94 protein-coding genes and 6 pseudogenes are annotated in these 115,343 nt (G+C 70.3%); 62 read left to right on the top strand and 38 right to left on the bottom strand.

Translation table 11 applies throughout. The features are described 5' to 3' along the window. Window positions 1–52 precede the first annotated feature (52 nt). The 3 genes from H1D24_RS06955 to mtnK all read left to right on the top strand — a co-directional run bounded on the left by H1D24_RS06955 (window position 53) and on the right by mtnK (window position 4,014). Window positions 53–1,531, top strand: coding sequence for a sugar ABC transporter ATP-binding protein (locus tag H1D24_RS06955; RefSeq protein ID WP_181656746.1), 1,479 nt, complete (start codon window positions 53–55; stop codon window positions 1,529–1,531). A gap of 172 nt (window positions 1,532–1,703) precedes the next feature. Further along, a complete protein-coding gene (locus H1D24_RS06950; protein ID WP_258563894.1) occupies window positions 1,704–2,750 on the top strand; it encodes an ABC transporter permease in 1,047 nt (348 codons plus the stop codon). A 79-nt stretch (window positions 2,751–2,829) separates the two neighbouring features. Further along, complete coding sequence (gene mtnK, locus H1D24_RS06945; RefSeq protein WP_181656502.1) at window positions 2,830–4,014, top strand: S-methyl-5-thioribose kinase; 1,185 nt, start codon at window positions 2,830–2,832, stop codon at window positions 4,012–4,014. 257 nt (window positions 4,015–4,271) lie between these two features. Here mtnK and H1D24_RS06940 read toward each other — a convergent pair. The 7 genes and pseudogenes from H1D24_RS06940 to H1D24_RS06915 all read right to left on the bottom strand — a co-directional run. Continuing rightward, window positions 4,272–4,484: pseudogene (locus tag H1D24_RS06940) on the bottom strand (carbohydrate ABC transporter permease); the annotation flags it as partial. Between the two features lie 149 nt (window positions 4,485–4,633). Then, window positions 4,634–4,804, bottom strand: coding sequence for a cupin domain-containing protein (locus tag H1D24_RS42150; protein ID WP_258563893.1), 171 nt, complete (start codon window positions 4,802–4,804; stop codon window positions 4,634–4,636). Then, on the bottom strand, window positions 4,728–5,609 hold the full coding sequence (locus H1D24_RS06935) for an oligopeptide/dipeptide ABC transporter ATP-binding protein (protein ID WP_181656501.1): 882 nt from the start codon (window positions 5,607–5,609) through the stop codon (window positions 4,728–4,730). Before H1D24_RS06935 ends, H1D24_RS42150 begins: the two co-directional genes overlap by 77 nt. Window positions 5,610–6,060: 451 nt before the next feature. After that, window positions 6,061–6,855, bottom strand: a complete 795-nt coding sequence (locus tag H1D24_RS43505; protein WP_220136475.1) for an ABC transporter permease — start codon at window positions 6,853–6,855, stop codon at window positions 6,061–6,063. Continuing rightward, entirely contained in the window at window positions 6,852–7,886 is a 1,035-nt protein-coding gene (locus H1D24_RS06925; protein WP_181656500.1) for an aliphatic sulfonate ABC transporter substrate-binding protein, read from the bottom strand. The genes H1D24_RS43505 and H1D24_RS06925 overlap by 4 nt, the downstream gene beginning before the upstream one ends. Further along, on the bottom strand, window positions 7,883–8,722 hold the full coding sequence (locus H1D24_RS06920; protein WP_220136474.1) for an ABC transporter ATP-binding protein: 840 nt from the start codon (window positions 8,720–8,722) through the stop codon (window positions 7,883–7,885). The genes H1D24_RS06925 and H1D24_RS06920 overlap by 4 nt, the downstream gene beginning before the upstream one ends. Before the next feature lie 324 nt (window positions 8,723–9,046). Next, complete coding sequence (locus H1D24_RS06915) at window positions 9,047–9,199, bottom strand: winged helix-turn-helix transcriptional regulator (protein WP_309484229.1); 153 nt, start codon at window positions 9,197–9,199, stop codon at window positions 9,047–9,049. Window positions 9,200–9,209: 10 nt separating this feature from the next. Here H1D24_RS06915 and H1D24_RS06910 point away from each other — a divergent pair, with 10 nt between their 5' ends. The 7 genes from H1D24_RS06910 to H1D24_RS06885 all read left to right on the top strand — a co-directional run bounded on the left by H1D24_RS06910 (window position 9,210) and on the right by H1D24_RS06885 (window position 14,852). Then, on the top strand, window positions 9,210–9,410 hold the full coding sequence (locus tag H1D24_RS06910; protein WP_309484228.1) for a hypothetical protein: 201 nt from the start codon (window positions 9,210–9,212) through the stop codon (window positions 9,408–9,410). Window positions 9,411–9,654: 244 nt separating this feature from the next. Further along, window positions 9,655–10,470 carry a TauD/TfdA dioxygenase family protein gene (locus H1D24_RS06905; protein ID WP_181656498.1) on the top strand — a complete coding sequence of 272 codons (816 nt, stop codon included), beginning with the start codon at window positions 9,655–9,657 and terminating at the stop codon, window positions 10,468–10,470. A gap of 199 nt (window positions 10,471–10,669) precedes the next feature. Further along, the gene (locus H1D24_RS43970) at window positions 10,670–10,768 is read left to right on the top strand and encodes a putative leader peptide (RefSeq protein ID WP_374064176.1); all 99 of its coding nucleotides are present in this window, start codon (window positions 10,670–10,672) and stop codon (window positions 10,766–10,768) included. A gap of 185 nt (window positions 10,769–10,953) precedes the next feature. Next, complete coding sequence (locus H1D24_RS06900) at window positions 10,954–12,060, top strand: LLM class flavin-dependent oxidoreductase (protein WP_181656497.1); 1,107 nt, start codon at window positions 10,954–10,956, stop codon at window positions 12,058–12,060. Next, window positions 12,057–12,929 carry an ABC transporter permease gene (locus H1D24_RS06895; protein WP_374064175.1) on the top strand — a complete coding sequence of 291 codons (873 nt, stop codon included), beginning with the start codon at window positions 12,057–12,059 and terminating at the stop codon, window positions 12,927–12,929. Before H1D24_RS06900 ends, H1D24_RS06895 begins: the two co-directional genes overlap by 4 nt. Window positions 12,930–13,033: 104 nt before the next feature. Further along, window positions 13,034–14,071, top strand: a complete 1,038-nt coding sequence (locus tag H1D24_RS06890) for a taurine ABC transporter substrate-binding protein (protein ID WP_181656496.1) — start codon at window positions 13,034–13,036, stop codon at window positions 14,069–14,071. Next, entirely contained in the window at window positions 14,058–14,852 is a 795-nt protein-coding gene (locus tag H1D24_RS06885) for an ABC transporter ATP-binding protein (RefSeq protein ID WP_181656495.1), read from the top strand. The genes H1D24_RS06890 and H1D24_RS06885 overlap by 14 nt, the downstream gene beginning before the upstream one ends. 47 nt (window positions 14,853–14,899) lie before the next feature. Here H1D24_RS06885 and H1D24_RS06880 read toward each other — a convergent pair whose 3' ends face one another. Next, window positions 14,900–15,310 carry a DUF4395 domain-containing protein gene (locus H1D24_RS06880; RefSeq protein WP_181656494.1) on the bottom strand — a complete coding sequence of 137 codons (411 nt, stop codon included), beginning with the start codon at window positions 15,308–15,310 and terminating at the stop codon, window positions 14,900–14,902. Between the two features lie 260 nt (window positions 15,311–15,570). Between H1D24_RS06880 and H1D24_RS06875 the strand changes: the two genes are divergently transcribed. After that, window positions 15,571–16,005 carry a TlpA family protein disulfide reductase gene (locus H1D24_RS06875; RefSeq protein WP_181656493.1) on the top strand — a complete coding sequence of 145 codons (435 nt, stop codon included), beginning with the start codon at window positions 15,571–15,573 and terminating at the stop codon, window positions 16,003–16,005. Between the two features lie 133 nt (window positions 16,006–16,138). Beyond that, window positions 16,139–17,059, top strand: coding sequence for an LLM class F420-dependent oxidoreductase (locus tag H1D24_RS06870; RefSeq protein WP_181656741.1), 921 nt, complete (start codon window positions 16,139–16,141; stop codon window positions 17,057–17,059). A gap of 198 nt (window positions 17,060–17,257) precedes the next feature. On the opposite strand, the gene H1D24_RS06865 is transcribed toward H1D24_RS06870, so the two are convergent. From H1D24_RS06865 to H1D24_RS06835, 7 genes are read right to left on the bottom strand one after another with little or no spacing between them, the layout of a single operon-like run. Next, complete coding sequence (locus H1D24_RS06865) at window positions 17,258–18,964, bottom strand: dipeptide ABC transporter ATP-binding protein (protein WP_181656492.1); 1,707 nt, start codon at window positions 18,962–18,964, stop codon at window positions 17,258–17,260. Next, window positions 18,961–19,968 carry an ABC transporter permease gene (locus tag H1D24_RS06860; protein WP_309484227.1) on the bottom strand — a complete coding sequence of 336 codons (1,008 nt, stop codon included), beginning with the start codon at window positions 19,966–19,968 and terminating at the stop codon, window positions 18,961–18,963. The genes H1D24_RS06865 and H1D24_RS06860 overlap by 4 nt, the downstream gene beginning before the upstream one ends. Continuing rightward, window positions 19,961–20,827, bottom strand: coding sequence for an ABC transporter permease (locus H1D24_RS06855; RefSeq protein ID WP_309484226.1), 867 nt, complete (start codon window positions 20,825–20,827; stop codon window positions 19,961–19,963). Before H1D24_RS06855 ends, H1D24_RS06860 begins: the two co-directional genes overlap by 8 nt. Before the next feature lie 36 nt (window positions 20,828–20,863). Continuing rightward, a complete protein-coding gene (locus H1D24_RS06850) occupies window positions 20,864–21,943 on the bottom strand; it encodes an acyl-CoA dehydrogenase family protein (protein WP_181656490.1) in 1,080 nt (359 codons plus the stop codon). Continuing rightward, window positions 21,940–23,004: an acyl-CoA dehydrogenase family protein gene (locus tag H1D24_RS06845; RefSeq protein ID WP_181656489.1), complete on the bottom strand. Its 1,065-nt coding sequence runs from the start codon at window positions 23,002–23,004 to the stop codon at window positions 21,940–21,942. The genes H1D24_RS06850 and H1D24_RS06845 overlap by 4 nt, the downstream gene beginning before the upstream one ends. Further along, window positions 23,004–24,173, bottom strand: a complete 1,170-nt coding sequence (locus H1D24_RS06840; protein WP_181656488.1) for an acyl-CoA dehydrogenase family protein — start codon at window positions 24,171–24,173, stop codon at window positions 23,004–23,006. Before H1D24_RS06840 ends, H1D24_RS06845 begins: the two co-directional genes overlap by 1 nt. Next, window positions 24,173–25,045: an enoyl-CoA hydratase gene (locus tag H1D24_RS06835; RefSeq protein ID WP_181656487.1), complete on the bottom strand. Its 873-nt coding sequence runs from the start codon at window positions 25,043–25,045 to the stop codon at window positions 24,173–24,175. Before H1D24_RS06835 ends, H1D24_RS06840 begins: the two co-directional genes overlap by 1 nt. A 114-nt stretch (window positions 25,046–25,159) precedes the next feature. On the opposite strand from H1D24_RS06835, the gene H1D24_RS06830 reads away from it, so the two are divergent. The 4 genes from H1D24_RS06830 (at window position 25,160) to H1D24_RS06815 (ending at window position 29,015) form a co-directional block, all read left to right on the top strand. Beyond that, window positions 25,160–26,329 carry an acyl-CoA dehydrogenase family protein gene (locus tag H1D24_RS06830; protein WP_181656486.1) on the top strand — a complete coding sequence of 390 codons (1,170 nt, stop codon included), beginning with the start codon at window positions 25,160–25,162 and terminating at the stop codon, window positions 26,327–26,329. Then, on the top strand, window positions 26,326–27,120 hold the full coding sequence (locus tag H1D24_RS06825; protein WP_181656485.1) for an SDR family oxidoreductase: 795 nt from the start codon (window positions 26,326–26,328) through the stop codon (window positions 27,118–27,120). The genes H1D24_RS06830 and H1D24_RS06825 overlap by 4 nt, the downstream gene beginning before the upstream one ends. Window positions 27,121–27,192: 72 nt before the next feature. After that, window positions 27,193–27,780 (top strand): TetR/AcrR family transcriptional regulator, encoded by a 588-nt coding sequence (locus H1D24_RS06820; protein WP_181656484.1) that lies wholly within the window; start codon window positions 27,193–27,195, stop codon window positions 27,778–27,780. Between the two features lie 77 nt (window positions 27,781–27,857). Continuing rightward, window positions 27,858–29,015 carry an acetyl-CoA C-acetyltransferase gene (locus H1D24_RS06815; protein WP_181656483.1) on the top strand — a complete coding sequence of 386 codons (1,158 nt, stop codon included), beginning with the start codon at window positions 27,858–27,860 and terminating at the stop codon, window positions 29,013–29,015. 234 nt (window positions 29,016–29,249) lie between these two features. Here H1D24_RS06815 and H1D24_RS06810 read toward each other — a convergent pair whose 3' ends face one another. Genes H1D24_RS06810 through H1D24_RS06795 form a run of 4 tightly spaced genes read right to left on the bottom strand, consistent with a single transcriptional unit; the run spans window position 29,250 to window position 32,759 of the window. Further along, window positions 29,250–30,317, bottom strand: coding sequence for an NAD(P)H-dependent flavin oxidoreductase (locus H1D24_RS06810; protein ID WP_181656482.1), 1,068 nt, complete (start codon window positions 30,315–30,317; stop codon window positions 29,250–29,252). Then, window positions 30,314–31,087, bottom strand: a complete 774-nt coding sequence (locus H1D24_RS06805; protein WP_181656481.1) for a CoA-transferase subunit beta — start codon at window positions 31,085–31,087, stop codon at window positions 30,314–30,316. Before H1D24_RS06805 ends, H1D24_RS06810 begins: the two co-directional genes overlap by 4 nt. Beyond that, window positions 31,084–31,965, bottom strand: a complete 882-nt coding sequence (locus tag H1D24_RS06800) for a CoA transferase subunit A (RefSeq protein ID WP_258563891.1) — start codon at window positions 31,963–31,965, stop codon at window positions 31,084–31,086. Before H1D24_RS06800 ends, H1D24_RS06805 begins: the two co-directional genes overlap by 4 nt. Continuing rightward, a complete protein-coding gene (locus tag H1D24_RS06795) occupies window positions 31,962–32,759 on the bottom strand; it encodes an enoyl-CoA hydratase family protein (RefSeq protein WP_181656480.1) in 798 nt (265 codons plus the stop codon). Before H1D24_RS06795 ends, H1D24_RS06800 begins: the two co-directional genes overlap by 4 nt. Window positions 32,760–32,850: 91 nt before the next feature. Between H1D24_RS06795 and H1D24_RS06790 the strand changes: the two genes are divergently transcribed. Together H1D24_RS06790 and H1D24_RS06785 are read left to right on the top strand one after the other, a co-directional pair. After that, window positions 32,851–33,615 (top strand): SDR family oxidoreductase, encoded by a 765-nt coding sequence (locus H1D24_RS06790; RefSeq protein ID WP_220136496.1) that lies wholly within the window; start codon window positions 32,851–32,853, stop codon window positions 33,613–33,615. 100 nt (window positions 33,616–33,715) lie between these two features. Continuing rightward, entirely contained in the window at window positions 33,716–34,630 is a 915-nt protein-coding gene (locus H1D24_RS06785) for an SDR family oxidoreductase (protein WP_181656478.1), read from the top strand. A 1,027-nt stretch (window positions 34,631–35,657) separates the two neighbouring features. Here the strand turns inward: H1D24_RS06785 and H1D24_RS06780 are convergent. Beyond that, a complete protein-coding gene (locus H1D24_RS06780; protein ID WP_181656739.1) occupies window positions 35,658–36,659 on the bottom strand; it encodes a glycoside hydrolase family 43 protein in 1,002 nt (333 codons plus the stop codon). 359 nt (window positions 36,660–37,018) lie between these two features. Further along, the gene (locus H1D24_RS06775) at window positions 37,019–38,062 is read right to left on the bottom strand and encodes a LacI family DNA-binding transcriptional regulator (RefSeq protein WP_181656477.1); all 1,044 of its coding nucleotides are present in this window, start codon (window positions 38,060–38,062) and stop codon (window positions 37,019–37,021) included. 585 nt (window positions 38,063–38,647) lie between these two features. Here H1D24_RS06775 and H1D24_RS06770 point away from each other — a divergent pair. From H1D24_RS06770 to H1D24_RS42140, 6 genes and pseudogenes are all read left to right on the top strand, one after another. Then, window positions 38,648–39,775 carry a LacI family DNA-binding transcriptional regulator gene (locus tag H1D24_RS06770; RefSeq protein WP_181656476.1) on the top strand — a complete coding sequence of 376 codons (1,128 nt, stop codon included), beginning with the start codon at window positions 38,648–38,650 and terminating at the stop codon, window positions 39,773–39,775. 335 nt (window positions 39,776–40,110) lie between these two features. Next, window positions 40,111–41,469: an ABC transporter substrate-binding protein gene (locus H1D24_RS06765; protein ID WP_374064173.1), complete on the top strand. Its 1,359-nt coding sequence runs from the start codon at window positions 40,111–40,113 to the stop codon at window positions 41,467–41,469. A 91-nt stretch (window positions 41,470–41,560) separates the two neighbouring features. Continuing rightward, window positions 41,561–42,436 (top strand): carbohydrate ABC transporter permease, encoded by an 876-nt coding sequence (locus H1D24_RS06760; RefSeq protein WP_181656474.1) that lies wholly within the window; start codon window positions 41,561–41,563, stop codon window positions 42,434–42,436. Then, window positions 42,433–43,359: a carbohydrate ABC transporter permease gene (locus tag H1D24_RS06755; RefSeq protein ID WP_181656473.1), complete on the top strand. Its 927-nt coding sequence runs from the start codon at window positions 42,433–42,435 to the stop codon at window positions 43,357–43,359. Before H1D24_RS06760 ends, H1D24_RS06755 begins: the two co-directional genes overlap by 4 nt. 197 nt (window positions 43,360–43,556) lie before the next feature. After that, a pseudogene (locus H1D24_RS06750) lies at window positions 43,557–45,353 on the top strand (RICIN domain-containing protein); the annotation flags it as partial. A gap of 527 nt (window positions 45,354–45,880) precedes the next feature. Beyond that, the gene (locus H1D24_RS42140) at window positions 45,881–46,003 is read left to right on the top strand and encodes a hypothetical protein (protein ID WP_258563890.1); all 123 of its coding nucleotides are present in this window, start codon (window positions 45,881–45,883) and stop codon (window positions 46,001–46,003) included. Window positions 46,004–46,252: 249 nt separating this feature from the next. Here the strand turns inward: H1D24_RS42140 and H1D24_RS06745 are convergent, their stop codons facing one another. Genes H1D24_RS06745 through H1D24_RS43965 form a run of 3 tightly spaced genes read right to left on the bottom strand, consistent with a single transcriptional unit; the run spans window position 46,253 to window position 50,248 of the window. Beyond that, complete coding sequence (locus H1D24_RS06745) at window positions 46,253–47,782, bottom strand: type 1 periplasmic-binding domain-containing protein (RefSeq protein WP_181656472.1); 1,530 nt, start codon at window positions 47,780–47,782, stop codon at window positions 46,253–46,255. Then, window positions 47,773–49,764 carry a hypothetical protein gene (locus tag H1D24_RS06740; RefSeq protein WP_181656471.1) on the bottom strand — a complete coding sequence of 664 codons (1,992 nt, stop codon included), beginning with the start codon at window positions 49,762–49,764 and terminating at the stop codon, window positions 47,773–47,775. The genes H1D24_RS06745 and H1D24_RS06740 overlap by 10 nt, the downstream gene beginning before the upstream one ends. Before the next feature lie 55 nt (window positions 49,765–49,819). Then, window positions 49,820–50,248 (bottom strand): glycoside hydrolase family 3 N-terminal domain-containing protein, encoded by a 429-nt coding sequence (locus tag H1D24_RS43965; RefSeq protein ID WP_374064172.1) that lies wholly within the window; start codon window positions 50,246–50,248, stop codon window positions 49,820–49,822. 207 nt (window positions 50,249–50,455) lie between these two features. Between H1D24_RS43965 and H1D24_RS06730 the strand changes: the two genes are divergently transcribed. Then, complete coding sequence (locus H1D24_RS06730; protein WP_181656470.1) at window positions 50,456–52,129, top strand: acyltransferase; 1,674 nt, start codon at window positions 50,456–50,458, stop codon at window positions 52,127–52,129. Window positions 52,130–52,347: 218 nt separating this feature from the next. On the opposite strand, the gene H1D24_RS06725 is transcribed toward H1D24_RS06730, so the two are convergent. Continuing rightward, window positions 52,348–54,024, bottom strand: coding sequence for a PucR family transcriptional regulator (locus tag H1D24_RS06725; RefSeq protein WP_374064171.1), 1,677 nt, complete (start codon window positions 54,022–54,024; stop codon window positions 52,348–52,350). Window positions 54,025–54,284: 260 nt separating this feature from the next. Between H1D24_RS06725 and H1D24_RS06720 the strand changes: the two genes are divergently transcribed. The 3 genes from H1D24_RS06720 to H1D24_RS06710 are packed head-to-tail and all read left to right on the top strand — an operon-like array spanning window position 54,285 to window position 59,889. After that, window positions 54,285–55,553 (top strand): aspartate aminotransferase family protein, encoded by a 1,269-nt coding sequence (locus tag H1D24_RS06720; RefSeq protein WP_181656469.1) that lies wholly within the window; start codon window positions 54,285–54,287, stop codon window positions 55,551–55,553. After that, window positions 55,550–58,453 (top strand): FAD-binding and (Fe-S)-binding domain-containing protein, encoded by a 2,904-nt coding sequence (locus H1D24_RS06715; RefSeq protein WP_181656468.1) that lies wholly within the window; start codon window positions 55,550–55,552, stop codon window positions 58,451–58,453. The genes H1D24_RS06720 and H1D24_RS06715 overlap by 4 nt, the downstream gene beginning before the upstream one ends. Then, on the top strand, window positions 58,450–59,889 hold the full coding sequence (locus tag H1D24_RS06710) for an NAD-dependent succinate-semialdehyde dehydrogenase (RefSeq protein WP_181656467.1): 1,440 nt from the start codon (window positions 58,450–58,452) through the stop codon (window positions 59,887–59,889). Before H1D24_RS06715 ends, H1D24_RS06710 begins: the two co-directional genes overlap by 4 nt. 171 nt (window positions 59,890–60,060) lie before the next feature. Here H1D24_RS06710 and H1D24_RS06705 read toward each other — a convergent pair whose 3' ends face one another. Further along, window positions 60,061–60,804: an IclR family transcriptional regulator gene (locus H1D24_RS06705; protein WP_181656737.1), complete on the bottom strand. Its 744-nt coding sequence runs from the start codon at window positions 60,802–60,804 to the stop codon at window positions 60,061–60,063. A 348-nt stretch (window positions 60,805–61,152) separates the two neighbouring features. Next, window positions 61,153–61,899 (bottom strand): IclR family transcriptional regulator, encoded by a 747-nt coding sequence (locus H1D24_RS06700; protein ID WP_181656736.1) that lies wholly within the window; start codon window positions 61,897–61,899, stop codon window positions 61,153–61,155. Window positions 61,900–62,180: 281 nt separating this feature from the next. On the opposite strand from H1D24_RS06700, the gene solA reads away from it, so the two are divergent. The 15 genes and pseudogenes from solA (at window position 62,181) to H1D24_RS06625 (ending at window position 79,112) form a co-directional block, all read left to right on the top strand. After that, complete coding sequence (solA, locus tag H1D24_RS06695; RefSeq protein ID WP_181656466.1) at window positions 62,181–63,317, top strand: N-methyl-L-tryptophan oxidase; 1,137 nt, start codon at window positions 62,181–62,183, stop codon at window positions 63,315–63,317. Window positions 63,318–63,322: 5 nt separating this feature from the next. Then, window positions 63,323–64,381: a M14 family metallopeptidase gene (locus tag H1D24_RS06690; protein WP_181656465.1), complete on the top strand. Its 1,059-nt coding sequence runs from the start codon at window positions 63,323–63,325 to the stop codon at window positions 64,379–64,381. Between the two features lie 74 nt (window positions 64,382–64,455). After that, on the top strand, window positions 64,456–65,565 hold the full coding sequence (locus H1D24_RS06685) for an ABC transporter substrate-binding protein (RefSeq protein WP_181656464.1): 1,110 nt from the start codon (window positions 64,456–64,458) through the stop codon (window positions 65,563–65,565). Next, window positions 65,558–66,697: an ABC transporter ATP-binding protein gene (locus tag H1D24_RS06680; RefSeq protein WP_181656463.1), complete on the top strand. Its 1,140-nt coding sequence runs from the start codon at window positions 65,558–65,560 to the stop codon at window positions 66,695–66,697. The genes H1D24_RS06685 and H1D24_RS06680 overlap by 8 nt, the downstream gene beginning before the upstream one ends. 3 nt (window positions 66,698–66,700) lie before the next feature. Beyond that, entirely contained in the window at window positions 66,701–67,594 is an 894-nt protein-coding gene (locus tag H1D24_RS06675; RefSeq protein ID WP_181656462.1) for an ABC transporter permease, read from the top strand. Further along, the gene (locus H1D24_RS06670; protein ID WP_181656461.1) at window positions 67,591–68,457 is read left to right on the top strand and encodes an ABC transporter permease; all 867 of its coding nucleotides are present in this window, start codon (window positions 67,591–67,593) and stop codon (window positions 68,455–68,457) included. The genes H1D24_RS06675 and H1D24_RS06670 overlap by 4 nt, the downstream gene beginning before the upstream one ends. After that, on the top strand, window positions 68,454–69,836 hold the full coding sequence (locus H1D24_RS06665) for an aminotransferase class III-fold pyridoxal phosphate-dependent enzyme (RefSeq protein WP_181656460.1): 1,383 nt from the start codon (window positions 68,454–68,456) through the stop codon (window positions 69,834–69,836). The genes H1D24_RS06670 and H1D24_RS06665 overlap by 4 nt, the downstream gene beginning before the upstream one ends. Before the next feature lie 78 nt (window positions 69,837–69,914). Further along, window positions 69,915–70,868 (top strand): succinylglutamate desuccinylase/aspartoacylase family protein, encoded by a 954-nt coding sequence (locus H1D24_RS06660; RefSeq protein ID WP_181656459.1) that lies wholly within the window; start codon window positions 69,915–69,917, stop codon window positions 70,866–70,868. Continuing rightward, window positions 70,865–72,316: an aldehyde dehydrogenase family protein gene (locus tag H1D24_RS06655; protein ID WP_181656458.1), complete on the top strand. Its 1,452-nt coding sequence runs from the start codon at window positions 70,865–70,867 to the stop codon at window positions 72,314–72,316. The genes H1D24_RS06660 and H1D24_RS06655 overlap by 4 nt, the downstream gene beginning before the upstream one ends. Further along, window positions 72,313–73,251 carry an aldo/keto reductase gene (locus H1D24_RS06650; protein WP_181656457.1) on the top strand — a complete coding sequence of 313 codons (939 nt, stop codon included), beginning with the start codon at window positions 72,313–72,315 and terminating at the stop codon, window positions 73,249–73,251. The genes H1D24_RS06655 and H1D24_RS06650 overlap by 4 nt, the downstream gene beginning before the upstream one ends. 55 nt (window positions 73,252–73,306) lie before the next feature. Then, a complete protein-coding gene (locus H1D24_RS06645) occupies window positions 73,307–73,972 on the top strand; it encodes a haloacid dehalogenase type II (protein ID WP_181656456.1) in 666 nt (221 codons plus the stop codon). Window positions 73,973–74,020: 48 nt separating this feature from the next. Continuing rightward, window positions 74,021–75,304: an NAD(P)/FAD-dependent oxidoreductase gene (locus H1D24_RS06640; RefSeq protein ID WP_181656455.1), complete on the top strand. Its 1,284-nt coding sequence runs from the start codon at window positions 74,021–74,023 to the stop codon at window positions 75,302–75,304. 88 nt (window positions 75,305–75,392) lie between these two features. Then, window positions 75,393–76,802 (top strand): aspartate ammonia-lyase, encoded by a 1,410-nt coding sequence (gene aspA, locus H1D24_RS06635; RefSeq protein ID WP_181656454.1) that lies wholly within the window; start codon window positions 75,393–75,395, stop codon window positions 76,800–76,802. A gap of 96 nt (window positions 76,803–76,898) precedes the next feature. Next, window positions 76,899–77,351: a cupin domain-containing protein gene (locus H1D24_RS06630; RefSeq protein WP_258563889.1), complete on the top strand. Its 453-nt coding sequence runs from the start codon at window positions 76,899–76,901 to the stop codon at window positions 77,349–77,351. Window positions 77,352–77,589: 238 nt separating this feature from the next. Then, window positions 77,590–79,112, top strand: a pseudogene (locus tag H1D24_RS06625) (ABC transporter substrate-binding protein). A 249-nt stretch (window positions 79,113–79,361) separates the two neighbouring features. Here H1D24_RS06625 and H1D24_RS06620 read toward each other — a convergent pair. Continuing rightward, a pseudogene (locus H1D24_RS06620) lies at window positions 79,362–79,574 on the bottom strand (hypothetical protein); the annotation flags it as partial. Between the two features lie 372 nt (window positions 79,575–79,946). Here H1D24_RS06620 and H1D24_RS06615 point away from each other — a divergent pair. The 3 genes from H1D24_RS06615 to H1D24_RS06605 are packed head-to-tail and all read left to right on the top strand — an operon-like array spanning window position 79,947 to window position 83,589. After that, window positions 79,947–81,611: an extracellular solute-binding protein gene (locus tag H1D24_RS06615; protein WP_181656453.1), complete on the top strand. Its 1,665-nt coding sequence runs from the start codon at window positions 79,947–79,949 to the stop codon at window positions 81,609–81,611. Continuing rightward, complete coding sequence (locus tag H1D24_RS06610; protein ID WP_181656452.1) at window positions 81,611–82,666, top strand: ABC transporter permease; 1,056 nt, start codon at window positions 81,611–81,613, stop codon at window positions 82,664–82,666. The genes H1D24_RS06615 and H1D24_RS06610 overlap by 1 nt, the downstream gene beginning before the upstream one ends. Then, window positions 82,663–83,589 carry a carbohydrate ABC transporter permease gene (locus H1D24_RS06605; protein WP_181656451.1) on the top strand — a complete coding sequence of 309 codons (927 nt, stop codon included), beginning with the start codon at window positions 82,663–82,665 and terminating at the stop codon, window positions 83,587–83,589. Before H1D24_RS06610 ends, H1D24_RS06605 begins: the two co-directional genes overlap by 4 nt. Before the next feature lie 347 nt (window positions 83,590–83,936). Here H1D24_RS06605 and H1D24_RS06600 read toward each other — a convergent pair whose 3' ends face one another. Further along, window positions 83,937–85,061, bottom strand: coding sequence for a glycoside hydrolase family 12 protein (locus tag H1D24_RS06600; protein ID WP_181656450.1), 1,125 nt, complete (start codon window positions 85,059–85,061; stop codon window positions 83,937–83,939). 295 nt (window positions 85,062–85,356) lie between these two features. Between H1D24_RS06600 and H1D24_RS06595 the strand changes: the two genes are divergently transcribed. Beyond that, a complete protein-coding gene (locus tag H1D24_RS06595) occupies window positions 85,357–86,337 on the top strand; it encodes a LacI family DNA-binding transcriptional regulator (RefSeq protein WP_181656449.1) in 981 nt (326 codons plus the stop codon). A 68-nt stretch (window positions 86,338–86,405) separates the two neighbouring features. Here the strand turns inward: H1D24_RS06595 and H1D24_RS06590 are convergent, their stop codons facing one another. From H1D24_RS06590 to H1D24_RS06565, 6 genes are all read right to left on the bottom strand, one after another. Next, window positions 86,406–88,160: a cellulase family glycosylhydrolase gene (locus H1D24_RS06590; protein WP_181656448.1), complete on the bottom strand. Its 1,755-nt coding sequence runs from the start codon at window positions 88,158–88,160 to the stop codon at window positions 86,406–86,408. A gap of 68 nt (window positions 88,161–88,228) precedes the next feature. Beyond that, complete coding sequence (locus tag H1D24_RS06585) at window positions 88,229–89,740, bottom strand: glycoside hydrolase family 43 protein (protein ID WP_309484225.1); 1,512 nt, start codon at window positions 89,738–89,740, stop codon at window positions 88,229–88,231. Between the two features lie 44 nt (window positions 89,741–89,784). Beyond that, window positions 89,785–91,920: an alpha-galactosidase gene (locus tag H1D24_RS06580; protein WP_181656447.1), complete on the bottom strand. Its 2,136-nt coding sequence runs from the start codon at window positions 91,918–91,920 to the stop codon at window positions 89,785–89,787. Window positions 91,921–91,935: 15 nt separating this feature from the next. Next, the gene (locus tag H1D24_RS06575; protein ID WP_181656446.1) at window positions 91,936–92,259 is read right to left on the bottom strand and encodes a beta-galactosidase trimerization domain-containing protein; all 324 of its coding nucleotides are present in this window, start codon (window positions 92,257–92,259) and stop codon (window positions 91,936–91,938) included. 156 nt (window positions 92,260–92,415) lie between these two features. Then, the gene (locus H1D24_RS06570; protein ID WP_181656445.1) at window positions 92,416–92,748 is read right to left on the bottom strand and encodes a LacI family DNA-binding transcriptional regulator; all 333 of its coding nucleotides are present in this window, start codon (window positions 92,746–92,748) and stop codon (window positions 92,416–92,418) included. Window positions 92,749–92,753: 5 nt separating this feature from the next. Continuing rightward, window positions 92,754–93,176, bottom strand: coding sequence for a hypothetical protein (locus H1D24_RS06565; protein WP_181656444.1), 423 nt, complete (start codon window positions 93,174–93,176; stop codon window positions 92,754–92,756). A gap of 726 nt (window positions 93,177–93,902) precedes the next feature. On the opposite strand from H1D24_RS06565, the pseudogene H1D24_RS43960 reads away from it, so the two are divergent. The 4 genes and pseudogenes from H1D24_RS43960 to H1D24_RS06550 all read left to right on the top strand — a co-directional run. Next, window positions 93,903–94,120: pseudogene (locus tag H1D24_RS43960) on the top strand (hypothetical protein); the annotation flags it as partial. 21 nt (window positions 94,121–94,141) lie between these two features. Continuing rightward, window positions 94,142–94,384, top strand: coding sequence for a carbohydrate-binding protein (locus H1D24_RS06560; RefSeq protein ID WP_181656443.1), 243 nt, complete (start codon window positions 94,142–94,144; stop codon window positions 94,382–94,384). A gap of 76 nt (window positions 94,385–94,460) precedes the next feature. Beyond that, a complete protein-coding gene (locus H1D24_RS06555; protein ID WP_181656442.1) occupies window positions 94,461–95,444 on the top strand; it encodes an acetylxylan esterase in 984 nt (327 codons plus the stop codon). Between the two features lie 214 nt (window positions 95,445–95,658). Next, window positions 95,659–95,822 (top strand): annotated as a pseudogene (locus H1D24_RS06550) (family 1 glycosylhydrolase); the annotation flags it as partial. An 81-nt stretch (window positions 95,823–95,903) separates the two neighbouring features. Here H1D24_RS06550 and H1D24_RS06545 read toward each other — a convergent pair. Both H1D24_RS06545 and H1D24_RS06540 read right to left on the bottom strand, forming a co-directional pair. Next, entirely contained in the window at window positions 95,904–96,851 is a 948-nt protein-coding gene (locus tag H1D24_RS06545; RefSeq protein WP_181656441.1) for an expansin EXLX1 family cellulose-binding protein, read from the bottom strand. Between the two features lie 787 nt (window positions 96,852–97,638). Next, window positions 97,639–99,867 (bottom strand): alpha-L-fucosidase, encoded by a 2,229-nt coding sequence (locus H1D24_RS06540; protein WP_181656440.1) that lies wholly within the window; start codon window positions 99,865–99,867, stop codon window positions 97,639–97,641. A 523-nt stretch (window positions 99,868–100,390) separates the two neighbouring features. On the opposite strand from H1D24_RS06540, the gene H1D24_RS06535 reads away from it, so the two are divergent. From H1D24_RS06535 to H1D24_RS06495, 9 genes are read left to right on the top strand one after another with little or no spacing between them, the layout of a single operon-like run. Next, window positions 100,391–101,725: an L-fuconate dehydratase gene (locus H1D24_RS06535; RefSeq protein WP_181656439.1), complete on the top strand. Its 1,335-nt coding sequence runs from the start codon at window positions 100,391–100,393 to the stop codon at window positions 101,723–101,725. After that, window positions 101,718–102,620: an amidohydrolase family protein gene (locus H1D24_RS06530; RefSeq protein ID WP_181656438.1), complete on the top strand. Its 903-nt coding sequence runs from the start codon at window positions 101,718–101,720 to the stop codon at window positions 102,618–102,620. Before H1D24_RS06535 ends, H1D24_RS06530 begins: the two co-directional genes overlap by 8 nt. 5 nt (window positions 102,621–102,625) lie before the next feature. Then, window positions 102,626–103,048: an RbsD/FucU domain-containing protein gene (locus tag H1D24_RS06525; RefSeq protein WP_181656733.1), complete on the top strand. Its 423-nt coding sequence runs from the start codon at window positions 102,626–102,628 to the stop codon at window positions 103,046–103,048. Further along, the gene (locus tag H1D24_RS06520; RefSeq protein ID WP_181656437.1) at window positions 103,045–104,106 is read left to right on the top strand and encodes a zinc-dependent alcohol dehydrogenase; all 1,062 of its coding nucleotides are present in this window, start codon (window positions 103,045–103,047) and stop codon (window positions 104,104–104,106) included. The genes H1D24_RS06525 and H1D24_RS06520 overlap by 4 nt, the downstream gene beginning before the upstream one ends. Beyond that, window positions 104,103–104,864, top strand: a complete 762-nt coding sequence (locus H1D24_RS06515; protein ID WP_181656436.1) for an SDR family oxidoreductase — start codon at window positions 104,103–104,105, stop codon at window positions 104,862–104,864. Before H1D24_RS06520 ends, H1D24_RS06515 begins: the two co-directional genes overlap by 4 nt. Then, entirely contained in the window at window positions 104,861–105,493 is a 633-nt protein-coding gene (locus H1D24_RS06510; RefSeq protein WP_181656435.1) for a bifunctional 4-hydroxy-2-oxoglutarate aldolase/2-dehydro-3-deoxy-phosphogluconate aldolase, read from the top strand. The genes H1D24_RS06515 and H1D24_RS06510 overlap by 4 nt, the downstream gene beginning before the upstream one ends. After that, window positions 105,490–106,527 (top strand): sugar kinase, encoded by a 1,038-nt coding sequence (locus H1D24_RS06505; protein ID WP_181656434.1) that lies wholly within the window; start codon window positions 105,490–105,492, stop codon window positions 106,525–106,527. Before H1D24_RS06510 ends, H1D24_RS06505 begins: the two co-directional genes overlap by 4 nt. A 38-nt stretch (window positions 106,528–106,565) precedes the next feature. Beyond that, window positions 106,566–107,564: an aldo/keto reductase gene (locus H1D24_RS06500; RefSeq protein WP_181656433.1), complete on the top strand. Its 999-nt coding sequence runs from the start codon at window positions 106,566–106,568 to the stop codon at window positions 107,562–107,564. A 3-nt stretch (window positions 107,565–107,567) separates the two neighbouring features. Next, window positions 107,568–108,290: a FadR/GntR family transcriptional regulator gene (locus H1D24_RS06495; protein WP_181656432.1), complete on the top strand. Its 723-nt coding sequence runs from the start codon at window positions 107,568–107,570 to the stop codon at window positions 108,288–108,290. 79 nt (window positions 108,291–108,369) lie between these two features. Here the strand turns inward: H1D24_RS06495 and H1D24_RS06490 are convergent, their stop codons facing one another. Continuing rightward, window positions 108,370–109,893, bottom strand: a complete 1,524-nt coding sequence (locus tag H1D24_RS06490; protein WP_181656431.1) for a glycoside hydrolase family 43 protein — start codon at window positions 109,891–109,893, stop codon at window positions 108,370–108,372. A 229-nt stretch (window positions 109,894–110,122) separates the two neighbouring features. Between H1D24_RS06490 and H1D24_RS06485 the strand changes: the two genes are divergently transcribed. After that, window positions 110,123–110,293 carry a hypothetical protein gene (locus H1D24_RS06485; protein ID WP_181656430.1) on the top strand — a complete coding sequence of 57 codons (171 nt, stop codon included), beginning with the start codon at window positions 110,123–110,125 and terminating at the stop codon, window positions 110,291–110,293. Between the two features lie 410 nt (window positions 110,294–110,703). Then, a complete protein-coding gene (locus H1D24_RS06480; protein WP_181656429.1) occupies window positions 110,704–114,966 on the top strand; it encodes a discoidin domain-containing protein in 4,263 nt (1,420 codons plus the stop codon). Window positions 114,967–115,343: the final 377 nt, after the last annotated feature.

Here is a 115,343-nt window from a genome sequence, read left to right as displayed (position 1 = left end):
GTCCGCCGGCGCACCCGGGGAGACGGCCGCGGTCTCGCTGCGCGACGTCAGCATGGCGTTCGGCGGCAAGACCGTCCTCGCCTCCGTGTCGCTGGACATCGCCCCCGGCAGCGTCGTCGCGCTGCTGGGGGCCAACGGAGCGGGCAAGTCCACCCTGATCAAGATCCTGTCCGGGGTGCGCACGGACCACGGCGGCCAGGTCCTCGTATCCGGCGAACCCGCCGCACTCCAGTCACCGCTGGCCGCCCGCCGGTTGGGCATCCAGACCGTGCACCAACGCATCGGCGAGGGCATCGTCCCTGGCCTCTCGGTCGCCGAGAACCTGGTCTTCGAGGAGCTCGCGCAGCGGCGCGGAAACCCCTTCCTCGACGGACGGCGGCTGCTCGCCCGCGCCCGCGAGATCCAGTCCGCGCTCGACCTCGGCTGGAGCGACGCACTCCTGCGCCAGGACGTCACCGAACTCGGCATCTCCGACCGGCAACTGCTCATCCTGGCCCGCGCCCTGGCCACCCGCCCACGTCTGCTGATCCTCGACGAGCCGACCTCCGCGCTCTCCGCCGCCGAGGCCGAGCGGCTGTTCGCCCTCGTCGAGCGGATGCGGGACGACGGCATCGCCGTGCTGTACGTCTCCCACCGGCTGGGCGAGATCGACGCGCTCGCCGACCGGCTGGTCGTTCTGCGAGACGGCCGTCTCACGCAGGACCAGGCGCGCCCCTTCGACTGGGACCGGGCCCTGCGCGCCATGCTCGCCCAGGAGCAGGGCGCCGGCACCGCCCGCCCCACCGACGGCAACGGCGGAACCGGCGACGTGGCCGTCTCCCTGCGCGGCGTACCGCTGCTGCCCGGCAGCGCTCCCCAGGACCTCGACATCCGGGCCGGTGAGGTCACCGGCGTCGTCGGCCTCCTTGGCGCGGGCAAAACCGAGCTGGCCCGCGGCCTGTTCGGCGCCGAACCCTTCACCGAGGGAGTCGTCGAACTGGACGGCGAACCCTTCCGGCCGCGCCGGCCCGCCGACGCGATTCGGCGCGGCGTCCACCTCGTACCGGAGGACCGGCACGCCGACGCGCTGATCCCCGGCTGGTCGCTGGCCCGGAACATCTCGCTGCCGTTCCTCAGGTCCCTGTCCAAGGCGGGCCTGGTGAGCCATGCGAAGGAGGACCGGCAGGGCCGCGACACCATCGAGCGGCTCGGCATCGTCGCCCGCGACGAGCACAGCACGGTCGAGCAGCTCTCCGGCGGCAACCAGCAGAAGGTCGTCGTCGGCCGCTGGCTCGCCGAGAGCCCGCGCGTCCTCATCCTGGACGAACCGTTCCGGGGTGTGGACATCGGCGCCCGCCGCGACATCGGCCGCAGGGCCCGCGCCCTGGCCGCTGATGGGTCCGCGGTCGTCGTCCTCTCCGCGGACGTCGACGAGGTCCTCGAGGTCGCCGACCGGGTCGTCGTCCTCGCCGCGGGCGAGATCCGCCTCGACGCGTACGGAGAAGACGCAGAGCGCGACCGCGTCATCCAGACCCTGTCGGCGTCCGTCTGATGCCCCGCCAAGGAAGCGGCGTCCGGCCGCTGCACAGCCGAAGCGGCATACGGGCGATGCCCCGCCCAGGAACCGCATCGCACTCGATACCCCGCTCAGGAACCGGCATCCGACCGATGCCCCGCCCAGGAACCGGCATCCGACCGATGCCCAGCCCGGAAAGTCGTACGGCATGACCACGACCCAGACCGCCACCGCCCCGCCCAAGACGGCGAACCCGTCGCGGGCCGCGGCCGGCCCGCACATCCAGAACGCCATCATCAAGTACGGCTTCATCTTCGTCACCGTGGCGCTCTTCGCGTTCTTCTCGCTGACGGAGCCGTCCTTCCGGGACTCGGCGACGCTCCTCGACACCCTCCGGTACGTCTCCGTCGCCGCGATCCTGGGCCTCGGGGTCACCCTCACCATGGCCGTCGGCGGGATGGACATGTCGGTCGGCGCCGTCGCCGGTCTCGGGGTCACCGTCGCCGCCAAGACCATGGTCACCTACAACCAGGTGGGTGCCGTCGCCGTCATCGCGGTCATCGCGGCCGGTGCTCTCGCCGGACTGCTCAATGCCCTGCTGATCGTCGTCCTGAGGATCCCCGACATGCTGGCCACCCTCGGCACCATGTTCGTGATCCAGGGCACGAAACTCATCCTGGTCGACGGGCAGTCCATCACGCCCGGCATGACGCTGCCCGACGGTACGACGGCACCCGGCAAGTTCACCGACGGCTTCCTCTCGATCGACCGCGGCACCGTCGCGGGCGTGCCGATCTCCGTGGTCATCTTCGGTGTGCTGACGGTGGCTGCGTGGGTGTTCCTCGCCCGCACCCGCTGGGGCCGGGTTCTTTACGCGATCGGCGCCAACCCCGAGGCCTCCCGACTGGCCGGCATCCGGGTAGGCGCGTACCGGGCCCTCGCATACGTCCTGTCGGGTGTCCTCGCCTCCGTCGGCGGGCTCATCCTGGCCTCCCGCATCGGCCAGGGCGATGTCTCCGCCGGTACGTCGCAGCTACTGGAGGCGGTCGCCGTCGCCCTTGTCGGCACCTCGGTCCTCGGCCGCGGCCGGCCCAACGTATGGGGCACGGCCCTGGGCGCCGTGCTCATCGGGATCATCACCACCGGCCTGACCATCAAGGGCCTGCCGTACTACACGCAGGACGTGGTCGAGGGCGCCGTCCTCATCCTGGCCCTCGTCTTCAGCTTCACTCTGTCCAAGCGCCGCACCCCATGAAGCCCGAGCGCCGCATCGCACAAGGCCCAAGCTCCGTAACAAGGCCCAAGCTCCCGTACCGCATAAGGAAACCGACACCATGGGTTACCGCATCCTGGAGACCGACGACATCCCGGGCTACCTGCGCGAGCGCGGCCACTGGGACGCGACCTGCGACATCGCCGTCCGCGAGGTCTCCGACGGCAACATGAACCGGGTCTTCCTCGCCGCCGCCCCGGACGGCAGCCGCAGCCTCGCCGTCAAGCAGGCCCTGCCCTGGGTGCGGGTCGCCGGGCCGTCCTGGCCGATGAACCCCGACCGCGCCGACGCCGAGGCCCGCGCCTATGCCCAGGTCGCCCGCGTCGCCCCCGACAAGATCCCGGCCATCCATGGCTACGACCCCGAGAACCATGCCCTCGTCATGGAGGACATGTCGGACCTCGAGGTACTGCGCACGCTCCTCAACGACGGCGCCTCCTACGGCCCGGACACCTCCCGCCGCATCGGCGAGTTCGTCGCCCAGCTCTCCTTCGCCACCAGCGACTTCGGTATGGCGTCCGCCGAGCGTAAGGCGCTGATCGCGGCCTCCGTCAGCCCCGAGCTGTGCAAGATCACCGAGGATGTCGTGCTCTCCGAGCCGTACATCGAGCACGAGCACAACCACTGGCACCCGGAACTGGACGACCTGGCCGCCGAGTTCCGCGCCGACACCCGCCTCCGCACCGAGGTCGCCGACCTCCGCCACACCTTCATGACGAGCGGCCAGGCGCTGCTCCACGGCGACCTGCACACCGGCAGCATCATGGTCGGCCGACGAGACGACGCTGATGTCGTACGGGTCTTCGACCCCGAGTTCTCCTTCGTCGGTCCGATCGGCTACGACCTCGGCCTGTACTGGGCGAACGTCCTCGTCTCCGAGGCCCGCGCGCACGCGCTCGGGGCCGGCGGGGACCACGCCGCCCAACTGCGACTGAGCTGGGAGGCATTCGAGGCCGAGTTCCGCCGCCTCTGGCCGTCGCGCGTCGACACCTTCTTCGACGAGGCCTACCTGGACCGGTTCCTGGACCGTGTCTGGACGGAGTCGGTCGGCTTCGCGGGTACGGAGATCATCCGCCGCATCATCGGCTTCGCGCACCTCACCGACCTGACGACACTGCCAGACCCGCTCCAGGTCCCCGCCTCCCGCCAGACACTGCTGCTGGGTCGCGAACTCGTCGTCCACCGGGCCGAGTTGGGTGACCCCGAGGCCATCCGAACCTGGATCGAGTCCATCCGCGCCTGCTGAGGGGCGGCTCGCAGCGCTGGACGCGTGGGTGCCACCGTGGCAGGCACAGCCGGAGCCGGAAGCCGGGCACCCACCGCGGCGCGCGGACGGCGGCCGCGGTCGCGCGCTGCTCGCGGCCCACCCGTGACGTGCGGCGCCACGGGGCGCACCGGCACGTGTTCCGGCTCGGTGAATGATTGCCGTAACTGGCTTCCGACGACGCGGTGTCCGTTGTCGGCACGGACCTGGTGGTCGACGGCCGCGGCTCGCTGCAGCCCTCAGCCGATCCCCGACCGCTCCACTCCAGCCACGATCCACCGCTGGAAGCAGAGGAACACGACCAGCAACGGCAGGATCGACACGGCCGCCGCGACGAACAGCTCGTGCAACCTGATGACCTGGGACGTGGTGAAGGACGACAGCGCCACCTGCACCGTCCAGGCGCTCTGGTCCTGCCCGATCACCAGTGGCCACAGGAAGCCGCGGGCTGCTGGCAGTCCTGTGAATCCGGTCAGCCGAGCAGAGCATGCGGCGTGATGGCAGCCGACGCGCGCGTGCCGACATTCGAGATCCTCGCCGGCGCGTGGGTTCCCGGCGCAAGATGCGGCGGCAGGGGTCGAAAGCGCGCACGTCCCGGCAGTCAGTCCCGCGGGTAGGCCACGACGCTGTGCGTGACGGCAGGGGACTCCTGGGTGAGGTAATAGTGCGAAGTCTGGCCGGAGAAGCGTGCCGCATCACCGGCCTCGAGCAGGTGTGGGACTCCATCGGTGAACAGGGTCACCCGGCCTTCGACCACCATGACGTACTCCATGGATCCGGGCCCGTGGGTGCTGACCTGACTCTGCGCGTGCGGATGCAGCCGCGAGCGGTAGATCGGCCAGGAGGCCGGCCACGTCGGTGGGCGCGCCGCGATCCGCATGTGCCACAGTCAGGGCCTCGCGCAGGGCGGCGCCCACGGTACGCAGCGGATTGAGCGAGGAGTAGGGGTCCTGGAACACGATCTGCGCGCGCTGCGCCAGCAGGCGCCGCTGGGCCGTGCCGGGTTGCCGGCGGGGAACCAGAGTGAGGCCCTCGACCTCCACTTCGCCCTCGTCGTACGTTTCCAGGCCGACGGCGATGCGGGCGAGCGTGGTCTTGCCCGAGCCGGACTCGCCGACCAGCGCGGTGACCATGCCCTGCGGCACCTCGAGGCTGACCCGGTGCAGGACCAGGTGGTCACCGGTGGGCGTGCGGAACGACTTGGTGACCGCCGCCATCCGCAGGCTGCCGGCGGGTGCGGCCACCCCGGGATCCGCTGACGCGGCCAGGACAGCCGGCGTGCGGGGAACCGTCAGTTCGTCCCGGATCTCCGCCAGCCGCAGGCACGCTGACAGATGCGGGACTGTGCCGGGAGACGGCTCTGCGGCGGACACGAGGCGCAGCGGTGTGGTGCGGCACTGGGGCGCGAAGTGCGCGCAGCGTGCGGCGAAGGGGCAGCCTTCCGTTCGGGCGCCCGGCGGCGGGACGGATCCCGGCATCGTCGAAAGTTCCGAGAAGCGCTTCTCGAGGGAGGGCTCGGAGGCGAGCAGGCCGGCGGTGTAGGGGTGCCGGGGGGCCGCCCGTACTGCCGATCGCAACCACCTGGTCTCCAGGGGCGAGCCCGGCGAGGCCGACCAGATCGTCGAACAACCGCGGAGGACAGACCGGCCTCGTGCGTCGTACGCCTCCGCCGCCTCGTCGAACACCGCACGCAAACCATGACGCTGCCCGCTATCGTCCACAACGCCTATCCACGCCCCGCGGAGAGCGGGCCGGCTGCCGAGATCGTGCGCGGCCGGACCCAACGAGGTTGTCCATACACCTCTCCATGCCGGGAACGGCCGTTCGTCGCCGGGGTCCTCGGTTTCCTGTCCGGCCCTTGGCCGACCGCGTCGGCGGACGCGGGTGCCTAAGCGCTCCGCTGGAAGTCCGGTGCGTCGCCTGCGGGTCCGTCGTGGCTGGTCGCGCCCACGCGGCGGAGCCGCACATGTCACAGCCCCGCGCCCCTTTCGGACGCTGCCGAACCGCACCGGACTTCACCGCACCCGCTTAGCTCCATCGGCGTACGACCTGCAGCTCCGCCACCCCCAGAAGGGCGTCGCTCGCCTTGCCGAGGAGGGCCAGCAGCACGATCGCGAGCAGCAGGATGTCCGTGCGGCCGGTGTTCTCGCTGTCGATCAGCAGGAAGCCCAAGCCCATGGAAGACGCGATGAGTTCCGCCGCGACCAGGAATAGCCAGCCCTGTGCGAGCCCGAGTCTCAGCCCGGACAGCACGGCGGGCGCAGCGGCCGGAATCAGGACCTGGGCGAGGAGGGCGGGGCCGCGCCTGCCGTAGGCGCGGCCCAGTTCCCTCAGGCGCGGGTCGACGTGGTCGAGGCCGGCCGAGACCGTCGTGTACACGGGGAAGAAGGCGCCGATCGCCACGAGCGTGATCTTCGGCGTCTCCCCGATACCGAGCCACAGCAGGAGCAGCGGGACCCACGCCAGCGAGGGCACGGCACGTATCGCCTGGACGGTCGGGGCGAGGGCGGCCCGAGCGGCCCCGGAGAGGCCCACCAGGCCGCCCAGGAGCAGACCGAGCGAGGCGCCGACGGCGAAGCCGATCAGCACCCGCTGGACGCTGATGGCGATGTGGTGCTGGAGCTCGCCCCGGTCGAGGAGACTCCGGGCGGCGTCCAGGACGGCCTCCGGCGGCGGGAGCTGGCTGCGCGTGTACGTACCGGACGTCGCCGCCAGCTGCCAGGCGATCAGGAGCGCCGCGGGCAGCAGCAGACCCGCAGCCGCGCGCAGTGCCGTACGGCCCCACCGGGACCGGACGACCGCGGCGGCGGTGATGCCGCTCACGACGCGGCGGCCTTGCGGGCGAACTGGGGGGCGTAGAGCGTGTCGAGGGCCTGGCCGACGTCCTTCGCGTCGGCGACGAGGTGCTCCGATACCAGCAGGGGTGCGATCCGCTCGAGCACCTTGGTCTGGGCGGCGCCGGGCACCGGCGAGATGTCGAGACGGGTGCGCTCGGTCAGCTGCTGCGCGGCGACGGCGGGTTCGATCTTCGCGGTGTCGGCGAGGATCTTCTCCGCCGCCTGCGGGTTCTTCTCGATCCAGGCCCGGGCCTTCTCATAACTGTCGACCACGACCTGCACCAGGTCGGGGTGGGCGTCGAGGAACTTCTCGGAGACGTTGAGGAACCCGTAGGAGTTGAAGTCGAGGTTGCGGTAGATGAGATTGGAGCCGTTGTCGATCTGGCTCTGGGAGAGGTACGGGTCGAGGCCGGCCCAGGCGTCGACCTGACCGCGTTCGAGGGCCGTCTTGCCGTCAGGGTGCTGGAGGTTGACGACGGTGATGTCACTCGCGTCCAGGCCCTCGGTCTGGAGCGCCTGCAGGAGGAAGAAGTACGGGTCGGTGCCCTTGGTGACGGCGACCTTCTTGCCCTTGAGGTCCTCGACGGAGTCCAGCTTCGAGCCCTTGGCGACGACGAGCGATGACCATTCGGGCTGGCTGTAGACGTCGACGGTCTTCAGGGGTGTGCCGTTGGCGCGCGCCAGCAGCGCGGGGGTGCCGGCGGTGGAGCCGAAGTCGATGGCGCCGGCGCGCAGGTTCTCGTTGGCCTTGTTGCTGCCCAGGGACTGGGTCCAGCTCACCTTGACGTTGTCGATTCCCTTGGCCTTGAGGGCGTCCTCCAGCCAGCCCTTGTCCTTGAGGACGAGGCTCTGGGGGTTGTAGTACGCCCAGTCGAGGCGGAGTTCAGTGGTGCCCTCGGCTGCCACGTCGTTGCCGGTGCCGGCCCTGCCGGAGGAGTCCTCGCCCTCGGCGCACGCGGCCGTGGTCAGGAGCAGCAGACCGGAGGCGAGGGCGGCGGCGAAGGTGCGGCGGTTCATCGGAGGGGCTCCTTGTGCGGAAGGGACGGAAGGGACAGGGAAGGGGAGGTGACCTGGGTACGGCCGACGCCGAGGCGGTGCAGGAGATCGGTGCGCAGCGGCACCAGTTCGAGGTCGCCGCGCTCGCGCGGGCGGGGCACCGGTACGTCGAGGGCGGCGGTGATGGATGCGGCGGGGCCCGGGCTCAACAGGACGATGCGGTCGGCGAGTTGCAGGGCCTCGTCGACGTCGTGGGTGACGAGGAGGATGGTGGTGCGGGCGGCGCTTCGGACTTCGTCGAGGAGGTCCTGCATGCGCAGCCGGGTCAGTGCGTCCAGTGCTGCGAACGGTTCGTCGAGCAGCAGCACACCGGGCCTGCGGACAAGGGCGCGCGCCAGCGCGGCGCGCTGCGCCATGCCGCCGGAGACCTGACTGGGCCGGTGCCGCCCGAAACCCTCCAGGCCCACCACCTCCAGCCAGCGCGCCACTTCGGCCCGCCGCTCCGCGCGCGGCATCCCGGTCCTCGGCAGTCCGAAGGCCACATTGGAGGCGATGCTGCGCCAGGCCATGAGGCGTGCGTCCTGGAACACGACGGCCGCCCGCCGGTCCATGTCGCGTACCGGCTCGCCGTCGACGAGCACGGTTCCGTCGGTGGGCGTGTCCGGCCCTGCGACGAGACGCAGCAGCGTGGACTTCCCGGAGCCGGAGGGACCGAGCACGGCGACGGTCTCACCGGCCGCTATCTCCAGATCGATCCCGGCGAGGACGGGGCGCGCGGACGCACCTCGTCCGAAGGTCCGGGACACACCGCGGAGTTCGACGGCTGCCGGACCACCGGTCTGCCCGGGTACGGGCACGGGTGTCTCCTTGTGTACAGACAGCAAGAGGGTGGGTCCGGGCGCACGCGCTGGCGGCGCACCGGGGGCAAGGTGAGTTTCAGGAACCCGTGTGAGGCGCCAACGATCGCGCGAAACGATCAGGGCCAGGAATGGGGCACCCGGACTGCCGGGTGATCAGCGGGTGGCGGCGCAACAGAGCGCGGCTGCGACACGTACCAGATCGACGCAGCGGCGGCAGGTCAACAACTGGCGCGGCATGCGACGATGCAAGCACGGGTGGCTCGGAGGAGTCAACGCACCGTCAGTATTCGAGACGATCATGTGCGGCGGCCTCTTACCTGCTCAGGAGCGTGCGTCATACGCCTTCCGCGCCTCGTCGATGTCGTCGATGTGGTCCAGGGCCCAGTCGAGCAGGCTGCGCACCGTCTCGAGCAGCGTCCGTCCGAGTGGCGTGAGGTCGTAGTCGACACGGGGTGGCACGACGGGATGCACCACGGCGATCTGGGTGGTCGGCGCCCAGAAGATCGTCCCGGACGTGGCGACCGGGCTCCGCCGCATCCGGGACTACAGCCTGCCGAAGGAATGGCGCCGACTGCAGGAGAACTACGGCCAGACGTCGTTCATCGGCAAGATCCTGATCGTGGAGCGCGAAGCCTTCCCCGAGCGTGGCGTGGTGGTCCTTGTCCGCGAAAGCGTGGGCTTCTGACTCGCTTCCCTCACTTCCCCATGGGCGGCGGCCCGAGGGAATTTCATGCAGCTGCAACGATCCATTCCTCAACTGCCTGCTAGACATGGTGAGGTGAGCTCTCCAGCGCTGTACCGCAGGTTGTACGTGGATCTGGCGCGCGTCGACACGTCCACGTGTCGACGCTCCTGACGTCGCCTCCCCGTTCTGTGTGAGGCGACCGCCCCTGCGTCATTCGTGTACGGCAACACTGAGAGGGACAGCCATGACCACCACTGTCGCGAGCTACGAGATACGGCGGGCAGGTCCGCGGTTCGGTGCGGAGGTGACCGGCATCGACCTGACGGCCGGCGTCGACGACCGAACCGCCGAGGAACTGCGCCGGGCGTTCCGGGAGCACAAGGTGCTGGTGTTCCGCGACCAGCACCTCACACCGGATCAGCACGTCGCGGCCGTACGCATCTTCGCGGAGCCCTTCGACCACCCGACCGCGGTGAAGGATCCCGTCAATCCGCTGGTCTATCCGTACAACGTCCAGCAGACCGGCAAGGCCAGCACCTGGCACATCGGCGGGCTGTGGCGGAAGCCCGTCTTCGCGATCGAGTCGCTGACCTACGAAGTCGTGCCCGAGCTGGGCGGACACACCCTGTGGGCCGATCTGCAGGCTGCGTACGACGATCTGTCCGAGCCGTTCAAAGAGCTCCTCGAATCGGTGAGTGCGGTCTACGACGCCAATGCGGAGAACTACGCACAGGGCAGCAAGCGTGTCGCGGTCGAGGAGACCGTCGAGCATCCGGTCGTTCTCAAGCACCCCGAGACGGGCCGGAAGGGACTGTTCATCAGCACCTCGGCGATCGGTCTGACGGGCGTCACGGCACAGGAGGGCAAGGTGCTGCTCGAGCACCTGCTCAGGCACGCTTCGTCACCCGACTACACGATCCGCTTCGGCTGGAACCCCGGTGACTTCGTGCTCTGGGACAACCGTGCGACCTGGCACTACGCCGTGGACGACTACGGCGACGGCGCCCGCGTCTACCGCAAGGTCATCGGGGTGGAGCCGGTGCAGCAGCCAGCAGCCTGACGACATCCGGTGAAGACGCCGTGCGCCTGCCGCCCTTTCGCTCAGGCGCACGGCATCATCCTTCTGCTGCAGGTCGGAGGCGGTTCGCGTACGACCGGGCAGAGTCGGTTGCCGATAGACGGTCCCATAATCCAAGATCTCAGAGTCCACATGGCGGACTCGACTTGTTGTCGACACGAGGCCCGGTCAGGATGCACGCATGAACCCCGCCCTCGTCTCCCGCCGCCACGTGGACCTTCTGCGTGTCTCGGGGATGCTGTGTCGGGCCACCTCGCTCTGTCGCGCGGCCTGTTGCTGAGCGCTCAACCGAGCCTCCGCACCCCTTCACACCGCTGACGGCATCGTTCGTCGTCTCGGTCGTCGCCGCCCCTGATTCTCTCTCAGCGACTCATCCTCAGCCCCGGACTTCCGGGCTGGCCGGCCGCATCGCGCGTGTTGCGCGGCCGACTGCCCCGTGTCCGCTCTCCTCCGAGGTGCCCCAGCATGACCTCCCCTGCCCCCGTACTGCATTGGTTCCTGCCCACCGGCGGTGACGGCCGCGATCCCGGCGGTGTCACCGCAGTTCAGGGCCGCACCACCACCGCCACCCGACGCGGCGCCGACCTCGGCTATCTCGCCCAGGTCGCCCGCGCGGCCGAACGGTCGGGCTTCGCCAAGCTGCTGACTCCGGTGGGCCTGGGCTGCGTGGATCCCTGGGTGCTGACCCCGGCCGTCGCCGCGGTCACCGAGCGGATCGGTTTCCTCGTCGCTTTCCGTGCCGGGCTCGTCCAGCCGACGCTGCTTGCGCAGCAGGCGGACACGTTCCGCCGCCTGTTCGGCGATCGCATCGCACTGAACGTGGTCACCGGCGGGGATCCGGCCGAGCAGAGGGCGTACGGCGATCATCTGCCCAAGGACGAGCGATACGTCAGGACCAGTGAAATCATGCACGTGGTACGCGAGTTGCTCGACGGCAAACCCGTCGAATTCGTGGGCCGACATGTGCGCGTGGAGGGTGCACGCCTGGACGCGCCCGCTGTGGAGTCGTACGTCCCCCTCTACTTCGGCGGCGCGTCCCCGGCCGCCGAGGAGGTCGCGGCGCGCCACGCCGCGGTGCAGCTGCTGTGGGGCGAACCCCCGGCCGCGCTCGCCGAGCGCATCGCCAGGGTGCAGGCCAAGGCCGCACAGCTGGGCCGCACCCTGCGCTTCGGCCTCCGGCTGCACGTCATCACCCGCGACACCGCCGCCGAGGCGTGGTCGGAGGCCGACCGCATCCTCGCCGGGTTCGATCCCGGGGCGGTCCGCGCCTCCCAGGAGCGCTTCGCCCGCATGGACTCCACCGGGCAGGCACGGATGACCGCCCTGCATGGCGGTTCGGCCGAGAACCTGACCGTCGCACCCAACCTGTGGGCGGGCATCGGCCTCGTCCGCGAAGGCGCCGGCACCGCGTTGGTCGGCTCGCACGACGAGGTCGCCCAGCGGCTCTTCGAGTACAGGCAGCTCGGCATCGACGAGTTCATCCTGTCCGGCTATCCGCACCTCGAAGAGGCCTACCGGGTCGGCGAAGAGGTGGCTCCCCGGCTGCTGGCCCTCACGGAGGCGGCAGCGTGACTCTGCTCAAGGACACCGAACAGGGCACCGAGCCCGCGCCGACGACGGCAGCACCGCACACGGGGCGGCGCACGTGGGCGGGAGCGGCCGCGCTGCGCTGGACTGCGCTGCGGCTCCTCGCCCTCGCCGTGCTCCTCGCCGTCTGGCAGGCCGTGGTCGCGGCAGGCGTCTGGCCGCGCGTCCTCGTCCCGTCCCCCGGGGACGTGTGGCACGCCTTCGTCAAGGCGTCGACCGTCCACGACGGGGTGCGCGGATTCAGCAACCACCTGCTCGTCGAGCACCTGGCGGTCTCGCTGCGCCGGATCGGCATCGGCACCGGCTACGCGGCCCTCGTCGGCATTCCCCTGGGCCTGCTGATCGGCGTGGTGAAGCCACTCGCCGTGGTCCTGGAGCCGGCCGTCACCTTCCTGCGTACGCTGCCTCCGCTGGCGTATCTCTCCCTGCTGGTCATCTGGTTCGGCATCGACGAGTCCCCGAAGATCTGGCTGCTCGTCATCGCCGCACTCCCGCCCATCGCGGCGGCCACCGCTGCGGCGGTCCGCGGGGTGCCGGCCGACCTGGTGGAGGCAGCGCGGGCGCTGGGCGCCGGGCCCGTGTCGCTACTGCTGTCCGTACGCCTGCCTGCCGCCCTGCCGGAGATCCTCACCGGTGTGCGGATCGCCGTCGGAATCGCGTACACCTCGGTCGTCGCGGCCGAGACGGTCAACGGCGTGCCCGGCATCGGAGGCATGATCCGTGACGCCCAGCGCTACAACCAGACCGACGTCGTCATCGCCGGGATCATCGCCATCGGCCTCTCCGGGATCGTCCTCGACGCGCTGTTCAAAGGCGTGGAGCGGGTGGCGGTGCCGTGGCGGGGCCGCGTCTGAAGCCCTGCGCCCGCTCACCTCCTGCGTCTTCTTGCCCCTTCCTCGTTACCCGGGGCGCATTGCCACCGCCGACCCGCTCCATGTCTCCCTACGAAGGAACCGTCATGCCCTCATCCCCCCGCCGCGCCGTTCTCCTCGCCTCCGCCACCGCCCTGGTCGCGCTGACCGCGACCGCCTGCGGCGACGGCGCCGATGCCACCACCGGTGGTGGCAAGACGCAGGTACGCATCGCCTACCAGGCGATACCCAACGCCGATCTGGTGGTGAAGAACCAGCGCCTCCTGGAGAAGGCGCTCCCGGACGTCGACGTGAAGTGGGTGAAGTTCGACTCGGGCGGCGACGTCAACACGGCGGTGATCGCGGGATCGGTGGATCTCGGCCTGGCCGGCTCCAGCCCGGTAACCAAGGGGCTGTCGGCGCCGCTGAACATCCCGTACAAGGTCCTGTGGATCCACGACCTGATCGGCGAGAACGAGGCCCTCGTCGCGAAGAAGGGCATCACGTCCGCCAAGGGCCTCAAGGGCAAGAAGATCGCCACGCCCTTCGGATCCACCTCCCACTACTCCCTCCTCGCGGCACTGGAATCGGCCGGTCTCAAGGCCTCCGATGTGACGCTCGTCGACCTCCAGCCGCAGGACGCACTCGCAGCCTGGCAGCGCGGCGACATCGACGCCGCATACGTGTGGACGCCGACGCTCACCGAGCTGGAGAGGGACGGCACGGTCCTCGTCACCAGCCGTGAGATCGCCGAGCAGGGCAAGCCGACCGCAGACCTCGGCGTGGTCACCGACGCGTTCGCGGCCAAGCACCCGAAGATCGTGGACGCCTGGCTCAAGGCGGAGGACCAGGCGGTCAAGCTGACCAGGAGCAACCCCGACAAGGCGGCCGCCGCCATCGGCGCCGAGCTGAACCTCAGCCCGCAGGACGCCAAGAAGCAGCTCGCCCAACTCGTGCTGCTCACAGCGAAGCAGCAGCAGGGAGCCGACTACCTCGGCAAGCCCGGCGCGCCCGGCGCACTCGCCGAGAACCTGCACGACGCGGCCGTCTTCCTCAAGGACCAGAAGGCCATCGACGCGGTGCCGGACCAGTCGGTCTTCGACAAGGCCCTCGCGGTGAAGGAGCTGTCCCGTGTCGCCGACTGAGGCCACATCGCCCGCTGAGACCACCGCGCCCGCGTCCGACATCGAACTGTCGGGCATCAGCGTCCGCTACGGCACGGCCAAGGCCCCTGTGACGGCGGTCGCCGACGTGTCTCTGACCGTGGACCGCGGTGAGTTCGTGGTGCTGGTCGGCCCGTCCGGCTGCGGCAAGACGACACTGCTCCGCCTGGTGGCGGGCTTCCAGCAGCCCGCAGGCGGGACGGTGAAGGTACGCCGGAAGGTCGGCGTCGTCTTCCAGCAGCCGCGCCTGTTCCCCTGGCGCACCGTGGGCGGCAACCTCTCCTTCGCATTGGCACGTCACGGCGTCGTACGAACCGAACGAGCAGCCCGTACGGAGGAGTTGCTGTCCCTGGTCGGCCTGTCCGGCATGGCCCGGCGCCGCACCTGGGAGCTGTCGGGCGGACAGCAGCAGCGAGTGGCCATCGCGCGGGCGCTGGCCGCCGAACCGCAGATCCTGCTGATGGACGAGCCGTTCGCCGCACTGGACGCGCTGACCCGCGAACGCCTCCAGGAGGAGGTCAGGACACTGGCGGCCGTCACCGGCACGACCGTCCTGTTCGTCACGCACTCCGCGGAGGAGGCCGTCCTGCTCGGCTCCCGCGTCGTGGTGATGGCGGCAGGCCCGGGACGCGTGATCGACGAGGTGCCGGTCCCGCTCCCGCGCGAGGCGACGACCGATGTGGCCGCCTTGCGCGGGGATCCAGGGTTCGCCGTCCTGCGCACCGAACTGGCGGCCGTCACGCGGGACGCGGCGACCGCCTGAAGTCCGGGGCGGGGGCGTGTGATCGGCCTTCCGCCCGTGCCGCTTGCTCAGGCGCTTCGGAAGCGGCGGATGATCAGGTACATCTCGCAGCCGAGGCAGTAGCCGAAGGCCGCGTTGAGGAAGGCCGCGGCAAGGGCGAGCGCGGTCGCGGACAGGCCGAGCCACTCGACGCCGGCAAAGTAGCCGACCGTGCCGATCAGACCGAAGCCGAAACCGACACCCTGCGCGAAGCGCGGCGGCCGGACGTCCTCCAGCTCGCGCGGCGGGGCGAGCCTGGGCCGGACGGCGACCCGGTACAGCCAGCCGTACGGGGAGTACTGCAGGCCCGCGAACGCCCCGAGTGCGAAGACCACGGTCTGTACGGCAAGCAGGCCGCCGCTGCCGGTGATCAATACCGCGATGAGGACAAGTGTGGTGAGCACGGCGGCGAAGCGGGGGCCGCGCGGGTCGATCTGCATGCGAGGGACTCCGGGAGAAAGGGGGGAAGGCGATCGGGCCGACACAGGCGTCAGCGACAGCGGCAGGCTGTGACCCGGCAGAGGTCGACCACGCGACGGGTGGTCAGCCGCAGCGGCCGGGGAGGGGAGTCCATGGCCGTCATGGTAGCCGTGCGGTACCGAGTGGTCGATGGCCGGTCGGCGCCTACGGTTCGCTGGGTTCAGAGGGTTCAGAGGGTTGAGACGGTTCGGAGGGCTCGAGAGTGATGGAGACTGGTCCTATGACCGGGTTGGTGGTGTGTGTCGCGGTGCTCGTTCTGGCGAGCGTCTTCGGGCTGGTGCGGGCGCCGCGCAACGGCAGGGTCCGGGAGCGGCCCGGCGATGGTGCCGTGCGTTTGTCGGCGGCCGAGCTCGGGGCCGAGCTGGGGGAGCGGGTGACGCTGGTTCAGTTCTCCACCGCCTTCTGCTCGCCCTGCCGGGCGACACGTCGGTTGCTGACGGAGATCGTCGGGACGGTGCCGGGCGCTGCGCATGTGGAGATCGACGCGGAGGACCGGCTTGAGCTGGTCAGGCGGCTGCAGATCCTGCGCACACCCACCGTGCTCGTGCTCGACCCGCACGGCCGGGTCGTCGGCAGGGCTTCCGGGCAGCCTCGGCGCGCGGACGTGATCGCGGCGATCGGCAACGCGACCGGGGCCTCCGCAGCCCCGTCGTGATCCGCGTCCCTCGCCAACGTGCTCTGACCGGTCGGCGCCCCGTCATGGCAACGATGGCCCCGTTACGAGGCCGCCATGAGGTTGTCACACGCAAGCTGGAATGCCGGGCGTGAACGTGCCGGTTGCCCTGGGTATGACCATCGGAGTAGCGATCAACCCGGCCTCTCAACGGATCGACGGCATTGTGCAGCTCGCGCGGGAGGCCCACGAGGCCGGACTGCGCTCTGCGTGGTTCGGTCAGACCTTCGCGTACGACTCCCCGTCGCTTGCCGCGATCGTCGGCCGCGAGGTACCCGGCCTGCATGTCGGGACCTCCGCGATCCCCGTCTTCGGCCGCCATCCTCTGCTGATCTCGAGCCAGGCCCAGACAGCCCAGGCCGCCACCGACGGCCGCTACCACCTCGGGCTCGCACTCGGCACCAAGTTCCTGACCGAGGACGCCTTCGGCATCCCGTTCGAACGCCCCATCGCCCGGCTCCGGGAGTTCCTCACCGCCCTGCGCCAACTGCTCGAAACGGGCAGTGCCGACTTCCACGGCGAGCTGCTGACCGCCACCACACCGCTGCCGGCTGCGGTGCCGGGCGCCGAACCGCCCGTGCCGCTCCTGGTCGCCGCCATGGGACCGCAGGCACTGCGCGTCACCGGCGAACTCGCCGACGGTGTCCTTCCGTACCTGGCCGGCCCGCGTGCCCTCGCCGAGCACATCGTCCCGGCCGTCACCGCCGCAGCCGCGGCGGCGGGCCGACCGGCACCCCGGATCGTGGCGCTCGTCCCCGGCGTGGTCACCGCTGACGCCGAGGCCGTGCGCGAGACCGCGACCGAGACCCTTGCGTTCTACGAACAGATTCCTTCTTACGAGCGTGTCATCGGGCTCTCCGGCGGCACTCGGGCCGCCGACCTGGCCGTGATCGGTGACGAGGAGACCGTCGCCGCCGAGGTGCGCCGCTACCGCGAGGCGGGGGCGACGGAGGTGGTGTTCACTGCGACGGAACTGGGTGGTGAGGCCGACCGACGCCGCACCTGGAAGCTGCTCGGAGAGCTCGCGAACCACTGAGCGCTCCTGCCGGGCAGGTCGCCGGACCGACAGCGCTCAGAGCGGTCCCCCGACCCCCCTGACCAGGGTGCCTGCCCGGCCATGACCCTCCCCGGCCAGACCCGCCGTGACGGCCCGGGCAACGACCGGCCTTCCCCCCAGATCCGCCGTGGCGCCCGGGCAACGACCGGGCGCCACGGCGGACAGGCACCGGGCCGGCTATCGGGCAGCCGCCCTGAGTACCCCACTGTCGGCGCTTCTGCGGGCCGCACGTCGCAGGGCCGCCTCCGCCGGATCGAGCACCGGGACGGCTGCCAGCAGAGCCTTGGTGTAGGGGTTCTGCGGGGCGTCGTAGACCGTGTCCGCCGGGCCCTCCTCGACGACGGTGCCCTGGCGCATGACCACCACCCGGTCGCTGGCGTGACGCACCACCGCGAGGTCGTGGGCGATCAGCACCAGCGCGAGCCCGAGGTCGCGTTGAAGCTCTGCCAGGAGGTCCAGGACCTGTGCCTGGGTGGTGACGTCGAGTGCGGAGACCGGCTCGTCGCACACGACGAGCTTCGGTCCGGGTGCGAGGGCGCGGGCGATGCCGACGCGCTGGCGCTGACCGCCGCTGAACTCGTGCGGATAGCGGTGGTACCACCGCGGGTCGAGCCCGACGCGCTCCAGAAGTTCCCGCGCGCGCCGTGTGATCTCCGCGTCGGTGAGGGTTCCGGCGGCGCGCAGCGGGTCGGCGACGGACTCGCCGATGCTGCGGCGCGGGTTCAGCGAGGAGACCGGGTCCTGGAACACCATCTGCAGGTCGCTGTGGATACCGGTCAACTCGCGCCCTCCGTACCGGACGGAGCCACCGCTCGGCTCCAGCAGGCGGACCAGCATCCGGCCCAGCGTGGTCTTGCCGCTGCCCGACTCGCCGACGACGCCGAGGGTCTCGCCCTGCGCGACGGTCAGCGACACACCGTCCACGGCGACCGTACGGTCCTTCCTGCGCCCGAACTCCCTGCGCACCTCCACTGCTTCCAGCAGGACGTCCCCACCGGATGCGGACGAGGGAACGGCGGTGGAGGCGACTGGGACGCGCCGGGTCTCCACCCGCGGCACAGCTGCCAGCAGCTCACGGGTGTACGGCCGCTGCGGGGCACTGAGGACCGTGCCGACCGGGCCGCGCTCGACGGCGCGCCCGCCGCGCATCACCAGCATGTCCTCCACGCTGCCCGCCACCACACCCAGGTCGTGGGAGACCAGGACAAGGCCCATGCCGGTCTCGGTGCGCAGGTCGTGCAGCAAGTCGAGGATCTGCGCCTGGACCGTCACGTCCAGTGCGGTGGTCGGTTCGTCGGCCACCAGCACCCGCGGATCGCAGGCGAGCGCCATCGCGATCAGGGCGCGCTGCCGCATGCCGCCGCTGAACTCGTGCGGACGCGACCGGGAGCGACGCGCCGCGTCCGGGATGCCGACCCGGTCCAGCACCGCCACCGCCCGCTCGCGCGCCGACCGCCGGGAGACGTGCGGCGCGTGTGTCCGGTGGACCTCGGCGATCTGGTCGCCGATGGCCATGTACGGGTCGAGGGATGACAGCGGGTCCTGGAAGACCATGGCGGCGGTGCCGCCGCGCAGGCGGTGCAATTCCCGTACGGATGCGGTCCCCACGTCGATTCCACCGACCCGTACGGTGCCGGTCAGGCGTGCTCCGGTGCCGCGGTGAAGGCCCAGCAGCGCCGCGGCAACCGTGCTCTTGCCGGAACCGGACTCACCCACGATGCCGAGTGCCTGCCCCGCGGTGAGCCGGAAGGAGAGGTCGTCGACCGCGCGTACGGTCTCCTCGCCCGTGGGGAAGTCGACGGTCAGCCCTTGGACGTCGATCAGCGACTCCGCCGGCGCGGGGTCCGCCTCCGCCGCCGAACCCGTCGGCTGCTCCGGTGTCATGACAGGACCACCCTTCGGTCGGCCAGCGCGTAGAGGACATCCGCGAGGGCGTTGGCGAGCACCACGGCGGTCCCGATGACAAGGACCACGCCGACGACCACCGGCAGGTCGACGGAGCGGACACTCTCGATGAGGAGCCGGCCCAGGCCCGGGATGCCGAAGAGCTGCTCGGTGAGCATCGCGCCGCCCATCATCGACCCCAGGTCCAGGGCGCTCAGGGCGATCACCGGAGGCAGCGCACCGCGCAGTGCGTGCCGGGTGACGACGGCGCGTTCACTCACGCCGTACGCGCGGAAGGTGCGGATGTGGTCCTCCGCGAGGACCTCGAGAGTGGAGGAGCGGGTGAGCCGGGCATACTTCGCGCTCTCGAAGAGGCCCAGCGTCAACCAGGGCAGCAGCATGTTCCAGGCCCACTGCTCGGGGTCCTGGGACAGCGGCACGTACGACGGGAACGGCAGCCACTGCAGATAGGCGCACACGGCCATGAGCAGCAGCAGACCCAGGATGAAGACCGGGGTGCCGGTCCCCGCCAGCGTGAGGACGGTCAGTACGCGCTCGGTCGCCCCGCCGCGGCGCAGCGCGGACAGCAGACCCGTGCCGACCCCCAGCGCCAGCCACACCACCATCGCACCGAAGGCGAGCGAGGCGGTGGCCGGCAGTCCTGCCAGGATCAGCGTGGTGACCTGCTGGTCGTTCTGGTGGGACAGGCCCAGGCAGGGTGCGGCGCAGTGCTGCAGCGAGGTGCCCGCCGAGTAGTCGCGTCCCGCGAACAGGCCCTGCAGGAAGTGCAGATACTGGGCGAACGCCGGCTCGTCGAGTCCCAGCTGCCCGCGTACCTGCGCCACCTGGGCCGGACTGCACCGCTCCCCGCACGCCAGCTGGGCGGGGTCACCGGGGACGAGATAGAAGAGCGCGTACAGGGCGGCGGACAGCACCAGCAGCACCAGTACGGCACCCAGCAGGCGCTTCGCCGCGAAGCGCACGCCGGGGAAACGGTCAGTCACGGGTCTTCTCCTTGCGGGTGCCCACCCGCAGACGGCTGGCCTCGCGCGGGTCGAGTGCGGTGCGTACCGCGTCGCCGAGGACGGTGAAGGCGAGGACGGTGGCGAACAGCAGCACGGACGGCAGCAGGACATACATGGGGTCGGCACGGAACCAGGTGGTCGCCGTCGACAGCATCTGGCCCCACGAGGGCGTGGGCGGCTTCACACCGATGCCGAGGAACGACAGCGACGCCTCCAGCACGATGTTCGACGGGAGCAGGATCGACGCGTAGGTGATGACGGGCGCCGCGAGCGACGGCAGAAGCTCCCGCCGGACCACGCGCAAGGGACCCGAGCCGCCCAGCCGGGCCGCCGCGACGAAGTCGAGGCGGCGCAGGGTCAGGGTCTGGGCCCGTACGACCCGCGATGTGCCGCCCCAGTTGAGGATGCCCATGACCAGGATGAGCAGCAGCGGGCGCGGAAAGTCGTCGGGTACGACGGTGGTCAGCGCGATGGCGAGGACCAGCATCGGCAGCGCCACCATCACATCGGTGACCCGGCTGAGGACCTGGTCCGCCCACCTGCTGCCGAGCGCCGCGGCCAGGCCCACGCTCACGCCGATCACCACCTGCAGCAGCGTCGCCCCCGCCGCCACGAGCAGCGACACCCGTGCTCCGTACACCAGCCGGGCGAACAGATCACGGCCGGTGCCCGGCTCGATCCCCAGCCAGTGCTCGCCGCTGACACCGCCGAACGAACCCTTCGGCGCACCGCCGCTCGCGGAGTCGACCAGCTCGTCGTGGTAGGTGTACGAGTCCTGGCCGCTGAGCGCCGTGAGCAGCGGCGCGGCGAGGGCGACGAGGACCAGCGCGGAGAGCACCGCGCCCGCGCCGGGCTTTGCTCCGGCAGGCCGCGGTCAGGCCGCGGTCAGGCCCAGGTCTGCTGCCAGGCGGCCACGGTGCCACGCCGGCGGGCCGAAGAGCCGGCCCGAGCCGTGTGCGCGCTTGAAGTAGCGGTGGGCGTCGTGCTCCCAGGTGATCCCGATGCCGCCGTGCAGCTGGATCATCTCGCCCGCCACCGTCGAAAAGGCCTCCGAGCAGGCGGACTTGGCGATGACTGCGGAGCGCGTCAGCTCCGGTGAGCCCTCGGCGGCGGCGAAGGCCGCGCCGAGCGCGGCCGAGCGCGCCGACTCCACCAGCACGTACGCGTCCGCGAGCCGGTGCTTGACGGCCTGGAAGGAGCCGATGGGCCGGCCGAACTGCACGCGGTCCTTGGCGTAGGCGACCGTGAGCTCCAGGCAGCGCTCGGCCGCGCCGACCTGCTCGGCGGCGAGCGCGATGCAGGCCAGGTCCAGGACGTGCCGCAACACCCGGTCGCCGTCGCCCTCCTCGCCGATGAGACGGCCCGCGGCCCCGTCCAGCACCACGCGCGCCTGCGCCCGCGTCTGGTCCATCGTGCCCGTCGCCTCGCGGTGCACTCCTGGCTTGTCCACGGCCACGTGGAAGAGTGCTGTCCCCGCACCGGTCCTGGCCGCCACCAGCAGCACCTCGGCCCTGGCACCGTCCAGCACGTGCTCCTTGGCCCCCGTGATCCGCCAGACCCCGCCGGGGCCGGGGGCGGGCTCGGCATCGGCCCGGATCGCCGCCGGGTCCCAGGAAGCGTGCTCGGCCCATGCCAGTGCCCCCACCGCTCTGCCCTCGGCGAGCCGCGGCAGCAGTTCCGCGCACGCCGTCTCGTCGCCCGAGGCGAGCAGCGCCTGCACGGCGAGCACCGCGGAGCCGAGGTAGGGCACCGGGCTCAGCTCTCGCCCCAACTCCTCCATGACGACGTGGACTTCCCGGGCTCCGCATCCCGCCCCGCCGTACTCTTCCGGAACGGCGAGCCCCGCGATGCCGATCTGCTCGGTCAGGGGCCGCCAGGCTGCCGCGCCCTCGTGGCGCGTGAGCAGTGACCGTACGGCGGACCGCAGTTCTTCCTGTTCCTCCGTCAGTCTCACCCGTCTGCTCCTTTCTGTGTGGCTCGGTCGGGCTCGTACGGCCGCCCATCGCTCTCACTTCCCAGGACGCGGGCGCGGCAGGCCGCAGGCGTGCCCCAGGCGTACCGCAGTGCACGGGCCTTGCGGATCCACAGGGAGAGGTTCAGCTCCTCGGTGTAGCCGAGGGCTCCGTGGAGTTGCAGGGCCGTGCGCGCTGCGGTGTACGCGGCCTCGCACGCGCTCACCTTCGCCGCGGCGATCTGCCGGCCGGAGGACGAGTCTCCCGCCGCGAGGGCCAGTGCTGCCGCGTGGATCAGGGGCTGGGCGAACTCCAAGGCGATCAACACGTCCGCCAGACGGTGTTTCACTGCCTGGAACGAGCCGATGGCCACTCCGAACTGGGTGCGCTGCTTGGCGTATTCAACCGTCTGCGCCAGCAGGGCGCGGCCCAGCCCGAGGGCCTGGGCCGCAGTGGCCAGAGCGGCGGCATCGGCCGCGTGCGCGGCGGCGGCAGCCACCTCGGGCCCCTTCGCCAGGACGGTGCCGCCGAGCGGCCGGGACAGCCGTCGCGCCGGGTCGGCGGACGGTTGGAGAGGGCCGGTCGACTCCGCCAGGCGTACGGTGTCGCCGTCCACCACGAAGACCGCGTCGGCGGTGTCGGCGTCCAGGGCGTAGGGGCTGTACGGGCTGTAGGGGCTCCCGGGGGAGAGCAGGCACAGGGAGGCGGCGGTCTTGCCGGAGGCGATGCCGGGCAGCCAGGCGGCGGCCGGGGCCTCGTCGCCGAGGCGCTCCAGGAAGACCGCCGCGGCCACGGTCTCCACCACCGGGCCGGGTACGGCATGGCGGCCCAGTTCGGTGAAGGCGACGGCCAGTTCGACCGGCAGTGCGCCCAGGCCGTCGTGCTCCTCCGGGACGGCGAGGGCGAAGACCCCGGTCTCCGCCAGTCGCGCCCACAGGGCACGGCCGGGAGTGGTGTCCCCGGACGCCCAGGCGCGTACGACTGCGGGGGTGTCGGCCGCCGTCAGCATGCCGTCCAGGGTGCGGGCGAACTCCCGCTGTTCGTCGTCGAGGAGGAACCGCATCACCGGCGTCCCTTCGGGAGGCCGAGCAGGCGCTCGGCGATGATGTCGCGCTGGATCTCGTTGGTGCCGGCGTAGATGGGACCGGCGAGGGAGAAGGTGTACCCCTCGGCCCAACTCCCGTGCTCGGGCGCCTCGTCCGCGTCGTCGGAGAGTTCGCCGTACGGGCCGAGCAGGTCCAGGGCGGTCTCGTGCAGGGCGATGTCCAGTTCCGACCAGAAGACCTTGTTCAGGCTCGACTCGGCCCCGATCGAACCTCCCGCGGCGATCCGCGAGGCGTTGGCGTAGGTGAACAGCTGGTAGGCGCGGACGCCGATCACCGCGTCGGCCACCCGGTCGCGCACGGCGCTGTCGGCAGCATCCGCCTGCGCGCGCCACAGAGCGGTCAGCCGGTCCGCGGCGGCCATGAAGCGTCCCGGGCTGCGCAGGGTCAGCCCGCGCTCGTTTCCCGCCGTGCTCATCGCGACCCGCCAGCCCTGGCCCGGCTCGCCGATGACCTCCTCGTCGGGGACGAAGACGTCGTCGAGGAACAGTTCGGCGAAGGCGGGCTTGCCGTCGAGCCGCCCGATGGGCCGTACGGTCACGCCGTCCGCGTCGAGAGGGAACATCACATACGTCAGGCCCTGGTGCGGCCTGCCGGCGTCCGGGTCGCTGCGGAAGAGGCCGAAGGCGCGGTCGGCGAAGGCGGCTCGGGATGACCATGTCTTCTGCCCGCTCAAGCGCCAGCCGCCGTCGGCCCGTACGGCGGTGGACCGCAGCGACGCGAGGTCCGAGCCCGATTCCGGCTCGGACCAGGCCTGGGCCCAGATCACCTCGCCGCTCGCCATCTGCGGCAGGATGCGGGCGCGCTGCTCGTCGGTGCCGTGCTCGAACAAGGTGGGGGCGAGGAGATGGATGCCGTTCTGGCTGACACGCCCGGGCGCGCCCGCCGCGTAGTACTCCTCCTCGAAGATCAGCCACTCCAGGATCGAGGCGCCCCGGCCACCGTATTCCTCGGGCCAGGAGACCACCGACCAGCGGTCAGCGAACAGCGTGCGCTCCCAGTCCCGGTGTGCCGCGAAGCCCTCGGCGGTCTCCAGGGATGGCAGGGGAGCGGCGGGGACGTGGGCGGCGAGCCAGTCGCGGGCCTCGGCGCGGAAGGCGTCCTGTGCCGCCGTGAAGTCGAGGTCCATCAGGCGGAGGCCTCCTTCGCACCGGCCTTCTTCATCGCGCGGACGTCCATGCCGCCGAGCGAGTCCTTCGCCGTCTCCGCGTTGTGCGCGTGCGCCAGGTGGTGCAGCCCGAAGACGGAGTCCATACCGGTGTGCAGCCCCTGCAGGTCCTCCGCCTGGTTGACGGCGCGTTTGGTCAGGGCCAGCCCCATGCGGGGCATCTCGGCTATCCGGCCCGCCAATTCCACGGTGTGCTCCGTGAGTTCGGCGCGGGGCACGACCCGGTTGACCATTCCGACCTCGTAGGCGCGCTGTGCGCTCATCCGGTCGCCCGTGTACAGGAACTCCTTCGCGATGCGCGGCGGCATCACCCACGGGTGGGCGAAGTACTCGACTCCGGGGATGCCCATGCGCACCACGGGGTCGGCGAAGAAGGCGTCATCGGAGGCGACGATCAGGTCGCACACCCAGGCGAGCATCAGGCCGCCGGCGACGCACGCGCCCTGCACGGAGGCGATCACGGGCTTGGGCAGTTCGCGCCAGCGGCGGCACATGCCCAGGTAGACCTCGGACTCGCGGGCGAAGCGGCTTTCCGCGCCCTGCTTGTCCGAGTGGTCCCACCAGAGCACGGCCCTGCGGTCGAACGGCAGATGCGCGTCCCGTTCGGGCGTCCCGATGTCGTGCCCGGCGGAGAAGTGCTTCCCCGCCCCGGCGAGCACGACGACCTTGACCTCGTCGTCGTCGGCCGCGCGGTAGAAGGCCTGATCCAGGGCGTATGTCATCGCGGAGTTCTGGGCGTTGCGGTAAGCGGGCCGGTCCATCGTGACGACTGCGACGGGGCCGTGGCGTTCGTATCGGACAGGCGCCGTGGACGTGGTGCGGGCAGCGGACATCCGCCCTCCTTCCCTAACAAGTGTTTGGTAGGTTAACGTACGAGGCCGCGGCCGTCGAGAAGTCGCGCCGTCCCGCAGCGAGTCCCTCCAACGAGAGTCGTCCGGAGTCGCCCAATGAGCAGCAGCGTCGAGGAGTTCCGCACCGAGGTCCGCGCCTGGCTGCGGGCCAACCTCACCGGCGAGTTCGCCGCCCTCCGCGGGCGCGGCGGACCGGGCCGGGAGCACGAGGCGTATCCCGAACGGCTCACTTGGGAGCGGCACATGGCCGCCGCCGGCTGGACGTGCATCGGCTGGCCGAAGGAGTACGGCGGCCGCGGCGCCTCCCTCGAGCAGCAGGTCGCCTTCCACGAGGAGTACGCCCTCGCGGACGCCCCCGCGCGCGTCAACCACATCGGCGAACAGCTGCTCGGGCCCACCCTCATCGCCTTCGGCACCCCGGAGCAGCGCGAGTGCTTCCTCCCGTCGATCGTCGCCGTGGAGGAGCTGTGGTGTCAGGGCTACAGCGAGCCGGACGCCGGATCGGACCTGGCGAACGTACGGACCCGGGCCGAGCTCGAGGGCGAGGAGTGGGTGGTCACCGGGCAGAAGATCTGGACCTCACTCGCGCACGAATCCGACTGGTGCTTCGTCGTCGCCCGCACCGCCCCCGGGTCCACCCGCCACCAGGGGCTGTCCTATCTGCTGGTGCCGCTGGACCAACCCGGTGTGGAGATCCGGCCGATCACCCAGTTGACCGGCACCTCCGAATTCAATGAGGTCTTCTTCGACGGCGCCCGCACCCACGCGTCGAACATCGTCGGAGCGCCGGGCGAGGGCTGGAAGGTCGCCATGGCCACGCTCGGCTTCGAACGGGGTGTGTCCACGCTCGGTCAGCAGGTCGGCTTCCGCCGCGAACTGGAAGCGGTCATCGAGCTGGCCAAGCGCAACGGCGCGGCCGCCGACCCGCTGATCCGTGACCGGATGGCCCAGGCCTGGATCGGTCTGGAGATCATCCGCTGTAACGCGCTGCGGATGCTCGAAGGCGTCGCCGCCGGGGCACCAGGCCCCGAGGCGTCCATCGGCAAGATCTTCTGGGCGACCTGGCACCGCGAGCTGGGCGAGCTAGCCATGGACGTGTGCGGTGCCGCAGGGATGCTCGCTGCCGGCGAGCCGTACGAACTCGACGACTGGCAACGGCTGTTCCTCTTCTCCCGCTCCGACACCATCTACGCCGGATCGAACGAGATCCAGCGCAACATCATCGCCGAGCGGGTGCTCGGCCTGCCGAAGGAGGTCCGCCCGTGAGCGCACCGGCCGCACCACCGCCGTACGTGCCCGGCCACGCCCTGCTTGCCGGCCGCACCGCCGTGATCACCGCCGCCGCGGGAGCCGGCATCGGCGGTGCGACCGCGAAGCGGCTGCTTGAGGAGGGCGCGAGCATCGTCATCTCCGACGCCCACGCCCGCAGGCTCAAGGAGTCCGAGGCGGAGCTCGCCGCGGAGTTCGGCGCGGGCCGGGTCGCGTCGCTGCCCTGCGACGTGACCGACGAGACGCAGGTCGGCGCGCTGTTCGACCTGGCCGCGCAACGGCACGGACGCCTCGACATCGTCGTCAACAACGCCGGTCTCGGCGGCACGGCCGACCTCGTCGACATGGCCGACGAGCAGTGGGACAAGGTCCTCGACGTCACCCTGAACGGCACCTTCCGCTGCACCCGCGCCGCGCTGCGCCGCATGAAGGCCGCGGGCAGCGGGGGCGTCATCGTGAACAACGCCTCGGTGATCGGCTGGCGCGCGCAGAAGGGCCAGTCGCACTACGCCGCCGCCAAGGCCGGAGTCATGGCCCTCACCCGGTGTGCCGCGCTGGAGGCCGCCGAGTATGGTGTACGGGTCAACGCCGTCTCGCCGAGCCTGGCCATGCACCCGCACCTGGTGAAGGTCACCACGCCCGAGCTGCTTCAGGAGCTGACATCCCGCGAGGCGTTCGGCCGCTACGCCGAGCCGTGGGAGGTCGCCAACGTCATCGTCTTCCTGGCCAGCGGTTACTCCTCGTACATGACGGGCGAGGTGCTCTCCGTCAGCAGCCAGCACGCGTGAGACGAGAATGACCGTGTGCCGAAAACCAGCAGCAGTAAGCAGGTGCCGAAAGCTGGCAGCAAGAAGGCCCCGATGAGCCCGTCGCCCGAGCGGCGCGAGGAACTCCTGGCCACGGCGGCCGAGGTGTTCGCCGCACAGGGGTACAACGCCACCACCGTCCGTAAGATCGCGGACGCGGCGGGGATGCTCGCGGGCAGCCTCTACTACCACTTCGACTCCAAGGAGTCGATGCTCGACGAGATCCTCTCCACCTTCCTGGACGAGCTCTGGGCCCGGTACGACGCCGTGCTCGCAGCCCGGCTCGATCCCAGGGAGACCATCGAGGCCCTCGTCACCGAGTCCTTCCGGGAGATCGACCGGCATCGCGCCGCGGTCGCCATCTACCAGAAGGAGTCCAAGCACCTCCAGACCCAGCCGCGCTTCGGCTATCTCGCCGACTCGCAGGTGAAGTTCGAGAAGGCGTGGCTGGGGACGCTCGAGCGCGGAGTGGCCGCCGAGGTGTTCCGCGCCGACCTCGACATCCGCCTCACGTACCGCTTCGTGCGCGACACCGTGTGGGTCGCCGCGTCCTGGTACCGGCCGGGCGGACAGCACAGCCCGGAGGAGATCGCCCGCCAGTACCTGTCGATGGTGCTGGAGGGCATCGCCCTCCGCGAATGACAGCGATCGCCCTCCGCGTACGACCGCGCGAGTGCGTCCATCGAAGGACATCGAAGGACATCGAAGAAGGAGTGGCCATGGCCGAGGCATACATCGTCGAAGCGGTACGCACCCCGGTCGGCAGGCGGAACGGCGGCCTGTCCGCCGTGCACCCGGCCGATCTCGGCGCCCATGTGCTCAAGGCGCTGATGGAGCGCTCGGGCACCGACCCGGCGGCCGTCGAGGACGTCGTCTTCGGCTGCCTGGACACCGTCGGACCGCAGGCCGGCGACATCGCCCGCACCTGCTGGCTGGCCGCCGGGCTTCCGGAGGAGGTGCCCGGCGTGACCGTGGACCGGCAGTGCGGCTCCTCGCAGCAGGCCGTGCACTTCGCCGCGCAGGGCGTGCTGTCCGGAACCCAGGACCTGGTGGTCGCGGGCGGCGTGCAGAACATGTCCCAGGTGCCGATCGCCTTCGCCAGCCGCCAGGCCGCCGAGCCGCTCGGGCTGACCGAGGGCCCGTACGCCGGCTCCGAGGGATGGCGGGCCCGCTATGGCGACCGGCCGGTCAACCAGTTCCACGGCGCCGAGCTCATCGCTGAGAAGTGGGACATATCCCGCCGGGACATGGAGGAGTTCGCGCTGCGCTCGCACCAGCGGGCGATCCGCGCCATCGACGAGGGCCGCTTCGACCGCGAGCTCGTCGCATACGGGGACGTGACGACTGACGAGGGCCCGCGCCGCGACACCACCCTGGAGAAGATGGCGGGCTTGCAGCCGCTGAGGGAGGGCGGCCGGCTGACCGCCGCCCTCTCCTCACAGGTCTCCGACGGCGCCTCCGCCATGCTGCTCGCGAGCGAACGCGCCGTACGGGAGCACGGGCTGACTCCGCGCGCCCGGATCCACCACCTCTCGGTGCGCGGCGAGGATCCGATCCGGATGCTGTCCGCGCCGATCCCGGCCACGGCGTACGCACTGAAGAAGGCCGGGATGACGCTCGACGAGATCGACCTGGTCGAGATCAACGAGGCCTTCGCTTCCGTGGTACTGGCGTGGGTCAAGGAGACCGGCGCCGACCCGGAGAAGGTCAACGTCAACGGGGGCGCCATCGCCCTGGGCCACCCGCTGGGCGCCACCGGCACCAAGCTCATGACCACGCTGCTGCACGAACTGGAGCGCACGGGCGGGCGGTACGGCCTGCAGACGATGTGCGAGGGCGGCGGCCAGGCCAACGTCACCATCATCGAGCGGCTCTGACGTACGACGGACGTGGCGGGCGGCTGCTCGGCCGGGTGGGGCGGCACTCCAGCGGCCGAGCCGTCCTTCGGGGCGACGTCGTCCTCAGCGCCCCGCACCAGCCCGTCCCGCGGCCGGCCTGCCAGCCGTCCGCAGGGCGGGCTCGGGCTGTACGCGCTGCCGGGCACGCCGCCGTACGGCGAGAGGCGGGGGCGTTCCGCCGGGGGAGCGGTACGCCCCGGCGGAACGCGCCCCTCAGCCGCCCGCGGGGGGCAGAGCCCCCAGCGTGGCCCGCGCCTCGGCCATGATCCGGTCGACGAGTTCCGCGCAGGACGGCAGATCGTCGATCAGGCCCGCGACCTGGCCGGAGGCCATCACACCGAGGTCTGTGCGGCCCTCGACCATCGAGGCCTTGAGCAGCATCGGGGTGTTGGCGGCCAGCAGGACCTGACTCCAGGTCAGTTCCTTGCCGTGCTTCATCGCCAACCCGTCGCGGACCATCCGGGCCCAGCTCATGCCGGTCTCGCGCCTGAAGGCCGCGGCATGGCGGATCGCCCGCAGCAGCGCGGCGGCCCCGCCCGAGCGCTCCAGCGCGTCGACCAGCTCGGTGCGCAGCATCCGGTGCGGCAGGCCGTCCACCTTGGTGGTGACGGTGACGTCCCCCACCGCCGCGCCCAGGTACCTGGCCTTGACCGCGTCGGGGACGGTGCTGTCGGAGGTGAGCAGGAAACGGGTGCCCATCGCGATCCCCGCGGCACCGTAGGCCAGCGCGGCGACCAGGCCGCGGCCGTCGTGGAAGCCGCCCGCCGCGACGACGGGGATGTCCACGGCGTCCACGACCTGGGGGAGCAGCACGGTGGTGGCCACGTTCCCGGTATGCCCGCCACCCTCGCCGCCCTGCACCACCACGGCGTCGGCGCCCCACGCGGCGACCTTCTCGGCGTGCCGCCTGGCGCCGATGGACGGGATGACGACGACACCCGCGTCCTTGAGCCGGACGATCAGTTCCCGGGAGGGCGCGAGCGCGAACGAGGCGACCTTCACCCCTTCGTCGATGATGATCCGTACGCGCTCGGCCGCGTCCACCGCGTCCGCCCGGAGATTGACCCCGAAGGGCGCGTCCGTACGGGACTTCACCTCGCGCACGGCGGAGTGGAGCTGCCCGACGGTCATGGTGGCGGAGGCGAGGATCCCCAGCGCCCCGGCGTTGGCGGCGGCCGAGACCAGACGGGGGCCCGCCACCCACCCCATGCCCGTCTGGACGATCGGGTGGCGTACGCCGACCAGTTCGGTGAGCGGGGTGGCGATCGTGACGTCGCTCATGCCGTCGGCACCTCGCGGTCGCGCAGCCCGTTCGGGTCGATCACCTCGCGGATCAGCCGCAGTTCCTCGGGGGTTGGCTCGCGGGTGCCCGGCACGTCGTCGGGGATGGTGAGCGCGAAGCCGGTGGCCTCGACGACCTGCTCGACCGTGACACCGGGATGGAGCGAGCGCAGTCGCATCGTCCGGTCCGGAGTCTCGAAGTCGAAGACGCCGAGGTCGCTGATGACGTTCGGGATGCGGTGGTAGCGGCTCGCGGAGGGCCCGGCTGCGGCGGCCCGGTCGTACCCCACACCCGACACCATGTCGACCCTCTCGACGAACACTCGCGTCGAGTGCCGCGGCACCCAATAACTCGTGGGATTGTTCAGCGTGTTGACGGGCGCACCGCGCACCCCCAGAAGCTGCCGTTCGGGCCGGGCCCAGTCGCCGATGCAGGAGATGTTCTGGTTGCCGTGGCGGTCGAGCTGGCTGGCGCCCATCATCACGTGCCGCCGCCCTGTGGCCACCATCGCCAGGTGCTGGCGGTAGGGCAGCCAGCCCTCCACCACCTCCGCCTTCGTGCCGACCGCCGGGACGTCGCCGACCAGCAGCGCCTCGCCGTCGGTCAGCAGCAGGTCGGGGGAGAAGGTGAGCTTCGCCAGCCGGGCCCCGATCGTGGGGACGGTGCCCATGGGGCTGGCCAGTACCTCGCCCGCGTCCCGCCAGGCCTCGGCGCACGCCACCACGCAGTACTCGGCCCGCGTCGCCGTGGTCGTAGCGACATCGCTCATGCTGCTGCCTCCTCCTCTGCTTTCTCCTTGTGGAACGCCGCCACCGCGGCCTGGTACGCGTCCTCGTCCCCGGACAGGAACCGCTCGCTGAAGGCCCGCCAGGCCTCGGGATCGCGGGCCGCCTGGGCGTAGGCGCGCTGGAAGGCCTCGTCGCGGTCGTGGTCCGGGACGCAGGAGGTGAAGTGCGCGCCGTTCGGACTCTCCACGATGCCGTTCACGAACGCGCGCTTGACCAGCAGCGACTGCGGTCCGGAGTCCTTCAGCAGGTCCGTGGTGTCCACGATCCGCTCGCAGGACACGTACGCGGCGTCGGCGGCCTCGCAGAACAGGTCGTCGAAGTACGGGTCCGGGCCCAGGTACTGGGCGTTGCCGTGCACGTCCGCCCGGTTGAGATGGACCAGTGCGGCGTCCAGCCGCAGGGCGGGGACCGCGACGAGCTCCTCGCCGTCCTCGTACGGGGACGTGATCGTGCGCAGGGACGGGTTGATGATCATCACGTCCGAGGCGAGACCGGCCCGGATCGGCATGAAGGGCAGCCGGTGGGCGGCGGCGGTCAGGCCCCACATGAACATGGCCTCGTCCAGCTCCATCATCTCGAACGCGCCGCGCTGCCGGGCGGCTTGGAAGTGCGGCTCGAGGGGGATGGAGTCGAGGGTGGCGAACGCCGCGACGAGCCTGCGGATCTTCCCGGCTGCGGCGAGCAGCCCGATGTCGGGGCCGCCGTAGCTGACGACGGTCAGGTCGGTGACGTCCGAGCGCAGCAGCGCCCTCACCAGTGCCATCGGCTTGCGCCGTGAGCCCCAGCCGCCGATGCCGATCGTCATGCCGCTCTCGAGGAGCCCGGCCACCTCCTCGGCGGTCATCGTCTTGTTGCTCAACTCCGGTCCTCCTTCGAGGATATGGGCGATGTCGATGCGGAAGACGTCGATGCGGACGACACGAACGCGTCGCGGTGTCTGTCGGCGACCCCGCTGAGGTTGGCCTCGAAGGTGAAGCCCTGCTCGAAGCGGTAGCTGCGGCGGACGTCCACCGGGTCGATCCCGTTGATCGCGGCCTTGGCGAGGCGGATGAGGGAGCCGTCCTTGGCGGCGATCTCGCGGGCCAACTCCAAGGCTGCGTCGAGCAGTTGAGCGCGAGGAACGACCCGCCAGACCGAGCCGTGCCGGTGCAGCTCCTGGGCGGTGACGGTGCGTGAGGTGTAGTACAGGGTTCGCATCAGGTGCTGGGGGACCAGCCGGGCCAGATGGGTGGCCGCGCCGAGCGCGCCCCGGTCCAGTTCCGGCAGGCCGAAGGTCGCGTCGTCGCTGGCGACGATCGCGTCGGCGTTGCCGACCAGGCCGATGCCACCGCCGAGGCAGAAGCCGTGCACGGCGGCGACCACCGGCACCTCGCAGTCGTAGACGGCGGCGAACGCCTCGTAGCAGCCGCGGTTGGCGCCGATGAGGGCGCTGTGGCCGTCCGTGCGCTGCATCTCCTTGATGTCGACGCCGGCGTTGAAGCCGCGGCCCGTGGCGGTGAGCACCACGCAGCGCACCTTCGGGTCGGCGCCGGCTGTGCGTACAGCGGTCGCCAGGTCGTACCAGCCCTGTACGGGGAGGGCGTTGACGGGCGGGAAGTCCACGGTGACGACGGCAACGCTGCCCTCTTCCGGGACGGAGGTGGAGACACCCATGAGCGCATCAGCTACCTTTCCACCAAACATTTGTTAGGTCGCAAGGTAGCAGCGGACCGCGCGCTGCGGGAGGTGCGAAGTGTCAGCGATCATGGATCTGTCCGGCTCCGTCGCCGTCGTCACCGGGGGAACCCGGGGTGTCGGCGCGGGCATCACCAGGGCCCTGCTCGAAGCCGGGGCGCAGGTCGTGGCCTGCGCCCGACGACCCCCGGACAAGCCCGTCGAGGCGGCGGGGCGCACGGCCCGCTTCCTCCCCGTCGACCTGCGCGACCCGGAAGCGGTCGGCGGGCTCTTCGCACGGGTGCGGAGCGAGTACGGGCGGCTGGACACCCTGGTCAACAACGCCGGAGGGACGCCTTTCCGGATGCTGGGCGACGGCGGAGCGCAGCGGCATGCCCGGGTCGTCGAGCTGAACCTCCTCGCGCCGCTGACCGCGTCCCTCGCCGCGTATGAGGTGATGCGCCATCAGAGCGGGGGCGGGTCGATCGTGATGATCGGCAGCGTCAGCGGGACCCGTCCGTCACCGGGCAGCGCGGCGTACGGAGCCGCCAAGGCGGGCCTCGAGCACCTCGCCCGCTCCATGGCCGTGGAATGGGCGCCGACCGTGCGGGTCAACACACTCGTCCTCGGCATGGTCCGCACCGAACTGTCCCATCTGCACTACGGGGACGAGGACGGCATCGCCGCCATCGGCCGCACCGTGCCGCTCGGCCGGCTCGCCGACCCCGCCGAGATCGGCGACGCCTGCGTCTTCCTCGCCTCCGACCGCGCCTCGTACATCAGCGGCGCCAGCCTCCACGTCCACGGCGGCGGGGAGCGCCCGGCCTTCCTCGACGCCGCCACCGTCAACAAATGACCGCGTGGCCGCCTCAGGCGGTGGTGGTCGAACGACCAGTTCAGATCCGCACGTGAGACCCGCACGTGAGACCCGCACGTCAAAGGAAGGACACACAGCCATGACCACCGGAATCTGCGCCGGACGCGTCGTCGTCGTCACCGGGGCGGGGCGCGGGCTCGGCCGCGCGCACGCGCTCGCCTTCGCCGCCGAGGGCGCCCAGGTCGTCGTCAACGACCTGGGCGTCGGACTCGACGGCACCGGAGGGGCCACCGGGCCCGCCCAGCAGGTCGTCGACGAGATCCGGGCCCTCGGCGGCGAGGCGGTCGCCCACGGCGGCGACGTCGCCACCGCCGACGGGGCGGCCTCCCTCATCGCCACCGCGCTGGACACCTTCGGCCGTCTCGACACCCTCGTCAACAACGCCGGATTCCTGCGCGACCGCATGCTCGTCAACCTCGACGAGGACGACTGGGACGCCGTCATGCGCGTCCACCTCAAGGGCCACTTCCTGCCGCTCAAGCACGCGGCCGCGCACTGGCGCGCCGAGGCGAAGGACGGCCGTACGCCAGAGGCCCGGGTGATCAACACGAGTTCCGGGGCCGGCCTGCTCGGCAGCGTCGGCCAGGGCAACTACTCCGCCGCCAAGGCCGGGATCGTCGGCCTGACCCTCGTCGCCGCCGCCGAGATGGGCCGCTACGGCGTCCAGGTCAATGCCATCGCCCCCGCCGCCCGCACCCGGATGACCGAGCAGACCTTCGCCGACACCATGTCCGCCCCCGAGGTCGGTGCCTTCGACGCCATGGCTCCGGAGAACGTCTCCCCCCTCGTCGTGTGGCTGGGCTCCGCCGCCTCCGCCGGGGTGACGGGTCGGGTCTTCGAGGCCGAGGGCGGGCGGATCACCGTCATGGAGGGCTGGCGGCCGGGCCCCAGCGTGGACAAGGGCGCCCGCTGGACCCCGGCGGAGGCGGGCGAGACAGCCCTGAAGCTGCTCGCCGATTCGGAGCCGCCGCAGCCGGTGTACGGGGCGCGGTAGGAGCCGCCCCCGCGGCCGGTGTACGAGCGCCGGTACGAGTCGCTCGGCCCTGTCGAGTGCGTCAGGGGTTGGGAACTGCTGCCGGTGTACTGAGCGGGAGTGACTTCTGGTGATCGTGAGTGAGTGCCGGGGCCGGACGTGGTGGCCTGCTGTGTGCAGGGACAGTCTTCCTTGCCATGGTTTGCGTTCTCGGTCTCCGTCCTTCGGGAGGGGAACGGGGGTTCTTGGGTCGAATGGGTGACCTTTACGGGTGGTGCTCGTTGATTGCTGTGGCGGGATCTTTTGGGACAGGCCGGGGGTGAATGGGTGGGCGGGTTGCGGGAGTTGGCGGCGTCGTTCGTGGTGCCCGGTCCCGCCGGGGTGGCGATCCGGGACCGGCTGCGGGTGAGCGAGTCGGATGCGGTGGTGGACCGCGTTCCAGCGGGCCTTGGCGAGTAGGAGGGGCGGCAGCCCGACCGCCACCACTCCCGAGGCGAGGCCGAGAAGGCCGACGGGGCCGGTCCCGAAGTGCTCTACCCCTGCGACCGGGCACGGGCGGGGATGCTGTAACGACCAAGCTGCACAGCGGGAGTCCGCGCGCCGCCCGCGCCCGGGGGCCTCCGGGCGCGGGCGGCGCGGTCGGGGCGGTCGGGGCACCGATGAGGAGTGCGACCGGCGGGTCGTTCGCCGACCGCACTCCCCGTCCGGTTTCTCGATGGTCTGCGCCAGAAGACGGAGTCCCTCGTGCGCCACAGCGTCGAACGGCTGACGCGCCTTGGTCGGGCGATGAGTCACACAGGGGAGACGGACTGTCGTCATAGCCGACGACACGGACGACACCGTCCAGCACGAGCAGGCAGACCTCCGCCGGCGCGTGGATCAGACCGATGGCCAAGTCGCCTCGCGTACGGGCGGCTGCTGCCTGCCGCGTGCCGCGAGGGCCGCGGGCCGGCCTCCGAGCCTGTCCCGGGCAGCGAATCACCGCTGCAGGCCGACGAGGTGTCAGGTGTTCGGGTCCACCGTCAGCCAGCGGTAAACACAGGGGGCGTCACCCGCCGCCATCGAGATCGGTGCGCTGGCGGAGTACCCGTAGCTCGTGGCCGAGAAGCTGCATCTCGTACAGCTTCCCGCGTGCGTTGTTGAAGGGGCGGTGGAGCACCATCATCAGCCGGCCGTCGAAGGTGTGGAACAGCATGCCGTGACCGCTGTCGTTCCGGACCAGCGGCCGGCGCTGACTCCACGGCCCCTTGATGTCGCCGGACTTCGAGACGGCATAGGTCTGCACGTAGTAGCCGCCGACGGTGCCGTCCGGGTTGGCCGAGTTCTTTTCGTACGTCGACCACAGCATGATCAGGGATCTGTCAGGGCTGCGGTACAGCTGCGGGCCGTCGGTGACGTAGGGCGGGAGCTGATGCGGTACCCCGCTGGGGATCTGCTCACTGAGCCAGAACGCGTCCGATGCCTTGAACAGGTAGGTCGGATCACCGACGGCCTTCGACAGGTCCGGAGCCAGCTGGATCGCTTCCATGGTTCCGTCGATGGTCTGCAGCCACTCGTGCGCGTACACCATGTGGGGCTTGCCGGACTCGTCGACGTAGAGCGTCCCGTCGAGAGCCATGAGGTTCTCGGGCGTGGTGGGGCGTGACGGGTCAATGACGGTGAAGGGGCCCATCAGCGAGTCGGAAACAGCGATGATCGTGCCGCGCATGTAGTTCCCGATCGGGAACGGCGTGCCCCACTGGTTGGGTGGTGGTACTGGAAGCGGCTTTTTGTGGTTGTGCAGGGTGGCGAACAGGTAGTACTTGCCGCCGAACTCGTGCACCTCCGGCGCCCATCCGCCGTCGGTCGCCCAGAGTCCCTCCTGGTCGGCGGTCCGGAAGACCATGACGGGGCGCATCCAGTCGCGCAGGTTCTGGCTGCGGTAGACCATCGTGCCGGGGCCGGACACGCCCGATACCGACCGGACGTTGGCCGTGTAGAGGTAGTAGGTCTGGGTCTCCTTGTCGGCGAGGATGAACGGGTCGTGCAGCGGCATGTCGGGAAGCCGCATGAGATCGGTGTCAGCCGCGGTCGAAGACGTCGTTGACACGCCGTCGACGGAAGTCGACGCGGATGATGGAGGCGCTGCGCCGAGGACGGCTGCGGTGGCGGCCGCACTAGAGGCGGCGATGAAGCTACGTCGGGATCTGGGCAAGGTAAACCAGCCTTTCGGGGCCATGTGGGAGGCGAGCGCTCCCTGATCCGGTGACAAACCCATGACGTGAGGCATGGCTCTTCTGGGTGTGCCGGCCTGCTCTTGCGGGGGGTGGTCCTTGATCGCCTGCGTGGAGGGGTCTGACGCAATCGGGTAGCTGCGATCAGACGTGTGACCGTGGCGATGGGTGAGAACGTGACGATGAAGTGCGTCGTCTAGCTGGGGGAGGACGGTGGGGGTGCAGTCGAGGCTCGGACGACGAGTTCGACCGGTGGGTCGCTCGCCGGTGGCATGTGGGTGTCGGGCTTTTCGATGGCGTGGACGAGAAGCCTGAGTCCCTCTCTGGCTGCGGCGTCGAACGGCTGCCGCACGGTGGTCAGGGGTGGGGTGACGTGGGCGAAGACGGGGTTGCCGTCGAAGCCGATGACGCTGACGTCGTGGGGCACGCGTCGACCGGCTTCTGTCAGAGCGTGGATCAGGCCGATCGCCATGTCGTCGCCCGAGACGAAGACCGCGGTCACCTCGGGGTCGGCGGCCAGTTTGCGGCCCGCTTGGTAACCGGAGTCTGCCGACCAGTCGCCTTCGACGAGCGGCGGTTGGTGCCTGCCGCGTGCCGCCAGTGCCGCTCGCCATCCCTCGACACGGTCCCTGGCGGCATACCAGCGCAGCGGTCCGGCGAGGTGGTGGACGGTCTGGTGTCCCAGGTCGAGCAGGTGGTCCGTGGCGGCCCGCGCCAGCAGATCGGCGCCGACCCCTGCGGTCACCGCTCGAGCGCCGCCGAAGGCCGGTGGTGCGCCGAGGAAGAGGACCGGCACGTCGACGCGGACGGACACCTCTCCTTCGATGACGGGCTCGGAGACGATGATGCCGTCCACGCCCTGCTCCAGGAGGGAGTCCACGGCGCGGGCGATATCGTCCGGTTCGCCGTCCAGTGTGTTGACCACTCGGAGTGCGTAACCGGAGTCCCGCACGGCTTTCTCAATGGCCACGAGCAGTGAGGCGGTTCCGTACCCGGCCGTCCCCAGAGCGACCACACCGATGGAGCGTGTTCGTCCGGAAGCCAGTGCGCGGGCCGCGTTGTTCAGCCGGTAGCCGAGTTTCTCGGCGGCTTCGATGACGCGTCGCCGTACGTCGTCGGAGACGTAGGGCTCGTTGTTGAGGACCCTCGACACGGTTTTGCGTGAGACGCCGGCCAGTTGGGCGACATCGGCACTGCGGGGCGCAGAGGGGCTCCCGCCCCGTCCTGCCACTCGTGTCACGGCGTCTCCTCTGGCCGAACGCGGGAACCTGTCGACGTCCGCTGTATGACCGCGCGGTCAATGTCTATGCAGTCCGAGATCGTGCGTCAAGGGTGTGCGCACGGTTTCTTTCAACCTCGCGTCGTCCCGGAGAAGCCGGGAGTCAGGTGTCGGGCGACGCCCTGCCTGCGGCGCAAAACTGCTTCTGACCAGCGCATCCGCGCCTCCGAAACGTCACTTGTCGGTGCGGGGGCCGACCGTGTGGAGCCCCTGGGGCGCGGCCCCGGCTTCCACTGGGTCCCTTGCGGGCGAATCGGTCAAGGCGCGTCAGGCGGGGCGGTCAGGTGTTTCGGCCGGCACTGCCCAGGCCGGGCCCTCAGGCCTCGCCTGCGTCGACGCATGGCCGAGCGCTGTTTCGGGGGCAGGCCGTGACGGTCCTCAGTACGCGTTCGGCAGCGTCGGAAGGGTCCAGCGGGAGAGGAGTGGCGCTGTGCGTGCTCTTGACGCGTGCTCCTCCGGCTGCGTAGATATGACCGCGCGGTCAGTGACCGCGCGGTCATGCATCTGACATCGCCTGATGCAGGCATACGTCCGTCGGGAGACTTCATGGCACGAGTGGTGGGGCGAAGCGTGGGTTCGTCTGCGCCGCGCAGCGCGGACGTGGCCCGTGTGGCCGGGGTCTCGCGCAAGACGGTGTCGCGGGTCCTCAACAACGAGCCATACGTCTCCGACGAGGTCCGCCGACGCGTCCTCGAAGCCGCCGAGGAACTGGGCTATCGGCTGAACCACGCGGCGCGGGCGCTGGCCTCGGGGCGGAACCGTTCCATCGGTGTCGTCGCCCTGGGGACGGCCGGGTACGGAACCGCCTCGCTCCTCGTGGGCATCGAGAAGGCCGTACGGGACGCCGGCTACGCACTGCGTGTGGTCAACACCGCGGACGGCGACCCGGAAGGCATCGCCGGCGCCGTGATGTCGCTCCGTGAACAGGGAGTTGACGGCATTGTCGTCTCCGAGCCCATTGTGGAAGGAGAGGTGTCCCTCAAGGTCGACGTGCCGGTCCTCTTCCTGGGTGCACCGCCGGCGTTCACCTCTGCCCGAACCCTGACAGTGGGGGTAGGCGCCTACGCACTGGCGCGGGCGGCCACCGATCACCTGCTGGATCTGGGGCACACGACGGTTCATCACCTCGCCGGTCCCGGGCGCTGGTACGCCTCCAAGGACCGTCTCGCCGGCTGGCGGGCAGCGCTGGCGGCACGGGGTGCGCACGAACCGCCGGTGATCGAGGGGGACTGGTCACCCGCGTCCGGCTACGCGGCAGGCCTCGAGTTGGCTGCGGACAGCTCCGTGACCGCCGTGTTCGCGGCGGGCGACGACATGGCCATCGGCCTGATCCACGCCCTGCGGGAAGCCGGCCGCCGCGTGCCGGAGGACATCAGCGTTGTAGGTTTCGACGGCAACCCCGTCTTCGCCCACGTCACCCCTCCCCTGACCACCGTGCGTCAGCCCTTCGACGCCGCGGCACGGGAAGGAATCAGGCTGCTCATGCACGCCATCGAGGAGCCGGAGACCGACCTGCCTCCGGCGAGCGAGCCGCCGGTCGAACTCGTCGTCCGCGGTTCGACCGCGCCCCCGCCGGCCCGGAAGGCCCCGGCACGCGGGCGGCGCACGGCTTCCCGCTCGCGCGGCTCGGCACACGCACCGCCGGCCGGGGACGGACCGCCCACCACCGACTGATCAGCGCTCATCGGCCCGAGCGGCACCCGCTCGTGGCCGGGGGGTGAGCCGCCTGCGCTCACCGCCACTCACAAAGCTCTACGACCGTGGACTTCCGCTGTACGGCACGTGACGCGCGTGCCGGCCGCAGCCCGCGCGACGCATACCCGAACATGGCGACCCCGATGCCCTGGTAGCGACCTCCGCGCCTCGCACTCTCCTGACACCTCTCTCCTCACGGCTCTTTCCTCAAAGCTCTCTCTTCCCACCCTCTGACGCGCCCTCGCCAGGCGTTCCATCCCTCTGCCCACCGGCCGGAGTTCACCATGCCCCGATCCTTCTTTCCCACGTCCTCCATGAGCCGTCGTCGGTTCCTCGCCACGACCGGCGCGGTGTCTCTCGGCGCCGCGCTCGCCGCGTGCAGCGGCGACAGCGACTCCGGCGGCTCCTCCGCCTCCACCAAGTCGGTCAGCCAGGCCGACATCGACAAGGCGATGATGACGCCGACCCAACTGACGTTCTGGACCTGGGTCCCGAACATCCAGGAGGAGGTCGCGCTCTTCGAGAAGAAGTACCCCGCGATCAAGGTCAAGGTCGTCAACGCCGGCCAGGGCGTCGCCCACTACACCAAGTTGCGCACCGCGCTCAAGGCCGGAACCGGTGCACCGGACGTGGCACAGATCGAGTACCAGGCCATCCCCACTTACACGATCACCAACAGCCTGCTGAACCTGGCCCCGTACGGCGCCTCGGAACTGAAGGACCAGTTCGTCGACTGGACATGGGGACAGGTCAGCGGACCCGGCGGCGAGGTCTGGGCGATCCCCCAGGACACCGGACCCATGGGGATGCTCTACCGCAAGGACATCTTCGACCAGCACGGCATCCAAGTGCCGACGACCTGGGACGAGTTCGCGGCCGCCGCACGCACGCTCCACAAGGCGGACCCCGACGTCTACCTGACCAACCTCGCGGCGAACGAACCCGCCGCGTGGCACGGCCTGCTCTGGCAGGCGGGCGCCAAGCCGTATGCGACCTCGGGCGAGAGCACTCTCTCCATCAGCGTCGACGACGCCGTCTCCAAAAAGCTCGGCGAGTACTGGGGCGGGCTCGCGAAGGAAGGCGTGATCAGCACCGACCCGGACTTCACCGACGGGTGGTATGCCGGGTTCAACAAGGGCAAGTACGCCACGTGGCTCACCGCGGCCTGGGGCCCGGGCTTCCTGTCCGGTTCGGCCAAGTCCACCGCGGGCAAGTGGCGGGCGGCGCCGCTGCCGCAGTGGGATGCGTCCAAGCCGGTCTCGGGTAACTGGGGCGGTTCCACGACCGCGGTCATCAGGGCAACGAAGAATCCGATCGCGGCGGCGCAGTTCGCCCAGTTCCTCAACAGCGACCCGGCGAGCGCCAAGATGTTCGTCACCAAGCAGTTCTCTTTCCCGGCGACCAAGGCCCTGCTCGCCGACGCGAGTTTCACCGGCGACGCGCCTGCCTTCTACGGCGGTCAGAAGGTCAACCAGCTTTTCGCAGACATCAGCGACACGGTCTCGACGTCGTTCCAGTGGCCGCCGTTCCTGGACCAGGCGGCGACCGACTGGACGGAGACCGTGGGCAAGTCCCTCGCCGACAAGTCCGACACCGTCGCCGCGCTCGGCACGTGGCAGTCCCGGCTCACGACGTACGCCAAGAACCAGGGCTTCACCGTCAAGGGGGCCTGAGATGGCCTCCCCGAAGTTCTCGACTGTTGCGCTCGAACAGGGGGTGCCCCCACCGACCGCGGCTTACGCCAGGAAGCCGCGCCGAGCGCACATGCCACGTCGTCGGTCCGGCGCGGCAGGGCCGCTGTTCGTAGCCCCGTTCCTGATCCTCTTCCTGCTGCTGTTCCTCGCCCCGCTCGGCTATGCCGCCTACCTCAGCCTCTTCCAGCAACGGCTCATCGGCGGCACGGTCTTCGTCGGCCTGGACAACTACGTCACCGCCCTCAAGGACCCGCTTCTTCTCCACGGCGTCGGACGCGTGGCACTGTTCTTCGTGATCCAGGTGCCGCTGATGCTGCTCCTGGCCCTGCTGTTCGCCCTCGCGCTGGACAGCGGCCTGCTCCGGCTGGCACGCGTGATCCGTCTGGGCATCTTCGTGCCGTACGCGGTCCCGAGCGTGGTGGCCGCGCTCATGTGGGGCTACCTCTACGGCCCCGACTTCGGCCCGTTCGCCCAGCTGAGCCGGAATCTCGACCTGCCGGCCCCGCACTTCCTCAGCGACGGTTGGATGCTGGGCAGCCTGGCGAACATCGTGACCTGGGAGTTCGTCGGCTACAACATGATCATCCTGTACGCGGCCCTGCGGACCGTCCCCCAGGACCTGTACGAGGCGGCCGCGATGGACGGCGCCGGCGCCTGGCGCGTGGCCTGGTCGATCAAGCTCCCGGCGCTGCGGCCCGCTCTGCTGCTGACCCTGCTGTTCTCCGTGATCGGCAGCTTCCAGCTGTTCAACGAGCCCAGCCTGCTGATGAAGATCGCTCCCGATGTCATCAGCAGCTCCTACACCGCCAATCTCTACGCCTACTCCCTCGCCTTCACCGGCAACCAGGTCAACTACGCCGCCACGGTGTCCTTCCTCCTCGGCCTCGTCATCGTGATCGCCTCCTACGCCGTGCTGCTGACCGCAAACCGCAGGAGGGCCACGTGACCACCATGACTCCCGCACCCACGGTCGCATCGACGGTGCCGGACCCCAGGCCCATCTCTCACGCAAGACGCCGCCGGACCCGCAGTACCCCCCTCACCATCGCCATGCTGGCCGCCCTGGCCTACTTCCTCCTCCCGCTGTTCTGGCTGCTGGTCGCCTCGACCAAGAGCACACAGGACCTGTTCAACAGCTTCGGCCTGTGGTTCTCCCGCACCCCGCAGCTGCTGGCGAACATCAGGGCCACCTTCACCCAGGACGACGGCGTCTTCGTCCACTGGCTGCTCAACACCGCCGTGTACGCCGTCGTCAGCGCACTCGGCGCCGCACTGCTCGCAGCCGCCGCCGGGTACGGCTTCGCCAAGTTCCGCTTCCGCGGCGACCGGGCCGCCTTCAACCTCGTACTCGGCGCCATCATGGTCCCGGCCACCGCCCTGGCGATCCCGACCTACCTGCTCTTCGCCAAGGTCGGCCTGGTCAACACCCCCTGGGCGATCATCCTGCCCTCCCTCGTCAACCCCTTCGGCCTCTACCTCATGCGCGTCTACGCGGCCGACGCCGTCCCGGACAGCCTCCTCGAGGCCGCCCGCATCGACGGGGCAGGGGAGGCAAGGATCTTCTTTCGGATCGCCCTCAGGCTGCTGGCCCCCGGCCTGGTGACCGTCCTGCTCTTCACGCTCGTGGCGACCTGGAACAACTACTTCCTGCCGCTGATCATGCTCAACGACCCGAACCTGTACCCCATCACGGTCGGCCTCTCCTCCTGGGCCGCCCAGGCGCAGAACGGCGGAGCCGGCGCCAGCAGCGACATGCTCCCGCTCGTCGTCACCGGCTCGCTGATCTCCATCGTCCCGCTCGTCATCGCCTTCCTCCTGCTCCAGCGCTACTGGCAGAGCGGCCTGGCGACCGGAAGCGTCAAGCAGTGACGTGACGCACGAGCTTCCCCAGGTGCCGAACTGGAGCTCGGCGCATGGGACGTGCGGGTGTTCGTCACCGGGCGCGCAGGCGGCCCGGCCGACGACGACCTCGCCTGAACTGCAATCCGAAAGGCCGTCACCGCGACGGTCGCCGAAGAACCGAACATCCCCGAACATCCCCCTGGTCATCCCTCAAAGGAGAGGCAATGCAGAGAAGACGGCTGGGAAAGGCGCTGGGAACCTTCATCGCGGCATCTGCGATGGTGGCGCTGCCCATGGCCAGCGCGCAGGCGTACAACCCGACGGGCGGGATCCTATACCAGCTCGGAGACGAACCGTGCCTGAAAGGGCGGGGCAACTGCGCGATCTACGTGAAATCGGCGCAACTGCAGAGCGGACGTCTGGTCGCAACGTTCGAGAAGGCCACTGTCGTGCCGGAGACGGGAAGCGCAGACGGGGAGACGCTGCCGCTCTACAAGAGCGACGACTACGGCACGTCGTGGCAGCCGCTGTCGGAGGTCAAGGCTCCGGCGTACCTCTCCAGCGATCCCAAGTACGCGAAGTACACGAGCAACTGGGGAGCCCCCTATCTCTATGTGCTTCCGCAGGACGTCGGGAACCTGAAGAAGGGCACACTGCTCCTCGCGAGCGTCGTGACGGGCGACGACTACTACTACCTCGAGCACAAGGCGGCCGACCCGAACTGGACGCCGTCGAACGACGGGGATCGCAGTGACATGGCGATCGCCCTGTACTCCAGCACCGACGAAGGCGTGACGTGGAACGTCAACAACGTCATCGCCACAGGCGGATGGCAGGGCGGCAGCGCGGGCGCGATCGGCCGGAACGTCGCGAGCGCGAACACGTACAAGCAGGTGGATCCCCTCTGGGAGCCGTACCTGATGGTCCACAACGGCCAGCTCGTCTGCTACTACTCGGACGAGAACGACTACCTCGGCTTCGACCCGGTCACCGGCGTCCCGACACTGGACCCCGACAACGACACCGCCCCGGATTCACACGGCCAGATCCTCGTCCACAAGACCTGGAACGGCCGCAGCGCCAAGTGGAGCGAGCCCGTCGTCGACGTCGCGGGACTGACGCAGGACATGGGCGGCGGCAAGACGGAGATCGGAGGCGGGCGGCCGGGCATGACGAACGTCGTCCGGACGACGGACGGCAAGTGGCTCCTCCCCTACGAGTACTGGGGCGGCGGGGTCAACGTCAGGTACGTCATCGCCGACGACCCGCTGAAGTTCTACGAGGGCTCCGCCGGCCCCATCACCTCACTGCCGGTCGCCGCCGGCTCCCGCCCCGTCTCTCCCGGCGGCAGCCCGGTCATCATCAAGCTTCCCGACGGGCGCCTGGTGTACAACGCCGCTTGGAGCGGCAACGTCTGGGTCAACGAGAGCGGACGCAGCGACGGCGTGTGGAAGGAGTACCAGACGACCTCGCGGGCCGGCTACACCCGCAACCTGCAGTACGTCGAGGGCACCGGACGCATCGTGATCCTCAACCACCAGGGCACGTCGACGCTCGCCTACGCCGAGGTCGACCTCGGCCACTCGGAGGGCGCCTACTACCAGCTGGTGAACCGCAAGACCGGCCAGGTGATCGGCACCGGGAGCAAGACCAACGACGCGAACATCGGCAACGGCGATGTTCCTGATGTCGTCCTCGAGGATGCCGGCTCGGCGGCGAACAAGGACACCCAGTTCTGGCACATGGTGACCGGGCCGCAGGGCGGCACGACGCTGCTGAACAAGTCCGGAGGCCGCGCGGCAGGCATCTGGACGGGGAACGCGACGGTGGGCCAGAGGATCGGCCAGTGGGTGGACAACAGCGCCAAGGGCAGCTGGAACGTCATGAAGACCGCTGATGGCTACTACAAGTTCCAGGCGGTGAAGAACTCGAACGTGTACCTGACCGGTGCATCCCGCGGGGCGGCGCTGACCTTGCAGAACGCGGTCGCGGACGGCTCGCAGGAGTGGCAGCTCGTCCAGCAGGCACCAGTCTCCGAGGACCTGACGAAGGGCAAGCGGTCGAGGAATCTGATCGCGGCGAACGAGGTCGGGGTGAAGGCCACCGTGTCGCTGGACGCGGCGGCGTCGGATCCCGCGGGCCATGCCCTCCACGCGAACACGACGGGCCACGTCTACGTGTTCGCAGCCGACGGGAAGGCCACCGACCTCGGTCCGGTCTCCTTCGACGAGACCCAGAAGGGCAGCGTGACGCTTCCGGAGACGATCGCGGCCGGGAGGAAGATCAAGATCGCCGTGGTCTTCGACGACACACCGCTGATGTGGGACGCGGTCACCGTGCGGGCCGCCGCCACCGAACGCTGATCCGTGGCTTGGGGTGAGCCGGCTCGTCGGCTCACCCCAACTCAGCTGGTTGTCCGTCGCCGACAACGGGCTCACGCGGACTGCCTCAGCCGCGCAACGATGAGCACGGCTGCGCGGGCGTCACCTCCTCGGTGTGTGGCTCACGCCTGCTCCGCGAGGGGACGCGCGGTCCCGCCCGCACCCCCGTGCCCGGACCCGGGGACCCGGTGCCGCTGTGGCAGCCGAACGACTGGGACTGCCCGCCCGCCATCTGGAGCCCCGAGGCGCCGGCCGACTTCATCACCAACCAGGAAGAAAAGCCCGCCTGAGCACCGTCACTCTCGACCACCCGAACGCCCCGTGCCGTCGGCCGCCCTCGACCACCAGACGGAAGCGGCCGACGGCACGGCGGCGCCCGGTGAGGTCCGGGCCGCTGCCGTCGTTCACGGGAAGAGCGCAGCTCACTTCGATCACGCTGTCCCTCCATGTTTCGGACTCTGCCGACCCGTAGCGCCGGGACGCCGGCCGCTCGGTGCGGTCTGTCCGGCTACGGGGATGGCGAAGCTCTGGGCCCGCCGTCACCACACCACCTTCCGCAGCCGTGCCGTCCCCTGTAGCTGATCTTCGTCGCCCCCGGATTTTCCTTCACGGCGGACCAGTTCGAGGATGGGGATGCCGTGGTCGACCACGGTGCCCTTCTCGGTGAAGGAGAGATAGCCGCCGGCGCCGTGCGCCTTCTGGGAGATCATGACCTGGAACATGGCGGCCACAGCCTTGCCGTCCGGGCGGGGGTCGCCGGAGCCGTTCTCGCCGCGTGCCATCTGCAGGGCTTTGCCGATGACGGCGACGGAGTCGTGGGCGACCATGGCCTGGCCGTCGTCGTGGGTGTCGGACGGGAACCACTCGGCCATGCGGCCGCCAGGGGCGAACTCGCGGGCGGGGTCGGGGATGTCGTCGCGGTCGTCCCACATGCGGGGGTGGGCGAGGCCGGTGAACAGCAGGCGGACGCCCTTGTCGGCGGACTCGGCAAGCTGCGCGCTGGAGAGGTTGCTGGTGTCGTCGCCGGTCATGACCGTGACGTTCTGCCAGGCGTCGTCCTGCTGGCCCCGGCAGGGACGGTCGGCGAGTTCGGTGAGGAAGCGGCCGAGCTGTTTGCCGCGTCCGGCGAAGTAGACCACCTCGGGGCGCTCATCGCACAGGGCCTCGGCCAGGAAGTGCATCTGGTTGCCCCAGCTCTCATGGGACGAGTCGTATTCGTAGCGGCGCTCGGCCAACCGGGACCTGGTGCCCCGGGGGTAGGCGCGGGCGAATTCCTCGGCGAGGGTGCGCGCGTAAAGGTTGTCGTCCGAAGCCTTGTCGACGACCAGGGCCGCGGTGTCGTACCCCTCATCGTGCAGGTAGGAGGCGGCGGCGCGGGCCTGTGCGGAATTCGGCGGGGCGACCCGCACGAGGCGCTCGGCGACCATGTCGGTGGCGGTCGCGGTGGACGCGGCCAGGGCCAGCCCGGCTTTCGAGAGAGCGCGCGCGGCCTTCTTGTTCTCCGGGGTGGACGGCCCTATCCCGGCCACCGCGACCAGCGGGTGGTCACCACCGGTGCGCGCCTTCAGCTTCTCGACGGTGAAGTTCCAGTGCCGGGAATGGCTGCCGGGGTTGGCGAGAATCAGCTTGATCCTGGGGGAGTAGGCGGCGTTGTGCCGCATCTGCGCGAGGTAGGCGCCCTGGAGCTCGTGGCGTACGGATTCGGCGGAATTGGAGTCGTCGTCGCGGACCGTGAGCGTCGTCAGATACGCCACCTCGACGTACGGCGTCTTGTCGTCCTCCGCGGTGATGTTCGCGTTCTCCGTGGCGATACGGGCGGTGATGTCGCGCAGATCGTCGGTGAAGGCGAAGGTGCCGGAGTCCGGGACGCCGACGCACTCGGCCGGGGTGCCGCGCTGCTCCACGCCCTCGGTGCAGTGCCGTTCCGGGTTCAGCCACCAGACCAGGCCGACCGTGATCAGGGCGGCCACAACCAGCGCGACGGCGGCCCAGCCGAGTGTGAGGTACAGGCGTCGTCTCGTCCAGCGCGGTCTGCTGGGATACGTTCCCTGACGTGGGGTCACCACCACGCCACCCCCTCCTGGGTCTGCGGCGGCACCCAGTCACGGAACCGGGCCGCCTCTTCGTACAGCGGCAACGTGTCGCGGTCGAGCAACGCCGCGAGCCGGCTGAAGCGCTCCGCGAGTTCGGGAAGCATGCGCCCGCGCGGATCGGTGAGCGGGTCGGCCCACAGCCAGCCGGCCGCCACCAGCCCGCAGACCGTGCGCCGCAGTTCGTCGGTGCCGGCCGCACCGGGTGTGGCGAGCCGGGCCAGATGGTGCTCCGGCTCGGGGTGCCGCTCCAGCCGGTTCGGTGCCGCGCACACCCGCTGCAGCAGTGCCACCCACTCCCGGCGCGGCAGTGCCTGATCCCCGGTGAGCAGGGCGGTCAGGGAGTCGGCCACCGCGGCCAGTTCGGCCAGGGCGAGCCGGTGGTAGAGCACGTCGGCGGGGCGTTGAAGCCGCTCGGCGTGCGCGTGGAACGCGGTGTGCACCCGCCGCCAGCGCTCCTCGTCCGCGGCCAGGCGCCACAGCAGCAGCCGCCGCAGCCACGGCAGGAACCGCAGCTCACCCGAGGCGCCGTGGTGGACCAGCCAGCGATCGAGGAGGCGGGTGATCAGCGGACGCGGCACCGGCCCGGACGGCTCCGGGACCACCTGTGGGGCCTCGTCCACGGAGTGCGCGGCGGCCCACTCCTCCAGCGTGTGCACCTCCTGCTCGGTGAAGCCGGCCAGGAGCCGGCCGAGCGCGAGATCCACCAGCCGGGGCGCATCGCGCTCCGCCGTCACCTCGGGCAGCATGCGCAGCGATCGGGGCGACACCGGCCGCTCGCTGTCCGGCAGTGCCTGTGCGAGCTGGGCGACCGCCCAGGGCAGACCGCCGGTGAGCCTGTGCGCCCAGTCCGCCTCCTGGGTCCAGCGCGGACGCCCGAGCGCGGCGAGGGCGGCGACGTCGTCCCTGGTCAGATTGCGCAGCCGTACGGCGTACCACCAGGACCCGGCGCCGCCGTCCGCCGACCGGTGGCCCAGCCAGTCCGCGAGTGAGGCCCCGTCCGACGCGACCACCCGTACCCCCTGGCCCGGCCCGCCGTCGCGACTGGGACCCCAGGCGGCGGGCCACTCGTGCAGACTGCCGGCGACCACCGCCGGGTCGTTGCCGTGACCGTCCTCCGGCAGCGCTTCGCGTACCCGGGCCCAGGCGCGGACGAAGTCCAGGCCCATCGGCTCCTGGCAGTTGTCGAGGAGCACCAGCATCGACTTGTTGTGCAGCGGCCCTCGCGCGTGCGCCCGCAGATCGTGGACGAACGCCTCGAGGAGCAGGCGCTCCACCCGCGCCCGGTGCTCCGCCGTCTCCTGGTGCCACCAGGCGTTCAGTTCGACCAGCGCGTCGTCCGGGTCGGTCAGGCCTGCCACCCGGCCGGCGTACCACTGCCTTCCGCGGCGCTCCTGCAGCAGGTTCAGCTGGCGCCCTGGCGACACCTGGATGTGCTCGGACACGGCGGCGAGCACCGAGAGCGGCTCCGGCACCTCGAAGGCGCTCGTCACCTGCATCGCGGTACGGCTGAGCGAGCCGACGATGTCGCGACTGCGGGACGGCATCTGGTGGCGCAGCCGCCGGGTGATGCCGACCCGGGCGAGTCGCCGGGCGCCGTCGCGGGTCGGCGGGTCCCAGCGGTGTTCGGTGGCGAGCAGTCCGATGGTGAGCCGGGGGAAGGCGACCGGGTCCAGCGGCTTTCCCGACTGCAGCTGGTGCGCGAGCGCGGCGAGCACCTCGCGCATGGAGAGCTGGCCGCCGCCCGCGCGCGGTTCGAAGTTGAGGTACGCCACCGGGCACACCGTCCGGAAGTACTCCAGCGCCGACTCGTGCATCTGGCTGGCGCCCGTGCCACGCGGGCCGAGCAGCATCAGCAGCGGACGTGGCGGCGGACTGCCGGGCGGGGTGTGCAGCGCGTCCGCCAGGAACCGCAACACCGGCCGCCTGCCCCGGAAGCCACCCGGTATCTCCTCCGCCATCCCTGTCACCCCCGTCACCTGGCGCGAACAGCAGTGTCGCACCAAGTGAGTGTCACTACCAGCGAGTTGGGGATCTTCCAGGCGTGACAGGCGGCGCTGGGAACGGTGCACGGACCGTCAGGGCTCGCAGCGGCCGAAGACTGTCCGGGCCGGGGTGCCGCTCGCCTGGACCGGGCACTCCCCGAGGCTCGGCCTGGCCTCCACCGCCCGCCGCGCCGACCACGACACCGGCGCCATCGTCGACCAGGGCGGCTGGGCCGCCACTCCCCAGACCAGCGGTCCAGCCGTTCAGGGTGCGCGCAATGCAGCGGTTGCTGTGACCGGCGGCCTTCAAGGGGACGACCTGTGCCTCAGGTTGATGTCCGACCGACCAGTCGGAGACGACCAGCCCGTCGAAGCCCCACTCCTCCCGCAGCACCTGGGTGAGCAGCCAATGGCTCTCGGAGGCATAGGTGCCGTTGATCCTGGCGCCGGCGGCGGACACCGTTGCGGAGCGTCGCTCAGTACGAGCGAAGGGATCCCCGCCCGTTCGGCGGACTCGCTGCACCAGAAGTCCTGACCCGAGAGCAGCGCGGTCCTCCCATCGAGACTCGGTTCGGCGGAGCTGTGGTCGTGGCGGATCGCGCGGCGCGCCTGGATGACGCACCGCGCCCCTTCCGCTGGTGTGTCCTGCCACCTAGCGTTCCGTCCCATGGATCGTGATCAGTCCGTACGCCGCTTCGACCACTGCCCCTGGCTCTTCGCCGAAGGGGCGACCGAGGAACAACGAGCCGCCCAACTGGGGCGGCAGCAGGCGATCGACGGGGACAGTGACATCGGTGAGCAGTGCTACGTGGCCGAGTCCGCTGCGGTGTTCCCGGACCGGCTGCGACTCGGCGACAACTCCTACATCGCCGCACACGCCTACGTCACAGGGACGTTGACCACCGGTTCGGACTGCTCGCTGAACCCGTTCACCACAGTGCGCGGCAATGTCACCCTGGGCAACGGCGTGCGGATCGGCGCACACACATCGCTGCTCGGCTTCAACCACTCCATGGCGCCGGACCGGCCGGTCTTCCAACAGCCGCTCACCAGCAAGGGGATCACCGTCGGCGACGATGTGTGGATCGGCTCGCACGTGGTCGTCATGGACGGGGTGACCATCGGCGACCACTGCGTGATCGGAGCCGGGGCAGTGGTCACCAAGGATCTCCCGGCATGGACGGTGGCCGCAGGGAACCCGGCCCGGCCCCTTCGCAACCGCCTGGAACCCAAGGCGGTCGCCGCGGCCCGCCCCGGCCACGGCGGAGACCGCCTGACCCGGTTCGCCGACGACGCCCGCGCCCAGGCCGCCGATCTCCTGACCCTGTGCTGGGACGGCGACGTTTACGTCGACCGTCCCGGAGCGGCGCCGACCGTGCGTGCGCACTGCGATGCCGTGGAGATCGCCGACCTGCTGCTGGGAACCGCCCCCGAGCAACTGACCGCCGACGAGCACGTCAAGCGGCTGGCCGCCCTCCAGGATCCGCGCACCGGGCTGGTGCCGGAGTTCGGCGACCCACTGCCTGCCGCCGACGCCGACGGCTTCTTCGGCGAGGGTTCCGAGCTCTACCACGTCCTGTCCGTCGGCTACGCCCTCGACTTGCTGGGCGAATCCTTCCCGCATCCGGTGCGCGGCGTACGGGAGATGACCGCGCGCCAACTCGTCGCACGGCTGGAACACCTCCCGTGGCAGGACGGTGCATGGGGTGCCGGCGCCTGGATCGACTCGTGGGCCACGGCCGCGCACTGGAACCTGCGGCAAGGGGACAACGGCGTCATACCCGGGACCGTGGAGGCCCTGTTCGGCTGGCTGCTGACCCACGCCGACCCGTGGACGGGCATGTGGGGCACCCCCTCACCCGAGGCCGGTCGGCTGCAGGTGGTCAACGGCTACTACCGGCTCACGCGTGGCTCGTTCGCCCAGTTCGGGCTGCCGGTACCGCACCCGGAGCGCGTCGTGGACGCGGTCCTGGACCACGCACGAGACGCCCGCTACTTCGGCGCCGGGCAGGAGAACGCCTGCAACGTGCTGGATGTGGCGCATCCCTTGTGGCTGTGCACCCAGCAGCTCGGGACCAGCACGAACGGCGACAGCTACCGGTCTGCCGAGATACGCACCTGGGCCGAACGTCAGCTGGCCGCAACCCTGCTGCGCTGGCAGGACGGCCAAGGCTTCGGCTTCGGCCCCGGTGCCACAGGACCCGGCCCGGAACCCGGACTCCAGGGCACCGAAATGTGGCTGACCATCGTCTGGCTCCTCGCCGACCTGCTGGGGCGCTGCGACACCCTCGGCTATCGGCCACGGGGGGTCCACCGCCCGGAGCCGGCCCGACGACCATGATCCCGCGACTTCACCTGGGAACACGCCCGATATCCGGAGTCGATACGGCGACCGCGTGGCCGCGAGGGCGTCTGTGAATGCGTCAGCCCAGGGCCACCGGGCGGGAAGGTGTAGCCGTAGTCGTCGGGCTGTGGCACCGGGCGGCCCGGGAACTATGGCGGCCCGGGAGCTATGTACGTGAATCCGACGCCTGACGGCAGGACGGAGGCCGTTTTGCGTCAATGGGCTCGCAGGACGTCCAGAGCCGTCAGCGCCACGTGGAGTTCGGTGCGCTGTTCGCCGGATTCGAGGTCGCGGTCGAGGAGGCGCTCGATGGTGCGCAGGCGTTGGTACATGGTTTCGCGGGAGAGGCCGCCCCGGCGCGCGGCGGTGGTCTTGTTGCCGGCCGCCTCCAGGTAGTGGCGCAGGGTCGTCTGCAGGTCGGTGCCGTGCTGGCTGTCGTGGTCGATGAGACGGCCGAGTTGTCTTTCGGCGTACCCCTGGATCCGGGTGTCCTCCCGGAGGGCGTACAGCAGGCGGCGCAGGCCGATGTCGGACAGCTCGTGGAAGGAGCGGTCCGGGGGGAGTGGCTGGCCCAGCGGGGTGGCCTCCGCGACGCGCTCCGCCTCGCGGAAGGAGCGGGCGATGTGGGAGAGGTCCGCGACCTCCGAGCCGACGCTCACGACTGCTTGCGGCGCCATGCCACGCGCTATGCCGTACAGGCCTTCGGCGATGGGGTGCCAGGGCTGGGAGGGGCGCAGGGCCAGCAGGACGCCGATGCGGTCGGGCGCCAGGGCGCCGACGATGGCCGGAGTACCTGCCGTTCGAAGCTCCTGGAACAGGCGGGTCTCGGGTTCGCTTCCCTCATCCCCCGGGTGCAGGTCCACGAGGATCGCGACGAAGCGGCTTCGGTCCGCCGGCAAGCCCAGAGCGGCGCAGCGGGCGCGGGCGTCCTCCGCGGAGCGGTGGCGCTGTTCGACCAGGTCGCGCAGGGCGTTTCGGTGTGCGGTGCGTTCCCAGGGCATGGGGTGGATGAGGCGAGCGACGGTCAGGGCCATCGCGGTCCTCTCCAGGACGGTGATGTCCTGCGGCCCGAAGGCCGGCCCGTCAGTGCCGGCCGGGAGCATGGCCACACGGCCCCAGCGTTCGCCCTGGTACTCGACGGGTGCCGTGAGCCAGCCCTCCGGGCCGCTCATCGTCGTACGGTCGCCGGGCCCGGTGGCTCGGGAGCGCTCTTCCCAACGGATGAGAGCCTCCTCCACCGTGCTTCCGGACGGTTCGCAGATCAGCGCCTGGTGTACCAAGTTCTCCAGCACGACCGTGCGGCCGCTCATCTCCGCCGCCGTGCGCACCACGTCCTCCGGTCCGGCGCCGCGCAGGGTGAGGGCGGTGAACGCCTCGTGGATGCGTTGGGTGCGCCGCATCGCGTCCGCCTGGTTGCCGAGCAGGAGCGCGTGTACGACCTGGGTGACCTCCAGGAAGTTGACGTCCTTGGCCAGGGTGACGAGGGGAAGGCCGCGGGCCTGGCAGGCGTGGACCAGGGTGTCGGGCGGGCGGTGGTAGCGGCGGACGAGTTCGATGACGAGGGCTGCTGCGCCGATGTCGGCGAGTTCGTCGACGTAGCGCCGTACTCCGGCCGGTTCCTCGGGCAGGGGCATGCCGGTGGTCAGGACGAGTTCGCCGCCCTTGAGGAAGGAGGCGGGGTCCGTCAGCTCGGTGATGTGGACCCAGCGGACGGGACGGTCGAGCTGTGCCGCGCCGGTGACGACCTGGGGCTGTCCGGCGGCCAGGACGGGAAGGGCCAGCACGTCGGCCACGGTGGGCGGGCGGCCGACGGTGTCCATGTCCGGGCCCGGCACGGAGGCGTCGGAGCCGTCGGTGGCAGGCCCCGGAGCCGTGTGGTGGTTCTCGGTCACGGTGCCTCCATGGTGGTCCCCTGCGCAGCGAAGCCTGAGAGCTCGGGGGAGTGCCCCGTCACTCTGACAAGCCTCGCTGACCTGCGCAAGAGCCGTGAGCGCGCTTGCGAGGCGGAGGGGCGTGCCATGGAGCCCGGTGCGGTTGACACAACGTCCGGATACCGCGTCGCGGCTGGACAGATCGCGCGTTGGCGCCGTCCTGGTCCGCGGAGATGCTCGGGGAGACCGGAGCAGACCGACGAATCCGCCGGGAGACGATCATGACCGCACTGTCGCCGCACCTTCGCCAGGCCACGCCCGTGGTGGCGGTCCGGGGCGAGGGCGTCCACCTCTTTGGCGAGGACGGCCGCCGCTACCTCGACTTCACCGCCGGGATCGGCGTCACCAGCACCGGGCACTGTCACCCCAAGGTCGTGGCAGCGGCGCAGGAGCAGGTGGGCACGCTCGTCCACGGCCAGTACACGACGGTGATGCACCAGCCCCTGCGGCGACTCGTCGAGAAGCTCGGCGAGGTGCTGCCGGCCGGCCTGGACAGCCTGTTCTTCACCAACTCCGGCAGCGAGGCGGTCGAGGCCGCGCTGCGGCTGGCCCGCCAGGCCACCGGCCGCCCCAACGTCATCGTCTGCCACGGCGGCTTCCACGGCCGTACGGTGGCCGCCGCCTCCATGACGACATCCGGCACCCGCTTCCGGTCCGGCTTCTCCCCGCTGATGAGCGGTGTCGTCGTCACCCCCTTCCCGTCGGCCTACCGCTACGGCTGGGACGAGGAGACCGCGACCCGCTTCGCCCTGAAGGAGCTGGACTACACCCTCCAGACGATCTCCTCACCCGCCGACACGGCCGCGATCATCGTCGAGCCGGTGCTCGGCGAGGGCGGCTACGTCCCCGCGAACCGCGCCTTCATGGAGGGCCTGCGGGAGCGCGCGGACCGCCACGGCTTCCTGCTCATCCTCGACGAGGTGCAGACGGGTGTCGGCCGCACCGGCCGCTTCTGGGGCCACGACCACTTCGGTGTCACCCCGGACATCCTCGTCACCGCGAAGGGCCTGGCCAGCGGCTTCCCGCTGTCCGGCATCGCCGCCTCCGAGGAGCTGATGGCCAAGGCGTGGCCGGGCTCGCAGGGCGGTACGTACGGAGCCAACGCCGTCGCCTGCGCCGCCGCCTGCGCCACCCTCGACGTCGTACGCGACGAGAAGCTCGTCGAGAACGCCGAGGCCATGGGCAAGCGGCTGCGCCACGGCCTGGAGGCGGTGGCCGACCGCACGCCGGGCATCGGCGACGTACGCGGCCTCGGGCTGATGCTGGCCACCGAGTTCGTCACCGAGGACGGCAGCCCCGACCCCGAGACCGCTGCCCGCGTGCAGCGCGCCGCCGTCGACGAGGGCCTGCTCCTGCTGCTGTGCGGCGCCTGGAACCAGGTCGTGCGGATGATCCCTGCGCTCGTCATCGACGAGACGGCGGTGGACGAGGGTCTCCAGGCCTGGGCGACCGCGGTGGAGGCCGGTACATCGGGAGCGGCAGGGCGATGACGGACACCACCACGGCCCTCGAGCCGCTGGTCGCGCGGCTCACCGAGACCGCTCCCGGCCTGCGGGTGGAGACGGGCCCGGGCTCCACCGGTCCCTACGCCTACGACGCCTCCAACTACCGGGTCCCGCCGAGGGCCGTGGTGTTCCCCGGCAGCGCCGACGACGTGGTCGCGGTGGTGCGGGCCTGCCGGGAGACGGGCGTCCCCGTCACCGCGCGCGGTGGCGGTACCAGCATGGCGGGCAACGCGGTCGGACCGGGCGTCGTCCTGGACTTCTCCCGGTACATGAACCGGATCCTGGACATCGACCCGCTGGCCCGCACCGCGCGGGTCGAGGCCGGCGTGATCCTGGACACGCTGCGCGGCGCGTCCGCCCTGCACGGGCTCACCTTCGGCCCCGACCCCTCCTCGCACAGCCGCTGCACCCTCGGCGGGATGATCGGCAACGACGCGTGCGGCAACCGGTCGGTGCGGCACGGGCGCACCAGCAGCCACATCGAGGCCCTGGAGATCGTGACGGCAGACGGCGTACGGGCCGTCGCCGACCGCACCGGACTGCGCGCCGCCGATCCGGCCGACGCGGACGCCGTCCAGCGTGTCGCCCGGCTCGAAGCCGACGTACGACGCCTGATCGACGCCAACCTGGCGCCGATCCGCACCGAGCTGGGCCGCGTTCCGCGTCAGGTCTCCGGCTACCAGCTGCACCATCTGCTCCCCGAGCACGGGTTCGACATGGCCCGCGCCCTGGTGGGCACCGAGGGCTCCTGTGCGGTCGTCACCGCCGCGACGGTCCGCCTGGTGGCGACCGCACAGGCTTCCACGCTGCTGACGCTCGGGTACGACGACGTCGTGGACGCCGCCGAGGACGTCCCCGAGATCCTGCGCTGGAACCCCACCGCCGTGGAGGGCATGGACGAGGCGATCGTCGCCACCATGCGCGCCCGGCGCGGCCCGGACTCCGTGACCGGGCTGCCCGAGGGGCGGGCCTGGCTGTACGTCGAGCTCGACGGCGACGACCAGGCGTCGGTCGACGCCCGCGCCGCCGAACTGCTCGACGTGCTCAAGGCGCAGGGCCGGATAACCGGCGGGCGGGTCGTTCAGACCCCTGCGGAGCGGCGTTCGCTGTGGCGGGTCCGCGAGGACGGGGCCGGCCTCGCCGCCCGCCTCGTGGACGGCGTGGAGTCCTGGCCCGGCTGGGAGGACGCGGCCGTCGCGCCCGAGAACCTGGCCGCCTACCTGCGGGACTTCCGCATACTGCTGGCCTCCCACCGCCTGACCGGGGTGCTGTACGGCCACTTCGGCGCGGGCTGTGTCCATGTGCGCATCGACTTCGACCTCGCCACGGACGCCGGCCGGGCCGCGACCCGCGGCTTCCTGGCCGAAGCCGCAGCCCTGGTCGTCGAGCACGGCGGCTCGCTGTCGGGTGAGCACGGTGACGGGCGGGCGCGCGGTGAGCTGCTGGAGGTCATGTACAGCCACCGGATGATCCGGACGTTCGCCGCCTTCAAGGAGATCTTCGACCCGGAAGGGCTGCTCAACCCGGGCGTCATCGTGGCCCCGGCCCCGCTCGACGCCGATCTCGCGCTGCACACGCCCTCCGATGTCGTGCCCGTGGAGACCCTCTTCTCCTTCCCGCACGACGAGGACGGCTTCGCGGGCGCGGTCCGCCGTTGTGTCGGCGTCGGCCGCTGCCGCAGCGACGCTGGCGGCGTGATGTGTCCCAGCTACCGGGCCACCGGCGAGGAGAACGCCTCCACCCGAGGCCGGGCCCGGATGCTCCAGGAGATGGTGCGCGGCAGGACGGTCCAGGACGGCTGGCGCTCGACAGAGGTGCGCGACGCCCTCGACCTGTGCCTGTCCTGCAAGGCGTGCTCCAGCGACTGCCCCGTCGGCGTCGACATGGCCACGTACAAGGCGGAGTTCCTGCACCAGCACTACAAGGGCAGAATCCGGCCCCGCTCCCACTACTCGCTGGGCTGGCTGCCGCTGACCTCGGCCCTCGCCGGATTCGCCGCCCGCCCGCTCAACGCGCTGCTGCGCGGACCGGTCGGCACGCTGCTCGCCCGTCTCGGCGGCGTGACCACGAAGCGCCGGATACCGGCCTTCGCCTCCCGGCGCGCCCTGCGCAAGGTCCTGCGGTCGGCGAAGACGGATGAACCGGCGAAGGCCCTGCTCTTCGTCGACAGCTTCACCCGGGCCTTCCGCCCCGAGGTGGCGGGCGCCGCGAGCCGCGTGCTCGCCGACGCCGGCATCCCCTGCACCGCCGAGGACGGCCTGTGCTGCGGCCTGACCTGGGTCAGTACCGGGCAACTGTCCACCGCGCGCCGCATCATGGCCCGTACGGTCGCCCACCTGGACAACGGCGACGACCGGCCCATCGTCGTGGCCGAACCCAGCTGCGCCGCCGCCCTCAAGCGTGACGTGCCCGAACTGCTCGACACCGACGCCGCCCGGCGCGTCGCGGCCCGCGTCCACACCTTCACCGGCGCCCTGACCGACCTGGCCGCGCCGGACTGGACCCCGCCGAAGCTGCCGGACCAGGTCGTCCTGCAGACCCACTGCCACGAATACGCCACCTTCAAGGGCCGCCACCCCCGCGACCTGCTCGGCCGCCTCGGCGTAGAGAAGGTCGACGAGGCGGAGGGCTGCTGCGGACTCGCCGGGAACTTCGGCTTCGAGGAGCAGCACTACGACACCTCGATGGCCGTCGCCGACCTGGCCCTCAAGCCACGTCTCGACGACATCGACCAGGACACGCCGACGGTCGTCGTGGCCGACGGCTTCAGCTGCGCCACCCAGATCGACCACCTCGCCGGTGACCGGGGCATCCGCGCCCTGCACCTCGCGGAACTGCTCGACCCCACCGCCGATCAAGCCGCTCGACCAGGAGGAACCTCATGACCGACACACCCACGCAGTTGTTCATCGGCGGGGCCTGGGTGGACGCCGCGGACGGCGCCACCATGCCCGTCGACGACCCCGCGACCGGTGAGATCCTCTGCCATGTCGCCGACGCGGGCGCCAAGGACGCCCAGCGCGCCGAGGAGGCGGCCGTCCGGGCGCAGGAGGAGTGGGCCCGTACGGCGCCCCGGGTCCGCAGCGAGATCCTGCGCCGGGCCTACGAGATCATCGTCGAGCGCACCGACGAGCTGGCCCACCTGATGACGGCCGAGATGGGCAAGCCCCTGGCCGAGGCCAGGGGAGAGGTGGCGTACGCGGCCGAGTTCTTCCGCTGGTTCTCCGAGGAGGCCGTCCGCATCGAGGGCGGCAACGGCGTCCTGCCCGACGGCCGCAACCGCATGCTGCTCTCCCGCCGGCCGGTCGGCCCCTGCCTGCTGATCACCCCGTGGAACTTCCCGCTGGCCATGGGCACCCGCAAGATCGGCCCGGCCATCGCGGCGGGCTGCACGATGATTCTCAAGCCCGCCCCGCAGACTCCCCTCTCCAGCCTGGCCCTCGCCGCGATCCTGAAGGAGGCCGGGCTGCCGGACGGCGTGCTCAACGTCGTCACCACCTCCCGTGCGGGGGAGGTGTGCGAACCGCTCCTGCGCGGCGGGCGGATTCGCAAGCTCTCCTTCACCGGCTCCACCAACGTCGGACGCCTGCTGCTCGCCCAGAGCGCGGAGGCGGTCGTGCGGACCTCGATGGAGCTGGGCGGGAACGCGCCGTTCATCGTCTTCGAGGACGCCGACCTGGACAAGGCGGTAGACGGCGCGATGGTCGCCAAGATGCGCAACATGGGCGAGGCGTGCACCGCCGCCAACCGCTTCTTCGTCCACAGCTCCGTGGTGGAGGAGTTCGGGCGGCGCCTGGCCGAGCGCATGGGCGCGCTGGTCGTGGGCCCCGGCACCCGGGACGGCGTCGACGTCGGCCCGCTGATCGACAGGACCGGACGGGGCAAGGTCGAGGAACTGGTGGCCGACGCGGTGGAGCGCGGCGCCCGGGTACTCGTCGGCGGCCGTACGCCCGAAGGCCCGGGCTGCTTCTACCCGCCGACCGTACTCACGGACGTCGCCCCGGACAGCCGCCTGATGGACACGGAGATCTTCGGCCCGGTCGCGGCGATCCTCACCTTCGACGACGAGGTAGAGGTGATACGCCGGGCCAACGACACGCCCTGGGGCCTCGTCGGCTACGTCTTCACCGAGGGCCTCGACCGAGCGCTGCGCGTCAGCGAACGCCTGGAGGTCGGCATGGTCGGCCTCAACACCGGCCTCGTCTCCAACCCGGCCGCCCCCTTCGGCGGCGTCAAGCAGTCGGGGCTGGGCCGCGAGGGCGGCCGGGTCGGGATCGAGGAGTTCCTGGAGTACCAGTACCTCGCGGTGCCTGTGCGATGAGGGCGGTCCTGCCCTGACATACGCCCCATCGCGCACCGCGGGCCACCCCGTGCCCGGCCGCTCCGTCCTCCTGGCCGGGCACGGGGGTGGGTTGGCCTCGCCGCACAGGCGGCGGGCCCGCCCTCGCCCTGCGGACGGCGGCTTCCGAGGCGGAGCGGGGAGCGGCCGTACTCAGCGCAGGTGGCGGGCGGTGATCTCCGCCGCGGTGTCGGTCACCACTTGGCCCAGCTCGGCCAGCCTGCCGGGCTCGAAGCGTGAGTCGGGCAGGGAGACGGCCACGGCGGCCAGCGGCACGCCGTCACCGTCCAGGACAGGTGCCGCGATGGCACAGACACCCTGGAGGTACTGGTTGTGGTTGACGGCGTAGCCACGCTCCCTGACCCGGCGGAGCTCCGTGCGCAGCTCCTTCGGGTCGGTGATGGTCTCCTCGCCGTACCCCTCGAGCGTGCCCGTCGCGAACTCGTCGACCTCGGACTTCGGCAGATGGGCGAGGACCGCGTGCCCGGTGGCCGTGGCGTGCAGGGGTGAGGTGTCGCCGATGGCGTGGAAGGTCCGTACGGCGTGGTCGCAGTCGACGCGGTCGACGACGACCATGCTGTGCAGTGCGTCGGGCACCGACAGGTGGATGGTCTCGTTCAGCGCGTCGCGGAGCCGGATCATGGGCTCGCGGGCGGCGGCGAACAGGCTGGAGCCCTGGAGGGCGGCGGGTCGTACGGCGAGGACGCGGGCGCCGATCTCCCAGCGGGTGGTGTCCTTGCGGTTCGCCCGGAGCCAGCCCGCCTCGTTGAGCGTGACCAGGGTTCGCTGCACGGTCGATTTGGGCAGGCCGAACAGCTTCGTCAGCTCCCCCACGGTCACGGGCTGATGCTGGGCGACCGCCTCCAGGATGCGAAGTGACCTGGTGACGCTCTTCATTTCCATCCGGGCCCCCATCACTCGCGTGTCTTCGTCGTGCTCACCCCTTGACTCCCTTCCCGGAGCCATGGGCATGATGCATGCCAGATTCTAGCACGGCGTTCCACAATATGGCATGAAGCGCGGAGTGGAGTGGATCCGATGACCTTCGTGGCGATGAACGGCGGGAGCGCCCTGCCCGCTCCCCGCCGCGCCGCGCGGGGCGGCCGCCCTGGGCCCGGCACCTCCCCTGGCCGGGCCCAGGGCGACGGCTGCCCTGACATGCGGCAAGGGCCGACCCGCACGCTCCGACGCGTGCGAGCCGGCCCCTGCCGGTCCGGGGCCCTCGTGGGCCGTGCCGCCTTCCGTTCAGGCGCCCAGCAGGCGCCCGGTGATCTCCGCTGCCGTGTCGGCGACGAGGCCGCCCCACTCGGGCGCCCGGTCCTCGTCGTAGCGGGAGTCGGGCATCGAGATGGCCACGGCGGCCAGCGGTGTCCCGCTCTCGTCGAGCACGGGCGCGGCGAGGGCGCAGACGCCCGGCCGGTACTGGTTCCGGTTGATCGCGTAGCCGTCGGTGCGGATCCGGTCCAGCTCGGCGCGCAGTTCGTCGGGGTCGGCGGGGGTCGTGTCGCTGAAGCGCTCCAAGCCCTGGGCGATGAGTTCCTCGACGTCCCGCTTCGGGAGCTGCGAGAGGATCGCGCGCCCCACGGCGGTGGCGTGCAGCGGAGAGGTGTCGCCGACGTTGTGGAAGGTCCGTACGGCGTGGTCGGAGTCGACGCGGTCGACGACGACCATGCACTGCAGTGCGTCGGGCACCGCCAGGTGGATGGTCTCGTTCACTCTGTCCCGGAGCCGGATCATGGGTTCGCGGGCGGCGGCGAACAGGCTGGAACCCTGCAGGGCGGCGGGTCGCACGGCCAGCACCCGGGCGCCGATCTCCCAGCGCGTGGTGTCGCTGCGGTTCGCGCGCAGCCAGCCCGCCTCGGCCAAAGTGACCAGGGTGCGCTGCACGGTCGACTTCGGGAGGCCGAAGAGCTTCGTCAACTCCCCGACGGTGACCGGCTGATGCTGGGCGACCGCCTCCAGGATGCGCAACGACCTGGTCACGCTCTTCATTTCCATCCGATTTCCCCCTGTTAATCCTCAGAATTTCTGATGGACACCCTCTTGACTCCCCAACGAGCCGCTGACATTCTCGTGCCAGATTCTAGCACAGCGTTCCACGATGTGGCACGGCCCAAGCGAAGACGCGAGGAAGTGGGCCGGCACCGGGAGGCACGGCGGCTGCTAGCCGATGGCCCGAAGAAAGGGCCCGGCCCCCGTCCAAACCGCCTCGAATCGATCAGCCTCACGTCGGGCGCCCAGCATGCGCCTCGGCGATACGAAAGGAAAGTCCTGTGTCAGCTGCCAGGAAGCGCGTCGCCGTCGTCGGCGTCGGAACGATGGGCAGCCAGGCCGCCTGGCGGCTGGCGGCCCGCGGCGCCGAGGTCGTCGGGTACGACCGGTTCGCTCCGGGCCACGACCGCAGTGCCGCCGGCGGTGAGACCCGGATCTTCCGCAGCGCGCACTTCGAGGATTCCCGGTACGTACCGCTGCTCCAGCACGCCGACGGCCTCTGGGGACGGCTGCAGCAGGAGACGGGCCGCGAGCTGCGCCGCCTGACCGGGTGCCTGCTGATGGGACCGACCGAGCACCAGCAGATGGCGACCGTCCTGCAGTCCATCGCCGAGCACGGGCTCGACCACGAGGTGCTCGACGCCGAACTGCTCGCCAAGCGCTTCCCGCAGTACCGGATCGAGGACGGTGACGCGGCCGTGCTCGACCGCCGTGCGGGCTTCATCCGGCCCGAACTGACGATCCAGACCGCCGCCCGCCGCGCAGAGCAGCTGGGCGGCGTCATCCACCGCTACACCACGGTCCGCGAGATCGTCCCCGTCGCGAACGGCGTGGAGATCCGCACCGACGCCGGCAGCGAACACTTCGACACGGCCGTCGTCACCCCCGGCCCCTGGGTCAACGACCTGCTGCCCGACCTGCCGTGGGAGGTGGACATCCGTCGGCTCGTCAGCGCCTGGTACGTGCCCACTTCCGACGCCTGGTTCGGCGAGGAGCGCCCAGCCTTCATCCGTACGGCCCCCACCCACTGCTACGGACTGCCCTCCCCGGACGGCATCTCCGTCAAGCTCGGCCTCTCCCGCGCCCTGCACCGCCCGGCCGGCGACCCCAACCAGCTGGACCGGAACGTACAGCCGGAGGAGCTGGAGATCTTCACCGACCTCATCAGCCGCTACATGCCGGACCTGAACCCCGACCCGACCCGGCTGTCCGTCTACATGGAGGGCTACACCGAAAGCAGCCGCCCGCTCGTCGGCCCGCTGCCCGGCAACGACAACGTCGTACTGCTCGCCGGGTTCTCCGGCCACGGCTTCAAGCTCTCGCCCGCCTTCGGCGACATCGCGGCGGACTTGGCGCTGGACGGCACCTCGCCCCAGCCCATCGACTTCATCTCCACCCTGAACCGCGCGGAGGCGTGACGACCATGACCGACAAGCTCCACATCGGCCCCCTGAGCGCCGAGCCCGGCACCAAGACCCGCGGCACCGTTACCGCCGACCTCGGCACCCTCACCGCGGACATCCCGCTGACCCTGGTCAACGGCACCCGCCCCGGCCCTCGCGTCGTCATCACCGCGGGGGTGCACGGCGGCGAGTTCACGCCTATCGACGCCGCCGTGCGCCTGGCAGACCTGCTGGAACCCGGTGAGGTGCGCGGGCAGGTGATCATCTGTCCGGTCGCCAACCCCAACGCCGTGTACGAGGGCCGGCTCAACGTCTCCCCGGTGGACGGCGTGAACATCAACCGCGTCTTCCCCGGCGACCCGGACGGCGGCCCCACCGAGCGGCTGGCCGCCTGGCTCTTCGCCCACCTCGTCGACGGCGCCGACGTCTACATCGACCTGCACTGCGGCGGCATCGACCAGGTCCTGCGGGACTTCGTCGGCTACCGCCTCACCGGTGACCCGGACCTCGACAAGGCGACGGCCGAACTGGCCGGGTCCTTCGGTATCGAGGACGTCATGATCGGGCTGACGGCCGAGGGCGGCAACAGCCACGCCGCCGCTGCCCGCCGGGGCATCTCGGCGGTCCTGGTCGAGGTGGGCTCACTCGGCCAGCGGGACGAGCCCACGGCCCTCCGTCGCGTCGACGGCCTCCTCACGGCACTGCGCCACCTGGGCGTCCTCGACCAGGACGGCTCCGCCCCGGCCCCGATCCGCACGTGGGTCTGGTCCGCCGGCGTCACCGCCGACGCCACCGGCCTGTGGTACCCGGAGTTCTCCTTCGACGCCGACGTCATCGGCGAAGTGGCGGAGGGCGACCTCCTCGGCCGCATCGTCGACCCGGCCGACGGCACGGAGCACACGGTCCACGCCCCGGCCGGCGGACGGATCATCTACGGCATGCACGGCCTCACCGTCGCCCCCGGCACCGAACTCGCCGCCCTCGCCATCCCGTGGGACCCCGACATGCCCCCGAGCCCCGACACCCTCTCGGTCCCCGGCGTGGGTACCGGATCCGACGAGGCGGCCCCCCGCCACTAGACCCCCTTCAAGCCCCCCTTCCCACGTCCCCAGCCGCTCCCCTTCGCGCGGCCAGTACCACCAGGAGGCACACGATGAAAGATGCCCGAATAGACCGCAGACTCTTCCTGCGAGGAATAGGCGGGGTCACGGCGGGTGTCGCCGCCGCGACCACCCTCAGCGCCTGCGGTACCGGCACCAGCCGCAGCACTTCCACCGGCACCGGTGGGAAGGGCGGCAAGACGGTGATCGTCCGCGACAGTGGCGGTTCCTTCGGTGCAGCCCTGCAGAAGGCGATCTACACGCCGTTCACCCAGGAGACGGGCATCAGTGTCAAGGTGCTCAACGTGGACGATGCCCCGCTGCTGGCGCAGATCAAGCAGGGCCGCCCGCAGTGCGACCTGATCAACAACTCGATGATGTCGCACCAAAAGTACGTGAAGCATGACGCTCTGGAGGCGCTGGACCCCGAGCGGGTCAAGAGCGTGAAGAGCGCGAAGATCCCCGAGAACCAGATCACCGAGCATGCGATCGGCAACAGTTTCTACGGCCAGTGCATCGCGTACCGCACGGACGCCTTCGGCGGTAAGAAGCCCGAGTCGTGGGCGGACTTCTGGGACACCAAGGCTTTCACGGGCGGCCGCTCGATGGTCAGCCCGGACGGTGACCTGCCGGAGCTGGAGTTCGCGCTGCTGGCCGACGGCGTCCCGATCGACAAGCTGTATCCGCTGGATGTGGACCGCGCTTTCAAGGTGCTGACCCGGCTGCGGGCCGACATCAAGAAGTTCTGGGACAGCGGCCCGCTGCCCGGCGTGCTGCTGAGCCGCCAGGAGGTCACGATGTCCACCGTGTGGGACGGCCGGATCGCCGATCTGCAGAAGCAGGGGGTGCCGGTGGCCCGGCAGCTGGCCGGTATGCGCCGCCAGTTCCAGGGCTATGCCATCGCCAAGGGCGCGGCCAATGTGGACGGCGCCTACCAGCTGATGGACTTCGCGCTGCGGGCCGAGAGCCAGGCCGCGCTGGCCAAGGCGTTCCCGTCGAACCCGTCGTCGCCGCTGGCCTACGCCAAGCTCACCGAGGACGAGCGCAACGCCCTGGCGGGTGCGCCCAAGTACTACGACAAGGGCTTCGACACCGACATCGACTGGTGGCTGAACAACGAAGCGGCCGTCACCAAGCGCTGGCTGGAGTGGGCTCGTGGCTGAACATGGTGTGGTTACTCCTTCTGTCGAGACGGCCGGCGCCGCGTCGGCCACGACGACGGGCAAGGCGCTGTCGGTGGTGGCGCTGCGCAAGACGTACGGGGACGTCGTCGCTGTCGACGAGGCGTCCATGGAGATCGCGGCGGGGGAGTTCGTCACGTTCCTGGGTGCCTCGGGGTCGGGCAAGACCACCACTCTGATGATGATCGCCGGGTTCTGCGAGCCGGACTCCGGCACCATCACCGTCGGGGACCGCGACGTCACCCGGCTCGCCCCGCAAAAACGCAACCTGGGGTTCGTCTTTCAGCAGTACCTACTCTTCCCGCACATGAGCGTGAGCGAGAACGTCGCCTTCCCGCTCACCCTGCGCGGAGTGCCGAAGAACGAGATCCGCCGGCGGGTGGGGGAGACCCTGGAGATCGCCGGCCTGTCCGGGTTCGGCAGCCGCAAGCCGCGCGAGCTGTCCGGCGGCCAGCAGCAGCGCGTCGCGCTGTGCCGCGCGCTGGTCTACCGCCCGCCGGTGATCTTGATGGACGAGCCCCTGGGCGCCCTGGACAAGAAGCTCCGCGACCAGCTCCAGGTCGAGATCAAGACCATCCAGCAGGAACTCGGCCTGACCGTCATCTATGTGACGCACGATCAGGAAGAAGCGCTGGTCCTGTCGGACCGGATCGCGGTGATGCGCAACGGGCTGATCGAGCAGTTCGACACGCCGCGGGAGTTGTTTGAGCGGCCGAGGACCCCGTTCGTCGCGGACTTCCTGGGCGCGGCCAACTTCCTGCCCGGCCGCATCGAGCAGCACACCGACGCCCACACCCTGGTCCGCCTCGACGGGTCCGGGGGGCTGCTGAAGGCGCGCCGCCACGACCTGGCCATCGGCACCCCGGTGAAAGCGGCGGTCCAGCCGGGCCGGCTGCGGGTCTCTGCCCCCGACGACGGTTTCTGTACCGGCACGGTGGAGACCGCCACGTACGTGGGCACTCTGGTCCGCGCGGGTGTGCGGGTCGACGGCGATGACGCGCCGCCGCTGCGCCTGGAGGTACCGGCCGGCCGCGGCCCCGTCACCGGCGAGCGGATCGGGATCACCGCAGACCCCGACGACGTCAACCTCTTCCCCACCGAACAGGGAGGGTGAGCCATGGCCGCCCTCACCACCACGGCCCCTGCCCGTCCGCGCAAGCTCCTGGCCTCGCGCAAGACCCGGATTGGGATCCTGTACGCGCTGCCGGTCGTCGTCTATCTGCTGGTGCTGTTCGTCTACCCGATCTTCAGCACGCTGTTCCTCAGCCTCAAGGACACCGACGGCGCACTGACGCTGCACTGGTACGCCGACGCGCTGACCGGCGTCAACCTCTCCGTCCTGTTCACCACGCTGCGGATCTCAGCGGAGACCGCGCTGCTCAGCCTCGTCTTCGGCTTCGTCCTGGCCAACGCGATCTCCCGGCTCAAGCCCCTGTGGGCCGGAGTGGCCATGCTGATCGTGGTCGTGCCGCACTTCATCAGCGCCCTGGTGCGCACCTACGGCTGGATCATCATGCTCGGCGACAAGGGCCTGGTGAACGAGACCCTGACCGGCCTGTCCCTGCCGGGGGCGCCGTTCCAGCTGCTGTACAACGAGCTGGGCGTGGTCATCGGCACCACCTCCATGATGCTCCCGTACACGGTGCTGCTGCTGTACGGCGTGATGCGCGGCGTGGACCGCCGGCTGCTCGCGGCCGCGGCCAGCATGGGCGCCGGACGCATAACGATCTTCCGCCGCATCTACCTGCCGCTGGTCTCGCCCGGCCTGGCCAGCGCCGGACTGCTCAGCTTCATCCTCTCGCTGGGCTACTACATCACCCCCGCCCTGATGGGCGGACCCAACCAGACGATGATCGCCACCCTGATCAACCAGCAGGTGATGAAAGAGAACCAGTGGAACGGGGCGGCCGCTCAGGGCGTCCTCCTGCTGCTGATCACCTTCGCCGGACTGCTGCTGGTCAAACTCGTCACCTCGCTCGGCGCCAGCCGTAGGAAGAGGAGCGCCACATGATGGAACTGCGCAGCACCCTGGCCGGGCGGATCGTCCTGACCGCCGTCGCCACCGTGATCCTGCTGTTTTTGGCGCTGCCGATCGTGGTCATCCTCGTCACCTCCTTCAGCAACAACGCCTTCGCCTCCTTCCCCCCCGACACCTGGACGCTGAACTGGTACCAGGCGCTGTTCGCCGACGGCAGCAAATGGCCCGCCGCGCTCTCCCTGAGCGCCCTGGTCGCCGCCCTGAGCACCGTGTTCTCCCTCATCATCGGCGTGACCGCGGCAACCGCACTCACGCGCAGCGAACTCCCGCTGCGCTCCGCCGTCTACGCCCTGGTCCTCGGACCCCTGGTCATCCCGCAGATCGTCACCGCACTGGGCCTGTTCCTGCTCTTCGAGCCCGCCGCGATGCTGGGCAGCCCCATCGCCATCGCCCTCGGGCACACCGTGCTGGCCGCACCCATCGCGGTGCTGATCCTGATCGCGACCCTGCGCGGCATCGACGAACGCCTGGAGGACGCCGCCGCCAGCATGGGCGCCGGCCGCCTCACGATCGCCCGGCGGATCACCTTCCCCCTCGCCGCCCCCGGCATGATCGCCGCCGCGATCTTCTCCTTCATCACCAGCTTCGACGAGTTCTACATCTCCCAGTTCCTCTCCTCGGTCGACACCGTCACCCTGCCGGTGCAGGTCTACAACTCCCTGACCTTCGAAATCGACCCCAGCGTCACCGCGATCAGCGCCATCCTCATCGCCCTCGCCATCCTCGCCCTCGCCCTGGTCGCCCTGGCGCGCTGGCTCGGCTCCGGACGACAGGGCTCTCTGCTGTCAGTCGAGAACACGGCAGGGGTCGCCAACCCCGGAGGCGAGACCGTATGACCACCACCACCGCTCAGCCGACCGCCGCCACCGCCCAGCGGCACCTGCTGCTGAACATGACTGCCAACGGCTCGCTCGGCCCCGAGGGCGAAGACCTCCTCGTCGTCCGGCGAGGGGAGGGCCCGTACGTCGACGACGCGGACGGCAGGCGCTACATCGACGGCCTGTCGGGGCTGTACTGCTGCCAACTCGGCTACTCCTACGGCTCTGAGTTCGCCGAGGCCGCCGAAAAGCAACTGCGTGAGCTGTGCTACAGCCCGCTGTGGACCAACTCCGCGCATCCGACGGCGATCGAACTCGCCGAGCGGCTGTCCCGAATCGCCCCAGTGGACATCGAGCACACCTTCTTCTCGAGCGGCGGCGCCGAAGCCGTCGAGACCGCCTGGAAGATCGCCCGCCGCTATCACGCTCTGCGCGGCGAGCCGGGCCGCACCAAGGCCATCGCCCGGCGCGGCGCCTATCACGGGCTGACCATCGGCACCCTGTCGCTCACCGACGACCCGGGCCTGACGGAGCCGTACGGCCCGCCGGCGATCGACACCCGGTTCGTGTCCAACACCAACCGCTTCGGCCTCGCCCCCGAGTACAGCGACGACGAGACGTTCACCGCCCGGCTGCTCGCCGAGCTGGAGGCCGCGATCCTGGCCGAGGGCCCGGAGACGATCGCCATGCTCATCGCCGAGCCGGTGCAGAACCGGGGCGGCTGCATCACCCCGCCCCAGGGTTACTGGCCCGGCCTGCGCGCCCTGGCCGACCGGTACGGCTTCCTGCTCGTCGCCGACGAGGTCATCACCGCCTTCGGCCGGCTGGGGGAGTGGTTCGGCGGCGACTGCTACGGTGCCCGCCCAGACATCGTCACCGTCGCCAAGGGCATCACCGCCGGATACGCCCCCATGGGCGCAACTCTCGTCAGCAACCGCGTAGTTGACGTCATCAATCGACCCGGCGCGGTCCTCAACCACGGCTACACCTTCGCCGGACATCCGCTGAGCGCGGCCATCGCCCTGCGCAGCCTGGAGATCATGGAGCGCGACCGGATCCTGGAGAACGTACGGGATCAGCAGGGCCGTCTCGCCGACCGCATGGCGTCCCTGGTCGCGCTGCCGATCGTCGGTGACGTACGCGGCGCCGGGTTCTTCTACGCCTGCGAACTCGTCGGCGACCTGGACGACGGCGGCTTCAGCGACACCGTCCGGGCCGACCTGATCGTCGACCTGATCCCGCGCCGGCTGCGCGAGGCCGGACTCCTGGCCCGCGTCTACAACCGCTCCGCCCCGCTGGTCCAGATCGCGCCCCCGCTGATCAGCGACCGCCAACTCCTCGACCGTATCGCCGACATCATCGCGGACACCCTGGACGAGGCGTCCGCCCGCCTGTGACGCCTGCTTACGCACCGCTCTTGCAACGCTCGTGCATTGCTCTTGCATCGATCTTGCATCGCTCTTGAAAGGAACCACATGTACTCCATCGGTCCACTCACCGTTGCCCCCGGCGAGCGCGCCCAAGGGCTCATCCCCGTCGGCACCAGCACCTACGGCGTGGAGCTCGGCATACCCCTGATCGTCGTCAACGGCGCACAGGACGGCCCGGTCCTGTGCGTGGACGCGGGCGTGCACGGCGACGAGTACGACGGCCAGGAGGCCATCCGCCGCGTACTCGCCGAGATCGACCCGGCCACCCTGCGCGGCACGCTCGTCGGCATCCCCTGCATGAACACCCCGGCCTTCGAGGCCGCGGCCCGCACCAGCGGCCTCGACTATCTCAACCTGAACCGCATCTTCCCGGGCGACGCGGACGGCTCGTACTCCCTGCGCCTGGCCGCTACTTTCGTCGAGCAGGTCGTCCCCGCCATCGACGCCCTCGTCGACCTGCACACCGGCGGCACCTTCGGGGAGATCGCCCCGCTCGTCATCCTCCAGGGGGGCTACGAGGAGCTGGCCACGGACCTGGCCCTGGCAGCCGGACACGAGCTGGTGTGGAAGGGCGGCAAGTGGGGCGGCACAGTCCGGCACCCCACCCTCGCGGCCGGCAAGCCCGCCATCACCATCGAGGTCGGCGGCGGCACCTACCGCGAGCCGAACGTCGAACTGCACGCCCACGCCATCCGCAACATCATGCGGCAGCTGAAGATGACCGACGGCGCGGCGGAGCTGCGCGACACGTACACGACCGTCTCCGGCACCTTCGCCCGCTCGGACGCCGGCGGCTTCTTCGTGGGGCACGCCGAGCCGGGGGAGACCTGCAAGGAAGGCGACCTGATCGCCCACATCGTCGACCACTACGGCAACACGCTGGAGGAGGTCCGCGCCCCGCAGGACGGCATCGTTCTCTGGGTGCGCCGGATCCGCACGGTCCGTCCGGGCGACGAGGTCGTCATCTTCGGCGAGGTGCAGGGGGAGATCCGGCCATGAGCGCCGAACTTCAGCTGACCGAGCTGCTGATCGACGGCAAGCAGAAACCGGCCGCCGACGGACGCTCCTTCACCGTCCTGGACCCGTCGAACGGCACGGCCATCGCCCAGGTGGCGCTCGCCGGCAAGGCGGACGTGGACCAGGCGGTGGCGGCGGCGCGCTCGGCCTTCACCGAGTGGGCCCGGATGCGTGCCGCCGACCGGGGCCGGATCCTGTTCCGGATCGCCGAGGCCATCCGCTACCAGGGCGAACGGCTGGCGCGACTGGAGAGCCAGGACGTCGGCAAGCCCCTCAGCCAGGCCAAGGCCGATGTCGAAGCGGCGGCCCGCTACTTCGAGTTCTACGCGGGCGCCGCCGACAAGCTCGGCGGCACGACGATCCCCCTCGGCCCCGGCCTGATGGACTACACGGTCCGTGAGCCGATCGGTGTCTCCGGCCAGATCATCCCGTTCAACTACCCGCTGCAGAACACCGCGCGGGGCTCGGCTCCGGCACTCGCGGCAGGGTGCACGGTGGTGCTCAAGCCGTCGCCGGAGGCGCCGCTCACCCCGCTGGAGATCGGCAGGATCGCCCTCGAGTGCGGTCTTCCGCCGGGCGTGCTGAACGTGGTCCCCGGTGACGGCGAGACCGGCGCGGCCCTCGCCGGCCACCCGGACATCAACCAGGTCACCTTCACCGGCTCGGTAGCGACCGGTGTCAAGGTCGCCCAGGCCGCCGCCGCCAACGTGGTGCCGTCGGTCACCGAGCTGGGCGGCAAGTCGCCGGTCGTCGTCTTCGCCGACGCGGACTTCGACCTGGCGCTGACCGCCATCGCGGCCTCGGCCTTCGGCAACGCCGGCCAGACCTGCTCGGCCGGCACCCGGCTGCTGCTCCAGCGCGGCGCCGAGGAGTTCCTCGACAAGCTGGTGTCGTACGCCGCCTCCCTGCGCATCGGCCCGGGGCTCACCGACCCGGACATCGGCCCGCTGGTCGCGGCCCGGCAGCGCGACCGGGTGCTGAGCTACGTGGACCTGGCCCGGCAGGAGGGCGGGACGGTCCGTGTCGGCGGTGCGCCGTCCGACCCGGCCCTGGCCGACGGCTACTACGTCGAGCCGACCGTCCTCACGGGTCTGACGAACGACGCCCGTTGCGCCCGTGAGGAGATCTTCGGCCCCGTCGTCACCGTCATCGATTTCGACGACGCCGACGAGGCCCTGGACATCGCCAACGACAGCCCGTACGGCCTGGCCTCCTACGTCTGGACCCGGGACATCGACAAGGCGATGCGGCTGGCCGAGGGCATCCGGGCCGGTCAGGTCTACGTCAACGCCACCGGTGTCGGCACCGGCGTCGAGCTCCCCTTCGGGGGCTACAAGCACAGCGGCTGGGGCCGGGAGAAGGGCCTGGCAGGGCTGGACAGCTACCTGCAGACCAAGAACGTCTGCATCGGGTTCGGGAGCCGGTCATGAGGTACCGCACCCTGGGCGAGCGCGGCCCGGCCGTCTCCGTGGTCGGCGTCGGCGGCAACAACTTCGGCTCCCGTCTCGACGAGGACGGCACGAAGGCGGTCGTCCACGCGGCCCTCGACGCCGGGATCACCCTGTTCGACACGGCCGACATGTACGGCGGGTTCGGCGAGAGCGGCAACGGGCGCGGCGACGGCGAACGGCTCCTGGGCGCCGCCTTGAAGGGGCACCGGGACGATGTCGTCCTGGCCACCAAGTTCGGTATGGAGATGGGGCCCGAGGCCGACATGCACGGCCGGCGGGGCGCCCGCCCCTACATCCGGTACGCCGTCGAGGCGTCCCTGCGCCGGCTCGGCACCGACCGGATCGACCTCTACCAGTACCACGAGCCGGACGGCGTCACCCCGCTGGAGGAGACGGTGGCCGCGCTCCGGGAACTGGTCGACGAGGGCAAGATCCGGTACATCGGCTGCTCCAACCTCCCGGCCGAGGATCTCACCGACGCCTTCGTCTCCACCCAGGCCCGCTACCACCTGCTCGACCGAGGTGTGGAGCGGGACCTGATCCCGGCCTGCCTGCGCCACGGCGTCGGTCTGCTGCCGTACTACCCGCTGGCCAACGGCCTGCTCAGCGGCAAGTACCGGCGCGGCGAGCAGCCCCCGCCCGGCAGCCGCCTGTCCTGGCGGCAGGGCTGGCTCACCGACGCGGCCCTCGACAAGGCCGAGGCGCTCACCGCGTACGGCGCCGAACGAGGACTCACCCTCCTCCAGGTCGCGGTGGGCGCACTGGCCGCGCTCCCCGCCGTCGGCTCCGTCATCTGCGGCGCCATGACCCCCGAACAGGTCACCGCCAACGCGGCGGCGGCCGACTGGATCCCCGACCCGGCCGACCTGGCCGCACTCGACGCGATCGTCACCCCCGGCGAACGCGTCGTCTGAAGCCCCCACCCCACCCCCTGGAAATCCGGAAACCCGCGAGACTGAGGCGAACACCATGCGAGAGATCGTCACCTTCGACGCCTATGCGACCCTGATCAACTTCGAGCTCGCCCCCACGACCCTGAAGGTCATCGAGGACCGGCTGGACCTGGACAACCTGGACGTCGACGAGTTCCTCGACGACTTCCGCGTCATGCGCTTCCAGGCCGTCCTGGAGGCCTACCGCCCCTACCACGAGATCCTGCACTCCAGCCTGCGCAACGCCATGCGCCTGCACGGCCTGGAGTACCGCGAGTCCGACGGTGACGCCCTCGTCGAGGCCGTCCCCACCTTCGGTCCCTTCCCGGAGGTCCCGGACGCGCTGCGCGCCCTGAAGACCAAGTACGAGATCGCCATCATCTCCAACACCGACGACAACCTGATCGCGCGGAACGTCGAGAACATCGGCGTCGAGTTCGACTACGTCATCACCGCCCAGCAGGCCGGCGCCTACAAGCCGGACCGCCAGACCTTCGAGCACGCCTTCAGGACCATGGGCGTCGAGCCGTCCCAGGTCATCCACACCGCCCAGGGCTGGGAGTACGACCACATCCCGACCCGCGACCTCGGCCTGAAGCGCCGCGTGTGGATCAACCGCTACGGCCGCCCCGGCAGCGCCGACTACCAGCCGTACGACGAGCTGCCCGACCTGTCGGGCCTGCCGCAGCTGCTCGGCTGCTGACCGACGGCGCACCGGCGAAACAGACCGAGAACACAGAGGACGCACGCCATGAAGCAGATCCCCTACTGGATGGACACAGCCCCCGCCCTGCCCGACCGTTCCGGGAAGGACCTGCCCGACGAGGCGGACGTGGTGGTGATCGGCGGCGGCCTCACCGGCTTGTCCACCGCTTACCACGCCGCCCGCAAGGGTGCCCGGGTCGTCCTCGTCGAGAAGGACCAGGTCGGCTCGGGCGCCTCCGGGCGCAACGGCAGCCACTGCAACCCCGGCATCACCATCAGCCCGGCCCAGGCCCGCAAGCGCTACGGGCAGGAGCGTGCTCGCGAGCTCTACGACGCGTTCCGCGACGCTGTGGACGTCGTCGAGGAGATTGCGGTCAGGGAGAAGATCGACTGCGACTTCCACCGTGCCGGGCGCCTCGGCGCGATCTGCAAGCCCCAGCACTTCGAGGGCCTGCAGGCCAAGCAGCGCGACCTGGCCGAGAACTTCGGGCACGAGACGGTCGTCCTGAGCAAGAGCGAGCTGCGCGCCGAGCTCGGCACGGACTACTACCACGGCGCCCTGCTCGACCCGCTCGGCGCAGCCATACACGTGGGCAAGTTCGTCGTCGGCCTGGCAGGCGCCGCCGAGCGTGCCGGCGCCGAGATCCACGAGCGCAACGCCGCCACCGGCCTCACCCGCCTCCCTGGCGGCGGCTTCTCGGTGGAGACCCTGCGCGGCACCATCCGTGCCAAGCAGGTGATGGCGGCGACGGATGCCTACACCGACCAGTCGATGCCGTGGTTCCGGAAGCGGCTGATCAACGTCGGCAGCTTCATCATCGTCACCGAGCCGCTGGGGGAGGCGCGGGCCAAGGAGCTCATCCCGAACGGCCGCCTGCTGGTCGCCCAGAAGAATGTCGGCAACTACGTCCGTCTCACCCCGGACAACCGCCTCGCCTTCGGCGGCCGGGCCCGCTTCGCCCCCTCCAACCCGGCCTCCGACGTCAAGAGTGGCGACATCCTCAAGCGGGAGATGACGGAGATCTTCCCGCAGCTGGCCGGGACGCGGATCGACTACGTCTGGGGCGGCATGGTCGGCTTCTCCTGGGACCGCATCCCGCACGCGGGTGACGTCAACGGCCTGTACTACTCCATGGGTTACTGCGGTCACGGCGTCCAGATGGCCACGTACATGGGCCGCGCGGTCGCCGAGATGATGGACGGCAAGCCCGAGGCCAACCCGATGCGCGGCTTCGGCTTCCCGAAGGTGCCCGTCCCCTTCTACAACGGCACCCCCTGGTTCCTGCCGTTCGGCGGCGCCTACTACAAGGCCAAGGACCGCCTGCTCTGAGCAGGTACCGACACTGGTGACGGAGGCCTTTCGCGCAGCGGCGCGGAAGGCCTCCCACCATGCCTCCCGAGAGAAGGCCTCCAGTCTCATGAACGCCGTCACCCGCATTGAGCACGACTTGCTCGGTGACCGGGAGGTTCCCGCCGACGCCCACTGGGGTGTGCACACCCTGCGCGCCACGGAGAACTTCCCCATCACCGGCACCCCTATCTCCGCGTACCCTCACCTGATCGACGCCCTGGCCGCGGTCAAGCAGGCCGCCGCCCTCGCGAATGAGGAACTGGGGCTGTTGGAACCGGCGAAGGCCGCCGCGATCGTCGAGGCCTGCCGCGAGGTCCGGGACGGAAAGCTGCACGACCAGTTCGTCGTCGACGTCATCCAGGGCGGCGCCGGCACCTCGACGAACATGAACGCCAACGAGGTGATCGCCAACCGGGCGCTGGAGCTGCTGGGACACGAGAAGGGTCAGTACGAGTACCTGCACCCCAACGAGGACGTCAACCTCGGCCAGTCCACCAACGACGTCTACCCGACCGCCGTCAAGGTGGCGACGGTATTCGCAGTGCGCGGTCTGCTCAGGGCCATGGCCGTCCTGCAGGACGCGTTCGCGGCCAAGGCCCTGGAGTTCCGCGATGTGCTGAAGATGGGCCGCACCCAGCTGCAGGACGCGGTGCCGATGACATTGGGTCAGGAGTTCTCGGCGTACGCGGTGATGCTGGACGAGGACCGCAGTCGGCTCGCCGAGGCCGTCGAGCTGGTCCACGAGATCAACCTGGGTGCCACGGCGATCGGCACCGGCCTCAACGCCCCCGCCGGATACGCCGAGTCGGCCCGCCGCCACCTCGCCGAGATCACCGGGCTGCCGCTGGTCACAGCCGCCAACCTGGTCGAAGCCACCCAGGACTGCGGCGCGTTCGTCCAGATGTCCGGCGTACTCAAGCGGATCGCCGTCAAGCTGTCCAAGAGCTGCAACGACCTGCGCCTGCTCTCCTCCGGCCCGCGCGCCGGGCTCGGCGAGATCAACCTGCCGCCGGTGCAGGCCGGTTCGTCCATCATGCCGGGCAAGGTCAACCCGGTGATCCCCGAGGTCGTCAACCAGGTCGCCTTCGAAGTGATTGGCAACGACGTCACCATCACCATGGCCGCCGAGGCCGGACAGCTACAGCTCAACGCCTTCGAGCCGATCATCCTGCACTCCCTGTCGGAGAGCATCACCCACCTTCGCGCGGCCTGCCTCACCCTCGCCGGGCGCTGCGTGGCCGGCATCACCGCCAACACCGAGGCGCTGCGCGCGAGCGTGGAGAACTCCATCGGCCTGGTCACCGCCCTCAACCCCCATATCGGCTACACCGCCGCCACCGACATCGCCAAGGAGGCCCTCGTCAGCGGTCGGGGCGTGGCCGAACTCGTCCTGGAGAAGGGGCTGCTGCCCGCCGAGACCCTCGCCGACCTGCTGCGCCCCGAGATCGTGGCCGGCAGGGGCCAGGCCCTGGCCTGACATGCCCGGCGCACCGGCGTACCGGCTCGGCAGGCAACGGGCGGCTTCGTTGGGACGGTGGGCCGTGCAGCGTGGGTGGTCAAGGCGTCCCCGCCGTTGATCGATCTGCAGCGCCACCAGGCCGGGCTCGATCCGATCGGGCTCATCGACCGGTGCCGCGGCTACTGGCTCCTCAAGCCCAGGAAAAGGAAAAACATGTCGCTCTTGAAGACCATCGACACCAATCCCTCATTCGCTCCGCGTGAGTCCGGCCCGCTCCCGGAACGCCTGATTTCCGGCCACCCCGCCTTCAAGACCTGGGCCCAGGACGTCGCCCGCGGGGATTCGATCCATACGGGCGTCTGGGAAGCGACGCCCGGCGAGACGCGCTCGATCAAGGGCGAGACTTTCGAATTCTGCCATATCCTCTCCGGCGCCGTCGAACTCACGCCGGAAGGTGGCGAACCGGTGGTCTACAAGGCAGGCGACAGCTTTGTCATGAAGCCGGGCTTCGTAGGTGTCTGGAAGACCATCGAAACCGTGCGCAAAATCTACGTGATCGTGATGTGATGCCGATGCCGCGCGACTCGGCCGTCTGCGAGACCTCTCGAGATGGCTGTCTGCCGGTCACGGAGCGCTCCCGAGCAGGGCGCCCGTTCTGTTCGGAGCTATAACCTCGGCTGTTCATGACGGCTCGCCAGTTGAACTGGCGGGCCGTTTCGGCCTGTTGATTTCACGCTTCCATCGTCCCTTCGTGCAATTGGTGCGCAAGGGGGCCTGACCATTTCTCCCGCACGACAGGAATCCCATGCATAGGACCTCCCGTGGTCTCTTCGCGGTGCTTGCTCTCACCCCGCTGCTGGCCGGCTGTTTCGTGTCCGGGGCGGGAAACTCGGGCACGGATGCCGAAGGCGCGTCGGCCGGGCGGCTGAGGGTCGCTCTCGCGATCCCACCTGTGCAGGCGCTGTCCCCGTACAGCAACGACGCCACCGTGCTGAGCAAGCTCTCCGTCGCCGAGGGCCTGACGGCGCTGGACAAGGACGGAGCCGCCGCGCCCGCGCTGGCGAAGTCCTGGACGCAAGTGAACGCCACCACCTGGACCTTCGAACTGCGCGAGGCCACCTTCCAGGACGCCACCGAGGTCACCGCCGAGTCCGTGGTCAACGCGCTCGACCACGCGGGCGCGGCAGAGCCCAAGCCCCGTGTCCTCAGCGATGTGACCCTGACCGCCAAGGCCGAGGACGCCGACACCGTCACCATCAGCACCAAGACCGCCGACCCCGTGCTCCCGCTCCGGCTCGCCAGCCCCGCCTTGGGCTCCTCTCCCCGAAGGCGTACGCGAAGGACGGCACCGTCAGCCCGGTCGGCACCGGAACGGGCCCCTTCGAGATCACGAAGCTCACCGGCAAGTCCAAGGCCACGCTCGACCGTTACGACGGGTACTGGGGCGGCAAGGCCAAGGCGTCCGGCATCGATGTGACCTGGATAGCCGACGGCACCGCCCGCGCCAACGCCCTGCGCGGCGGTGACGTGGACATCGCCGAGTGGATCCCCACCGCACAGGCGAAGCTGCTGGACGAGAAGACCCGTCACGAAGTGCCGTCCGTACGGACGGACAGCCTGATCCTCAACACCGGCAGCGGTCTGTTCACCGACCCGGCGCTGCGCGCGTCCGCCCGCGAGGCCGTGGACGGGGCCGCGCTCGTCGACTCGGTCTTCGGCGGGTACGCCGACCCCGCGCAGGGCCTGTTCGGGCCCGCCGTGTCCTGGGCGGCCGACAAGCGCGTGGACGTCACCGGCCGCACCAAGGCCGCGACCACCGCACAGGTCAGGTCCAGGACGAAGGGCAAGACCATGCGCCTGGCCGCCATCACCAACCGCGCGGAACTGCCCGAGGCCGCCACCGTCCTGCAACAGCAGCTGGAGAAGGCCGGATTCACCGTCAAGCAGGACGTACGCGAGTACACGCAGATGGAGGCCGACCTCCTCGCCGGCAAGTACGACGCCCTCGTCTTCTCCCGGGTGACGCTGCTCGACACGGGTGACGCGGTCGCGTACCTCGCGAGCGATTACAAGAGCGACGGCGTGTACAACATCGCCCGCCTGAAGGACCCCAAGGTGGACCAGGCCATCAAGTCCGCCGCCGAAGAAGGCGACACGACCAAGCGACAGCAGAAGATCATGTCGGCCGAGGCGGAGATCCTGCGCACCGACGCCGTCGTGCCGCTGGTCCACGAGAAGGTCGTCCAGGGCATCTCCACCGAGGTAGAGGGCGTGCTCCTCGATCCCCGCGAGCGCTCCCTGATCGACGTCGACACCCGCCTGAAGTAGCAGCTGATGAGCGTCATGTCGGTCGGTGCCGGTAGCCGTCGCCGCTGGTCAGTGCAACGGAAGTGGTGTCGACGCTGCCGGTGGTCCTCGCCGGACTGCTGACTGCGGTGCCGGCCCGTCCGCCTGAGGCGCCGCGCTCGCGGTCTGCCTGGTCGGCTGGACCCCCTACGCCGCCCAGGCCGCGGCGCTGCTCGAACAGGAATGGGCCAGCGGCCACTTGCTAGCGTCCATCTCCTTCGGCGCCGGCCCGAGGTCCGTGCTCCAGGTCGCGCCCAGGCCCACCGCCTGCAGGAAGACGGTGGCCGGACCCATCCAGGCCACGCCGCGCAGGGCCTCCTGGCCGGTGCGGAACGCGGCGACGCCGAGCCGCTCTACGGCGGGCGCGAACTGGTGCAGGAATCCGATCTTCTCGTCGCGGGTGAGCCGCGACAGAAGGTCGTCGATGCGCTTCGGGAAAGGCAGTTGCGGATCGCGGAAAGCTGGTGGTGCGTGCGGCGCATGTGGCGGACACGTCGGGTCCCCTTGAGGTGGAGCGGCGAGCGCTTTCGAAGCGCTTCGACGCGCATCAGACACCAGGGCAAGTGTCAAGAGATCAACACCGTCACATCAAGCAGGGTAGACGGAGAGACCCCTCCAGACATGGGAGGAATCTTGGAAGCGACCCTTGTGTGCCCATGGGTGTTCACTTAACCTCACAGCAACATCGAAGCGCTTCGACTGCGGATCGCGTCGCAGTGGTTGGATGTCTGCTTTCAACTCAGCCAGTTCCAGTCACGACACCGCAGCCGACGGCCCACCGTCGGGTGTCCAGGTGCGCCATGAAGGGTTGACGCAATGACGCCGAATGCCGCCTCCTCCGGACCGAGCCGGAGAAGCTTCCTCGCCTCCACGGCGGTCGCCACCGCAGCGGTGGCCGGGGGAATGCCGCTGCTCACCGCCTGCGGCGGTTCGGGCAGCGGGTCGCGAGAGGGCACCACGTCGGGCAAGGACGCCGACAAGCTGCTCCCGACGTACGTCGCCAGCAAGGTCGCCGATCCGGACATCCCGTCGAAGAACGGTTCGGCGGCTGGCTACACAGGCAAGGTCGACCTCGCGGCCCTCGGCACCTCAGTCCCGGACAAGCTCGGCACCGGCGCCCCCCTCAAGATCATGTCCCCGTTCTGGGGCACCCCGCCGAAGGCCGGGTGCGCCTACTACAAGGCGCTCGATGCGGCTGCGGGCACCAAGGTCACCTGGCAGAACCAGGACGGCATGACGTACGGCCAGAAGCTCGGCGCGATCCTCGCCTCCAGCTCGCTGCCCGACATGGTGGTCGTGCCCAGTTGGGAACTGACCGGCAACAAGATCGCGAGTGCGGTCACCGCGAAGTTCATGGACCTCGCTCCCTACCTGGCGGGCGACAAGGTCAAGAAGTACCCGAACCTGGCCGCGATACCGTCCGACGCCTGGCGGATGGGCATCTTCGGCGGTGCACTGCGCGGCATTCCGATGCCCGCCGCCCCGGCCAGCATGATCGTGCCCTACTACCGCAAGGACATCTTCGAGAAGAAGGGCTACTCGGCACCCAAGTCGGCCGGTGAGTTCCTCAGTTGGGCCAAGGACGCCACCAGCGCCAAGGCCAAGGTGTACGCCTGCGGTGACATCTCCTGGATCGCGGGCGCCATCTTCAGCGTCGCGCCCAACTGGAACATCGATGACGACGGCAAGCTGCGGTACAGCATCGAGCGTCCCGAGTATCTGGAATCCCTGGCGTGGGTCCGCAAGGTGTTCGACGCCGGCGTGGTCCACCCCGATGACAGGGCACGCACCGGCGACGTGGGCCAGCGGTTCACCGCCGGACAGGTCCTGGTCTGCACCAGCGACACGTCCTTCTGGTACGTCAAGGCCGCCGAACAGGCCCAGGCCAACCCGGAGTTCCAGATCGATGGCATGGACCTCTTCGGCGCCGACGGCGGCAACCCGACGACGTACGCGTCCGCGCCCGCCAACATCTGGTCGGTGATCCGCAAGGGCGCCTCCAAGGAAACGGTTGAGAACGCCCTGGCCGCCGCCAACTTCGCGGCCGCGCCCTACGGCACCAAGGAGCGGATGCTCGTCGACTACGGCGTCGAGGGCACCCACTACACGGTCAAGGGTGGCGCCCCGGTCAAGACCGACCAGGGCAACTCGGAGGTGATCAACGCCTGGTCGATGCTGGCGGCCCCGGCGCCCTACCTCGCCCACCCCGACATCCCCGATGTCGCCCGCGCGCAGGTCGAGTGGCAGCAGCGGATGGGTGCCTTCATGAAGAAGACCTCCACGTACGGCATGAACATCATCGAGCCGGCCCGCTACGCCAACCTCTCCAGCCAGCTCGAGCAGCTGCAGATCGACTACGTGCGCGGCAACAAGAAGATGTCCGACGTGCAGGCCTTCATCGCCAACTGGAAGTCCTCAGGCGGTGACAAGCTGCGCGACTGGTACAAGGAGCTCCTCGACAAGAACGGCAGTGGCAACTGATGTCTCTCACCACCGGGAGCAGGCCGGACGGGACCCGTCCCCCCGCGGCCGTCGAGGAACCGACGGCCGCGGTCGCCGCCGCGGAGGCGACGAAGGCGCGGGCGTCGCGCGGGACGGGCAAGGCCGGCAAGGTCCCGCTCCGGGTCCGGTGGCACCGCGACCGCGCGCTTATCCTGATGACGCTGCCCCTCGTCGCGCTGCTGCTGGTCTTCCACTACGTCCCGCTGCTCGGCAACGTCATCGCCTTCCAGGAGTACGACCCGTACGCCGCCGGCAACGGGATCACGGCGATCTTCCACAGCCCGTGGGTCGGCCTGGAGCAGGTCGTGCGGATGGTCGAGGACCCGCTGTTCTGGGATGCCACGCAGAACACCCTCCTCCTGTTCGTGATCCAGCTCGTGCTGTTCTTCCCCGTTCCCATCGCCCTCGCGCTGCTCATCAACAGCGTGATCCGGCCCCGGGTGAGGGCCGTGGCGCAGGCGATCATGTACCTGCCCCACTTCTTCTCCTGGGTCCTCGTGATCACCGTCTTCCAGCAGATCTTCGGCGGCGCGGGCATCATCGCCCAGACCCTGGAGAACCACGGCTGGAGCGGCTTCGACCTGATGACCAACGCGGACCTGTTCAAGTGGCTGGTCACCGCGGAGGCCGTGTGGAAGGACGCCGGCTGGGGGATCATCGTCTTCCTCGCCGCGCTGTCCGCCGTCAGCACCGACCTGTACGAGGCCGCCGCCATGGACGGCGCCGGCCGCTGGCGCCGCATGTGGCACGTGACGCTGCCCGCACTGCGCCCGGTGATCGCGCTCCTGCTGGTCCTGCGGGTGGGCGACGCGCTGAGCGTCGGCTTCGAGCAGTTCCTGCTCCAGCGGGACGCGGTCGGGGCGGGGGTCAGCGAGGTCCTCGACACGTACGTGTGGAACATGGGAATCCAGAACGGGGACTTCAGTTACGCGGCCGCGGTCGGCCTCGTCAAGGGTCTCATCGGCGTCGCTCTCGTCCTGGGCGCGAACAAGTTCGCGCACCTCCTGGGCGAGCAGGGGGTGTACAAGAAGTGAGTCTCAACACCACGCTCATCCGCAGCCTCAAGGCGCCGCCCCGCCCGGTGTGGGAGGAGCCGCCCAGCAAGACCGGACTCACCGCGAAGGGCGGCGTGCTGCTCCTGTGCTGTCTGGGCGTACTTGGTCCGCTGTGGATCGTCATCGTCACCAGCCTCTCCCCGAAACCGGTGATCGACCAGGTCGGCGGCCTCGTCGTGATCCCTCGAGGCATCACCTTCATCAACTACACGGAACTTCTCAGCGGCGGACAGGTCAGCCGGGCGATCATGGTCTCGGTCGGGGTCACCCTCTTCGGCACCCTGTTCTCCATGGCGGTCTCGGTCCTCGGCGCCTACGGCCTTTCCCGGCCGGGGAGCCTCGGGCACCGGTACTTCCTGATGATCATCATGGCCACCATGTTCTTCGGGGCCGGCCTCATCCCGACGTACCTGCTCGTCCAGGCCCTCGGCCTCACCGACACCTATCTGTCGCTCATCCTGCCGAGCGCGGTCAGCGTCTTCAACGTCCTGGTCCTGCGGGCCTTCTTCATGGGGATCTCCCCCGAACTCACCGAGTCCGCCCGCATCGACGGGGCCAGCGACCTGCGCATCCTGCTGACCATCATCATGCCGCTGTCGCGGGCGGTCCTCGCCGTCATCTCCCTGTTCTACGCGGTCGGTTACTGGAGTGCCTGGTTCAACGCCTCCATCTACCTCTCCGACCAGGAGATGATGCCGCTGCAGAACGTGCTCATCCAGCTGGTCCAGAAGAACACCAAGGCGCCGACCGGCCTCCAGCAGGCGGTCCGTACCGGCGAACTCTCCAGCCTGGGACTGCAGATGGCCGTCATGGTCCTCGCGCTGATCCCCGTCGCGGTCGCCTCCCCCTTCGTCCAGCGGCACTTCAAGAAGGGCATGCTCACCGGAGCTATCAAGGGCTGAACCCCTTTGGTCCGAGTCCCGCCGCAGTGCCTTCCGTCGTACGCCGTCCGCGGCTCCGCCTGCCTGGTCCCGCAGCCGGTTCCGCGGACTCGCACGGTCCGTGTCGAAGTCAGGACTGGCTTCGTGTGGCCTCTGGTCGAACATCGGCTGGAGCGTGGAAGCGATGCCCGTGGCCGCCGTGAGTCCCGACGGCCACGGGCAGGCAGCGCCTCGTGCGGCGGGCGCATCAGTCGAGCGCCTCGACGGGGGCGCGTGTTGTGGGTTCTTGTCGCCGTCAGCGGCAGGGCTTTCGCCGTGGACGGCCGTCATGACGCCGGGCGGCACGCGGGAGTCCGGCGCCGGTCACGTCACGTCCTGGTGCACGCGGTCCCGTTCAGGCTGAACCCGCCCGGCGCGGCGAAGGTGCCGCTGTAGGTGCCCTGGAACCCGAACGTCTGGCTGCCGCCGGGGGCGATGCTCGCGCTGTGTGTCAGGCCGCTCGCCGTGACGGATCCCGAGGACGGGGAGACGGAGGCGTTCCAGGCGTTGGTGATGTGCTGGCCGGCGGGCAGTGTGAGGGCGAGGCGCCAGCCGTCGACGGGTGCCGAACCGGTGTTGGCGACGGTGACGTTCGCGGTGAAGCCTCCCTGCCACACATTCGTGGTGTACGACACCTCGCAGGTCGTGGCGTCGCCCGGGCCGCCCTCTCCACCACCCGTGTTGACGGTCGACGAGAACGAGTTCACGGTCAGCCCGGTGCCGTTCTGCCAGGGTTCGAAGCCGGCCTGAACGCTGGTCAGGTACCAGCTGCTCTGTGCCAGTCCGCGGGCCACGGCCTGCCGGACGAAGTCCATCACGTCGAAGCTCCAGCTGCCGATCGCCGACGGGGCGACGAAGGACAGCACGTCGTTGGAGCCATTGCTGCCCGACCACACCTGCCAGGTGCGTCCGCCGACGCTGGCCGTGCCGACCTGGGTGCCGATGGGCTGGATCGGACCCACCGTGTTGAACCAGATCATGATCTCGGTCCGGTTCACGCCGTCGGTGCGGGGCGTCGGGTCCAGCCAGATGTCGTACGAGGCGTTGTACACGGCGTCGCCGACGTAGCCGTACGAGATGCTGCTCGGCGCGCTGGAGATGCCGGATAGCTGCGCGGGGAGGTTGGTCCCCGGCGAGCAGTTGGTGTAGTGGCAGCCGTTGAAGAGGGACGGGTACGACTTCGGCGCGCCGTTGGTGGGCACGGAACCGTCGGCCCGGGTGAGCCGGAAGCCGGTGTCGGTGGCGGTGACGCACTGGGGCTCGTCGGTGCCCCAGCGGTTGTTCTGGACCACGTATCGCCCCTGGACGACCGCCGAGCCGAACTGTTCACAGACCGTGGTGTCGGCCTGGGCCATCGGTGTGGCGGCGAGGAGCGCCGCGACGGTGGCGAGCGCGGTGACGAGCGCGCCCCATGTGCCGCGCACGGTGCGGGGAAGGTGCTGTAACGGTCGCATACGGAACCTCTTTCGGAGGTACGGCCAGAGGGGGGTGTGTTGTGGGGGCTCCCGCCTCCCCAGGGTTGGGAGCGCTCCCATATGCTGTTCCTGACGGACTGTAGGACGCTTGCATGTCCATGACAAGCCTGCGCGCGTCGGAGCTGTGTCCCACGCACTGTGTTGCTTCCTCTGCCGGCTGCGAGAATGGTGGCGGCAGCAGGCGAGGGGATGGGGAAAGGCGACCGTGCCGGACAACCGAACGGAAAGACCTTCGACGGAGGACCACGGTGAGCGCGGCGGGGGACCCGCATCGGTGACGATCGCCTACATCGCGGAGTCCGCGGGCGTCTCCGTGCCCACCGTGTCGAAGGTGCTCAACGGCCGGTCGGGGGTGTCGGACGAGACCCGGGCCCGCGTCGAGGAACTGATCCATCAGTACGGTTACCGCAAGCCCCCGAAGAGCCGGAGCAACCTTGTGGAGCTCGTGTTCCGCGAGCTGGAGAGCATGTGGGCCGTGGAGATCATCCGCGGTGTCGAGCGCGTGGCCCGCAGGAACCGGATCGGTGTGCTGGTGTCGGAGTTCGGTCTCCATGACACGGTGGGCATGACCATGGACGACACGGTCGGCCGGCGCCCTCGATGTGTCCTGTCGGTCGCGCAGCTCTCGGAAGCCGAGCGGGACCAACTGGCGGCGAAGGGCATCCCGTTCGTCGTCTTCGACCCGATCGACGAGCTGCCCGACGACGTTCCGTTCGTGGGTGCCACGAACTGGAGGGGCGGTCAGGCGGCGACCCGGCATCTGGTCGACCTGGGGCACCGGCGCATCGCCATGATCAGCGGACCTGACCACTCCTTCTGCCTCGCACGGCTGTCCGGCTACTATTCCGCTCTCGCGGAGGCCGGACTGCCGATGGAACCCGGCCTGGTGGTGAAGACCCAGCTCACGCGCGAGCACGGGTACGCTGCGGCGCGGAGGCTGCTCACCGGCCCTGATCGCCCCACTGCCGTGTTCACCGCCAACGACATGCAGGCGCTCGGTGTCTACCAGGCCGCGCGCGAGCTTGGCCTGCGCATCCCTCACGATCTCAGCGTGGTGGGTTTCGACGACGTACCGGCCGTGGCCTGGATGGATCCGCCCTTGACCACGGTCCATCAGCCGCTGGCCGAGATGGCGGCGGCCGCCACCGAGCTGGCTCTGGCGCTCGGCCGCGGCGAGGAAGTGCCGCAGGTGGGACTGGAGATCGCGACCACCCTCACCGTCCGGGAGAGCACGGCTCCGCCGAAGGAGGAGTGAGGGAGCCTGGGGACACGCGTGCCCTGGTTGCCGGGGAGGGCAACCAGGGCGAGGGGCCGGTCAGTCGGTCAGGAGGCTGTGCCGGTGACCGAGCTGCCGGACTTCGTGACGTGGTACGTGACGGTGCTGCCGCTGTAGAAGTGGAAGACCAGCGCCGCCGGTTCCCCATCGCGGAGCCTCTTGAGGAACTCGGGGGTCAGGATTATCGTGCCGTTCGGGTAGTCCGGCGAGAAGGCCTTGTTGAACTCCTGGTACGGGGTCCAGTCGGTCGGGCCGGCGTTGGTGCCGTCGGCGTACGTGGCGTGCATGGTCGCCAGGTCGTTGCCCCGGTACTGGGTGGGAACGGCGAACGACTCGGTGGTGCCGGTGGCGTTCGACAGCACCGGAACGTCGTTGGTGACAATGTCGATGTTCCAGGGCAGCCCACTGGAGAACCGGGCCTGGAGCGTCGCGTTGACGCCGTACTCGCGGTTGCCGACCAGGCGGGTCAGCGCCGTGGCGGTGAAGGTCAGCTGGTTGCCGGAGACGGTGTAGTCCCGTCCCGCGGCCAGCTTGGTGTCGCCCTGCCACACCCCTCGGAAGCTGGTGCCGTTGAGGTTCAGGGTGAGCGACTTGGCGGTGACCGGGCTGGACTTCGGCACGAAGACCTTGTCGAAGGATGCCGTGCCCGAGCGGGTGGTCCAGCTCGACTTGATCCAGGCGAACAGGGCCAGGTCACGCCACTGGAGGGTTTCGCGGTTCAGGTACGAGAACGGGTCCCACAGGGCGGTGGTGATGCCGTACTTGCGCGCCGCGTAGCCGACATGCTCGTAGTACTTCAGCGCCTCGCCCCGCTCGACGCGGGAGGGGTGGAAGTGATTGGGGTACTCGAGCAGACCGTACTCGCCGATGTAGAGCGGGATGCCCTTGGCGACGAAGGTGTTGTGCATGTTGGTGAAGGTGTCGTCCAGGTGCTTCTGCGCGGTGGCGTCGTAGTGGGTGCCGCCCGCGACGTTCACGCTGAACGGGTACCAGCTGTAGAAGTGCACCTGCGCCATGAGCTGACTGTCGTTCAGCCCGGTGATCGTGGTGTACAGGTCGTCCATGAAGGCCGGGTCGGGGCTGCCGGCCGGCGTGGTCAGGCTCAGCAGGCGGTTCGCGTTCGCGCCGCCCGAGGCGCGGACCACGGAGTGGAACGAGGTCTGCAGCTCCCTCAGGTACTGGAACTTCTGCGCATCCGTGGCGCCGGCGAAGCTCGGCTCGTTGATGCCCTCGAAGATCAGGCTGCGCGGCTCGTCACGGAAGGTCGTGGCGATCTGGGACCAGGTGGAGTTGAACCGGGCCAACACGTTGTCGTGGTCGCTCGTGATCTTCTCGACCCACTGCCACGAGTCGTGGTGGACGTTGAGCACGACGTACAGTCTGCTGTCCTGCGCCCAGTCGACGAGCTGCTTGACGCGGGCCATGTAGGTGGCGTCGATGGTGTACGGCGCGGTGGCGGACTGGTGGGCGCTCCAGGTCACCGGGATGCGGACGCTGCGGAACCCGTCCGCGGCGATTTTCTCGAACGTCGCCTTGGTGGTCTGCCCGTTGCCCCAGGAATCCTCGTTGGGAATGGCGTCCAGCGTGTTGCCCAGGTTCCAGCTGGGCTGCATCGCAGCGACGGCGTCCATGGCGGAAGCCGGAACACTGACCGCCGACGGTGACGCCTTCTTCGTACCGTCGGGCGCGCCCAGCGCGGTGCCGCCGGTCAGCCCTAACATGACGGCCAGCGTCAGCAGCAGGGCGGCCAGGCGGCCTTGGCCTCGTCTGCGGTGGTGTGCGGGTTGCCGTATGTGCTTCATGTGTCATGCCTTTCGGTCGGTCGTACGGGTGATCCGATCCGGTTCCGGGCCGGACCGCTGAGGCTGGTTCAGCCGTCGAGGGGCTCGTAGTCGAACCAGTCGAAGTGGACGGTGCCTGCGGTGGCGTACATGCCGATGACCCGGCCCGTGAAGCCGCCGGCGACCTCGGTCGACAGGTAGCGGCCGTCAAGGGTCGCGAGCTCGGTCAGCGTGCCGTCGGGCTGCTCGACGCCGAGGGAGACGACGTCGGGTCCGGTGCACGGTCCATGCGGAGGCGGCGGGTCCGTGATCGTGACGGCGAGGACCACCGGCCCGGCGGGCACGGACCGCGTGGCCACGACCGTCCGCAACGAGCCGATGCGCGCGGTCACTTGGACCTGCATGCCGGATGCCTCGATCTCGTAGTGATGCCGCTCGTCCAGCCGGACGGCGAGCCCGCCCCGCCCCTGCCCGGCATCGACAAGGGTGCGTGCCCGGCAGGCGAGGTGCTGCTGGCGCCGGCCGGTGAACACCGCGTCGGGTTCGTCCAGGGAGCCGCCCCGCGCACGGAGCGTCAGCCATCCGGGGCGCTCCTTGGTGGTGCAGAGCTCGGCGGGGCGGTCCCGCACGGAGATCCAGGCCGGCCCGAGTTCGCTGAGCTCGAAGTCGTCGCGCTGTTCCTCGGCGGGAGCGGGGGAGAGCGGCCAGGGGAGTTCGGACAGGTCCAAGGTGACCTCGCCGACGACCGGCCAGCCGTCCACCCAGGTCACCGGCGCCAGGAAGGTCTCCCGGCCGAGCACGTGCCAGCCGGGGGTGCCGCCGCGCGGCCGTACGCCGAGGAAGACCATCCACCAGGAGCCGTCGGGCGCCTGGACCAGGTCCGCGTGCCCGGTGTTCTGCACGGGGTGGTCGGTGCCGCGGTGCGTGAGGATCGGGTTGGCCGGGCACGGCTCGAACGGGCCCTGGGGCGTGCTGCCGCGGGCGACCGAGACACCGTGGCCGCGCTCAGTGCCGCCCTCGGCGATGAGCAGGTACCAGTAGTCGCCGACCCGGTACAGGTGCGGCGCCTCCGGGGCCTTGGCGCCGGGCCCGCCGGACCAGAGCTTGTGCGGTGTTCCGTACGTCTGCCCGGTGGACGGGTCGATCCGGACCTGCGATACCCCGGCGACCGTGCACCAGCAGGTGCCGTCCTCGTCCCAGACCAGGTCGGGATCGATCCCGGGGACACCCGGCGCCCAGATGGGGTCCGACCACGGCCCTGCGGGGTCGGTGGCCGTGACGATCAGATTGCCGCCGCCCTCGCTGCAGTTGGTGACGATCAGCCAGAAGCGGCCGTCGTGGTGGCGCAGCGTGGGCGCGTAGATCCCCCCGGAGGACCACGCCTCCGACAGCCGCAGTTGTTCCGGCCGGTCCAGGGCATTGCCGATCTGCGTCCAGTGCACCAGGTCACGGCTGTGGAAGAGGGGGACCCCGGGGAAGTACTCGAAGCTGGAGCAGGCCAGGTAGTAGTCGTCGCCGACGCGGCAGATGCTGGGGTCGGGGTGGAAGCCGGGGATGACGGGGTTGGTGAAGCGGTTGTCCGGCTGGGGCAGAGGGGGCACCCGATGGGTCCTCTCGTCGATTCGTGATGCGGGCGTGGGGTGGTTCAGGGAGCGCCGGGGGCCGTGGGGGTGATGCGGAGCAGGACGGCGGACGGCGCGCTGGGCAGGGTCAGGCTCAGCTCGGCGGTGTCGGGCGTCCAGGCGGACACGGCCCGGCTGACCGAGGGGTAGAGCAGGTCGACACGGGCGGCTGTGTCCCGCAGGTGGGGCAGGTGAAGTGTCGCCGTGGAGTCGGTTCCGGGACGGCGCCAGGCGGTGAGGTAGGTGGTGGCGGGGGTGTGCAGGGCGAGAGCGATCCAGGGGTCGTCCCAGCCGGGGAGGTCGAGTGGCCAGGACGGCACGGCTTGCGGCAGGTCGGCGCGGATGGCCTTGTAAGCCGCTATCGCCTCGTGCACCAGGGCGCGGGCCTCCGGCTGGAGTTCCGGAATGCGGCCGGAGAGATGGATCCGGCCGAGGAGCGCGTTGACCATGGTGAAGGCCACCTCGTCGAGGGAGTCCTCCGGCTGAGGGTACGCCCAGACGGCGCCCTGCTCGGGGGTGGCGGCGGTCGGCGCGGAGGCCGCGATGGGCGCGTAGAGGTGGAGATTCTGCTGGTCGCTGGTGGACTGCAGTTGCAGCCGCGACAGCAACGCGTAGTCCCAGCGCATGCCACCGGAGGAGCAGTTCTCCACCACGAGGTGCGGATAGCGGTCCAGGATGCCGTCGAGCCAGTCGAGGTGGGCGCGGTTGTGGCCGAGCAGGCCGGCGCCCGGGGTCTCGCCGGGGTGGGCGCTGGTGCCGGAGCCGGGGTTGATGTTGTGGTCGAGTTTGAGGTAGCCGACGCCCCACTCGCCGACCAGGCGGTCCACGACCTGGTCCAGGTGGGCACGGGCGGCCGGGTGGCGCAGGTCCAGGTGGTGCCGGCCATTCTCCGTGACGCGGGCTCCGTCGCGCCGGAAGAACGCCTCGTCGGGCAGGGACTTGGCCATGGGGCTGCGTACGCCGATCACCTCCGGCTCCAGCCACAGGCCGGGAACCATGCCGCGCTCCCGGATGCGGTCCAGCACCTCGTGGATCCCGCGCGCCCCGGGGAACCGGGAGGCAGCAGGCTCCCAGGCGCCGACGCTGTCCCACCAGCCGTCGTTGTCGCCGTCGTACCAGCCGGCGTCGATCACGAAGTATTCCGCGCCTGCGTCGGCCGCCGCGTCGATGAGCGGCAGCAGCTTCTCGGTCGTTGGGTCGCCCATCAGGCAGTTCATGTAGTCGTTGAAAATGACGGGCAGGCGCTGGTGGTCGGCATGCGGGCGGCGCTGGGCGCGGCGGTAGCGGGTCAATGCGGCGAACGCGGCGTCGGGGCCGCCGTCGGCGGTGAAGGACAAGGCGGCGGGTACGGTGTGGAAGGCGGCGCCGGGTTCAAGGGAGTGCCGCCAGTCGTGGTGGGTGTCGGTGGGTCCGAACAGCGCCACGTAGGCCGCCTTGTCCCGCTCTTCGCATTCCCAGCGCCAGCCCCCGCCGTTGTGCTCGATCTGCCACACCCAAGTGCGGCCGGTACGCCGGTCCGTCAGGCCGCCCATGGGAAGGCGTCCGCAACTGGACCAGGTGCGCTGTCCGTTCAGGGCGAAGCCGGCTCTGCCGTGCCCGTTGCTCACGCGTCCGCTGTGGGCCGGTGTGGTCAGGCGCATCGGCTGTCGCTGCCAGCGGCATTCGGTGAGCCAGTCGTTCTCCGCCCACAGCAGGTCCGCGGCGTCAATGACCGCCGGGTCCGGCGGGGTGAGGCCGCCCACCGCGAGTGAGCTGACCGACTCCAGGTGCAGCGTGGCCTGCCCTTCGTTGCGCAGGGTCACCTCACTGCGCAGTACGGGAATGCCGTCCGGCGACCGGTAGGTCACCTCCGCGACCAGCCCGGTGTCCGGGTCGTGGAGGTGCACGGTCAGGGTGTGCCAGTCGCCGTCGCGGGCCGCGCGGTGGGTCCGGTGGCGCAGTCGCCCGCCGAGATCCGTATGGATCAGGCGGCTGCCCGACCAGCCGCGCCCGTGACCCGTGGCCGTCACCTCCACCAGAGGCAGGGACCCCTGAGGGCCGCTGCCCGCCTCGCCGGGCAGTCCGAGGTGCGTCAGGCGGGCGCTGCCGTCGTCGCCGAGGACGAACTCGAGGTGCAGGGCCTCGTGACCCCAGCGGAAGCTCCGCTGTTCCTTTTCCATGGTGGCCTTTCCAAGTCAGTGGCCGCGCAGCGCCACGCAGCCGCCGGGCGGCAGTTCGTGGGTCGCCCCGCCGGTGAGCAGGTCGTGGACGGGATCCGGCAGGGGCACGGCGTCCACGGAGTGGTTGATCAGGAGGTGCCAGCGGCGGCCGTCGGATGCATGCCGGGTGATGGCTTCGACACCGGCCGGCAGGTCCGGCAACTCCGGCTCGACGCCGGCTTCCTTCAGGAGCCGTCCGACCAGGGCGCCGTAGTCGGCGTCGTCCAGGCGGGTGGAGAGATACCAGCCCTGTCCGGTGCCGAAGCGGTGCCGGGTGAGTGCCGGGCTGTCCGCGAGCATGCCGTGGGTTCGTCGTCCTCCTTCCAGACCGGCTCGTCCCACTGCTCGGGGTTGTAGTCACCGCCGAAGGCTAGGCCGCCCAGGCGGTCGGTGATGCTGCGTGCCGTCATGACGGTTCCTCGGGTATGGAGAGTCGTGTGGTGCCCTGACGGATCGTCAGAGTGGGGTCCAGGCGGTGGATTCGTACGACCCCTCGCAGGGCCGGTGCAGGAAGCGCAGACCGCGCTGCTCCGCATGCTCCCGGAAGCCGGAGAGGGCGCGTGCGGCGTATCCGGCCTGCCGCTCGTAGACACCGGAGCCGTAGCGGATGAAGCCGACGTCCTGGTGGTCGAGGTCGGCCAGATGGTCCGCGCACAGGGCGCCGGACGGCGGTGAAGTCGTGGTCGACCAGGAGAGTTGGCGCGGGTCGTCGGGTAGGCCGATCAACACCGTCTGCGTGCCCTGCGCGTGCAGCGCCGGGATGCGCTGATCGTCCAGCTCGACGTCCATGAGGATCACGCCGTCGGCCGGCCCGCTCGCCGCGACGCGCCGCACAGTGCGGCATTCAGGCCTGCCTTTGTGCGCGTGCCCGCCTTCTGCTGTCCGCCACCCCGCAGGCGGACAGCAACGGCGCCGGTGCGGCCGTCCCCGCGACCGCGGCTGCTGTGCTGACGAAGCTTCTGCGGTTCACCCCGTGCGTCATGGCGGCCCTTCCTCTGGGACTGTCGAAGCGCTTCACCTTGGGGAAGGTAACGGATTTGTTTCTTGCGAAACAAGAGCCTGTGCGCAAAGAAAGTTTCTTGAGGAGGCCCCATTGGCAGCCCGTCGGGGGCGGTGGCAGCGTCGATGCGCTTCGACAACTCACGCTCACCCGTCATCCAGTAGTTGTTGCCGTCAGCCGGCTTCATGGTCAGCTCGACGCCCAGGGCCTTGTTCATCGCCTCGTACAAGGAGTTGCCGGGCGCCGGCACAGTGCCCCAAAGCGGGGTGACCGCGGTGTACTTGCCGCCCTCGCCCGGGTGCCGGAGACCGTGGCGACCCGCTCGGACGGGTAGCGCAGGAACCCCGGATCGGTCACCGCGCCGTCGCTGCCCGCAACCGGGGCGATGTCCGGCTCACGGGGTTCCTCGGTACATAGGCGGGCAGCGCGGCCTTCAGGCCTGCCTTCGAGTTCGCGCCCGTCCTCTGCTCTCCGCCACCCCCGCACGCAGAGAGCAGCGGGCTAAGGGCGACTGTCCTCCTGGCGCCGACGGCGGTGCGCAGGACGGTCTGCGGTTCATAGAGGTCCTCATGGCGATCAGCGGCCCTTCTGTCACGCGGAGAGCTCTGACAGGGAGACGGTCTCCGCGCATCTTGAGCGGTGCGGAGGAGGAGGCACGGTGGGGCAGGCGGAGGCGGAGGCGGACCGAAGACCGCCCAGCCAGCCGCGTCGATGCGCTTCGATGAGCGTTTGACGTTAACTCTGGGTTTCACACACGACAAGTGGATCGGACGCAACTCTTTTTCTTCCGTGCCGCACCAGGTGCTGATGCGAAAAATCACCAGCCGATTGACAGCCTGCTGGCTCCATGGGACTTTCGAAGCGCTTCGACGACAGTGCTGCCGCCACGCGCTTTCGAGTCCTCGTTCATCATCCAAGGGGTTCCCACGTGAACAGCCCGTCCATGCCCGAAGCCACCTTGCCCGTAGCCGGGTTGCCGTTCCGCGATTCCGCGCTTGGGATGCGCGACCGGGTTGAGGACCTCCTCGGCCGCCTCACTCTCGATGAGCGGCTGGCGATGCTCCACCAGTACGCGGAGGCCGTCCCGCTCTCCGCCTGGCCCCTTTCCGGACCGGGACCGAGACCCTCCGCGGTGTCGCCTGGCTGGGCCCGGCCACGGTCGTTCTGACGGGAGCCGTCCGGGTGGAGGCCGAAGTCTCCCGCACCGGCGCCGAACCGGGCGGAGCGGCGCTGGAGTTCCACGTCGGCGACCGCGTCCTGGTGCGGATCGCGGTCCCGCCCACCGGTGACCGCCATGCCTGGACGACCGTCGGCTGCTGGCTCCCGGATGCCCTGGACGGCGTCCACGACCTGCGGCTCACCCTGCACGGCGACGTCCGCGCCGCCGCCTTCCGCTTCGCCTCGGCCCACCCCCCAGAGGGCTGAGACCGGACGCCCACCGAAACCGGCGGCCCGCCTGTGAGGGCGGCGGGCCGCCCCTTCCCGACACCCGAGGAACATCATGCCACTGACAGACATGCCACTCGACGAACTCGTCGGCTACCGCCCGGAGTGCCGAGCCCCCGAGGACTTCGACGCCTTCTGGTCGCGAACCCTGGCCGAGGCGCGCCGCTACGGCCAGGTCGCCAAAGCCGAACCGGTGACGGACCGGTACCTGCTGCGCACCGTCGAGGCGGACGACGTGCGCTTCCCCGGCTGGCAGGGTGAGCCGGTGGCCGCCTGGCTGATCCGGCCACGCGGCGCCGAGGGGCCGCTGCCGGTCGTTGTCACCTACATCGGCTACAGCGGCGGCCGGGGCCTGCCCACCGACCACCTGCTCTGGTCCGCTGCAGGCTACGCACAGCTCGTCGTCGACACCCGCGGCCAGGGCCACGACACCCCCGACCGCGGCGAGGGCGACGGAACGCAGTGGGCCGGAGGCTTCATGACCCGCGGCATCGACTCGCCCCAGCACTACTACTACCGGCGGCTGATGACCGACTGCGTCCGAGCGGTGGACGCGGTGGCCGAGCTGCCCGGCCTCGACCCCGAGCGCGTGATCGTCACCGGCGCGAGCCAGGGCGGCGGCCTTTCCCTCGCCGTCGCAGGGCTGGCGCCGGACCGGGTGGCGGCCGTCCTGCCGGACGTCCCCTTCCTGTGCCACTACCGCCGGGCCGTCGAGAGCACCGGGGACGGGCCGTACCCGGAGATCGCCGCCTACCTGCGCTGGCACAGCCGCCACCGCGTCACGGACGCCTTCGCCACCCTCGCCTACTTCGACGGCGTCCACTTCGCCCAGCGGGCCACGGCTCCCGCACTGTTCAGCGTCGGCCTGATGGACCCCGTCTGCCCTCCCTCCACCGTCTACGCGGCCTTCAACCACTACGCGGGCCAGGACCGCTCCATGACCGTCTGGCCGTTCGCGGACCACGGCGGCGGTTGCGGCTCCAACCCACCCGTCCAACTGGCCTGGCTCCACGAGCGCGGGCTCGCACCCGAGCAGTGACCCTTGCACCGCAGCTACCCGTCTCCGTTCGGGGAACGACTGTCTCGCCCGATCACGAGCGGCTGCTGACGCGGACGCCGCCAGGGCGTCACACAAGCGGCCCTACCGCACACACGAAGCAGCACATCCGCCCGGGCTGCGTCCGCCGCCGTTCGCCGTGGCATGTTCGCCGGCTGCCCACGAGCTGGTACCAGCCACGGCTTCGAAGAGACCCATGAGGTATCCCCACGTGAGTTCCCCGCCCTTCCCGGTACTGCCCGCCGGGTTCCGTTTCGGCGCCGCCACCGCGGCCTACCAGGTCGAGGGTGCCCACGACGAGAACGGGCGTGGCCCCTCATCTGGGGCACCTTCAGCCACAGCCACGGGCTTACGCTCGGGTGCGTCATGGCGGCCCTTCCCCCTCGGAGCGTGTCGATTCGACAGCTCGGGCTTGCGCACTCGTCCTGCGGGACGGCGGGATCAGCGCCGGGCGAACTGAACCCGGGTCGGTTGCACGACGTTCGGCCGCAGCGCGATCCCGGTGATGGTCAGTCGTTCTCCGTAGATGTCCGTGATTCTGATCGAGCTGCCGCACCCGCCGCCGTTGGCGGAAATGAAGTAGTTGTATTCGGTGCGGGGCAACTGCCGCCAGCCGTCGCTGGTGTGGACCTCCAGGCGTGCTACCGGGTTCCGGTGGCCGATCGCCTGGATGCCGCACCAATAGGGGTTGGACCCGGTTTTGTACCTGATGGAAATTGTGTCGGACGTGCTCGGGCTCAGCAGCTGCCAGGTGATCTGGATCCGGCCGACTTTGAGGTCGGCGAGTTTGGCGAAGGCCTGTTGGCTGAGGTCGAGTTGCCCGGGTGCGCAGGGCAGGGGGCATTCGTTGGTGATCCGTACCGTGATCGACTTGCCGTTGGCCGCGCGGACGAGCACGTACGCGCCGCACGCCCTAGACGTCTCGTAGTCCGTGGTGTTCATGGCCGCGATCATGAGGTCGGGACTCGGGCCGAACAGACAGGCGCCGTCTCCGTCGGCGGCCTCGTAGGCGGTGGCGACCCCGGTGTAGGTGGTGTTGGGCCGAATCCGCCCTGCCGACGATGGCGTGGTGGACCCCGTTCGCGGGGGCCGCGGGGTGGCTGTGGCCGAGGGGCGTGCTGCACCGGTCGTCGCGGCGGCCGTCGGCGTCGGTGTGCCGGTCGCGGTCGGCGTCGCCGAAGCGCTCGGGGTGCCCGTCGGGGTGGTGGTTCTCACCTGGGTGGTGGCGACGGGCGTGGCCGCGGCATGCCCTGCCTCCGCCTCGCGGTCGGGGAGCGACCCCATGACCAGGTAGGCGAGAACGCCCGCGGCGGTCACCGCCAAGGCGGTGCCCAGCACAAGCCTGCGTCTCTGCCTGCGCTGCCGCGCAGCCTGCCTCGCTGTCTTCATACCTGTCCGTTCGGAAGATCGAGCTGATGGTGCACTGCTCAGTGACCGCACGAGGCGAAAAGGTTGCCGGCGATTTCTCACTTGGGCGTGGCCGAGTTCCGCTGGGAGGCGGATCCACCGGTGGCACGGGTCCTTCTTTGGGATGGTCGGAGTCCGGCCTGTCGGCGGGGGTGGCCCCGCTGGTCGGCGGAGTGAACACCTCAGGGAGTCGCCCGGGACTTCGCCGGGGGCTGGTCCCTGCGCTGGCCGCAGGCCTGCCACCCCGCGTACGAACTGCGCGCCCCCGCGTAGTCACCCGCGAGTGCCTTGTCGCGTGCGTCTTCCAGACGGCCGGAGATCACCGGCGGGGTCACGTCACGGGTGCCGTTCGGCAGCACAGCCGGTGGTGGTTGAACACCACCTTCGCCAGGGCGGGAGCGCCGTACAGCACGGCTCCGTATTCGCCGTCGCCGGTGAGGAAGCCGTCGGTCCAGGAGGAGGCCCGGGCCGTGTCGTGGGTGCCCCGTTCGGGGAGAGTGATCTGTGGTGGGACGGCCGCCGCCGCCCTGTCCGATAGCAGGCCGCCGGGCAGGGTGCCGGCTCCTGAGGTCAGCGCGGCGGCGGTGAGGAATGTGGTGACCCACCGCCGCCCCGTCGGCGCGGAACGGGAATCCGGGCGGGGGTCGGGGAAGCGGGAGGCGGGGCCTTTCGGTCCTGCGGCTTGGTGACCGAGCCGGGCGGCAGCGTGACGGCGGCTGCGGCAGCGTACGAGAAGTACGCCACCGCAGCCCCTCGTACGTCCCGAGGATCAGAGGGCCGTGAAGGTCCACAGCAGGTTGGTGCTGCTGCCGTAGGTCCACTGCTTGGTGACGGAGCCCGAGTCGACGTTGCCGCCGCCGTCGAGGACCAGGCCGGTGGTGCGGTTGGCGATCGAGTAGCGGTCGCCGCCCCGGTGGGTGATCGTCCACTGCTGGTTGGTGCCGCCGTTCCAGGGGGCCTGTCTGGCCGGAGAGCCGTCGGCGGTGGCGCCCCAGCCGTCCGCGACCATGCCGTTCGTGCGGTTGACCAGCCTGTAGTAGCCCCCTCCGACCGCCTCCGCCTGCCACTGCAGGTGGGAACTGCCGTCCCATGTCCACTGCTTGAGGTTCGACCCGGAGGCGACGTTGCCGCCGCTGTCCAGGCCGAGGCCGTTGGTGACGTTGGTGATCCGGAAGTACGTCGCCGGGTTGAACTGGACCTTCAGCGAGGTGATCTGGTCGTTGTTGCCGGTGACCCGCAGGTCGGAGTTGTCGGCGGTGAAGGTCCAGGAGGTGCCGGTGAAGTTGTCCCCGGAGTAGCCGATGACCTGGTAGCCGGGGGCCGGCCGGAGGGAGGAGAGGGTGCGCGCGCCCAGTCCCGCCGCGGTCAGGTCGGCCTCGGTGTAGTCGCCGACGGTGAGCACGGCGGAGTCGCCGGTGTAGTTGACGTCCTTGAAGGCGACGGCGCCGGCGAGCGGCCGCAGCCCCGGGATCGTGCCGGAGAAGGCGAGCTTCAGGACGTAGGCGCCCGCACTGTACGGGACCGAGGACGGCAGGGTGACGGTGAGGCCGGACGCGTTCTGGGTCGGCGTGGGCAGGTCGATGTAGGTGCCGGCGGTGGTACCGAGCAGCTTCACCGAGGCCAGCGACGAGAGGTTGATCCGGTCCGAGCCGAGGGTCTTGATCGTCAGCGAGCTGCCGGGCCATCCCGCGGTGGCGTACAGGACGGTGCCCGCCTTGTTGCGGGTGAAGCGGATGTCCTGCGGAGTACCGGCGTGCGGAGTGGTGAACGAGCCGCCGCCCATCTTGGTCGGGCCCTCGCCGTACGCCGTCCAGGCGCGGGTCCCGTACACCGACTCGCCGAAGCGCCTCAGGTGGTCCCCGATGCCGAGCAGGATGTCCTTCTGCGCCTGGGGGATGGTGCCGTCGGCCATCGGCGCGATGTTCAGCAGCACGTTGCCGTTCTTGCTGACCCGGTCGATGAACGAGTGCAGCATCTGCTGGAGCGTGTAGTAGCCGATGCCCTGGGTGTAGCACCAACTGCTGCTGGAGATGCTGTCGTCGGTCAGCCAGTACGGCGTGGTGATGTCGGACGGACCGCCGCGCTCGAAGTCGAAGACCTCGCCCTTGCCGTTCATGCCGTCCTTGTAGGTGGCGACGACCTCACGGCCCCAGCTGCCCGCCTGGTTGTAGTAGTACGCCAGGAAGTTCAGGCGCTGGGTCTCGTCGACGGCGTCCAGCTTGAAGTCCTGCCACAGGATGTCGGGCTGGGCGCGGTCGACGACCTCCTTGAGCTTGTCGAACCAGAGTTGGTTCGCCGCGGCCGGGTCCAGCTGCGCGTAGAGCTTCTTGAGGCTGGGGTCCGTCTGGGCGGGGGCATGCTCGTAGAAGCCGTTGTAGTGGTACGCGTGGTGCATGGCCACCAGCAGCTTGAGGCCCTTGGAGCGGATGGCCGTGGAGAAGAGCCGCAGCAGGTCCAGTCCCGGGCCCTTTTTCACCGAGTTCCACTCGTTGACCTGGCTGTCCCACATGGAGAAGCCGTCATGGTGCTCGGCCACCGGGCCGGCGAACCTGGCACCGGCGTCGACGAACAGCTGCGCCCACTCGTCGGGGTCGAAGTTCCCGCCGGCGGACTTCAGCTTCGGCGCGAACTCCACGGTGTTGCCCGCCGGGTCCTGGGCTCCGTTGATGAAGTTGTGGTACGGCCATGCCGATGGCCGGCCGTAGGTCGCGATGTGGTGCTGGTTGGCGGAGCTCCCGGCCTGGTACATGCTGCGCGGGTACCACTCGTTGTCGAAGGCGGGGACGCTGAAGGCGCCCCAGTGGAAGTAGATCCCGAACTTCGCGTCCTGGAACCACTCCGGGGCCGGCGGGTGCTGGTCGACCGAGTTCCAGTCGGGCGTGTAGGTGCTGGGCGCCGCCTGGGCGATGCCGGCACTGCACACACCTCCGGCAACGGCCGCCGCGGCCACGCAGGTGGCGTCGGCCAGGAAGTGGCGTCTGTTGATCGAACTCGACATGGAGACATCCCTGGTGCGGAGGGGGACAGGGGACGTGGGCGGACACGAGTCGGCGTGGCTGCTGTGCATGGGGCGTCGCTTGTCACGCATGAAGGTCCGCTATGTCTCCCTGGGATGTCAACTGGCGTGCAGGGATGAAAAGCATTGATCACTCAGGCGATCTGCTCTGATTGCCAGCGTTTGTCACGCATTACGACGAGTCAAACATGGAATGTCTGGCAAGTCTTCCTGGCCAATTCGAGCCATCTAGCGGCGAGCATTGATGGGATGAATCTTGACCGTGAGGGTCGTCCTCCTCTTCTCTAGTGGGGTCTTTGGCCTGCTATCGCGCCGCGAATTGAGCAGAGGGGCTGGACAGCATGCCAGTGGAACCCCTATAAACATCCCATCTCTATCGTGCGGCACCACGGGCGGCAAGGTCCAGGACTGAACCGGGTGGCCGTCCAGGCCGCCCGACACCCTCCACCACCCACGTCTCGTCGCAAGGGGCCGTATCGTCCCTGCCCTCACAGGAGTTGCCGCCATGTCATCCGCCCTGTCCGCCTCCCCGGCCTCTGCCCGTATCACCGCTCTGGACGTGCTGGACGTGCGTTTCCCGACGTCCGAGCACCTGGACGGGTCGGACGCGATGAACCCCGAACCCGACTACTCCGCCGCCTACGTCGTCCTGCGCACCGACGCCGGCGACGGACTCGAGGGCCACGCCCTGGCCTTCACCACCGGCCGCGGCAACGACGTACAGGCCGCCGCCATCGCGGCCCTCGCCCCGCACGTGGTGGGGCTGTCGGTCGAGGAAGTCTGCGGCGATCTCGGCGCGTTTGCCCGCTCCCTCGTCCACGACCCCCAACTGCGCTGGCTCGGACCGGAGAAGGGCGCCATCCACATGGCCACCGGCGCGGTCGTCAACGCCGCCTGGGACTTGGCCGCCAAGCGGGCCGGCAAGCCCGTGTGGCGCTTCCTCGGCGAGATGTCACCTGAGGACCTGGTCGCACAGGTCGACTTCCGCTGGCTCAGCGACGCCCTCACCCCCGAGGAGGCCCTGGAGATCCTGCGCCGCGCCGAACCCGGCCGCGAACAGCGCATCGGCCGCCTGCTCGACCAGGGCTACCCCGCCTACACCACCACCCCCGGCTGGCTCGGCTACTCCGACGAGAAGCTGGCCCGCCTGTCCCGCGAGGCCGTCGCGGACGGTTTCACCCAGATCAAGCTGAAGGTCGGTGCGTCCCTGGAGGACGACGTACGGCGCATGCGCACCGCCCGCGAGACGGTCGGCGACGGTATCCGCATCGCGGTCGACGCGAACCAGAGATGGGACGTGCAGCCCGCGATCGACTGGATGCGTGCCCTGGCCCCCTACGACCCGTACTGGATCGAGGAGCCCACCTCCCCCGACGACATCCTCGGCCATGCGGCGGTCCGCAAGGCCGTCAGTCCCATCAAGGTCGCCACCGGCGAGCACATCGCCAACCGGGTCGTCTTCAAGCAGCTCCTCCAGGCCGGCGCGGTGGACATCGTGCAGATCGATGCCGCCCGGGTCGGCGGCGTCAACGAGAACATCGCGATCCTGCTGCTCGCCGCGAAGTTCGGGGTGCCGGTGTGCCCGCACGCGGGCGGCGTGGGCCTGTGCGAGATGGTCCAGCACCTGTCGATGTTCGACTACGTCGCTGTCTCCGGCACGACCGAGGACCGTGTCATCGAGTACGTCGACCACCTGCACGAGCATTTCGCCGACCCGGTGCGCATCGTCGACGGCCACTACCTGGCGCCGACGCTGCCGGGGCTGAGCGCGCAGATGCACGCCGAGTCCCTCAAGGAGTACGCCTACCCCGACGGCCCCGTCTGGACCGCTCGTGTCTGACGCCCAGGCCCTCGTCGACGCCCACCACCACGTGTGGAACCTGGACCTCCGGCCGCAGCCCTGGCTGGACGAACCCGGGCACGAGCCGATCCGCCGCAGCTTCAGCTCGCACGCCCTGCGATCGGCCGCGACCCGGCCGATCGCCGGACGGCGACTGACGAGCACGGTGGTCGTCCAGTGCGTCGCGTCCGTGCCCGAGACACGCGACCTCCTCGCCCTGGCCGACAGCGACCCGCTGATCGGCGCCGTCGTCGGCTGGGCAGACCTGACGTCCCCCGCGATCGGCGACATACTCGACGACCTGCGGACAGGGCCCGCAGGCCGGTACCTGCGGGCCGTACGCCACCTCGTGCAGAGCGAGTCCGACCCGCACTGGCTCCAACGACCGGACGTCGAGAAGGGATTGCGAGCAGTCGGGGCGCGCGGACTCGGATACGACGTGCTGATCCGCAGCCACCAGCTCCCGCAGGCGATCCGCCTCGCGGAACGGCTCCCCGAACTGCCGCTCGTCCTGGACCATGCCGGCAAGCCGCCGCTCGCACGGCAGGACCTGACCGACTGGACGCGGCAGGTGCGCACGCTGGCCGGGCAGCCCCAGGTCCGCTGCAAGGTGTCGGGTCTGATCACAGAAGCCGACCACGAGAAGTGGACCGTCGACGACATCCGCCCGGTATGGGACGTGCTGCTCTCCGCCTTCGGTCCCGACCGGCTGATGTTCGGCTCCGACTGGCCGGTCTGCCTCCTCGCCGGCGGATGGAACCGGTGGGCCGCCACCGTCGAGGAACTCCTGGACGGCTGCACCGGAACCGATACCCACGCGGTGCTCGCCGGCACCGCGACCGCCTTCTACCACCTGACGCCTGCCCCGACGAAGGAAGGGACCCCGTACTTCTGACGGAACTGCTCCACCCAGGGATCCTCGAATCCCTGGCCGGAGCCGGTCACGGCGCGCGTGTGCTGCTCGCCGACGGCCACTATCCCGCGAGCACCGCCACCGGCGAGCGCGCCCGGACCGTCCACCTCAATCTGGCCCCCGGCCTGCTCGACATGACCACCGTGCTCGACGTCCTGCTGCGTGCCCTGCCCGTCGAGTCGGCCCATGTGATGGTGCCACCCGAGGGCGAACCGGAGCCGCCGGCCATAGCCGAGTACCGCTCGATGCTGGCGCCCGTCCCGGTCGAGGCGCTCGGGCGCTTCGAGTTCTACGACGCCGCCCGCTCGCCCGACCTGGCGCTGGCGATCGTCACCGCCGACACCCGTACCTACGCCAACCTGCTGCTGACCATCGGCGTCCGCGCTGAAGGGACCCTGACGACACGATGACACTCGCCGTCCGTTACACCGCTGCCCGCACCCTGGACACGGCTCCCGCCGAAACCTCCGCCCCCGGACCCGGTGCGGTGGAGCTGGCGCCCGCCTACGTCGGTATCTGCGGCACCGACCTGCACATCTTCCACGGCGACATGGACGCCCGGGTGCACGCGCCCGCCGTCCTGGGACACGAGATGTCCGGCCGTGTCATACGCGTCGGCCCGGGCGTGGACGGCTGGCAGCCCGGCGACGCGGTCACCGTGATGCCGCTGCGCTGGGACGACACCTGCCCGGCCTGTCTCAAAGGCCATCAACACATCTGCCAGCACCTCGACTTCATCGGCATCGACTCCCCGGGCGCGATGCAGCAGCGCTGGATTGTGCCCGCCTCGACGCTCATCCGGCTGCCCGACTCCCTGCCCCTTGACCGGGCCGCGCTCGTCGAGCCGACGGCGGTCGCCGTGCACGACGTGGGCCGGGCCGAGGTCACCGAGGGCGAGAAGGTGGTCGTGGTCGGCGGCGGCCCGGTCGGCATCCTTATCGCGCTGGTCGCGCGGGCCGCGGGCGCCGAGGTCCGGGTGGTGGAGCTGAGCGCCCACCGCCGGCTGCTCGCCGAGGAGTTGGGGCTGACGGCATGGAATCCGACCGACGACGACGTGCCGGAGCTGGTGCGGCAGTGGACCGGCGATGCGGGCGCGGACGTCGCCTTCGAGGTGTCCGGTGCGGCGGGCGGCGTGGAGACGGCGGTCGACGTGCTGGGTGTGCGCGGCCGTCTCTGCCTCGTCGCCATCCACCCCCGGCCCCGCGAGGTCAACCTGCACCGCTTCTTCTGGCGCGAACTCACCCTCGTGGGCGCCAGGCTGTACGACCGCTCCGACTTCGAGAAGGCGGTGACCCTGGTCGACGACGGCACCATTCCGGCCGAGCGGCTGATCAGCAAGGTCGTACCGCTCACACAGGCGCCCGCCGCCTTCGAGGCCTTGGAGGGCGGCGGCGACGTGATGAAGATCCTGGTGGATTGCACCGACGACACCGACGACACCGACAACACCCAGGGAGCCGCCGTATGACCGCCTTCGACCTCACCGGAAAGCTCGCCGTCGTCACCGGAGCCCGGCGCGGCATCGGCCGGGCCATGGCCCGCGCGCTCGCCGAGGCCGGCGCGGACGTCGTCGGCGTCAGCGCCTCGCTGGAGTCCTCCGGCAGCGCGGTGGAGAAGGACGTCCTCGCCGCGGGCCGTACGTTCGAGGCGATCCGGACCGACTTCGCCGACCCCGAGGCCGTACGGGCCCTGGGCGCGGATCTCGCCGGGCGCGCGCGGCCGGTGGACATCCTGGTCAACAACGCAGGGACGATCCGCCGCGCTCCGGCCGCCGAACACCCGGACGCGGACTGGGAGTTGGTGCTTCAAGTCAACCTCAATGCCCAGTTCGCGCTGACCCGGGCGGTGGGCGCGGCGATGGTGGCCCGTGGCCAGGGAAAGGTCATCTTCACCGCGTCTCTGCTCAGCTTCCAGGGCGGCATCACGGTCCCCGGCTACACCGCCGCCAAGCACGGCATCGCCGGTCTGACCAAGGCGTTGGCCAACGAGTGGGCCCCGCATGGCGTCAACGTCAACGCCATCGCACCCGGCTACATCGCCACCGACAACACCCAGGCACTGCAGGACGACCCGGTGCGCAGCAAAGCGATCCTGGACCGCATCCCGGCCGGCCGGTGGGGCAGCGCGGACGACCTGGCGGGCGCCACGGTGTTCCTCGCCTCGGACGCCGCCGCCTACGTCCACGGCGTCGTCCTGCCCGTCGACGGCGGATGGCTCGGGCGATGAGCGGCACCGACCTGGCCTCCGTGCTGGCCGGAGCCCGCGTGATGCCGGTACTGACGGTGCGGCGCGCCGCGACCGCCGGCCCGCTGGCCGACGCGCTTGCGGCGGGTGGTGCCCGGTGCGCCGAGGTCACCTTCCGCACACAGGACGCCGAGCGGGTACTCAAGGAGATGGCCGCCCACGGTGGCCTGGCCGTCGGCGTCGGCACCGTGGTGACGCCCGAGCAGGCGGAGCGAGCCGTGGCGGCCGGGGCCCGCTTCGTGGTCTCGCCCGGCTTCGACGAGGACGTCGTCGCGAAGTGCCGCGAGCTGGGGGTGCCCGTGGTGCCCGGCATCGCCACCGCCACCGAGCTGATGCGCGCCCTGAAGGCGGGCCTCGACACCGTCAAGCTCTTCCCCGCCGAGCCGCTCGGCGGCCTGCGGACGCTGCGAGCGCTCGCGGCTCCCTTCCCCCGGATGCGCTTCGTGCCGACCGGCGCGATCGGCGCTTCCCGCCTGGTCACCTACCTCACCCACCCGGCGGTCCTTGCCGTCGGCGGCAGCTGGATGGCCACCACCGACCACCTTCGGCGGGGCGACTACGAGGAGATCCGCCGGCTTACCGCCGAGGCGGTGGAGAGGAGCACGACGTGATCGACGTGGTGGCCCTCGGCGAGGTGATGCTGCGCTTCGACCCGGGCGAGGGACGGATCCGCACCGCCCGCACCTTCCAGGTCTGGGAGGGCGGCGGCGAGTACAACGTCGTACGCGGACTGCGCCGCTGCTTCGGCCTGCGCACAGCCGTCGTGACCGCTCTCGCCGACAACGCGGTGGGCCGGCTCGTCGAGGACCTGATCCTCCAGGGCGGCGTCGACACCTCGCTGATCCGCTGGGTACCCGACGACGGCATCGGACGCACCGTCCGCAACGGCCTCAACTTCGTCGAACGCGGCTATGGCATCCGCGGCGCGCTGGGCGTCAGCGATCGCGCGCACACCGCTGTGTCCCAGTTGCGGAAGGGGGACGTGGACTGGGACGCGATCTTCTCGGCCGGGGTGCGCTGGTTCCACACGGGCGGCATCTTCGCCGGCCTGTCCGACACCACGGTTGACGTCGCCGACGAGGCCATGGCCGCGGCCCGCCGCCACGGTGTCACCGTCTCCTACGACCCCAACTACCGCCCCAGCCTGTGGGCCGCCCGGGGTGGCGCCGAGCGGGCCCGCGAGGTCGACCTGCGGCTCGCCCGGCACGCCGACGTCGTGGCGGGCGCCCTGGGCCTGACCGGGACGTTTCCGGGGCAGGCGCGCATCGGGGCCTACGAGGTGGCGGACGCGCTAGCCGAGGTGGCCGGCCTGCTGCCCGAGGCGAAAGTGCTGGCGACGACCCTGCGCGACGTGCCCTCGGCCGGGGTCAACGACTGGTCCTCGGCCGGCTGGTCCGCCGAAACCGGCTTCGTCACCGGCCCGCGGATGCCCGGCCTGCAGGTCCTGGACCGCATCGGCTCCGGCGACGCCTTCGCCGCCGGCCTGATCCACGGACTGCTCAGCGACACCGGCCTGGAGCGCGCCCTGGCCTACGGCACCGCCCACGGCGCGCTCACCATGACCACGCCCGGAGACGTCTCCATGGCCTCGCTCGCCGAGGTCGAGGCGCTCATCGCGGGCGGATCAGCCCACGTCAGACGCTGACCGACCGACGCCCATCGCACCTATCCCAGGAGGACGCCTTGCACCAGCGGAAGATCCAGAACACGCCCGTCTCTCTCACCGAGCTCGGCTTCGGGGCGTCCGTGATCGGCAACCTCTACCGCGTCATCCCGGTCGACGACGCGACAGCCGCCGTCGATGCGGCCTGGGAGGCCGGCCTTCGGTATTTCGACACCGCACCGCACTACGGCCTCGGCCTCTCCGAGCGCCGCCTGGGCGCCGCCCTGCGAGACCGCCCGCGTGACGAGTACGTCATCTCCTCCAAGGTGGGCAGGTTGCTGGTGCCCAACGAGGAGCCACGCGGCGTCGACACCTGGGGCTTCGTCGTACGGGACGACCTGCGCCGGCAGTGGGACTTCAGCCGGGACGGCGTGCTCCGCTCCATTGAGGACACGCTGGAGCGCACCGGCCTGGACCGGCTGGACATCGTCTACCTGCACGATCCGGACGATCACTGGCGGCAGGCGGCCGAGGAGGCCATGCCCACGCTCGCGGAGTTGCGTGACCAGGGCGTGATCGGCGCGATCGGCGCCGGCATGAACCAGTCGGCGATGCTCGCCCGCTTCCTGCGCGAGACCGCCGCCGACGTGGTGATGCTGGCCGGGCGCTACACGCTCCTGGACCAGTCGGCGCTGGACGACGTCCTGCCCGCCGCGCGGGACCTGGGCAAGAGCGTGGTGGCGGTGGGTGTCTTCAACTCGGGACTGCTCTCCCGTGACCGGCCCACCGAGGGCATGAGGTACGACTACCAGGACGCCCCGCCGGCTCTGGTCGCCCGGGCTCGGGCGATCGCCGAGGTCTGTGCGGCGCACGGGACCACTCTGCCCGCCGCCGCGATCGCCTTCCCGTACACGCATCCCAGTATCATCAACGTCACCCTCGGCATGCGGACTGCGGAACAGGTCGGACGAAACGTGGAACTCCATGATCAGCAAGTCCCGGACGGCCTCTGGGACGATCTCCGCACTCAGGGGCTGATCAGGTCGGACGTGCTCACGGGCACGGTGGGGGAGGGATGAGCGGTGTCTCTGACGGACAAGGCCATCGAGCGGATCCGTGAGCTGATCCGGACCGGTGCGCTGCCTCCGGGCTCGAAGCTCCCACCGGAGCCGGACCTGGCCGCGCAGCTGGGCCTGTCCCGCAACCTCGCCCGGGAAGCGGTCAAGGCGCTGGCCGTCGCGCGGGTCCTGGAGGTCCGGCGGGGCGACGGCACGTATGTGACCAGCCTCCAGCCGAGCCTGCTGCTGGAGGGTCTCGGCGGCGCGGTGGAACTGCTGCAGGGCGACTCGGTCGCCCTGCAGGACCTCATGGAGGTACGGCGGCTCCTGGAACCGGTCGCCACGGCGCTGGCCGCGACCCGGATCTCCGACGCCCAACTGGCCGAGGTGAAGCGGCACCTGGACGCCATGCGCGAGGCCCGCGACGACGTCGGACAGCTCAACGCCCACGACGCCGCCTTCCACCGCGCCGTCGTCTCGGCCACGGGCAACGAGAGCCTCCTCACCCTCCTGGAAGGGATCTCCGGCCGCACCCTGCGCGCCCGCATCTGGCGCGGTCTGGTCGACGACAAGGCCGCGGGCCGCACTCTCGCCGAGCACGAGGCGATCTTCAACGCGCTGTCCACCCGTGACGCCGCCCTCAGCCAGGCCGCCGCCCTCCTGCACGTGAGCAACACCGAGCAGTGGCTGAGGGAACACCTGCGGTCAGGCGAGGCCCTCCCCTTCGGGACCACAACGCCGAAGTGACGGGCGCCCGCCAGGTCCTCGTTCCCCCATCGACGCCGTGCTCAGCGCGACCGTCCACGCCGCCCCGGCGTCCGGTGCATCAGGCGGAGGGCGCCGGTTCGTAGTGGAACCAGTCGAATGCGACGGTGCCGTCGGTTGCGTACATGCCGATGACGCGCCCGGTGAAGCCGGTGGCGACCTCGGTGGACAGGTAACGCCCCTCCAGTTCGACGAGCGGCTCCGCGCCCGGGGCGTCGGGGTCGCCGAGCCAGAAGGCGATGGTGTCGGGACCGGTGGGCTCGATGCCGGGGAATTCGGGGGACGGGGACACGATGTCGGTGGTACGGACCGTCACGGCGAGGGCGAGCGGGCCGGGCGGCACCGGGCGGCGGGCCACGGTCTGGCGCAGCGGGCCGATGCGTGCGATGACACTGACTTCTCGGTCACCGGCCTCCAGGTCGTAGTGGTGGGCCTCATCCATGCGTACGCTCAGACCGCCCCGCCCGGTGCCCGGGTCGAGCAGGGCAGCGGCACGGCAGTCGTGGTGCTGCTGACGGTGGCCGACGAAGGTGTAGCCGGGGCGGTCGAGGGTGGGGCCGGTGGCGGTGAGGGTGAGCCAGCCCGCGCGCTCGGTCAGCGACCAGGAGCCGTCGGGGCGGGCGTAGGGCGAGATCCAGTGGGGCGCGAGCGTAGGCGCGTCGAAGTCGTCGCGAGCGGGCAGGGCCGGGAAGGGATGCCAGGCGCCGGCGGGCGCCGGGTGGCGCTCGGGCACAGGCGCGACGACGGGCCAGCCGTTCTCGTCCCATTCCACGGGAGTGAGGAAGGTTTCGCGGCCGAGCACCTGGAAGTTGGGGGAGTAGCCGCGGGGTCGGGTGCCGAGCAGCACCATCCACCAGCTGCCGTCGGGCGCCGTGACCAGGTCGGCGTGGCCGGTGCTCTGGATGGGCCGGTCGGTTCCGCTGTGGGACAGCACGGGGTTGGCGGGTGCGCCTTCCCAGGGACCGCGCGGCGAGCGTGCGCGGGCGATGGACACGGCATGGCCGCGTTCGGTGCCGCCCTCGGCGATCAGCAGGTACCACCAGTCGCCGATGCGGTACAGGTGCGGGGCCTCGGGCCACTTGAGGCCGGTGCCCGACCAGGTGGGGAAAGGCCCCTCCAGTACCTCGCCCTTGACCGGGTCGATCCGGGCGATGTGGATGCCGGGTACGGTGAAGGCACACCAGCAGGTGCCGTCCTCCTCCCATGCCAGGTCCGGGTCGATCCCGGGCAGGTCGATCCATACCGGGTCCGACCACGGGCCCTCGGGCCGTTCGGCGGTCACGATGTAGTTGCCGCCGCCGCTGACGTTGGTATTGATGATCCAGAAGCGGCCGTCGTGGTGGCGGATCGTGGGGGCGTAGAGGCCGCGTGAGGCCATGGAGCCGGGCAACGGCAGCGGCAGTTGCCCGGGGCGGTCGAGCACGTTGCCTATCTGCCGCCAGTGCACCAGGTCCTTGCTGTGGAAGATCGGCACGCCGGGGAAGTACTCGAAGCTTGAGCACACCAGGTAGTAGTCGTCACCGACTCGGCACACGCTGGGGTCGGGGTGGAACCCGCGAATCACGGGGTTGTCGTACGTCCGCACAGGGTGTGATCCCTTCAGAATGCCGGGGGCTTGCCGATCTTGCAGGGGTTGATGATGCCATGGCAAATCCCACCGGAGAGTGCACCCGCGGTGGACCGTATGTCGCCACGTGGAAGCGACATGGGATGGATTAGTGGGTAACGAGGGGGCTTGTGTCCAGAGTTGGGGCACACAAGCCTGAAACTCCAGGCCTTGAGGAGCGTACGGACGAGGCCCCGTTGGGTTGGCGGTGCGCTTCTTCTCCGCTCTGCCCTCACGCCGCTTCCGCAGGACGACGGCGGAGCCTGGATACGTACGCGCGCATCGCGCCTCTGGAATCGCGCTGCACCGCGACGAACTGCCCGAGGGTCAGCACCTGGCGCTGGGCACGCACATCGTCATCCGCCGGCGACGCACCTGAGCAGCCCTCAGTGCGGCGTCTGACGCCGGTTCACGTCTCTTACGGCAACCGGTTCCCACTGGGTGGTCGCCGTTTGTCAGCCCTCGGTGGTCCGAATTGGCTTGCGAACTGGGCGGTACGGCAGATTTTCGTGCACGACATCTTGTCGGGCTGTACAGGTGGATCTAGCTTCTGAAGAGACCGGTTTCTATGCCTCCGGGAGCCATGTCCGCGGTTTGCCGCGGCGAGTCGACAGAAGACATCACACGTCGCTGACCACCAAATTTGCTGCCCTACGGCACGTTGACCCCGCGGTGCTCCGGCTGGACCCCAACGGTTGTCAGGTGATGGACAGCGACATCCAAAACCCCCGACGCCGTGCCGCGCACCGCGCGGCACGGCCCCAGAAAGGTTCTGCAATGAAACGCGTCATGGAACGCGCGAGATCGCGGATCACCGCGATAGGCACAACACTGGCGCTGGCCGTGGGACTTGCCGTGGTGGCTGCGGCGCCCGCACAGGCCGACGGCTACGAGGACCTGCTCACCGACCACCTCGTCGAGATCCACGAGACCGTCAGCGACGCCGGGTTCGTCCACCCCGGCGTCGGCCTGTCGGCCAAGAACCTACGCAACGCCCAGGAAATGGTCCGCTCCGGCACCGAGCCGTGGGCCTCCTACTTCGACGCGACGACCCAGGTCCGGCCGTGGGCAGGGACGAGCTACACCGTGGACAACATGGTCCGGGGCAAGCCCGACGTCCCCGTGACGAACACCTTCACCCAGGGCGGCATGCGCGGCCGGATGACCCGCGACTCGTTCGGCGTGCTCACCCAGGCGCTGCTGTGGGTCAACACCGGTGACGAGGCGTATCGCAGGAACGCCATCATGGGCCTGCGTACCTGGTCGAACATGAACCCCGACGGCTACGCCTATTTCCCCGACGCGCACATCCACACCGGCAAGCCGCTCTCGCAGTTCCTCATGGCCGCCGAGATCATCCGCGCCACCGACCCGGTTCCGGACGACACCCCGGGCAGGTACGGCGGATACGACGTGACCTGGGACGCCGGGGACGACGAGAAGCTGCTGACGAACTTCGCCGAGCCGATCGTCAACGTCTTCAACTTCTCCAACAAGAAGTGGATGAACCAGCACAACTTCGGCCTCTACGGCCGCATCGCCACCGCGATCTACGCCGACGACGTCAAGGGCTATGCCAAGGGCGTCGAGTGGTTCACCAAGAACTCCACCTACGACGGGTACGACAACGGCGCGCTGGGTGTGCAGTTCCAGAAGATCCCCGCCGACCATGGGCTGAACCCGTATGGCTATGAGTTCACGCAGGTCCGGGAGATGGGCCGCGACCAGGCCCATGCCGAGGCCAACATCGACAACTTCGCCGCCCTGGCCCGCTTCCTCGACGTCCAGGGCACCAAGGTCGACCCGGTCGACGGCACCGTCTCGACCGCGGACGACGCGGTGAGTTCCTACCGGTTCCTCGGGAACCGGCTGCTGCACGGCGCCGATGCCTTCTACCGGTTCATGATGGGCGCGTGGACGCCCTGGATCGACGAACGCGAGACGGGCGGCACCATCTCCCAGGCCTACCGCGGCCGGATCTTCAACCCGCTCTCGGAGCTGTACCACCAGTACACCTACGCCGAGGGCGTCGACGTCGAGGCCGAGGCCCCGTACCTGGCCGAGTTGCACCGGCGCATGGACGGCCCGTTCTTCCGCTACGGGACCGGCACCCAGAACTTCTGGGCCCCCGGCGACAGGAGCGTCGAGTACTGGGTGGCGTTCCCGCCCGAACTGGCCGGCACCGAGCCGACCCCGGTGAAGGACACCGAGGTCACCTTCGGACGCTATGCCCGCCCGCTCGACGACGGCACCGAGATCGTGACCGAGGACGCCCGCAGATTCGCCCGCGCGAAGGCGGATGAGGACGGCACGACCAGCGTGGTCAGCCGCCTGATGTACCCAGGGGGAAGCCAGATGGGGGTGCTGGTGCGCACCGACGGCCCGGCCACCCTGGAGGTGCTCGACAAGGAGCAGCCCTCCCCGCTGAACCCCGACGAGACCTTGCCCGGGACCATAGCCAGGATCGAACTGCCCGACACACAAGGCGAGTGGCGGTACATCACCTACCCCGCGACCGGGCCGCACGCGCACTTCTACCGCGTGAGCGGCAACGGTGCCACGGTCGACCTCGACGCGGTCATGTTCGACGCCGGGAAGTACCTCACCCCACCCAAGTTCGAACAGGCCAGGGACCGCTACTACCTGTGGGCGGGCGCGGAGTCCTCGTTCGACCTGTCCGCGGCCGACGCGGGCGGATCGGTCGCCTACACCTCCGTCGGCCTTCCCGAGGGCGCCTCGCTCGACCGCGCCACCGGCGCCCTCACCTGGACGCCGACCGACCACGACCGCGGGAGCCACGACGTCCAGATCGTCGCCGATGACGGCGAGTCCGTCACCGCGCGCACCTTCGAACTGTTCGTGGCCAGGAACCGCCCCAAGATGATCGAGGCGGCGATTGCGGACGGCACCGACGAGGACGCCGTCTACACGACCGTGACCCGCGAGCCCTTCGAGGCCGTGTGGAAGGACGCCAAGGAGGCCTCCGAGTCCGGCACCGACGACGAATTCCGCGCGGCCTTCGAGGCACTGCTCGACGCGATCGACGACCTCGAACTGCTCAACCCGCGCCTCAAGGACGGGTCGCTCGACTACACCGGCGCGGTCACGCCCACCGTCCTCAGCGATTCCGGGCTACGCGCGCTCGCCGACGGCGACAACAACAGCCATTCCGGCGACCTGCGCGTGGCGTCCTTCGTCCTCGACTTCGGCACCCAGTACCGGGTTACGGCCCAGGAGTTCGGCTTCCGGGCCCGGTTCTCGTTCCCGATGCGCTCGCAGGGCACCAATGTGTACGGCTCGAACGACGGGATCTCCTGGAGCCTGCTGACCGAGCGCGAGACCTCCGAGACCAACGACTGGGAGACCATCCCGGTCGTCGCCAAGCACGCCGGTGAGAAGTTCCGCTACGTGAAGCTCCAGGTCGACCACCCGGGCATCCCGATCGACCCGGCCGGCCCGGGCATCTGGTCGCTGGGCGAGTTCCGGATCTTCGGCGACCGCAGCGAGGTCGCCGGCACGATCACCGACGTGTCGCTCACGTCCCCGGACGCGCTGCGCGAACGCGTGACCGCCGGCGACACCGTCGACTTGGCCTTCTCCAGCCCGACCCCGATCAGCGACGTCGACGTCACCATCGGCGGGCAGCCGGTCGAGGCCACCAGTGAGGACGGCCTGACCTGGTCGGCGTCGACCGAACTGGGCGACGTGGACGGCGGCGCCCTGGTGCCGATCAGCATCGGGCACACCACCGACGACGGTGAGACCGCCGCGACCGTACTCGGCAGCACCGACGCCACGCAGCTCTACGCCTCCGACGAGCGGAACCTCGTCGACCTCGCCAAGGCCGCGCACGTCGTCGACGCCGACGGGAACGCCGATTCGGGCAAGTCCGGGCACGCCGATCGGATGCTTGACGCAAACGTCGGCACCTTCAGCGATGTCGCGGCGGTCGACGGCGAGTCTGACCTCATCTGGGACTTCGGCGAGGGGGGCACGATCGAGCTCGACCGCGCCGACTTCCTGGTCCGCCAGGACAACAACGGCCTCACCGGCATGGTCGACCAGGTCCTGGAAGGTTCGGACGATCTGAAGAACTGGACGCGGCTGACCGACCCGACCGTGGCCGAACTCGACTGGCAGAACCTGGACTCGCTCGACGAGAGCGGCTTCAGGTACCTGCGGATCAGCAACGGCAACCGGATCAACATCGCCGAGCTGCGCGTCTTCGGCGACTACCGGGTCGAGCTCGACGCGGTGATCGCACGGGCCGAAGCGGTGGACCTGTCCCGGTACTCGCGCGCTTCGGCGATCCTGTTCACCCGCGAGCTCGAAGCGGTCAAGGCGGCCGCCGCCAAGGAGGGCGCCGACCGCGATGCCCTCTCCAAGCGACTGCTCAAGGCCTGGGACCTGCTCGAGGACCCGCCCTCGACGATCATGCCGATCGAGCGGTCCTGGGTGACGGCGAGCTCGGCGTCGTGGGACGGCAAGCGCGACGCGGCCGACAATGGCTGGGCCATGTTCGACGGCGACCCGTCCACCTTCACCGACACCAAGACGGCGACCGGCTGGGTGCGGGTCGTCCCGCACGACGGGAGGACCCTGGCCGTCGCGACCGTGAGGGTCCAGCCTCGCCCCGGCAGCGCCAACCGGGCCAACGGCTTCCAGGTCCAGGGCTCGAACGACGGCGGCACGACCTGGGAGACGTTCCTGACGCTCTCCAGGCCTGCCGACAGCGGCTGGACCGAGTACTCCTTGAACGCGCCGGTCAGCTACAAGGCGCTCCGGCTGTACTCGCCGAACGGCTACACGAACCTGGCCGAGCTTCAGTTCGTACGGGTTCCGTTGGACGTCACCGGACTCGACCTCTTGCTGGAGGAGACCGGCGGTCTGTCCGAGGCGGACTGGACCGCCGCGTCCTGGGCCGACCTGACCGAGGCCCGTGAAGCCGGCCTGGCCCTGCGCAAGACCGGTGCCAACCCGACGCAGGCCGAAGTGGACGCCGCGTCCGACGCGATCGCCGCGGCCGTGGCGGCACTCGTAGCCGCCGAGTGAACGAAGGGGCCGGACCGGTACCGGTCCGGCCCCGAAAGCCTTCGGGCCGCCGACGCCGAACCGGGCGCCGGCGGCCCTTCGCTCTTGGCGCGGCGGTGCGGTCGACTCCGGAGTCGGCAAACGGGCTGCGCCCGAAGGTCTGTGCACGCGCGAAAGCGCTCCCTCACCGGAGGTCCGACCGAGCCCAGCCGAGCACAGTGCCCGTTCGTGCACGTGCACGGCTGTGGCGGTCGCGTCAGCGCAGCAGGCGCACGTCGCGCAGCCGGATGGTGGTTGCAGCGCGGACCGCTTCGAACCGGACCTCGACGGTCCCGGCAGGATGGTGTGCGTCGAGTGGGAGTACCTGGGAGGTTTCCTCGCCGTCGGGGCCGGCCGAG

This window comes from Streptomyces himalayensis subsp. himalayensis, from assembly GCF_013778455.1.
In the GTDB taxonomy this organism is placed as follows: domain Bacteria; phylum Actinomycetota; class Actinomycetes; order Streptomycetales; family Streptomycetaceae; genus Streptomyces; species Streptomyces himalayensis.
Note: the sequence above shows the minus strand (reverse complement) of the source record. Positions and strands in the feature narration are given on the sequence as shown.

What these genes read in the sequence shown, in the direction of transcription:
- H1D24_RS06615 (WP_181656453.1), top strand. Translation starts at nt 79,947, where the DNA reads ATGACGCCGAATGCCGCCTCCTCCGGACCGAGCCGGAGAAGCTTCCTC.
- H1D24_RS06590 (WP_181656448.1), bottom strand. Translation starts at nt 88,160, where the DNA reads ATGAAGCACATACGGCAACCCGCACACCACCGCAGACGAGGCCAAGGC.
- mtnK (WP_181656502.1), top strand. Translation starts at nt 2,830, where the DNA reads ATGGGTTACCGCATCCTGGAGACCGACGACATCCCGGGCTACCTGCGC.
- H1D24_RS06955 (WP_181656746.1), top strand. Translation starts at nt 53, where the DNA reads ATGGCGTTCGGCGGCAAGACCGTCCTCGCCTCCGTGTCGCTGGACATC.
- H1D24_RS06650 (WP_181656457.1), top strand. Translation starts at nt 72,313, where the DNA reads ATGAGGTACCGCACCCTGGGCGAGCGCGGCCCGGCCGTCTCCGTGGTC.
- H1D24_RS06685 (WP_181656464.1), top strand. Translation starts at nt 64,456, where the DNA reads ATGAAAGATGCCCGAATAGACCGCAGACTCTTCCTGCGAGGAATAGGC.
- H1D24_RS06540 (WP_181656440.1), bottom strand. Translation starts at nt 99,867, where the DNA reads ATGTCGAGTTCGATCAACAGACGCCACTTCCTGGCCGACGCCACCTGC.
- aspA (WP_181656454.1), top strand. Translation starts at nt 75,393, where the DNA reads ATGAACGCCGTCACCCGCATTGAGCACGACTTGCTCGGTGACCGGGAG.
- H1D24_RS06600 (WP_181656450.1), bottom strand. Translation starts at nt 85,061, where the DNA reads ATGCGACCGTTACAGCACCTTCCCCGCACCGTGCGCGGCACATGGGGC.
- H1D24_RS06580 (WP_181656447.1), bottom strand. Translation starts at nt 91,920, where the DNA reads ATGGAAAAGGAACAGCGGAGCTTCCGCTGGGGTCACGAGGCCCTGCAC.
- H1D24_RS06640 (WP_181656455.1), top strand. Translation starts at nt 74,021, where the DNA reads ATGAAGCAGATCCCCTACTGGATGGACACAGCCCCCGCCCTGCCCGAC.
- H1D24_RS06610 (WP_181656452.1), top strand. Translation starts at nt 81,611, where the DNA reads ATGTCTCTCACCACCGGGAGCAGGCCGGACGGGACCCGTCCCCCCGCG.
- H1D24_RS06670 (WP_181656461.1), top strand. Translation starts at nt 67,591, where the DNA reads ATGATGGAACTGCGCAGCACCCTGGCCGGGCGGATCGTCCTGACCGCC.
- H1D24_RS06780 (WP_181656739.1), bottom strand. Translation starts at nt 36,659, where the DNA reads ATGCGGCTTCCCGACATGCCGCTGCACGACCCGTTCATCCTCGCCGAC.
- H1D24_RS06840 (WP_181656488.1), bottom strand. Translation starts at nt 24,173, where the DNA reads ATGGACCTCGACTTCACGGCGGCACAGGACGCCTTCCGCGCCGAGGCC.
- H1D24_RS06835 (WP_181656487.1), bottom strand. Translation starts at nt 25,045, where the DNA reads ATGTCCGCTGCCCGCACCACGTCCACGGCGCCTGTCCGATACGAACGC.
- H1D24_RS06480 (WP_181656429.1), top strand. Translation starts at nt 110,704, where the DNA reads ATGGAACGCGCGAGATCGCGGATCACCGCGATAGGCACAACACTGGCG.
- H1D24_RS43970 (WP_374064176.1), top strand. Translation starts at nt 10,670, where the DNA reads ATGAACCCCGCCCTCGTCTCCCGCCGCCACGTGGACCTTCTGCGTGTC.
- H1D24_RS06575 (WP_181656446.1), bottom strand. Translation starts at nt 92,259, where the DNA reads ATGCTCGCGGACAGCCCGGCACTCACCCGGCACCGCTTCGGCACCGGA.
- H1D24_RS06845 (WP_181656489.1), bottom strand. Translation starts at nt 23,004, where the DNA reads ATGCGGTTCCTCCTCGACGACGAACAGCGGGAGTTCGCCCGCACCCTG.
- H1D24_RS06865 (WP_181656492.1), bottom strand. Translation starts at nt 18,964, where the DNA reads ATGACACCGGAGCAGCCGACGGGTTCGGCGGCGGAGGCGGACCCCGCG.
- H1D24_RS06555 (WP_181656442.1), top strand. Translation starts at nt 94,461, where the DNA reads ATGCCACTGACAGACATGCCACTCGACGAACTCGTCGGCTACCGCCCG.
- H1D24_RS06805 (WP_181656481.1), bottom strand. Translation starts at nt 31,087, where the DNA reads ATGAGCGATGTCGCTACGACCACGGCGACGCGGGCCGAGTACTGCGTG.
- H1D24_RS06660 (WP_181656459.1), top strand. Translation starts at nt 69,915, where the DNA reads ATGTACTCCATCGGTCCACTCACCGTTGCCCCCGGCGAGCGCGCCCAA.
- H1D24_RS06515 (WP_181656436.1), top strand. Translation starts at nt 104,103, where the DNA reads ATGACCGCCTTCGACCTCACCGGAAAGCTCGCCGTCGTCACCGGAGCC.
- H1D24_RS06790 (WP_220136496.1), top strand. Translation starts at nt 32,851, where the DNA reads ATGGATCTGTCCGGCTCCGTCGCCGTCGTCACCGGGGGAACCCGGGGT.
- H1D24_RS06565 (WP_181656444.1), bottom strand. Translation starts at nt 93,176, where the DNA reads ATGAACAAGGCCCTGGGCGTCGAGCTGACCATGAAGCCGGCTGACGGC.
- H1D24_RS06765 (WP_374064173.1), top strand. Translation starts at nt 40,111, where the DNA reads ATGAGCCGTCGTCGGTTCCTCGCCACGACCGGCGCGGTGTCTCTCGGC.
- H1D24_RS06880 (WP_181656494.1), bottom strand. Translation starts at nt 15,310, where the DNA reads ATGCAGATCGACCCGCGCGGCCCCCGCTTCGCCGCCGTGCTCACCACA.
- H1D24_RS06740 (WP_181656471.1), bottom strand. Translation starts at nt 49,764, where the DNA reads ATGGCGGAGGAGATACCGGGTGGCTTCCGGGGCAGGCGGCCGGTGTTG.
- H1D24_RS06645 (WP_181656456.1), top strand. Translation starts at nt 73,307, where the DNA reads ATGCGAGAGATCGTCACCTTCGACGCCTATGCGACCCTGATCAACTTC.
- H1D24_RS06730 (WP_181656470.1), top strand. Translation starts at nt 50,456, where the DNA reads ATGGATCGTGATCAGTCCGTACGCCGCTTCGACCACTGCCCCTGGCTC.
- H1D24_RS06570 (WP_181656445.1), bottom strand. Translation starts at nt 92,748, where the DNA reads ATGGACGTCGAGCTGGACGATCAGCGCATCCCGGCGCTGCACGCGCAG.
- H1D24_RS06770 (WP_181656476.1), top strand. Translation starts at nt 38,648, where the DNA reads ATGGCACGAGTGGTGGGGCGAAGCGTGGGTTCGTCTGCGCCGCGCAGC.
- H1D24_RS06510 (WP_181656435.1), top strand. Translation starts at nt 104,861, where the DNA reads ATGAGCGGCACCGACCTGGCCTCCGTGCTGGCCGGAGCCCGCGTGATG.
- H1D24_RS06700 (WP_181656736.1), bottom strand. Translation starts at nt 61,899, where the DNA reads ATGAAGAGCGTGACCAGGTCGTTGCGCATCCTGGAGGCGGTCGCCCAG.
- H1D24_RS06520 (WP_181656437.1), top strand. Translation starts at nt 103,045, where the DNA reads ATGACACTCGCCGTCCGTTACACCGCTGCCCGCACCCTGGACACGGCT.
- H1D24_RS06890 (WP_181656496.1), top strand. Translation starts at nt 13,034, where the DNA reads ATGCCCTCATCCCCCCGCCGCGCCGTTCTCCTCGCCTCCGCCACCGCC.
- H1D24_RS06900 (WP_181656497.1), top strand. Translation starts at nt 10,954, where the DNA reads ATGACCTCCCCTGCCCCCGTACTGCATTGGTTCCTGCCCACCGGCGGT.
- H1D24_RS06705 (WP_181656737.1), bottom strand. Translation starts at nt 60,804, where the DNA reads ATGAAGAGCGTCACCAGGTCACTTCGCATCCTGGAGGCGGTCGCCCAG.
- H1D24_RS06875 (WP_181656493.1), top strand. Translation starts at nt 15,571, where the DNA reads ATGACCGGGTTGGTGGTGTGTGTCGCGGTGCTCGTTCTGGCGAGCGTC.
- H1D24_RS06665 (WP_181656460.1), top strand. Translation starts at nt 68,454, where the DNA reads ATGACCACCACCACCGCTCAGCCGACCGCCGCCACCGCCCAGCGGCAC.
- H1D24_RS06535 (WP_181656439.1), top strand. Translation starts at nt 100,391, where the DNA reads ATGTCATCCGCCCTGTCCGCCTCCCCGGCCTCTGCCCGTATCACCGCT.
- H1D24_RS06905 (WP_181656498.1), top strand. Translation starts at nt 9,655, where the DNA reads ATGACCACCACTGTCGCGAGCTACGAGATACGGCGGGCAGGTCCGCGG.
- H1D24_RS06925 (WP_181656500.1), bottom strand. Translation starts at nt 7,886, where the DNA reads ATGAACCGCCGCACCTTCGCCGCCGCCCTCGCCTCCGGTCTGCTGCTC.
- H1D24_RS06545 (WP_181656441.1), bottom strand. Translation starts at nt 96,851, where the DNA reads ATGAAGACAGCGAGGCAGGCTGCGCGGCAGCGCAGGCAGAGACGCAGG.
- H1D24_RS06950 (WP_258563894.1), top strand. Translation starts at nt 1,704, where the DNA reads ATGACCACGACCCAGACCGCCACCGCCCCGCCCAAGACGGCGAACCCG.
- H1D24_RS06675 (WP_181656462.1), top strand. Translation starts at nt 66,701, where the DNA reads ATGGCCGCCCTCACCACCACGGCCCCTGCCCGTCCGCGCAAGCTCCTG.
- H1D24_RS06820 (WP_181656484.1), top strand. Translation starts at nt 27,193, where the DNA reads ATGAGCCCGTCGCCCGAGCGGCGCGAGGAACTCCTGGCCACGGCGGCC.
- H1D24_RS06710 (WP_181656467.1), top strand. Translation starts at nt 58,450, where the DNA reads ATGACCGACACACCCACGCAGTTGTTCATCGGCGGGGCCTGGGTGGAC.
- H1D24_RS42150 (WP_258563893.1), bottom strand. Translation starts at nt 4,804, where the DNA reads ATGGAGTACGTCATGGTGGTCGAAGGCCGGGTGACCCTGTTCACCGAT.
- H1D24_RS06720 (WP_181656469.1), top strand. Translation starts at nt 54,285, where the DNA reads ATGACCGCACTGTCGCCGCACCTTCGCCAGGCCACGCCCGTGGTGGCG.
- H1D24_RS06690 (WP_181656465.1), top strand. Translation starts at nt 63,323, where the DNA reads ATGACCGACAAGCTCCACATCGGCCCCCTGAGCGCCGAGCCCGGCACC.
- H1D24_RS06760 (WP_181656474.1), top strand. Translation starts at nt 41,561, where the DNA reads ATGCCACGTCGTCGGTCCGGCGCGGCAGGGCCGCTGTTCGTAGCCCCG.
- H1D24_RS06715 (WP_181656468.1), top strand. Translation starts at nt 55,550, where the DNA reads ATGACGGACACCACCACGGCCCTCGAGCCGCTGGTCGCGCGGCTCACC.
- H1D24_RS06830 (WP_181656486.1), top strand. Translation starts at nt 25,160, where the DNA reads ATGAGCAGCAGCGTCGAGGAGTTCCGCACCGAGGTCCGCGCCTGGCTG.
- H1D24_RS06870 (WP_181656741.1), top strand. Translation starts at nt 16,139, where the DNA reads ATGACCATCGGAGTAGCGATCAACCCGGCCTCTCAACGGATCGACGGC.
- H1D24_RS06815 (WP_181656483.1), top strand. Translation starts at nt 27,858, where the DNA reads ATGGCCGAGGCATACATCGTCGAAGCGGTACGCACCCCGGTCGGCAGG.
- H1D24_RS06785 (WP_181656478.1), top strand. Translation starts at nt 33,716, where the DNA reads ATGACCACCGGAATCTGCGCCGGACGCGTCGTCGTCGTCACCGGGGCG.
- H1D24_RS06795 (WP_181656480.1), bottom strand. Translation starts at nt 32,759, where the DNA reads ATGGGTGTCTCCACCTCCGTCCCGGAAGAGGGCAGCGTTGCCGTCGTC.
- H1D24_RS06810 (WP_181656482.1), bottom strand. Translation starts at nt 30,317, where the DNA reads ATGAGCGACGTCACGATCGCCACCCCGCTCACCGAACTGGTCGGCGTA.
- H1D24_RS06655 (WP_181656458.1), top strand. Translation starts at nt 70,865, where the DNA reads ATGAGCGCCGAACTTCAGCTGACCGAGCTGCTGATCGACGGCAAGCAG.